General features: G+C 38.7%; 115 protein-coding genes and 2 pseudogenes (1 of these 117 running past the window's edge). 38 read left to right on the forward strand and 79 right to left on the reverse strand.

All coding sequences use genetic code 11. The features are described 5' to 3' along the window. Nucleotides 1-47: 47 nt before the first annotated feature. The 10 genes from opp4C to CEQ21_RS09085 all read right to left on the reverse strand — a co-directional run bounded on the left by opp4C (nt 48) and on the right by CEQ21_RS09085 (nt 9,854). Entirely contained in the window at nt 48-962 is a 915-nt protein-coding gene (opp4C, locus tag CEQ21_RS09045; RefSeq protein ID WP_185764333.1) for an oligopeptide ABC transporter permease, read from the reverse strand. 12 nt (nt 963-974) lie between these two features. Next, nucleotides 975-1,940, reverse strand: coding sequence for an oligopeptide ABC transporter permease (gene opp4B / locus CEQ21_RS09050; RefSeq protein ID WP_185764334.1), 966 nt, complete (start codon nt 1,938-1,940; stop codon nt 975-977). Between the two features lie 40 nt (nt 1,941-1,980). Beyond that, nucleotides 1,981-3,675 (reverse strand): oligopeptide ABC transporter substrate-binding protein, encoded by a 1,695-nt coding sequence (gene opp4A / locus CEQ21_RS09055; protein WP_185764335.1) that lies wholly within the window; start codon nt 3,673-3,675, stop codon nt 1,981-1,983. Nucleotides 3,676-3,705: 30 nt separating this feature from the next. Beyond that, nucleotides 3,706-4,719: an ABC transporter ATP-binding protein gene (locus tag CEQ21_RS09060; RefSeq protein WP_185764336.1), complete on the reverse strand. Its 1,014-nt coding sequence runs from the start codon at nt 4,717-4,719 to the stop codon at nt 3,706-3,708. Beyond that, nucleotides 4,719-5,747, reverse strand: a complete 1,029-nt coding sequence (locus CEQ21_RS09065) for an ABC transporter ATP-binding protein (protein ID WP_185764337.1) — start codon at nt 5,745-5,747, stop codon at nt 4,719-4,721. The genes CEQ21_RS09060 and CEQ21_RS09065 overlap by 1 nt, the downstream gene beginning before the upstream one ends. A 170-nt stretch (nt 5,748-5,917) precedes the next feature. Next, nucleotides 5,918-6,499: a DUF2268 domain-containing putative Zn-dependent protease gene (locus tag CEQ21_RS09070; protein WP_185764338.1), complete on the reverse strand. Its 582-nt coding sequence runs from the start codon at nt 6,497-6,499 to the stop codon at nt 5,918-5,920. Nucleotides 6,500-6,813: 314 nt separating this feature from the next. Further along, on the reverse strand, nt 6,814-6,945 hold the full coding sequence (locus CEQ21_RS27255) for a hypothetical protein (protein ID WP_268878985.1): 132 nt from the start codon (nt 6,943-6,945) through the stop codon (nt 6,814-6,816). Further along, entirely contained in the window at nt 6,932-7,354 is a 423-nt protein-coding gene (locus CEQ21_RS09075) for a Fur family transcriptional regulator (protein ID WP_185764339.1), read from the reverse strand. The genes CEQ21_RS27255 and CEQ21_RS09075 overlap by 14 nt, the downstream gene beginning before the upstream one ends. A 261-nt stretch (nt 7,355-7,615) precedes the next feature. Beyond that, the gene (gene fabF / locus CEQ21_RS09080) at nt 7,616-8,854 is read right to left on the reverse strand and encodes a beta-ketoacyl-ACP synthase II (RefSeq protein WP_185764340.1); all 1,239 of its coding nucleotides are present in this window, start codon (nt 8,852-8,854) and stop codon (nt 7,616-7,618) included. 61 nt (nt 8,855-8,915) lie between these two features. After that, nucleotides 8,916-9,854 carry a beta-ketoacyl-ACP synthase III gene (locus CEQ21_RS09085; RefSeq protein ID WP_185764341.1) on the reverse strand — a complete coding sequence of 313 codons (939 nt, stop codon included), beginning with the start codon at nt 9,852-9,854 and terminating at the stop codon, nt 8,916-8,918. A gap of 256 nt (nt 9,855-10,110) precedes the next feature. On the opposite strand from CEQ21_RS09085, the gene CEQ21_RS09090 reads away from it, so the two are divergent. After that, the gene (locus tag CEQ21_RS09090; protein WP_185764342.1) at nt 10,111-10,467 is read left to right on the forward strand and encodes a hypothetical protein; all 357 of its coding nucleotides are present in this window, start codon (nt 10,111-10,113) and stop codon (nt 10,465-10,467) included. Between the two features lie 73 nt (nt 10,468-10,540). Here CEQ21_RS09090 and CEQ21_RS09095 read toward each other — a convergent pair whose 3' ends face one another. The 3 genes from CEQ21_RS09095 to CEQ21_RS09105 form a co-directional block, all read right to left on the reverse strand. Continuing rightward, the gene (locus tag CEQ21_RS09095; RefSeq protein ID WP_185764343.1) at nt 10,541-11,500 is read right to left on the reverse strand and encodes a BMP family ABC transporter substrate-binding protein; all 960 of its coding nucleotides are present in this window, start codon (nt 11,498-11,500) and stop codon (nt 10,541-10,543) included. A gap of 45 nt (nt 11,501-11,545) precedes the next feature. Beyond that, nucleotides 11,546-12,310, reverse strand: a complete 765-nt coding sequence (locus tag CEQ21_RS09100; protein WP_185764344.1) for a Rossmann-fold NAD(P)-binding domain-containing protein — start codon at nt 12,308-12,310, stop codon at nt 11,546-11,548. Nucleotides 12,311-12,453: 143 nt separating this feature from the next. Then, on the reverse strand, nt 12,454-13,194 hold the full coding sequence (locus CEQ21_RS09105; RefSeq protein ID WP_185764345.1) for a lipase family protein: 741 nt from the start codon (nt 13,192-13,194) through the stop codon (nt 12,454-12,456). Nucleotides 13,195-13,415: 221 nt separating this feature from the next. On the opposite strand from CEQ21_RS09105, the gene CEQ21_RS09110 reads away from it, so the two are divergent. Next, nucleotides 13,416-13,607 (forward strand): YjzD family protein, encoded by a 192-nt coding sequence (locus CEQ21_RS09110; protein ID WP_185764346.1) that lies wholly within the window; start codon nt 13,416-13,418, stop codon nt 13,605-13,607. 54 nt (nt 13,608-13,661) lie between these two features. Here the strand turns inward: CEQ21_RS09110 and clpB are convergent, their stop codons facing one another. The 13 genes from clpB to yjfP form a co-directional block, all read right to left on the reverse strand. Next, nucleotides 13,662-16,259, reverse strand: a complete 2,598-nt coding sequence (gene clpB, locus CEQ21_RS09115; RefSeq protein WP_185764347.1) for an ATP-dependent chaperone ClpB — start codon at nt 16,257-16,259, stop codon at nt 13,662-13,664. 125 nt (nt 16,260-16,384) lie between these two features. Further along, entirely contained in the window at nt 16,385-16,564 is a 180-nt protein-coding gene (locus tag CEQ21_RS09120) for a YjzC family protein (protein ID WP_185764348.1), read from the reverse strand. Nucleotides 16,565-17,030: 466 nt separating this feature from the next. Then, nucleotides 17,031-17,975, reverse strand: a complete 945-nt coding sequence (gene argF, locus CEQ21_RS09125) for an ornithine carbamoyltransferase (protein WP_185764349.1) — start codon at nt 17,973-17,975, stop codon at nt 17,031-17,033. Next, complete coding sequence (locus tag CEQ21_RS09130; RefSeq protein WP_185764350.1) at nt 17,972-21,082, reverse strand: carbamoyl phosphate synthase large subunit; 3,111 nt, start codon at nt 21,080-21,082, stop codon at nt 17,972-17,974. Before CEQ21_RS09130 ends, argF begins: the two co-directional genes overlap by 4 nt. Continuing rightward, complete coding sequence (locus CEQ21_RS09135; RefSeq protein WP_185764351.1) at nt 21,075-22,154, reverse strand: carbamoyl phosphate synthase small subunit; 1,080 nt, start codon at nt 22,152-22,154, stop codon at nt 21,075-21,077. The genes CEQ21_RS09130 and CEQ21_RS09135 overlap by 8 nt, the downstream gene beginning before the upstream one ends. A 79-nt stretch (nt 22,155-22,233) precedes the next feature. Further along, nucleotides 22,234-23,391 carry an acetylornithine transaminase gene (locus CEQ21_RS09140; protein ID WP_185764352.1) on the reverse strand — a complete coding sequence of 386 codons (1,158 nt, stop codon included), beginning with the start codon at nt 23,389-23,391 and terminating at the stop codon, nt 22,234-22,236. Beyond that, the gene (argB, locus tag CEQ21_RS09145; protein WP_185764353.1) at nt 23,388-24,161 is read right to left on the reverse strand and encodes an acetylglutamate kinase; all 774 of its coding nucleotides are present in this window, start codon (nt 24,159-24,161) and stop codon (nt 23,388-23,390) included. Before argB ends, CEQ21_RS09140 begins: the two co-directional genes overlap by 4 nt. A 15-nt stretch (nt 24,162-24,176) precedes the next feature. After that, the gene (gene argJ, locus CEQ21_RS09150; RefSeq protein WP_185764354.1) at nt 24,177-25,418 is read right to left on the reverse strand and encodes a bifunctional ornithine acetyltransferase/N-acetylglutamate synthase; all 1,242 of its coding nucleotides are present in this window, start codon (nt 25,416-25,418) and stop codon (nt 24,177-24,179) included. Nucleotides 25,419-25,430: 12 nt separating this feature from the next. Next, nucleotides 25,431-26,465 carry an N-acetyl-gamma-glutamyl-phosphate reductase gene (gene argC, locus CEQ21_RS09155; protein ID WP_185767206.1) on the reverse strand — a complete coding sequence of 345 codons (1,035 nt, stop codon included), beginning with the start codon at nt 26,463-26,465 and terminating at the stop codon, nt 25,431-25,433. A 233-nt stretch (nt 26,466-26,698) separates the two neighbouring features. After that, nucleotides 26,699-27,955, reverse strand: a complete 1,257-nt coding sequence (glp, locus tag CEQ21_RS09160) for a molybdopterin molybdotransferase MoeA (RefSeq protein ID WP_185764355.1) — start codon at nt 27,953-27,955, stop codon at nt 26,699-26,701. A gap of 15 nt (nt 27,956-27,970) precedes the next feature. After that, on the reverse strand, nt 27,971-28,984 hold the full coding sequence (gene moaA, locus CEQ21_RS09165; protein WP_328593497.1) for a GTP 3',8-cyclase MoaA: 1,014 nt from the start codon (nt 28,982-28,984) through the stop codon (nt 27,971-27,973). Nucleotides 28,985-29,054: 70 nt separating this feature from the next. Further along, nucleotides 29,055-29,363 carry a metal-sulfur cluster assembly factor gene (locus CEQ21_RS09170; RefSeq protein WP_127735986.1) on the reverse strand — a complete coding sequence of 103 codons (309 nt, stop codon included), beginning with the start codon at nt 29,361-29,363 and terminating at the stop codon, nt 29,055-29,057. A gap of 143 nt (nt 29,364-29,506) precedes the next feature. Next, nucleotides 29,507-30,292: an esterase gene (gene yjfP / locus CEQ21_RS09175; protein ID WP_185764357.1), complete on the reverse strand. Its 786-nt coding sequence runs from the start codon at nt 30,290-30,292 to the stop codon at nt 29,507-29,509. A gap of 304 nt (nt 30,293-30,596) precedes the next feature. On the opposite strand from yjfP, the gene CEQ21_RS09180 reads away from it, so the two are divergent. The 3 genes from CEQ21_RS09180 to CEQ21_RS09190 all read left to right on the forward strand — a co-directional run bounded on the left by CEQ21_RS09180 (nt 30,597) and on the right by CEQ21_RS09190 (nt 31,956). Further along, the gene (locus CEQ21_RS09180; RefSeq protein WP_185764358.1) at nt 30,597-31,415 is read left to right on the forward strand and encodes a Cof-type HAD-IIB family hydrolase; all 819 of its coding nucleotides are present in this window, start codon (nt 30,597-30,599) and stop codon (nt 31,413-31,415) included. 199 nt (nt 31,416-31,614) lie between these two features. Continuing rightward, the gene (locus tag CEQ21_RS09185; RefSeq protein ID WP_164849564.1) at nt 31,615-31,764 is read left to right on the forward strand and encodes a hypothetical protein; all 150 of its coding nucleotides are present in this window, start codon (nt 31,615-31,617) and stop codon (nt 31,762-31,764) included. Beyond that, complete coding sequence (locus CEQ21_RS09190) at nt 31,765-31,956, forward strand: DUF3813 domain-containing protein (protein WP_185764359.1); 192 nt, start codon at nt 31,765-31,767, stop codon at nt 31,954-31,956. It begins immediately after the preceding gene. 39 nt (nt 31,957-31,995) lie between these two features. Here the strand turns inward: CEQ21_RS09190 and CEQ21_RS09195 are convergent, their stop codons facing one another. After that, entirely contained in the window at nt 31,996-32,706 is a 711-nt protein-coding gene (locus tag CEQ21_RS09195) for a BsuPI-related putative proteinase inhibitor (protein ID WP_185764360.1), read from the reverse strand. A gap of 17 nt (nt 32,707-32,723) precedes the next feature. Continuing rightward, nucleotides 32,724-33,548, reverse strand: a complete 825-nt coding sequence (locus tag CEQ21_RS09200) for a YitT family protein (RefSeq protein ID WP_185764361.1) — start codon at nt 33,546-33,548, stop codon at nt 32,724-32,726. Between the two features lie 190 nt (nt 33,549-33,738). Here CEQ21_RS09200 and CEQ21_RS09205 point away from each other — a divergent pair, with 190 nt between their 5' ends. Together CEQ21_RS09205 and CEQ21_RS09210 are read left to right on the forward strand one after the other, a co-directional pair. After that, nucleotides 33,739-34,593, forward strand: coding sequence for a DegV family protein (locus CEQ21_RS09205; protein WP_185764362.1), 855 nt, complete (start codon nt 33,739-33,741; stop codon nt 34,591-34,593). Between the two features lie 108 nt (nt 34,594-34,701). Next, a complete protein-coding gene (locus CEQ21_RS09210) occupies nt 34,702-34,833 on the forward strand; it encodes a DUF3941 domain-containing protein (RefSeq protein WP_185764363.1) in 132 nt (43 codons plus the stop codon). A gap of 33 nt (nt 34,834-34,866) precedes the next feature. Here CEQ21_RS09210 and CEQ21_RS09215 read toward each other — a convergent pair whose 3' ends face one another. Next, nucleotides 34,867-35,742, reverse strand: coding sequence for a CvfB family protein (locus CEQ21_RS09215; RefSeq protein ID WP_185764364.1), 876 nt, complete (start codon nt 35,740-35,742; stop codon nt 34,867-34,869). 139 nt (nt 35,743-35,881) lie between these two features. On the opposite strand from CEQ21_RS09215, the gene CEQ21_RS09220 reads away from it, so the two are divergent. The 5 genes from CEQ21_RS09220 (at nt 35,882) to CEQ21_RS09240 (ending at nt 41,905) form a co-directional block, all read left to right on the forward strand. Further along, nucleotides 35,882-36,373 carry a YajQ family cyclic di-GMP-binding protein gene (locus CEQ21_RS09220; RefSeq protein WP_127736012.1) on the forward strand — a complete coding sequence of 164 codons (492 nt, stop codon included), beginning with the start codon at nt 35,882-35,884 and terminating at the stop codon, nt 36,371-36,373. A gap of 122 nt (nt 36,374-36,495) precedes the next feature. Then, on the forward strand, nt 36,496-37,368 hold the full coding sequence (locus CEQ21_RS09225) for an SDR family oxidoreductase (protein WP_185764365.1): 873 nt from the start codon (nt 36,496-36,498) through the stop codon (nt 37,366-37,368). 225 nt (nt 37,369-37,593) lie between these two features. Then, nucleotides 37,594-38,997: an L-cystine transporter gene (locus CEQ21_RS09230; RefSeq protein ID WP_235907228.1), complete on the forward strand. Its 1,404-nt coding sequence runs from the start codon at nt 37,594-37,596 to the stop codon at nt 38,995-38,997. Between the two features lie 123 nt (nt 38,998-39,120). After that, nucleotides 39,121-40,881: a glycoside hydrolase family 13 protein gene (locus CEQ21_RS09235; protein WP_235907229.1), complete on the forward strand. Its 1,761-nt coding sequence runs from the start codon at nt 39,121-39,123 to the stop codon at nt 40,879-40,881. A 121-nt stretch (nt 40,882-41,002) separates the two neighbouring features. Further along, on the forward strand, nt 41,003-41,905 hold the full coding sequence (locus CEQ21_RS09240) for a DMT family transporter (RefSeq protein WP_235907230.1): 903 nt from the start codon (nt 41,003-41,005) through the stop codon (nt 41,903-41,905). A 35-nt stretch (nt 41,906-41,940) separates the two neighbouring features. Here the strand turns inward: CEQ21_RS09240 and CEQ21_RS09245 are convergent, their stop codons facing one another. Beyond that, on the reverse strand, nt 41,941-43,020 hold the full coding sequence (locus CEQ21_RS09245; protein ID WP_185764367.1) for a DNA alkylation repair protein: 1,080 nt from the start codon (nt 43,018-43,020) through the stop codon (nt 41,941-41,943). Nucleotides 43,021-43,170: 150 nt separating this feature from the next. Further along, a complete protein-coding gene (gene asnB / locus CEQ21_RS09250; RefSeq protein ID WP_185764368.1) occupies nt 43,171-45,018 on the reverse strand; it encodes an asparagine synthase (glutamine-hydrolyzing) in 1,848 nt (615 codons plus the stop codon). Between the two features lie 251 nt (nt 45,019-45,269). Here asnB and CEQ21_RS09255 point away from each other — a divergent pair, with 251 nt between their 5' ends. Beyond that, nucleotides 45,270-45,833, forward strand: a complete 564-nt coding sequence (locus tag CEQ21_RS09255) for a DUF2777 domain-containing protein (RefSeq protein ID WP_185764369.1) — start codon at nt 45,270-45,272, stop codon at nt 45,831-45,833. Nucleotides 45,834-45,904: 71 nt separating this feature from the next. On the opposite strand, the gene CEQ21_RS09260 is transcribed toward CEQ21_RS09255, so the two are convergent. Beyond that, nucleotides 45,905-46,402, reverse strand: a complete 498-nt coding sequence (locus tag CEQ21_RS09260; RefSeq protein ID WP_185764370.1) for a GNAT family N-acetyltransferase — start codon at nt 46,400-46,402, stop codon at nt 45,905-45,907. A gap of 298 nt (nt 46,403-46,700) precedes the next feature. Here CEQ21_RS09260 and CEQ21_RS09265 point away from each other — a divergent pair, with 298 nt between their 5' ends. Continuing rightward, nucleotides 46,701-47,603 carry an ArsR/SmtB family transcription factor gene (locus CEQ21_RS09265; RefSeq protein ID WP_185764371.1) on the forward strand — a complete coding sequence of 301 codons (903 nt, stop codon included), beginning with the start codon at nt 46,701-46,703 and terminating at the stop codon, nt 47,601-47,603. A 38-nt stretch (nt 47,604-47,641) separates the two neighbouring features. Here CEQ21_RS09265 and CEQ21_RS09270 read toward each other — a convergent pair whose 3' ends face one another. The 12 genes from CEQ21_RS09270 to CEQ21_RS09325 form a co-directional block, all read right to left on the reverse strand. After that, complete coding sequence (locus CEQ21_RS09270) at nt 47,642-47,947, reverse strand: DUF3243 domain-containing protein (RefSeq protein ID WP_185764372.1); 306 nt, start codon at nt 47,945-47,947, stop codon at nt 47,642-47,644. A gap of 98 nt (nt 47,948-48,045) precedes the next feature. Further along, complete coding sequence (locus CEQ21_RS09275) at nt 48,046-48,900, reverse strand: pentapeptide repeat-containing protein (RefSeq protein ID WP_185764373.1); 855 nt, start codon at nt 48,898-48,900, stop codon at nt 48,046-48,048. A gap of 42 nt (nt 48,901-48,942) precedes the next feature. Next, nucleotides 48,943-49,287, reverse strand: a complete 345-nt coding sequence (locus tag CEQ21_RS09280; protein ID WP_235907231.1) for a DinB family protein — start codon at nt 49,285-49,287, stop codon at nt 48,943-48,945. Nucleotides 49,288-49,345: 58 nt separating this feature from the next. Next, nucleotides 49,346-49,939: a DJ-1/PfpI family protein gene (locus CEQ21_RS09285; protein WP_185764374.1), complete on the reverse strand. Its 594-nt coding sequence runs from the start codon at nt 49,937-49,939 to the stop codon at nt 49,346-49,348. A gap of 124 nt (nt 49,940-50,063) precedes the next feature. Next, nucleotides 50,064-51,152, reverse strand: coding sequence for an ABC transporter permease (locus tag CEQ21_RS09290; RefSeq protein WP_185764375.1), 1,089 nt, complete (start codon nt 51,150-51,152; stop codon nt 50,064-50,066). Then, on the reverse strand, nt 51,149-52,402 hold the full coding sequence (locus CEQ21_RS09295; RefSeq protein ID WP_185764376.1) for an ABC transporter permease: 1,254 nt from the start codon (nt 52,400-52,402) through the stop codon (nt 51,149-51,151). Before CEQ21_RS09295 ends, CEQ21_RS09290 begins: the two co-directional genes overlap by 4 nt. A gap of 11 nt (nt 52,403-52,413) precedes the next feature. Further along, on the reverse strand, nt 52,414-53,346 hold the full coding sequence (locus CEQ21_RS09300) for an ABC transporter ATP-binding protein (protein ID WP_185764377.1): 933 nt from the start codon (nt 53,344-53,346) through the stop codon (nt 52,414-52,416). A 154-nt stretch (nt 53,347-53,500) separates the two neighbouring features. After that, nucleotides 53,501-53,980 (reverse strand): DinB family protein, encoded by a 480-nt coding sequence (locus CEQ21_RS09305; protein WP_185764378.1) that lies wholly within the window; start codon nt 53,978-53,980, stop codon nt 53,501-53,503. A 77-nt stretch (nt 53,981-54,057) separates the two neighbouring features. After that, a complete protein-coding gene (locus tag CEQ21_RS09310) occupies nt 54,058-54,699 on the reverse strand; it encodes a response regulator transcription factor (RefSeq protein ID WP_185764379.1) in 642 nt (213 codons plus the stop codon). Continuing rightward, nucleotides 54,696-55,745 carry a sensor histidine kinase gene (locus tag CEQ21_RS09315; protein WP_185764380.1) on the reverse strand — a complete coding sequence of 350 codons (1,050 nt, stop codon included), beginning with the start codon at nt 55,743-55,745 and terminating at the stop codon, nt 54,696-54,698. Before CEQ21_RS09315 ends, CEQ21_RS09310 begins: the two co-directional genes overlap by 4 nt. 219 nt (nt 55,746-55,964) lie before the next feature. After that, a complete protein-coding gene (locus CEQ21_RS09320; protein ID WP_185764381.1) occupies nt 55,965-56,258 on the reverse strand; it encodes a DUF1516 family protein in 294 nt (97 codons plus the stop codon). Between the two features lie 59 nt (nt 56,259-56,317). Then, the gene (locus CEQ21_RS09325) at nt 56,318-57,220 is read right to left on the reverse strand and encodes a fumarylacetoacetate hydrolase family protein (RefSeq protein ID WP_185764382.1); all 903 of its coding nucleotides are present in this window, start codon (nt 57,218-57,220) and stop codon (nt 56,318-56,320) included. Between the two features lie 244 nt (nt 57,221-57,464). On the opposite strand from CEQ21_RS09325, the gene CEQ21_RS09330 reads away from it, so the two are divergent. From CEQ21_RS09330 to CEQ21_RS09355, 6 genes are read left to right on the forward strand one after another with little or no spacing between them, the layout of a single operon-like run. Beyond that, entirely contained in the window at nt 57,465-57,686 is a 222-nt protein-coding gene (locus tag CEQ21_RS09330; RefSeq protein ID WP_127736065.1) for a spore germination protein, read from the forward strand. 31 nt (nt 57,687-57,717) lie between these two features. Beyond that, entirely contained in the window at nt 57,718-57,960 is a 243-nt protein-coding gene (locus CEQ21_RS09335) for a spore germination protein GerPB (RefSeq protein WP_185764383.1), read from the forward strand. A gap of 22 nt (nt 57,961-57,982) precedes the next feature. Next, nucleotides 57,983-58,621, forward strand: coding sequence for a spore germination protein GerPC (gerPC, locus tag CEQ21_RS09340; protein WP_185764384.1), 639 nt, complete (start codon nt 57,983-57,985; stop codon nt 58,619-58,621). Continuing rightward, on the forward strand, nt 58,618-58,797 hold the full coding sequence (locus CEQ21_RS09345; protein ID WP_185764385.1) for a spore gernimation protein GerPD: 180 nt from the start codon (nt 58,618-58,620) through the stop codon (nt 58,795-58,797). The genes gerPC and CEQ21_RS09345 overlap by 4 nt, the downstream gene beginning before the upstream one ends. Before the next feature lie 4 nt (nt 58,798-58,801). Further along, complete coding sequence (locus tag CEQ21_RS09350) at nt 58,802-59,251, forward strand: spore germination protein GerPE (protein ID WP_185764386.1); 450 nt, start codon at nt 58,802-58,804, stop codon at nt 59,249-59,251. 45 nt (nt 59,252-59,296) lie between these two features. Beyond that, on the forward strand, nt 59,297-59,515 hold the full coding sequence (locus tag CEQ21_RS09355) for a spore germination protein (RefSeq protein ID WP_144451977.1): 219 nt from the start codon (nt 59,297-59,299) through the stop codon (nt 59,513-59,515). Nucleotides 59,516-59,536: 21 nt separating this feature from the next. Here CEQ21_RS09355 and CEQ21_RS09360 read toward each other — a convergent pair whose 3' ends face one another. The 7 genes from CEQ21_RS09360 to CEQ21_RS09390 form a co-directional block, all read right to left on the reverse strand. After that, on the reverse strand, nt 59,537-59,845 hold the full coding sequence (locus tag CEQ21_RS09360) for an HNH endonuclease (RefSeq protein ID WP_185764387.1): 309 nt from the start codon (nt 59,843-59,845) through the stop codon (nt 59,537-59,539). A 125-nt stretch (nt 59,846-59,970) separates the two neighbouring features. Further along, entirely contained in the window at nt 59,971-63,705 is a 3,735-nt protein-coding gene (gene addA / locus CEQ21_RS09365) for a helicase-exonuclease AddAB subunit AddA (RefSeq protein WP_185764388.1), read from the reverse strand. Further along, nucleotides 63,692-67,189 carry a helicase-exonuclease AddAB subunit AddB gene (gene addB, locus CEQ21_RS09370; protein ID WP_185764389.1) on the reverse strand — a complete coding sequence of 1,166 codons (3,498 nt, stop codon included), beginning with the start codon at nt 67,187-67,189 and terminating at the stop codon, nt 63,692-63,694. Before addB ends, addA begins: the two co-directional genes overlap by 14 nt. A 151-nt stretch (nt 67,190-67,340) precedes the next feature. Continuing rightward, entirely contained in the window at nt 67,341-67,895 is a 555-nt protein-coding gene (gene lepB / locus CEQ21_RS09375; protein ID WP_185764390.1) for a signal peptidase I, read from the reverse strand. A gap of 30 nt (nt 67,896-67,925) precedes the next feature. Continuing rightward, nucleotides 67,926-68,546 (reverse strand): TVP38/TMEM64 family protein, encoded by a 621-nt coding sequence (locus CEQ21_RS09380; RefSeq protein ID WP_185764391.1) that lies wholly within the window; start codon nt 68,544-68,546, stop codon nt 67,926-67,928. Nucleotides 68,547-68,664: 118 nt separating this feature from the next. Next, the gene (locus CEQ21_RS09385; RefSeq protein WP_185764392.1) at nt 68,665-69,609 is read right to left on the reverse strand and encodes an LCP family protein; all 945 of its coding nucleotides are present in this window, start codon (nt 69,607-69,609) and stop codon (nt 68,665-68,667) included. A 502-nt stretch (nt 69,610-70,111) separates the two neighbouring features. Further along, entirely contained in the window at nt 70,112-72,097 is a 1,986-nt protein-coding gene (locus CEQ21_RS09390) for a S9 family peptidase (protein ID WP_185764393.1), read from the reverse strand. Nucleotides 72,098-72,302: 205 nt separating this feature from the next. Here CEQ21_RS09390 and CEQ21_RS09395 point away from each other — a divergent pair, with 205 nt between their 5' ends. Continuing rightward, nucleotides 72,303-72,665, forward strand: a complete 363-nt coding sequence (locus CEQ21_RS09395) for a YhjD family protein (RefSeq protein WP_185764394.1) — start codon at nt 72,303-72,305, stop codon at nt 72,663-72,665. Nucleotides 72,666-72,685: 20 nt separating this feature from the next. Here the strand turns inward: CEQ21_RS09395 and CEQ21_RS09400 are convergent, their stop codons facing one another. Continuing rightward, nucleotides 72,686-73,183, reverse strand: a complete 498-nt coding sequence (locus CEQ21_RS09400) for a competence protein ComK (protein ID WP_185764395.1) — start codon at nt 73,181-73,183, stop codon at nt 72,686-72,688. A 238-nt stretch (nt 73,184-73,421) separates the two neighbouring features. Here CEQ21_RS09400 and CEQ21_RS09405 point away from each other — a divergent pair, with 238 nt between their 5' ends. After that, nucleotides 73,422-73,658 carry an IDEAL domain-containing protein gene (locus CEQ21_RS09405; protein WP_185764396.1) on the forward strand — a complete coding sequence of 79 codons (237 nt, stop codon included), beginning with the start codon at nt 73,422-73,424 and terminating at the stop codon, nt 73,656-73,658. A gap of 95 nt (nt 73,659-73,753) precedes the next feature. Here the strand turns inward: CEQ21_RS09405 and CEQ21_RS09410 are convergent, their stop codons facing one another. From CEQ21_RS09410 to hemE, 6 genes are all read right to left on the reverse strand, one after another. Then, complete coding sequence (locus tag CEQ21_RS09410) at nt 73,754-75,031, reverse strand: M48 family metallopeptidase (RefSeq protein ID WP_185764397.1); 1,278 nt, start codon at nt 75,029-75,031, stop codon at nt 73,754-73,756. A 129-nt stretch (nt 75,032-75,160) separates the two neighbouring features. Continuing rightward, on the reverse strand, nt 75,161-76,150 hold the full coding sequence (locus CEQ21_RS09415) for a lipoate--protein ligase (protein ID WP_185764398.1): 990 nt from the start codon (nt 76,148-76,150) through the stop codon (nt 75,161-75,163). A gap of 199 nt (nt 76,151-76,349) precedes the next feature. Beyond that, nucleotides 76,350-78,557, reverse strand: coding sequence for a YhgE/Pip family protein (locus tag CEQ21_RS09420; RefSeq protein ID WP_185764399.1), 2,208 nt, complete (start codon nt 78,555-78,557; stop codon nt 76,350-76,352). A gap of 64 nt (nt 78,558-78,621) precedes the next feature. Continuing rightward, nucleotides 78,622-79,197: a TetR/AcrR family transcriptional regulator gene (locus tag CEQ21_RS09425; protein WP_185764400.1), complete on the reverse strand. Its 576-nt coding sequence runs from the start codon at nt 79,195-79,197 to the stop codon at nt 78,622-78,624. Between the two features lie 189 nt (nt 79,198-79,386). Beyond that, nucleotides 79,387-80,328 carry a ferrochelatase gene (hemH, locus tag CEQ21_RS09430; protein ID WP_185764401.1) on the reverse strand — a complete coding sequence of 314 codons (942 nt, stop codon included), beginning with the start codon at nt 80,326-80,328 and terminating at the stop codon, nt 79,387-79,389. A gap of 26 nt (nt 80,329-80,354) precedes the next feature. Beyond that, nucleotides 80,355-81,404 carry a uroporphyrinogen decarboxylase gene (gene hemE / locus CEQ21_RS09435; RefSeq protein ID WP_185764402.1) on the reverse strand — a complete coding sequence of 350 codons (1,050 nt, stop codon included), beginning with the start codon at nt 81,402-81,404 and terminating at the stop codon, nt 80,355-80,357. Between the two features lie 435 nt (nt 81,405-81,839). Here hemE and CEQ21_RS09440 point away from each other — a divergent pair, with 435 nt between their 5' ends. Further along, nucleotides 81,840-82,343: an antibiotic biosynthesis monooxygenase family protein gene (locus tag CEQ21_RS09440; RefSeq protein ID WP_185764403.1), complete on the forward strand. Its 504-nt coding sequence runs from the start codon at nt 81,840-81,842 to the stop codon at nt 82,341-82,343. A 426-nt stretch (nt 82,344-82,769) separates the two neighbouring features. Further along, nucleotides 82,770-83,222: pseudogene (locus CEQ21_RS09445) on the forward strand (hypothetical protein); the annotation flags it as partial. Nucleotides 83,223-83,303: 81 nt separating this feature from the next. On the opposite strand, the gene CEQ21_RS09450 reads toward CEQ21_RS09445, so the two are convergent. From CEQ21_RS09450 to CEQ21_RS27260, 4 genes are all read right to left on the reverse strand, one after another. Further along, complete coding sequence (locus CEQ21_RS09450) at nt 83,304-84,167, reverse strand: GAF domain-containing protein (protein ID WP_185764404.1); 864 nt, start codon at nt 84,165-84,167, stop codon at nt 83,304-83,306. 173 nt (nt 84,168-84,340) lie between these two features. Next, the gene (locus CEQ21_RS09455; protein WP_185764405.1) at nt 84,341-84,571 is read right to left on the reverse strand and encodes a hypothetical protein; all 231 of its coding nucleotides are present in this window, start codon (nt 84,569-84,571) and stop codon (nt 84,341-84,343) included. Nucleotides 84,572-84,646: 75 nt separating this feature from the next. After that, entirely contained in the window at nt 84,647-84,796 is a 150-nt protein-coding gene (locus CEQ21_RS09460) for a hypothetical protein (protein WP_185764406.1), read from the reverse strand. A 13-nt stretch (nt 84,797-84,809) separates the two neighbouring features. Continuing rightward, nucleotides 84,810-84,932 (reverse strand): hypothetical protein, encoded by a 123-nt coding sequence (locus tag CEQ21_RS27260; protein WP_268878986.1) that lies wholly within the window; start codon nt 84,930-84,932, stop codon nt 84,810-84,812. A gap of 424 nt (nt 84,933-85,356) precedes the next feature. Here CEQ21_RS27260 and CEQ21_RS09465 point away from each other — a divergent pair, with 424 nt between their 5' ends. The 3 genes and pseudogenes from CEQ21_RS09465 to CEQ21_RS09475 form a co-directional block, all read left to right on the forward strand. Continuing rightward, nucleotides 85,357-85,767: a helix-turn-helix domain-containing protein gene (locus tag CEQ21_RS09465; protein WP_185764407.1), complete on the forward strand. Its 411-nt coding sequence runs from the start codon at nt 85,357-85,359 to the stop codon at nt 85,765-85,767. Between the two features lie 187 nt (nt 85,768-85,954). Beyond that, on the forward strand, nt 85,955-87,394 hold the full coding sequence (locus tag CEQ21_RS09470; protein ID WP_185764408.1) for a recombinase family protein: 1,440 nt from the start codon (nt 85,955-85,957) through the stop codon (nt 87,392-87,394). A gap of 9 nt (nt 87,395-87,403) precedes the next feature. Beyond that, nucleotides 87,404-88,378, forward strand: a pseudogene (locus tag CEQ21_RS09475) (hypothetical protein); the annotation flags it as partial. Nucleotides 88,379-88,429: 51 nt separating this feature from the next. Here CEQ21_RS09475 and CEQ21_RS09480 read toward each other — a convergent pair. The 4 genes from CEQ21_RS09480 to CEQ21_RS09495 all read right to left on the reverse strand — a co-directional run bounded on the left by CEQ21_RS09480 (nt 88,430) and on the right by CEQ21_RS09495 (nt 91,999). Continuing rightward, on the reverse strand, nt 88,430-89,086 hold the full coding sequence (locus tag CEQ21_RS09480; RefSeq protein ID WP_185764409.1) for a phosphatase PAP2 family protein: 657 nt from the start codon (nt 89,084-89,086) through the stop codon (nt 88,430-88,432). Nucleotides 89,087-89,193: 107 nt separating this feature from the next. Then, nucleotides 89,194-89,913, reverse strand: a complete 720-nt coding sequence (locus CEQ21_RS09485; protein WP_185764410.1) for an EcsC family protein — start codon at nt 89,911-89,913, stop codon at nt 89,194-89,196. A gap of 135 nt (nt 89,914-90,048) precedes the next feature. Then, complete coding sequence (locus tag CEQ21_RS09490) at nt 90,049-91,266, reverse strand: ABC transporter permease (protein WP_185764411.1); 1,218 nt, start codon at nt 91,264-91,266, stop codon at nt 90,049-90,051. Beyond that, on the reverse strand, nt 91,259-91,999 hold the full coding sequence (locus tag CEQ21_RS09495) for an ABC transporter ATP-binding protein (protein ID WP_185764412.1): 741 nt from the start codon (nt 91,997-91,999) through the stop codon (nt 91,259-91,261). The genes CEQ21_RS09490 and CEQ21_RS09495 overlap by 8 nt, the downstream gene beginning before the upstream one ends. Nucleotides 92,000-92,643: 644 nt before the next feature. On the opposite strand from CEQ21_RS09495, the gene CEQ21_RS09500 reads away from it, so the two are divergent. The 6 genes from CEQ21_RS09500 to CEQ21_RS09525 all read left to right on the forward strand — a co-directional run bounded on the left by CEQ21_RS09500 (nt 92,644) and on the right by CEQ21_RS09525 (nt 97,033). Beyond that, complete coding sequence (locus CEQ21_RS09500) at nt 92,644-93,063, forward strand: HIT family protein (RefSeq protein ID WP_185764413.1); 420 nt, start codon at nt 92,644-92,646, stop codon at nt 93,061-93,063. Between the two features lie 235 nt (nt 93,064-93,298). Then, complete coding sequence (gene serC, locus CEQ21_RS09505) at nt 93,299-94,378, forward strand: 3-phosphoserine/phosphohydroxythreonine transaminase (RefSeq protein WP_185764414.1); 1,080 nt, start codon at nt 93,299-93,301, stop codon at nt 94,376-94,378. 123 nt (nt 94,379-94,501) lie between these two features. Next, nucleotides 94,502-94,861, forward strand: a complete 360-nt coding sequence (locus CEQ21_RS09510; RefSeq protein ID WP_185764415.1) for a YtxH domain-containing protein — start codon at nt 94,502-94,504, stop codon at nt 94,859-94,861. Nucleotides 94,862-95,386: 525 nt separating this feature from the next. Beyond that, nucleotides 95,387-95,956 carry an HTH-type transcriptional regulator Hpr gene (locus CEQ21_RS09515; protein WP_127736318.1) on the forward strand — a complete coding sequence of 190 codons (570 nt, stop codon included), beginning with the start codon at nt 95,387-95,389 and terminating at the stop codon, nt 95,954-95,956. 191 nt (nt 95,957-96,147) lie between these two features. Further along, a complete protein-coding gene (locus tag CEQ21_RS09520) occupies nt 96,148-96,693 on the forward strand; it encodes a DUF3267 domain-containing protein (protein ID WP_185764416.1) in 546 nt (181 codons plus the stop codon). A gap of 160 nt (nt 96,694-96,853) precedes the next feature. Next, nucleotides 96,854-97,033 carry a hypothetical protein gene (locus CEQ21_RS09525; protein ID WP_185767209.1) on the forward strand — a complete coding sequence of 60 codons (180 nt, stop codon included), beginning with the start codon at nt 96,854-96,856 and terminating at the stop codon, nt 97,031-97,033. Between the two features lie 97 nt (nt 97,034-97,130). Here the strand turns inward: CEQ21_RS09525 and CEQ21_RS09530 are convergent, their stop codons facing one another. Continuing rightward, nucleotides 97,131-97,223 (reverse strand): YjcZ family sporulation protein, encoded by a 93-nt coding sequence (locus tag CEQ21_RS09530; RefSeq protein WP_127736325.1) that lies wholly within the window; start codon nt 97,221-97,223, stop codon nt 97,131-97,133. Nucleotides 97,224-97,271: 48 nt separating this feature from the next. Beyond that, nucleotides 97,272-97,355, reverse strand: coding sequence for a YjcZ family sporulation protein (locus CEQ21_RS09535; RefSeq protein WP_060670486.1), 84 nt, complete (start codon nt 97,353-97,355; stop codon nt 97,272-97,274). 356 nt (nt 97,356-97,711) lie between these two features. On the opposite strand from CEQ21_RS09535, the gene CEQ21_RS09540 reads away from it, so the two are divergent. Then, nucleotides 97,712-98,602, forward strand: a complete 891-nt coding sequence (locus CEQ21_RS09540; protein ID WP_185764417.1) for a peptidylprolyl isomerase — start codon at nt 97,712-97,714, stop codon at nt 98,600-98,602. Nucleotides 98,603-98,641: 39 nt separating this feature from the next. Here the strand turns inward: CEQ21_RS09540 and CEQ21_RS09545 are convergent, their stop codons facing one another. From CEQ21_RS09545 to CEQ21_RS09590, 10 genes are all read right to left on the reverse strand, one after another. Continuing rightward, a complete protein-coding gene (locus tag CEQ21_RS09545) occupies nt 98,642-98,842 on the reverse strand; it encodes a sporulation YhaL family protein (protein ID WP_144451896.1) in 201 nt (66 codons plus the stop codon). Nucleotides 98,843-98,978: 136 nt separating this feature from the next. Next, entirely contained in the window at nt 98,979-99,926 is a 948-nt protein-coding gene (gene yhaM / locus CEQ21_RS09550; protein ID WP_185764418.1) for a 3'-5' exoribonuclease YhaM, read from the reverse strand. Between the two features lie 59 nt (nt 99,927-99,985). Next, nucleotides 99,986-102,982 carry an ATP-binding protein gene (locus CEQ21_RS09555; protein WP_185764419.1) on the reverse strand — a complete coding sequence of 999 codons (2,997 nt, stop codon included), beginning with the start codon at nt 102,980-102,982 and terminating at the stop codon, nt 99,986-99,988. A 13-nt stretch (nt 102,983-102,995) separates the two neighbouring features. Then, nucleotides 102,996-104,204 (reverse strand): metallophosphoesterase family protein, encoded by a 1,209-nt coding sequence (locus CEQ21_RS09560; protein WP_185764420.1) that lies wholly within the window; start codon nt 104,202-104,204, stop codon nt 102,996-102,998. Nucleotides 104,205-104,267: 63 nt separating this feature from the next. After that, nucleotides 104,268-105,137, reverse strand: a complete 870-nt coding sequence (locus tag CEQ21_RS09565; RefSeq protein WP_185764421.1) for a S66 family peptidase — start codon at nt 105,135-105,137, stop codon at nt 104,268-104,270. 115 nt (nt 105,138-105,252) lie between these two features. Then, nucleotides 105,253-106,500, reverse strand: coding sequence for an ABC transporter permease (locus tag CEQ21_RS09570; RefSeq protein ID WP_185764422.1), 1,248 nt, complete (start codon nt 106,498-106,500; stop codon nt 105,253-105,255). After that, nucleotides 106,493-107,392, reverse strand: coding sequence for an ABC transporter ATP-binding protein (locus CEQ21_RS09575; RefSeq protein ID WP_127736351.1), 900 nt, complete (start codon nt 107,390-107,392; stop codon nt 106,493-106,495). Before CEQ21_RS09575 ends, CEQ21_RS09570 begins: the two co-directional genes overlap by 8 nt. A 124-nt stretch (nt 107,393-107,516) precedes the next feature. Continuing rightward, nucleotides 107,517-108,818 carry an NCS2 family permease gene (locus CEQ21_RS09580; protein ID WP_185764423.1) on the reverse strand — a complete coding sequence of 434 codons (1,302 nt, stop codon included), beginning with the start codon at nt 108,816-108,818 and terminating at the stop codon, nt 107,517-107,519. 194 nt (nt 108,819-109,012) lie between these two features. Continuing rightward, a complete protein-coding gene (locus CEQ21_RS09585) occupies nt 109,013-110,512 on the reverse strand; it encodes a coproporphyrinogen III oxidase (RefSeq protein WP_185764424.1) in 1,500 nt (499 codons plus the stop codon). 160 nt (nt 110,513-110,672) lie between these two features. Next, complete coding sequence (locus CEQ21_RS09590) at nt 110,673-111,539, reverse strand: Cof-type HAD-IIB family hydrolase (RefSeq protein ID WP_185764425.1); 867 nt, start codon at nt 111,537-111,539, stop codon at nt 110,673-110,675. Nucleotides 111,540-111,750: 211 nt separating this feature from the next. Here CEQ21_RS09590 and CEQ21_RS09595 point away from each other — a divergent pair, with 211 nt between their 5' ends. Next, on the forward strand, nt 111,751-111,945 hold the full coding sequence (locus CEQ21_RS09595; protein WP_127736364.1) for an alpha/beta-type small acid-soluble spore protein: 195 nt from the start codon (nt 111,751-111,753) through the stop codon (nt 111,943-111,945). 277 nt (nt 111,946-112,222) lie between these two features. On the opposite strand, the gene CEQ21_RS09600 is transcribed toward CEQ21_RS09595, so the two are convergent. Next, nucleotides 112,223-112,576 carry a YlbF/YmcA family competence regulator gene (locus tag CEQ21_RS09600; protein WP_185764426.1) on the reverse strand — a complete coding sequence of 118 codons (354 nt, stop codon included), beginning with the start codon at nt 112,574-112,576 and terminating at the stop codon, nt 112,223-112,225. A gap of 268 nt (nt 112,577-112,844) precedes the next feature. Between CEQ21_RS09600 and CEQ21_RS09605 the strand changes: the two genes are divergently transcribed. The 3 genes in view from CEQ21_RS09605 to CEQ21_RS09615 are tightly spaced (each overlapping or abutting the next) and all read left to right on the forward strand, a layout consistent with a single transcriptional unit that may run on beyond the window. After that, nucleotides 112,845-114,239, forward strand: coding sequence for a YheC/YheD family endospore coat-associated protein (locus CEQ21_RS09605; RefSeq protein ID WP_185764427.1), 1,395 nt, complete (start codon nt 112,845-112,847; stop codon nt 114,237-114,239). Continuing rightward, nucleotides 114,232-115,326, forward strand: a complete 1,095-nt coding sequence (locus CEQ21_RS09610; RefSeq protein ID WP_185764428.1) for a YheC/YheD family endospore coat-associated protein — start codon at nt 114,232-114,234, stop codon at nt 115,324-115,326. The genes CEQ21_RS09605 and CEQ21_RS09610 overlap by 8 nt, the downstream gene beginning before the upstream one ends. Then, a protein-coding gene (locus CEQ21_RS09615) for a YheC/YheD family endospore coat-associated protein (RefSeq protein WP_185764429.1) crosses the window boundary here: on the forward strand, nt 115,304-115,343 show its 5' portion. It continues 1,325 nt past the right edge of the window; only the first 40 of its 1,365 coding nucleotides appear in the window; its start codon is at nt 115,304-115,306; its stop codon lies off the right edge, out of view. The genes CEQ21_RS09610 and CEQ21_RS09615 overlap by 23 nt, the downstream gene beginning before the upstream one ends.

The raw sequence follows: 115,343 nt of genomic DNA on the forward strand, positions 1-115,343 counted from the left end.
TTCTTTTCTTATAGCCTTTTCTGATTGTACTGTAAACCTGTTAATCATCATCGTTTTGATTTTGGGTTGAAGGCGTCTTTTAAACCTTCTCCGATGAAGTTAATGGATAGTATTGTCAGTGTAATCATAATTGCTGGCGGTAACCATATCCACGGTTTATTCTGCAGCACATCCGGTTCGTTTGCAGATGACAGCATATTCCCCCAGCTTGGCACCTCTTGCGGTACACCAAATCCCAAATAACTTAATCCAGACTCAACAACAATCATACTCGCAAAGAGAATAGATGCTTGCACGATAATAGTAGACATAACATTTGGCAGTAAATGTTTAATAATAACTTTACTTGGTTTACCTCCGATGGAAATGGCCGCAAGAATATATTCGTTTTCCTTCTCCGAGAGGATTTTACTGCGCACAATTCTCGCTACCCCTCCCCAGCTCAGCAGACTTATTACGATGATTAAAACCGATAATCCTGAAACAATACCTTGAAGAATGGCATTAAGTACAATTACAAACACTAAAAACGGAAACACCATGATAAAGTCAGTGAATCTCATCAACATGCTATCAATCTTGCCACCATAATATCCTGCCATAGATCCAACTAATGTACCTAAAAAAACAACCGTAACAGTACAGGATATTCCTACAAGTAAAGAAATTCTGCCTCCATATAATAAGCGGGTAAACACATCTCTTCCACTTTTATCTGTACCAAGCCAATGGTCACCAGAAGGCTTTAAAGACATTTGACCTATATTCACCTTCGTTATATCTATTGTAGTGATATAAGGAGCTAAAAAGGAAAGAATGGTCACAAGTATAAGGAATAACAAGCTTACCATCGCAATCTTATTCTTGATGAATTTACTTCTAGCTTGTGCCCATGGAGAAAGGCTTTTTACTTTTATGTCTACATTTAAGTTATTGTTATTTTTCGGAGTAATTACTTCCATTTTCCTTTCCTCCTAACTTACCCTTATCCTTGGATCTACAATGCCGTATAAAATATCAGCTATGAGGTTGCCCAGCAATGTTAAAAACGAAAAGAGCATTAACAATGTTAACAGTACTGGATAGTCTCTCGTACCAACAGATTGAATCATTAGTTGACCAATCCCCGGGTAAGTGAAAATTGTTTCGGTAATAACTGCACCGCCTATTAATGCAGCGATATCAAATCCTAAAAACGTTACTAGCGGTATCATAGAATTTCGTAATATATGAACATTATAAATTTTACTTTCATGCGTCCCTTTTGCTCGTGCTGTTCTGACAAAATCCTTTCTGCTGTTTTCGATAATGTCATTTCTAAGAAATTGTGTGTAGCTAGCTGTTGCTAATGCACCAAGCACAATCGCTGGTAAAAAAACATGATGAAGCCTGCTCATGTAATATTCAAATGATCCTTTTATCAATCCTATTCCTACAGAACCATTTGAAGGAAACCAATTTAATTTAAAAGCAAAAAGGTATATAGTAATGACTCCAGCTACAAACGAAGGAATTGCCAGTCCAATATAGTTTATACCTGCAATCAGGTTGTCCCGAATTGTATAAGGTTTTCTTCCAGAAATCATCCCGAAAGTAAAGGCAAGAATATACGTAATAATTAGAGCGGTGATTCCAAGGAAGATTGTATTTGGCAGCCGTTCCGTAATGAGATCTGATACATCTATTTTATATCGGGTTGATGTACCAAAATCGCCTTTCATAAAATCTGTCACCCAGCGAAAATATTGCACATATTCAGGATCATTGTAGCCAAGCTTTTCTCTCATTTCAGCTATATATTGAGGATCTGTATTATTAGGATCAATCTCTCCACTGAGGGAATCCCCTGGCATTAATTTCGCCAGGGAGAATACCACAACAGAAGTAAGGAGCAACATTGGTATCATGCCTAATATTCTTCGCAATGTATATTTCAACATGTAACTCTCTTCTCCTTATTTTAAAATCTATTAGTCTGTTTTATTGCTGAATCCACCATTCGTTTGGTCTGTTTTTTCCTGAAACATCAAATGTCACACCTTGAACACGTTTATTAAGAGCCATCACTTCATCAAGTTCAGCTACAGGAAGTGCAGGCAATTCCTCCATAAATTGTTTCTGCCATTCTACATACAGCTCTTTACGTTTTTCTTGATCAGTACCGACAATGCTAACATCTAAAGCGTCATCCAATAATTTATCGCTCTTCTCACTTACCCATCTTGAGTAATTCCATAGAGCATCAGATCTCCACAAGCCAGATGGATCTGGATCTGTCCCAGTAGACCAGCCGCCAAAGAAGACTTCAATGGACTTATCAGCTTTTTCAATTTGATCATAATAAAGATTAACATCTGTCATGCTAAGTTCAGTTTTTAAACCGACCTCTTCCCAATATTGAACAATCGCTTGTGCACGAGTTTCGAATGTCGGGTTATTTGTTGCGTAATGCGAGAATTTAACTGTAAAAGGATCTCCATTTGGATCTTCTCTGAAACCATCGCCATCTATATCTTTATATCCAGCTTCATCAAGCAAGGACTTTGCCTTTTCTGGATCATACTTAAATTGTTCTAATTCACTGTTGTCAGCTGAAATCCAGTGATTAGATGGTACTGGTGTATTAACAGTCTTACCTACACCATAAAAGAAGGCTTCATTCCATTCATCTCTATTCATTGCATAATACATAGCTTGACGCAGTTTTAGATCCTGATATTTAGGTTCATTCATAACGTTTTTGCTTCCATCCCAAGTTCCTAATCTAAAGCCAATATAGTAATAAGACAAACCAGGATATTGTTCGATTTTCACGTTATCCAATGCCTCGATATCTGCCTTAATGCTAGGATGGAATGCAGTCATATCTAATGTATTATTTTGCAATTCACCAATTGTTAAAGAAGGATCGATTACTTTAAGAACCACTCCATCTAAGTGAGGCTTGCCATTGAAATAGTCATCAAATCTTTCAAATTCGACCGATTCGCCTGGAACAATATTTTTAACTTTGAATGGCCCTAATCCAACAGGTTTTGTTCTTACTTGCTCTGAACTCGCCATGTCTTTAACAGCAATTCCTTCAAATTCCTTTGCAGGCATTGCATATGTCCATACGTTTTCCAAGTTGTTAACTCTTGCTTTGTCAAATGTAATTTCAATGTTGTAATCATCAATTATTTTAATTCCTGAAATGCTGTCGGCAGAGCCGTCATGATATGCAGGAGCTCCCTCAATTGTTTGGACATTTGTGTATCGTGGTCCATCATAGTCTTTGTCTGCAAGTGTTTCTAACGCAAAAACCCAGTCATTAACAGTAAGCTCTTCCCCGTTATGCCATTTAACGCCTTCTTTAAAGGTAAATGTATACACCTTGTTATCCTCTGTTTTCCAAGATGCAATATTTGGCTGTGGCTTAAGGTTTTCATCATAATCTATTAAGCTTTCATCAAAAAACTCCATTACTTCAGCATCTGTTGCATTAGCGTAAAATGACCAGTTAAACAAACCCTCTGGAGCAGAATCAAGTGAATAAACAAGAGTTCCACCATCCTGTGGTTCGCCTGTTGCATTCCCTTCATTTGTAGAGGTCTTTTCTCCATCACCACTGCAAGCTGCCAGAAAAGCAGACAAAATTAACATGAAAGCAGTTAAGACAATCCAATTCTTTTTCATTTTTGTTCCTCCCCCTTAAAAACTCTTTTTTTAATATAGATGGCAAGCTACTTTATGTAATGGTTTCACCTCCTTTAAAACAGGCTTTATCTCTTTACATTCTGCCTTGGCAAAAGGACATCTTGGATGAAACGTGCAGCCTGATGGTGGGTTAATCGGACTTGGTACATCGCCTTCTAAAATAATTCGCCTTTTCTTTTTTCTAGGATCCGGTTCTGGTATTGCTGAAATTAAGGCTTGAGTATATGGATGCAGTGGCGCTTCGTACATCCCCTCTTTATTTGCTATTTCAACCAAATTCCCCAAGTACATAACGCCAATTTGGTCACTCATATGCTTAACGACACTTAAATCATGGGCGATGAATAAAAAGGTTAAATCAAACTCCGCCTGCAATTGTTTTAAGAGATTTAACACCTGTGACTGTACAGATACATCGAGGGCAGAAACCGGTTCATCTGCTATAATCAGCTTTGGCTTCAGCGCAAGTGCTCTCGCAATACCAATCCTTTGCCTTTGTCCTCCTGAAAATTCATGTGCATACTTATAATAAGCATCCGTTGGTAATCCTACCTTTGTTAGCAGGTCCATTACTTCTGTTTGTAATTCGGTCTTCGATTTATTTTTATAATAGTTTCTTAAAGGCTCGGCAATTATATCACCTACCATCTGCATAGGGTTAAGAGAAGCATATGGATCCTGAAAGACCATTTGCACATCCTTACGAATCTCTCGCAATGATTTTCCCTTTAATTCAGTTATATCCTTATTATCAAAAAGAATATTGCCCTCATAAGGGTTTAAGAAGCGTAATATCGTTCTCCCTGTCGTCGATTTACCGCAACCCGATTCACCAACTAACCCAAATGTTTCCCCTTTTTTGATTGCAAACGAGACTCCGTCAACTGCTTTAACATGTGCTACTGTTTTACCAAAGAAGCCTGCTTTAACAGGAAAGTAGGTTTTTAACCCGTTCACTTGCAAAATTGTTTCCTGATCTTGATCTCTTTTTACTTCGTTCGTAACTGCTGAATTTTTGGTCATCACACATCCACTCCTTCCCTCGGCTTGCCTTGGTCATAAAGCAGGCAGGATACTTCATGTCCATCTTTGAGGCTTGCCAGGATTGGTGTTATGTATTTGCATTCTGGCATTGCCATTGGGCAGCGCTCGGCAAATCGACAGCCAGCTTCTGGCATATTTTTCAGGGATGGGACGATGCCGCTGATAGAGCTAAGCAGCTCGACTTCCTCGTCCATTTTTGGAATAGCTTCCATTAGCAGCTTTGTATAGGGATGCTTTGGGTCATAAAACAATGTATCGACATCTGTCTTTTCGACGATTTTGCCCGCATACATAACAATGACTTCATCGCACATTTCAGCCACAACCCCTAAATCATGGGTAATAAGGATAACTGACATGTTGTTTTCTTCTTGGATTTCTTTCATAAGCTCAAGGATTTGGGCTTGGACTGTTACATCAAGTGCGGTTGTTGGTTCGTCAGCAATCAAGAGTTTGGGCTGGCAGGCGATTGCAATTGCTATCATTACCCTTTGACGCATACCGCCTGAAAGCTGATGTGGATATTCATCGACAAGTTTTTCTGGTCTTGATATCCCGACGCTTTTTAATAGTTCAATGCTTTTTTGTCTTGCCTGTTTTTTTGTTATTTTGTGGTGGTTCAGCAAAACCTCCATCAATTGAAAGCCAATGGTGAAAACAGGGTTTAACGAGGTCATTGGTTCTTGAAATATCATGGAGATGTCATTTCCTCTAATATTATTAATCTCTTTATCTTCCATTGTTTCCAGGTGAACTCCATCAAAGAGAATTTCGCCTGAGCGAATGTTCCCAGCACCTTTTGGGAGGAGCTTCATTATGGAAAGGCTAAGCACGGATTTCCCGCAGCCGGATTCTCCAACAATGCCAACAATTTGACGCGGCTTTACTTGGAAGGAAACATTATCGACTGCATTGTACAGTTTCCCATCAATAGAAAAGGAAGTTTCTAGGTTCTTTACCTCTAGCAAGTTGTTAATGCTTGTCGCAGAAGAAGTATTACCGTTCATTTTGCACCTCTTACATATTGAGACTTTTTTGACATTTTATTCGTTTTGTTAAAAAACTATTACAAATTTATTAGTTTTAATATTTTCTCTTGGAATTTTTTTCTGAACTTATTTACAAATAAAAAAAGAAACCCTTTACTGACAAGGTTTCTTCCATTTTTTTAATGTATTCACACTAAAAACTTTTCACTTTCCAAATTAAAATATGCTTTTTCAGAAAAGCTTTTTTGTTTTTTAAATTTTGTAATCAGGTAAAATCCATAACAATATCCTAGCATGTCTGGATATTTTCCCAAGCCAAATAACAAGGCATCGTGCACATAATTGCTTTTATTAACGTCGAGGTTATCTTTCAAATATTTGCTCCAGTACTCTTCCAGCTCTTCTTCTTTATATTTATGACACCAGTCAGCATTGTATTTCTCTCCACAGTGCATTTTTACGGAATGCTCTGCAAGCCCTTCGATAATAATGGAGTCTAACAGACTATAATCGTCAATAGCCTTCTTTTGATAATGTATTCGGCATACATGATGATATTCATGAATGAACAATGCTTCCAATTCTTTTTCGTCCTCGATATCTCCAATAAAAAGAAACAGCATATCAGTAAATGACAAGCCTGATTTGTTATCATTACCCCTGTTAGACTGATTAAAAGGAAAAATATAAATCGGGATATCAGGACCATTCCATAGCTTTTTGTATTTCTTAAAAAATTTATCACACTTTGCCCATACATCCTCTTTCACAAGAGAAGTATAAACTTCCTTCGTTTTCCGTGATGGCTTATACATACCAAAATTGGCTAAATGCTGATAAACCTTTCTTGGAGGCTCACCCTCAAAGGTTCCCTTCAGCTCTTCACAAATTGAGACTGGTTTATTAAATTTCTCATCTAGCCATTCCCTCGTGTTGACTATCCCAATTAAAATCCCCCTTTTCCCTTCACCAGAAACAGAATATATGGTTAGTTTATGTTATTCTAATTTTTTGTGTGTTAATACAAATGACTTGGAAATGTACTCAAAAAAAAACTCTGCACAGCTTATGCAGAGTTTTTTTGTTACATAATTTTCTTTCGTTTATCAACAATCATCTTAAAGCCGCAGCCGCAAATGATGGAATGCTTCAGCCTTTGCAGCGGCTGTTTACAGACAGGGCAATCCTGCTGCACTTTTTGTTTATTTTTGTTCACAATTGCTGCATGTTCCGTAGAACTGGAGGTTATGGGAACTAATGTTGAATTTTGAGATGGATTGGGCAAATACTTCAACCTCCTTTAGTGCTGGATACCAAACATCTACCATTTCACCGCATTCACTGCAGACGATATGATAGTGATCTTCCTTTTTCCATTCATACTTGCTTAAAGATTCACCAAACTGAATTTCTTTCACTAACCCTAATTCACAAAATAAATTGATATTATTATAAACTGTTGTGATACTTACAGATGGCATGGACTCATTCAGCAGTTGGTATAACTCCTCAACTGTCCAATGCTTGTTTCCTTTTGACAGAATATTTATTAGTTCGTGCCTTTGAGGTGTTAAGCGGATATTTTTCTCTTTTAATGACTGCACTGCATTTTCAATACTTAACATATAATCCTCCTTTGCTAAACGAAGCGATGGTAAAGTGAAAATCCGTCTAACCTAATGAGAAAAGACTGGATTTTTAAGGAAACGCTTTCTTTGTTTAAAAATGAAGCATTTCCTACTATTTATTTGCTCACAAAAACTTCAATACTCTATATTTAATTATATACATTTTTTAATTATAGTCAATTTTAATTTATAATAATTATCAATAAGAAAAAGACCAACCGGTTAAGTGGTTGGTCTTTTTTCATGTTCACTTTTTGCTTACTGGTATTTCTTGAAGATTATTGTTGCATTATGTCCACCGAAGCCTAATGAATTACTCATTGCTACGTTTACTTCTTGTTTTCTATGCTGATTAACCACATAGTCCAAATCACAATCTGGATCTGGTGTTTCGTAATTGATTGTTGGAGGAATGACACTGTCTTTAATTGACAGGACACTGAAAATCGCTTCTACTCCGCCTGCAGCTCCCAGTAGATGTCCTGTCATTGATTTTGTTGAGCTGACAGGTAATTTATATGCATGGTCACCGAAAACTTCTTTAATTGCCATTGTTTCGAATTTGTCATTATAAGCCGTGCTTGTTCCATGAGCATTAAGATAAGAAACATCCTCAGGATTTAAGCCTGCATCATTAATTGCCATTTTCATCGCACGTGCGCCGCCTTCTCCGCCTGGTGCTGGTGAAGTGATATGGTATGCGTCTCCTGTTGAGCCGTATCCGACGATTTCTGCGTAGATTTTTGCTCCTCTTGCAAGTGCATGCTCTAGTTCTTCCAATACGACAATACCTGCACCCTCACCAATAACAAAGCCGTCACGATTTGCATCAAACGGTCTGCTTGCTGTTTTTGGATCTGGATTTGTTGAAAGTGCTGTATTTGCACAGAACCCTGCAACAGACATTTTCGTTATTGGCGCTTCAGCACCTCCAGAAATCATCGCATCAGCATCACCGCGCTGAATAACTTTAAATGCATCTCCGATAGAGTTTGTACCAGTAGCACAAGCTGTTACCGTACAAGAGTTTACCCCTCTTGCACCAAGAGTGATGGAAACTTGTCCTGTTGCCATATCGGGAATAAGCATTGGCACGAAGAACGGACTCACGCGCTTATAGCCTCTCTTTTGAAAGATTTCATATTGGTTTTCGAATGTTTCCATTCCGCCGATTCCAGAACCAATCCAAACACCAATTCGTGCAGAGTTTTCATCCGTTATTTGCAGGTCTGCATCTTTAACAGCCATTAACGAAGCTGCCAGAGCATATTGCGTAAAGCGGTCCATCTTTCTTGCGTCTTTTTTATCCATGAATTCTTCTGGATTGAAATCAGTAATTTCAGCTGCTACTTTGGCAGGATATTCATCTGCATTAATTCTAGTAAGCGGCCCAACACCAGAAACTCCATTCACGATATTTTCCCATGTTTTTTCAGCATCATTACCAACCGGTGTTACTGCACCAATACCTGTAACGACTACTCTTCTATTACTCATGTTTACAATCTCCTTTGTTTGTACGTTCTTTTATAGGATGTAAATTATTCTTTTTAATGGATTATTTACCCCAGCGAAGTGCGATTGCGCCCCATGTCAAACCGCCGCCAAAGCCTACTAGTACGATAACATCATCATCTTTGATTTTACCTGCTTCATACTCTTCCACAAGTGAGATTGGAATGGACGCAGCACTTGTATTTCCGTATTTATGGACTGTTTTCGACATTTTTTCTTCTGGAAGATTCAAACGCTGTCTGGATGCCTCCATTATTCTAATATTCGCTTGATGCGGAATCAGGAAGTCAACATCCTCTTTTGATAGACCAGCTTTAACTAATACGTTCTCACTGCTTTCACCCATTTGACGAACAGCAAATTTGAAAACCTCTCTGCCATTCATTTGGATAAAGTCATCATTATCCTGGAAAAGATGCTTGCCGCCAGAACCATCAGCGCCTAGTTCAAATGAAAGGATACCTCGCCCTTCTGACACTTGTCCTAAAACGACAGCTCCTCCACCATCTCCAAAAAGCACTGCTGTATTGCGGTCTTCCCAGTTAGTTATCTTAGAAAGCTTTTCCACTCCAACAACAAGAGCATATTTATATGCACCATTGTCAATGAACTGTTTAGCTGTAACCATGCCGTACATAAATCCGGCACATGCAGCACTTAGATCCATTGCTGCAGCTTTCACGCAGCCAAGACGTTCTTGCAGCATACATGCTACTGTTGGAAACGGCTGATCTGGTGTTACTGTCGCCACCAAAATCAAGTCTATATCCTCTGGGCTGATGTTTGCATTCTCTATCGCCTTTTTTGCTGCTTCATATGCTATATCAGAAGTATTTGTATTATCATCTGCAATTCTTCTCTCTTCAATGCCTGTACGTGTACGAATCCATTCATCATTCGTATCAACCATTTTCTCTAAATCAAAATTTGTCAATATTTTTTCAGGCAGTGCACGACCAAGGCCAATAATTCCTGTACTCAAAGCTGTCAGCTCCTTTAATATGTTCCGATTATACTTTATTTGCTTGCCAAATGAAAAATGAAAGGCATTTTTATCTGCAATTACATCTTATATATTATTATCAATTATTATGACTTGGTACTAATTTTAACAAATTTCTCCTATAGTATGCAACTTTTTTTCACTTTATAAGCGCCTGTCTAAACAACTTTTCTTTATCAAACATAAGATAATTACAAAGCAGCTATAGATATGCATTAAAGGGGGGAGAACGGAAATGGAAGATGAATTCCAAAGTGAATTAGAAGAAAATGATGCAAATGAAAATACCGAGGAAGATTACTATTTTGATTTTATGCTCGGAAAAAAGGTATACAGGGAAAAACGGCCAGAGAGATTAGAGCAACGACAAGAAAGGAACAGAGGAGATTCCTGGATATTAGGAAACCGCAGCAGACATAATAACGAGGAAGCTCAGGACAAAAAAGAGACAAGTGATGGAGTAATGCAATATCTGGACCAAATAGATATGGACTTGGTTTTCAGCAATATTGATCTCTTTATGAGTTCCGCTAATGAATTGAAACCGCTAATAAATAAAGTAAAGCCCATGCTCAAGAAGTGGCTGGATTAATATTATTCAAAAAGCAAGCATCTGCTGAAAAAAGCTTGCATCTCCTTCAAGAAGATTATGTGCAAGCTTTTTGTCATTGCTTATTAGGGAGCTTTCCTGTCTGTTTATATTGCTCGATTTCTTGATTTATTTTCTCTACAAATGCCGTATCTATGCTAGGGCTGAATTTTCCTAATGTGATAACACTTTCCTTCATTCCGTAAGAGATATTGCCAGATTGCAGTTTCCCTTCAATGAACTCACCGGCAAGAATGTCAAACATTTCTGAAACATCCTGAACTGTGCTTGTCAAAACAGTCATTTTGCCAAGATCGGACTGATCTGAAACATATCCAATTGCATAGAGTCCTTTTGCCTTCACTTGCTCAATAATATCAACATTAAACTCATCGCCCGCAGGATAAATAATATCAGCTTTATTTGCTATTGCCGTATTTAGCAGCTTGAGTGCCTTCTCGCGATTATCCCACCCTTGGACAAAATCCGCAATAACCTTAACATTTTCGTTTTCATACATAGCGCCATCCTTGAATCCTTGTACTTCAGGCTGTGTATCAAAGGCCGCAATAACCGAAATTGTATTAGTCTTAGTCATATGGCCTGCAACCATTCCACCAAAAAAGCCCATTGTATAACCATCGAAGGAGGCACTTGTCGTGTTTTCATTGTTAGCACTGCTATTAAAACTGATGAAATGAATATCAGGATACTTTTTGGACAATGTATCAAAAAACGCCGCATACTCACTGCCATGTCCAAAAATTAGATTTACTCCCTTATGTTTAAATTCTTCAATCGCCCTTTCTGTTTGCGCGAGAGAGTCGACGTATTCTTTATAATATACATCAACATTATACTTGGATTGGATGTTTAATAGACCTTTATACCCTTTTGTGCCCCAAACTTGGTCGGTAACAGTACCACTCACAAGCAAACCGACACTTTTCAATTGCCCCTTTTTGTCTGCTTGTCCGCAGGAGGCAAGAATGCTCAGCACAATGAGAAAGGAGAGCATTAACTTCAATTTATTCATTTGAAAGCCTTTCTTCGTTCATTTTTATACGAAACTATCATACTACTACTTATACATCTTAATATGTCTTCTTTGCATTTCCAAGTTTTCTGCGTTACTGTTTGTACTGGCAACACTGTAAGTGTGTAGCTTTGGAGGAATCGTATAGCTCGGAATGTCGACTGTTAACTCCCTAATCTCTTTTTGGCACTGCTGCCATTGATTCTGTAAGCCGCTTCTTAAAAAAGTGTATTTTCCGCTTTTCTTTACCAGCAGCTCTTTTACAGAAAGTACAGCATCTGCTATAAAAATCGCATCTTCCCTATACTCCTGTTCGCTTATAATTATCTCTTCATTGCCTTCTAGGAGCTGAGCAAATAAAAATTCGTCTGGCTGCCATGGGCCAAATAAAGTCGGAAAGTAAATCGCTCTGTATGGCAAGCCTTGCTGTTCCAATAGCGAGTATAAGTTTTTTTCATGCTCTTCAAATTCTAAGATGTTCCCTAAAAAAATCAGTTCTTGGTTATGCCTTATTAGCTCCTGCACGTTATATTGCAATACATCACTTTTAATACGTTCCACGATTTGTTTGCTTTTTGATAAATCATAGCAATCGTAGATAATTTTCCCACTTTCAAATGCAGTTTTGTTTTCCCAGCTTATCTCTTGGTAATTTGCATTCCTTCCTATCTCCAGCCTTTTATCTTCTATATCCTTGATTTCCACGTTCGGATAAGATACTCCATAAACTGCTTCTCCTTCTTCTAATAGGGAATGGCAAAGATGAAACCCTATAAATTGGTATGTCCCGACAATTACTGCATTTTCCATTTAGAGGCCTCCTCGATGTTCAATATTGTATCTTATGCAGTTATGTACCTGTTCATGATAAACACCAAAGCTTCTGTAAATGGAAAAAGGAGGCTAAAGCATTATTTCGCTTTTAGCCTCCTCTAATGGAATAGCAAAACAATTTAGAGGTTTTTTTCGTATTGTTTGAAAAAGCGGTTGATTTGTCTTGGGATAGCGCTCCTTTTCTCTGGGAGAACATAAGATACGAAGATTGGCAGTTGTTCTTGATCCCATTTTCTAGTTCTTTCCTTTAAAAGCTGGGATTGATAATAAGACTTGCCATTATGGAGAATATGGATGATTTTGGATGGAGTTCCCGCTTCCTCGAGCTGATGCTCTTTCATTTCCTTTAAGAATTCCGGTATGAACTTAGCGTTTTTGTCGTAGGCGGATGCTATTTCATTGCAAAGCTTTTTAAAGAAAAATTTATGTTCCTTTTCTTCCTCAAGATGCTCGTTTAAGGATAGGATTGGATTAAATAACACAACAGAACGAATCTTCTCTTTCATTTCCATCATCAGTTTAATTGCAACCAATGCTCCCATTCCTTCTGCAATCAAGTGAATCTTCGGATTGAGTATTTCTGAGCGAATCATATGCTCATACAGGCGTTTTGCCAGCATAATAGATCTTTCACTTCCCCAGTTCTTGCCGTAAAGATTAGAGGAAAAAACCGTATATCCTTCATTTCGTAACGAGTCAATAATTGATTTTTTGCCTTCATTTTGAACCCAAAAACTATTATTAGCATCAACAAAATGTCTGTCATCACCAATGATTAAGATACCGAAACCGTTAGGCTGCTGTGTTGGATAATGTATCATATTCCATTCGGTATCCAGTTGGAAGTTCCGGTTCTCCATATCTAAAAAACTCCTTTTTAGTTATTTCTCTTACTAATGTATGACCAATCTGACAAAATGTAAGGGAGTTTGCCCAATTTTTAATGTTTTAACTGATGCAGTTATAAGAATTCGCTTTCTTTTTATCCTGGAAGTAAAAAAAGGAGTGGATATATGATTTATTATTTTGGTTCTGTATGATACTATAAGAACAGATTGAATTATTAGTGTGAGGTGATTGTATGCGGTATATTATTACAATTTTTTGGACATTCCTTTTAGCGCAAATGCTTACATACGTTATTAGTTCTATGAACGGAACAACTTACAGCTTCTCAACAGGAGTTGTGTTAGCAGCTGTATTTTCTATCGTTATTTTCCTTTTGGCAGCTGTATTGCCAAACGACGCGAGTCATGAGGAAGGCTCTCACTAATTGTCAGTGAGTATGATGGGGTGAAAGCTTTATGCTTTCACCCTTTTTATTTGCTTATTTCTTCGTGATGAAAATTCCATTTTCATCTGCATCTATCTCCACATGATCATTTGCTGTGATCTTTTCTGCAATAAGCTCTCTTGCCAGCACTGTTTCGACTGTCCTTTGCAGGAACCGTCTGAGCGGTCTTGCTCCAAATACAGGGTCGAAGCCGTTAACCGCAATATATTCTTTAGCACGGTCTGTCATGCTTATATCAATTTGCTGGTCAGAAAGTCTGCTTTGCAATTGGCTGATAAGCTTAAGAACAATTTCTTTTATTTCTGTTAACGAAAGTGGCTTAAACAAGATAATTTCATCAATTCGATTCAGGAACTCAGGACGAAAATGTCCTTTCAGCTGGTCCATAACACCAGCTTTTATTGCTTCTGGAATAGAGTCTGCTTCCTTGCTTTCAAGAAGCAGGTGTGAGCCGATATTAGACGTCATAATAATAACCGTATTTTTGAAGTCAACCATCCTGCCTTGTGAGTCTGTAATTCTCCCATCATCAAGCACTTGCAGAAGAATATTGAACACTTCCGGGTGGGCTTTCTCCACTTCATCCAGCAAGACAACACTGTATGGTTTTCTTCTGATCGCCTCTGTCAATTGTCCGCCTTCTTCGTAACCAACGTACCCTGGAGGCGCTCCAATTAAACGAGATACTGCATGTTTTTCCATATATTCGGACATGTCAATGCGAATAATTTGCTCCTCACTGTCAAATAAACTAGATGCTAATGCTTTTGCAAGCTCTGTTTTGCCGACACCTGTTGGCCCTAAAAATAAAAAGGAACCAATTGGCCTATTTGGGTCTTTTATTCCAGCTCTTGCTCTTAATACCGCATCACTGACAAGCTGAACAGCTTCTGTTTGACCAACTACTCGTTCGTGCAAAATACTTTCAAGACGAAGCAGCTTCTCTCTTTCCTTTTCTAAAAGCTTCGTAACTGGGATTCCTGTCCATCGTGCTACAATCGCAGAAATTTCCTCTTCTGTCACTTCTTCTCTCAGCAATCTTTCACTTTTCTTAGTAGCTGCTTGCTCTTCAAGCTGCAGCAATTCCTTTTCCAAGTGAGGAATACTGCCGTGTCTTAGTTCAGCAGCTTTATTCAAATCATAATTATTTTCAGCATCCTCGAGTTCCCTGCGTTTTCTTTCAAGCTCTTCTTTTTTAGCTTGAACCTTATTAAGTCCCTCTTTCTCTAGCTGCCATTTAGCATGGAGTGCATTTGCTTTTTCCCGTAAATCAGCGAGTTCCTTGCTTATTACAAGCAGTCTTTCTTTACTAAGCGGGTCCTCTTCCCCTTTTAATGCGGCTTCTTCAATCTCAAGCTGCATAATTCTACGGGTCAGTTCATCAATTTCTATTGGCATAGAGTCAATTTCAGTCCTTATCATTGCACAAGCCTCATCAATCAAATCAATAGCTTTGTCAGGCAAAAACCTGTCTGTAATATAGCGATCAGATAAAGTTGCAGCAGCAATGATTGCCCTGTCTTGTATAGAGACACCATGGTGGATTTCAAATCTTTCCTTAAGCCCTCTAATTATGGAAACAGTATCCTCAACAGTCGGCTCCGAAACTAAAACCTGCTGGAATCTTCGCTCTAATGCCGGGTCCTTTTCAATGTATTGTCTGTGCTCATCAAGAGTTGTCGCCCCAATACAATGAAGCTCTCCTCTTGCCAGCATCGGTTTCAGCATATTTCCTGCATCCATTGCACCATCTGTTTTCCCGGCACCGACAATCGTATGAAGCTCGTCAATAAACAGGATGATCCTGCCCTCGCTGTTTTTCACCTCTTGCAGTACTGCCTTAAGCCGTTCTTCAAACTCTCCTCTGAATTTAGCCCCTGCAATAAGGGCACCCATATCTAATGAGAAGATTATCTTATCCTTAAGGCCTTCTGGAACATCCTTCCTGACAATTCGCTGGGCAAGCCCTTCAACAATGGCTGTCTTCCCGACTCCCGGCTCTCCGATTAAAACAGGATTATTTTTTGTTTTCCTTGATAGGATTCTTATTACATGTCTTATTTCATTATCCCTGCCGATAACAGGGTCTAATTTTCCTTCCTTCACATCTGCTACAAGATCCCTGCCATATTTAGAAAGGACATCGTACGTTGCTTCTGGATTTTTGCTAGTCACTCTTTGGCTCCCCCTTATATCTTTTATTGATATTCTGAATCCCTGACTGTTTATGCCGATTTTATTGAACAGCTTACCCACTGTAGAATTAGGAACGGAAAATGCGGCAAGCAGGATATGCTCGACAGAAAGATAATCGTCATTCCACTGCTCTCTTTCCTTTTCTGCCTCTGTCAATAATTGCTGAAGTACGTTTGTTATATATATGGTGCTTTGTTGATTACCACTAATTGAGACTTTGGGCTTTTTGTTTATCTCTTCTACTAACTTTTGCTTAAATTCATCTGTATCCTTATTGATTTTTTCCAATACAGATGAGAGAAGATTGTCTGGGCGCTCAAGGATTGCTAAGAATAGATGAACATCATCTATTTCTTGATGGTTTTCTGTTTGAGCAAGTGCCTGAGCATCCGTAAAAGCCTGCTGGACTCTTTCTGTCATGATTTCTGGATTCATAAAAACCACCTCTTTTTGACCATTTTTGACCTTTATCTTTATTATAATATTTCTTACCCATATGTAAAGCCACCCGAATCATCGGATGGCATCTTTTTTCACATAAGCTTGGCTAAACCCTAAGCTTATGGCTTTCTTTGGTATGACCAAAGGCGGTTATGGTTAGATGTTTCTGGGAAATGATCTCCAGCTTTCAACTTAAGTTTCTGGGGATTATTAACATTACTTCCTGTTTCGCCGATTTCGATATATACACCATTATTCGGAGCTTTTTGCCCTGGTCGAAACTGTCTATTTTGTCCCATATAAACCCTCCTCAGCATTAAAGATAAAGATCCACAGCCTTGTTCTTTCCATGAACTGCACTATTTATTATTTCCTTTTTTTCAAAGCTAATAACGGAAATTATTGACTCATTTTTGGCTGATTAATTTTGTTTTTAAGGTGATACTAAATAAAAAAGAGGCTGGGACAAAACAAAAGATAACCTCTCTAAATACGAATAATAAAATTACACCTAAATTTGAAAAATGAAAGTTGGATCTAAATTAAATAAGCAGTTAAAATTAATTCATTTCATTGCGCTGCACCCACTCGCTTTCCGCGGGGAGGTTATGGAGCCTCCTCGTCTTCGCTCCATTCCACTAAGATTTCTAATTATTGTATTAAAACTAAAAAAACAAAAAAAGAACTATCTAATCGATATTCGAATAAATAGTTCGGTTTTTATGCTGATTCACCTACTTATGTCCCAGGCTCTTCACTAATAATTTAACCCAATAATTCCACAAGCAATGCTTTTTGAGCATGCATTCTGTTTCCTGCTTCTTGGAAAACGTAGGAGTTTGGTCCGTCAATGATGTCGGCTGTTACTTCCTCTTCTCTGTGTGCAGGCAGGCAATGCAGGAACATATAGTCAGCTTTAGCATGTGCTACAAGTTCTTTATTGACTTGGAATCCGGCAAAGTCTTTAAGTCTTTGCTCATTTTCCTCTTCTTGGCCCATGCTGGTCCACACATCTGCATAGATAACATCTGCAGCTGTTACTGCCTCAATTGGATCATTAACAATCGAGACAGTGCTGCCGCTTGCAGCTGCAAAACTTTTAGCTAATGAAACAATTTCTTCATTCGGTGCATAGCTAGGCGGTGTTGCAACAGCTACATCCATTCCAACCTTTGCACATGCTATTAACAGGGAGTGTGCGACATTATTTCCGTCACCGATATAAGCAAGCTTTAAGCCTTTTAATGTACCTTTCACTTCAAGGATTGTCAGCAAATCAGCCAGTGCTTGGCATGGATGATGAAGGTCTGTCAAACCATTAATAACAGGAATTGTCGCATGTTCTGCTAATTCCTCAACTGTCTCGTGAGCAAATGTTCTGATCATAATAGCATCAACATATTGTGATAATACTTTCGCAGTATCAGAAACAGGCTCGCCTCTTCCGATTTGTAAATCGCGAGAGCTTAGGAAAAGAGCCTGACCACCGAGCTGAAACATTCCTGTTTCAAAGGATACTCTTGTTCTAGTTGATGATTTCTCAAAAATCATTCCGAGTGTTTTCCCTTTCAATGGTGCGATTATTTCTCCATTTAAATAAGCGTCCTTCATTTCCTTCGCTTTTTGAACTAACTCTCCAATCGTTTCTGGAGAATATTCAGCAAGAGTTAGCAAATCCTTGCCTTTAAGGTCCACAGATGCTGCTATCATACGGTGCTCACGTCCTTTCTAAACGTTTTATGCCAATCATTAATGGATTGAACAGTAATGGAATCTGCTTTAAAGGATTCAATAAATGCTTCTAAGCTTTCCTGTTGTGTGAATGTAATAATACGATTTCTTGTTGCTGTTTCACGAAGAAGCTTATCAGCTTTTCCGTTTAATGGATTATAAAAGGCAACTGTTTGTTCTTCAGCCAACAATGCTCCAGCTTCCTCTGCTGCTTTTACTATAAGACCAGCAGCCTCTGCTTTTTGCTTTATGGAATTGTCAAAGCTGTCAGATTTTATGACAATTTGTTTCGTTTCGACTTTTTTCAAGGTTGGATGGAACACCTTCTTTAAGCCTTCTTCAAGTGTATTTGCCAAGGCAATTCCTTCACCAGTTGATCTCATTTCCGGACCAACCTTTGAGTCAAGCCCCTTCAAGGCATAATTTGAATAGACTGGGTATTTAATGCAGACAAAATCTATGTCCTCTGTGAAGGTTTTTTCTTCTTCTGACAAATTATATTTCCCAAGCAATATTTTTGTCGCAATTTGAACTAATGGCACCCCAGTAACCTTGCTGACAATCGGAACCGTTCTGCTCGCTCTTGGATTTACTTCTAATACAAAGACCTTTTCGCCATCAATGATATATTGGATGTTCATAAGGCCTTTATAGCCTGTGTTGCCGACAATTTTCTTCGCATATGTCAGCATTTTCGCTTTGACTGAATCAGAAAGGGTCTGAGCTGGAAGAATAGACAAGCTGTCACCAGAATGTACACCTGTTTTTTCAATATGCTCCATGATTGCTGGAACACAAATATTTTCTCCATCTGCTGCTAGGTCAAGTTCTGCTTCAAATGCCTCTAAGAATTGATCAACTAGGACTGGATAAGGAATATCCGTCTGCAGGTATGCCTTTAAATCATTATCATTATTAATTCTTTCCATCCCTTTGCCGCCGATGACATAGGATGGTCTGATCAGTACTGGGTATGACAATTTATTAACAGAAGCAAGCAAACCTGATTCATCAAAAGCGATATCTCCTTCAATATGCGGAATTCTTTCTTCATCAAGCATTTGATAGAATAATTCTCTGTCTTCAAGCACATCAATTGTTTGGCTGTTTGTGCCGAGAATTTTAACACCATGCTCCTCTAATCCCTTTGCCACATTGATTGCAGTTTGGCCGCCAAGCTGCACAATTGCCTCTTTAATTCCCTCTGAATCTACGACATTCATAATATCTTCAATTGTCAGTGGTTCAAAATACAATCTGTCTGCTGTCGCAAAGTCAGTGCTAACTGTTTCCGGATTATTATTTATAATGATTGTTTCAATATTTTCCTGTTTTAATGCAAATACTCCATGTACAGAACAGTAATCAAATTCAATTCCTTGCCCGATGCGAATCGGTCCGCTTCCTACAACCAGCACTTTTCTTTTGTTGCTTTCTGTCTGTTCGTTTTCTCCAAAATAAGTGGAGTAGTAGTAATTCGTTTTTGCTTCGAATTCTGCTGCACATGTATCAACCATTTTGTATACTGGTAAAATGTCCAGAGCTTTACGCTTATTGCGCACATCCAGTTCAGAACAGCTCCAAGCACTTGCCAAAAATTCATCACTAAAGCCTTTTTCCTTCCAAAGCTGAAGCGATTTTTTCTCTGCTGTTTCAAGCGTAGCTGTGAGTATATCCTTTTCCATCTCAACAAGTCTATTGAAGATCTGGAGGAAGAATAAATCGATTTTCGTCAATTGATGAATCGCCTCTGTTGTTTCTCCTCTGCGAAGCAGTTCAATCAGAACAAAAAATCTTTCGTCTGTCTGTTCCTTTGCCTTTGCGTACAATTGATCTGTACTCAAAGCAGCTATTCCTGGAATACGCAAATCATTGCCTTTGATTTCTAATGAGCGGATTGCTTTTAATAGTGCTCTTTCTATATTCCGATCAATTCCCATTACTTCCCCTGTTGCCTTCATCTGTGTCCCAAGCTTTCTTGCAACGGTTGGAAACTTGTCAAACGGCCATTTTGGAAACTTCACGACCGCATAATCCAGTGCTGGCTCGAAGCTTGCAAATGTATCTCCTGTAACGGGATTAATAATTTCATTCAGTGTATAACCAACCGCTAATTTCGCTGCCATTCTGGCAATCGGGTAACCAGTCGCCTTTGAGGCAAGTGCTGATGATCTGCTGACCCTTGGATTAACTTCAATTAAATAATACTTCTTGCTGTTTGGATCTAACGCAAACTGAATATTACAGCCGCCGATAATTCCTAATGCAGAAATAATTTTAATGGAAGCAGAGCGAAGCATTTGATATTCCACATCTGTCAATGTTTGCGAAGGAGCAACAACAATGCTGTCGCCTGTATGAATACCGACTGGGTCGATGTTTTCCATATTACAAATCGTTATACATGTGTTCATGCTGTCACGCATTACTTCATACTCTACCTCTTTAAAGCCGGCAATACTTCTTTCCACAAGACACTGGCCAATCGCACTTTCCTTCAGGCCGCCGCTGACAAGCTTCGTGAATTCCTCCATGTTGTCAGCGATTCCTCCGCCTGTTCCTCCTAATGTATAGGCAGGTCGCACAATGATTGGGAAACCAATTTCGTCAGCAAATTCAATCGCTTCATCGACTATATGAACAACTTTGCTTTCAGGCACAGGTTCATTTAATTCATACATAAGCTGACGAAATGCTTCACGGTCCTCTCCCTTTTTAATGGACTCAATGGAGCTTCCTAACAATTTCAAATTGTACTTTTCAAGAATCCCCTGTTCACTCAATTGGAAAGCAAGATTTAAACCAGTTTGCCCACCTAAAGTGGCAAGCAAGCCATCTGGTTTTTCCTTGGCAATAATCATTTCCAACACATCTGGAGTGAGTGGTTCGAAATAAATAGAGTCTGCAAAGGTCTGGTCTGTCATTATCGTAGCCGGATTGTTATTGACTAGGATAACCTGATACCCTTCCTCCTTTAACGCCATACATGCTTGTGTACCAGCATAGTCAAATTCTGCCGCTTGACCAATTACGATTGGTCCTGAACCGATTACTAATATTTTTTTAATACTGTTGTCTTTAGGCATATGCAAAAACTCTCCCACTGTTAGCTTTAACATTTTCTATAAATTCATCAAATATATACTGTCCTTCTGATGGTCCAGGATTTGCTTCTGGATGGAATTGTACTGTTTGCAAAGGATATACATTATGTGTTAACCCTTCAACTGAATTATCATGAAGGTTGAAAAATCTCGCTTCACAGCCAGTATTTGCAAGGCTTTCTTCTTCTACAACATAGCTGTGATTTTGTGATGACATGATTACTTTGTTGTTATACTTATCAATTACTGGATGATTTGCTCCTCGATGTCCAAACGAAAGCTTTGTCGTGTCACCGCCGAGTGCAAGTGCTGCAAGCTGATGGCCAAGACAAATTCCTAATGTCGGATAATGCTGGATGATCAGCTTAACTGTTGGCAGTACATCTGTCAGCTCCTTAGGATCCCCTGGTCCATTTGACAGCAAGATTCCATGTGGCTTTAGACCTTTTACTTCTTCAAATGTTGTGTTGTACGGGACAACGGTAACTTTGCAGCCTCTTTCGACAAGTGCATCAAGCATGCTTTCCTTTTTTCCGAAATCCATTAACACGATATGATATTTACCGTCACCATAGGATTGATGTATCTTCTCTGACACCTTTGGCACCTTCGCATCCTTAACTAATTTGAAGCCTTCTGCAGTTACTTCTTCATCAGTAGATAAGATAGCTGGCATAGAGCCTTCCTGGCGAATATTTTTAACGATTGATCTTGTATCAACATGGCTCAACAAAGGGATGTTCCATTTTTCCAGATATTCAGCAAGAGAATATTGGGACTGATAATGGTGTGCCTGCATATTTGCTTCATAGACGATGACGCCTTTAACATGCGGCTTTTTGCTTTCAAAATCTTCTTTGTTGATTCCATAGTTCCCAATAAGGGGATACGTAAAGACAATGATTTGATCTTTATAGGAGGGATCTGTTAAAACCTCCTGATATCCTGTCATTCCTGTAAAAAAGACTATTTCTCCACAAAGGGTTTCACTTGTCTTTGTAGCAAATTCGCCTTGATATTTCTTTCCATTGCTTAAATGTAAATATCCTTCCATCTTTAGCACACCTCGATAATCCATGTATATTTATTATAAATTTCTTATAATTATACATTAGAATGTAAAAAAATACAGCTTATATTGCAATATTACTGTAAATATTCAATTTATTTTCTATTATAGATACAGCCTCTTTTAATTGATCTGTTGTTATATTTAAGCTTGGCAGCAATCGTATTACCTTGTCACCTGCATTCAGGACAATTAACCCAGCTTCTCTTAATTCAGCAAGGATATTTCCAACTGGTAGCTCAAGCTCTATCCCAATAATAAGTCCCAATCCACGGACTTCCTTCACCGCTGTGTTTGCTTTCAGTTTTTCTTGCAACAGGCTGATTAAGAACTCACTTTTTTTGCCAACTTCGTCTAGGAAGCTCTCTTCAAAAATAATCTCCATCGTTTTACAAGCAGCTGCCATCGCAAGTGGATTACCGCCAAATGTAGTTCCATGACTGCCAGGCCCGAAAAACTCAACCAATTCCTTCTTTGCAGCAATCGCTCCAACCGGAATGCCATTTGCTAACCCTTTAGCTGATGTTATAATATCTGGATTTAAGGAGAAATGCTGAAAGGCGAATGGTTTGCCTGTTCTGCCAATACCAGTTTGAATCTCATCAATTATCAATAGCGCTCCTACACTCTTGCATAAAGCCTCTGTCTCTTTCAAAAACTCTTCTTTAGCAATATGGATGCCGCCTTCGCCTTGCACGATTTCAAGCATGACTGCTGCCACATCTTCTGTCAGTTCTTTTTTTAATGCTTCTATATCATTAAACGGCACATTTACAAATGTTTCGAGCATTGGACCGAAGCCTTGCTTAATTTTATCTTGACCTGTTGCAGACATTGCTGCGAAGGTTCTGCCATGAAATGACTGCATGAAAGTGATAATTTTTGTTTTGCCTGTTGCTTTTCTTGCAAGCTTGATAGCTCCTTCATTTGCCTCTGCACCACTGTTAGCAAAAAATACTGCTTCCATGCCGCTTGCAGTTGCTAAAGCTTCTGCTGCTTTTTCCTGTATCGCTGTTGGAAATAGATTAGAAACATGCCAAAACTTATCAAGTTGTGCTTCAACTGCTGCCTTAACCTCGTCGTGACAATGACCAAGATTGCAAACACCAATTCCTGCTGTAAGATCTAAATATTTTTTTCCTTCTGTACTGAACATATAGCTTCCTTTGGCTGATGCTGGCTCAATCTCCCATTTGGAGTATGTCGGAAATAAATGACTCATTTACATAACCTCTCATTCGCTACAATTTTTGTTCCATTCCAAATTTCAGCTGAATAAAATTCCTTTTTGCCTGATACGATCATGGCACTGTTCAATCCACTATCGATAGCTGCAAGTGCTGAGGTTACTTTCGGTACCATACCACCAGTAATCTGCCCTTCCTCTATATACTGCAGCACTTCCTCTTTTCCTATAAGACTCGCAACCTCACCGTCTATCATAATGCCATCAACATCTGTTACAAATAGGCATTGTTCAACCTTTAAACTTTTTGCAACAGCTGATGCTGCATAATCTGCATTTATATTTAGCTTAATGCCATCTTCTGTTATTCCCAGCGGAGTTAACACAGGAATATAACCTTCCTCTAATAAGCGAATGATAAGCTTACTATTAACTTCCTCTACCCTGCCGACATACCCAAGGTTTTCTTCATCAATGATACTTGCCTGCAAGCAGTTATCATCTGTTCCGTTAATTCCAACTGCATAAAGGTCATTTTTCCTTAATAAATCAACTAGCTTCCTGTTTGTTTTGCCTGACAAAACCATCTCGACGACGGCAAGTGCTTCTTCCGTCGTTTTTCGTAACCCGTTGTGAAACTCTGCCTTTACGGATAATAAATTAAGCATTTCATTTATATCAGGTCCGCCCCCGTGAACAAAAATTACCTGGAAGCCGTCGTGCTGCAGTTTTTTTATACTGGAAAAGAACCCTTCGGAAAGCTGGTTAAGCACACTTCCCCCACATTTTATAAGTATTGTCTTCATTCTCTTAAGACACCCCTATGTTCTATAGCTTGCATTGATTTTTACATAATCATAGGACAAATCGCAGCCCCATGCTGTTCCACTCTCGTTGCCGTTATGCAAATCAACATGAACTTGGATATAATCTTTATTTAAATATGCAATTGCGTCATCTTCTGAAAATACTTGTGGTTCACTGTTTTTCAACATCGTGATCGGACCGATTGCAATATCAACAGACCCTGGATTCACATTTGTATTTGTTTGCCCGATTGCGGTAATGATTCTTCCCCAGTTAGCATCTGAGCCGTACATAGCTGTTTTCACAAGATTAGAACCGACAATCTGTTTTGAAATGATTCTTGCTTCTTCCTCTGTTTTACAGCCCTTCACATTCACTTCAATTAGTTTCGTAGCTCCTTCACCATCTTTGGCAATTTGCTTTGCAAGACTCTCACATGCCACAGACAGCAATTCTACAAAAACAGGATAGTCGGGATGCTCTAATGTTAGCTCTTCATTTTCAGCATAACCGTTAGCTAAAACAAGGACTGTATCATTTGTAGAAGTATCTCCGTCAACAGTTATCTGGTTGAAGGATGTTGGAATAACTGTGCTTAAAGCCTTTTGCAAAACATCTGATGAAATATTCGCATCTGTTGTCAGAAAGCCGAGCATTGTTGCCATATTCGGATGGATCATGCCAGATCCCTTTGCAGCACCGCCAATGGTAACTGTCTTTCCTCCGATTTCAGCAGTGAAGCAGCATTTTTTCATCACTAGATCTGTCGTTAAAATAGCCTCTTGAAAACTGTCTGCATCTGTCTTTTCATTACCAAAAACAAGCTGATTGATTCCTGCTTCAATCTTATCCATTTTCAGGAACTCTCCAATTACTCCTGTTGAGGAAACAGCTATATATTCCTGTTTTGTTTCAAGATGTTCAGCCAGTAATTTTCTCATTTGATAAGCGTCCTGTAAGCCTTGTTCTCCCGTACAGGCATTTGCACATGCACTGTTAACAACGACTGCTTGGATGAGATTTTCTGCCTTAATGGAAGCCTGTGTCACCTTAAGCGGTGCAGCTTGGAAATGACTCATTGTGTAAACTGCTGCACAGCTTGCAGGCACCTCACTAACAATTGCACCTAAATCCTTTTTATTGTAGCGCAGTCCTGCGTGTAAGCCTGCTGCCTTAAAACCTGCTGGTGAAACAATGCTGCCATCTGGAACTTCTTTTATTTGAGAGGTTTGCTCCCCTTTTGATACAACCTGCATGAATACTCCTCCTTATGGATACATAGGCACAAAATTCAAGCCTGTACATTCGTCGATGCCAAACATAATATTCGCGTTTTGTACTGCTTGCCCTGCGGCCCCTTTCATTAAATTATCAATAGTTGCTATAATTGTGAGTCTTCCTGTTCTTTCGTCGAGCTGTAAGCCGATATCGCAATAATTGGAGCCGTTAACCTCCTTAATGGAAGGAAAATTGCCGATTGGTCTTACACGGACAAAAGGTTTGTCTTTATATGCATCCATAAACAGCGCGTGAACCTGCTCTATCGTGCTTTCCTTTTGTAAGGAAGCATAGATTGTCGCCATGATGCCTCTGTTAACAGGAAGCAAGTGGGTTGAAAACGTAACAGGTCCTATCGAAGCATTCCAGTCTGTTAACTGTTGTTCAATTTCTGGTGTGTGCTGATGCTCATTTACTTTATAGATTTTAAGATTTTCATTCATTTCAGCAAGCATTGTTCCCCTTGAAGGTGTTCTGCCTGCACCAGAGATGCCTGACTTCGCATCGACGATGATACTATCCGGCTTAACAAGATCTTCTTTAATAACAGGAGCTAAGCCAAGCAATGTTGCTGTCGGATAACAGCCTGGATTTGATAACCAGTCTGCGGTTTTAATATTTTCCTTATTCCATTCCGAAAGACCGTAAACAAACTTGTTAACTACCTCTTGCGAAGCAGGCAGTTTTTTATACCATGTTTGATAATCATCCAAGTTACGGAGGCGCATATCCCCTGATAAATCAACGATCTTTATTCGTTTATCAGCAAACTCACTTATTAGCTTGCTTGATACACCAGATGGAGTAGCAAAAAAGACAATATCACAATTTGCTGCAATAGCCTCAGAATCTACCTTTTCTAATTTATTTTCGACAATACTATATAGATGAGGATATTCATTCCATACAGGAACTTCATCTCTTGTTGTATGGACAGAGTGAATAAAAAATTCAGGGTGATTTGCTAAAATCCTCATTAATTCAGCTCCGCCGTAGCCAGTTGTTCCAATAATTGCAGCTTTCATCATTTCCTCCTTCTACAAGAAATTCTGTATATTTAATCATTTTTATTTATAAATATTAATATTCGATTCTCTTATTATAAAAACTTAGCATTATAAAAGCAACCGTTTTTCAAAAAAGAATTAATTTTCTATTTTCTTTACTAATGATATGTATTAACGTGTTGTCTTGCCCACTTTTTTTGCAGATAAAAAAAACACCTCTTCCTCTGCGGAACAGGTGTTTCACTTCCTATTTAATATGTGTTAGCACTATCGTCAAGCAGGATTACTTGAACGCGCTCACTCTTTTTAAATCCATTAATGCCTCCTGGAAGGATTGTTAAGGCATTGGCGTTAGCAATACTGCTGACGATACTTGATTTATCGGTGCCGCTTGGTCCTGTATAAAGGACACCTTCTTTAAGGACAGCACGGCTTCTAATGAATCTGGTGAACGCATTTGCTGTTGGGAAATCCTCTGTTAGAATGGCTGAAGCTATCGTTAAATGTGGCTTTTCTGAGAACAACATCGTTCTGATGATTGGTCTTGTATAAAGCTCAAACCCGACAAAGCATGCTGACGGGTTTCCCGACAGCCCAAATAACAGCTTTCCAGCTAATACAGCGACTGTTGTTACACTTCCTGGACGCATCGCAATCTTGTTAAATAAAACTTCAGCCCCCAATTTCCGGTAAATATCTGGCAGAAGGTCATAATCTCCAACTGAAACTCCGCCCGTAGTCACCAAAATATCCACGGTTTCCAATGCTTTTTTCATAGCTTGATAGCTTTCATCCAGTACGTCTGCAAGCTTGCCGAAATAAACTGCTTCTGCTCCAGCTTGCTTTATTTGAGCCATTACCATATAGGCATTACTATTTCTAATTTTGCCTTCCTCTAGTTCCTCATGTACCTCCAGTAATTCACTTCCTGTCGCAAACACCCCAATTATCGGCTTTTTTGCAACTGGAACTTGTTCATAGCCAAATGTTGCAAGCAATGCTACAATTCCGGGGTTTATTTTTGTCCCCTTCTTAACAAGAACAGCACCTGCTTGTACATCCTCTCCTTTAAAGGAAAGGTTTTCTCCTTTGAATACCGGCTTGCTAATAGAAATATGTTTGTCTGCACGTTCTGATGTTTCCGTTACATCCTCGAGCATTACAACTGCATCACAGTCTGGCGGCAGCATTGCTCCTGTCATAATTCGAACAGCTTCCAACCTGCCAACGCTTTTCTTGCAAACATAGCCTGCACCTATTTCGTCAATCACTTTTAAACGGAGCGGTTTTTCTTTCGTACAGTCAGCCAATTCCTCTGATTTTACTGCATATCCATCATATGCAGACCTGTCAAACCTTGGAACATCATGGTCTGCTTTCAAATCTTCACTTAAGAAACGATCACAGCTGTCAAAGATTGAGACGAATTCCTGCTGTCCTTCCAGCTTATGCTCCATTACTTTCTGTACTGCATCTGCCACCGCCAGCGGTGTTCTTCTTTCAACCATTACAACCCCTCTTCTCTACCCGCCGATATAGGACATCTCTATTTTACTTTTACTTCTGCTTGTTTCTTCTGTCCGCAAATCAGAATATCTGTCGGTACGATTTTGCCAAATTCCCTTAATATAATGCAACACTTCCTGGTCTGTAACACCATTACGAATAAACTGCTTTAAATCATGGCCCTTCCCATTAAAGAGACATGTATATAATTTACCGTCTGCTGAAATCCTCGATCTCGTACAGCTTGAACAAAAGGATTCTGTCACAGATGTAATAAAGCCAACATAAGTGTTCGTGCCTTTATATAAATATTTTTTTGCCACTTCGCCATAATAATCAGGCTCTGCTTCCAGTAATTCAAATTCTGTTTTCAATAAATCAATAATAGCCTTCTTCGACACAACTTCATCCAGCTTCCAGCCATTTGTGCTGCCAACATCCATATACTCAATGAAACGAAGCTCAATATTTTCTTCGAGGCAAAACTTCGCCATTGGAATAATTTCCGACTCGTTCAGCCCTTTTTTAACTACCATATTTATTTTCACACCAAGGCCAGCATTTTTAGCTGCTTCAATCCCTTTTTTGACAGGATTCGTGCGAACATTCCTTCCATTCATCTGACCGAAAAGTTCATCATTTAAGCTGTCCAAGCTTATGTTGACACGTTTTAAACCGGCATTTTTAAGAGCAAGTGCATACCGTGGCAGATAAATGCCGTTTGTTGTTAACGCAATATCATGCAAACCGTCGATTTGGACAAGTCTTTCAATAAGCAAATGGAGGTCTTTTCGTAGCAAAGGCTCTCCACCTGTCAGGCGGATTTTTTCGACACCGAGTGATACAAAGGCCTTTGCTAACCTCTCCAATTCTTCAAATGAAAGCAGCTCTTCTTTTGGAAGAAAAGCATAATCCTCCCCAAATATTTCGGCAGGCATGCAATAACTGCACCGGAAGTTACAGCGGTCAATTACACTTATACGCAAATCCCTCAGCGGTCTATTAAGTAAGTCCTTCATGTTGTCATTCACCTCCTGAAACATGGCTGAATATTCCAAAAAATAAAAGTAAGTAAGGGAGAAAATTCTCCCTTACTTACTTTTATTGCACACCTAATGCAATTTTTGCATATCTGGACATTCTGTCTTTTGTCCAATGTGGAGTCCAAACAATATTCACTTCTGTTTCCTTTACTTCAGGTATGTCTGTAACGGCAGTTTTCACCTGATCAACGATAACTCCTGCAAGCGGGCAGCCCATCGCAGTCAATGTCATCGTTACAGTCAATACACCAGCATCATTTAATTCAAGGTCATATACAAGACCAAGATTAACAATATCTACACCTAATTCTGGATCGATGACAAGCTCTAACGCACCCATAATATTATCTTTTAATGCTTCTTCCATTTTATCCGCTCCTTTTCAACTCTTCTATATAACGGATCTGCCTGATCCTAAATTCACCTATGTTGTTCCTTCTTATCATAACAGAGATATACTCTAGATTAAAAGGATTCGATTAGTAAATATTATTAAATCAGGGAAATCACCTATAGGCTTTTATCTGCCTCAAGAAACTCTGTAAACCAGTCTATCGTTTTTAGCATCGCTTTCCTGCTTACTTTATGTCCTGTATTTTCTTCTGTTATATAAAATAGGTTCTCTGGTGTTTCTTCGTATAATGGCAGAATCGATTCATAAAACTTACGAGAATACTTATACGGAACCACTTCATCCTTTTTACCATGCCAAAACATCAATGGTCTATTATCGAGCTTTTCAGGCTGTTTACTTAAATCAAGCTCGCCTAATCTTTGCAGCAGATTATTGATTTCCGCCTCAGTAAGTGGCACATCATAGCCCCGTCCCTTCACTTCTTGAATGGTGTAATTGGCAAACTGCTCATAATAAGGCATGCCCATAAGACATACGGCAGTATTAATCCATGGGTAACGGCTTAATGCTCCTAACGTAATAATTCCCCCCATGCTTGTACCGACGAGGCCAATCCGGTCTGTTTGAATAAGCTTCTTACTCTCAAAATAAATTTTGATATGCTCAATTTCTTCAATTGTTTTTAGAACAATATCCCAAAACTGAAGATTCAGCTTCATTCCTGTAAGACCTGTGTCTCTTTCACCATGATGCATCGCATCAGGCAGGACAACCCGAAAACCTTTTTCTGCTAAATTATAAGCAAAATGGAGATTATGCTCCTTTGCACTTGTGAAGCCATGAATAAATTGGATGAAGGGAATGGGCTGATCAACATTTTCTTGTGCGACAATATGCAGAACAGGTACGTCTTTTATATTTATTTTTTCAATAATAATCATTTGTATGCCTCCCTTAGCTATATATTTTTTTGTAAATTCATTTTTGTTGAGTTAACATAATAGATAAGCAAGCAAGTTAGCATGCTTCTATTTTTAATTTTCAGCTATACACGTTCTTCATAGAACCTTAACACTTGCATATTACAATAAATGCATATATTGCATTGATACACGATATGTATATAATAGCAATATTTAGTTTATCATGAAGTCTTTCTATTTACTAAGCATTGTTACTTAAGAAGCTGATGGCTATGATCATCAACTTTTTATAAATAATATTACACAACGATAAGGAGAAACTATGACAGAAAAACATCTGATTGCTTTAGACCTTGATGGAACATTACTAAAAAACGATAAGACAATTTCCCCTTTAACAAAAAAAGTGATTGAAAAGGCAAAAGAAGCCGGTCATATTGTAATGATTGCAACTGGAAGACCTTATCGAGCAAGTGAAGCTATTTATAAAGAACTTAATTTAGATACACCTATCGTTAATTTTAACGGCGCTTTTATTCATCATCCCCGCTCACAGGAATGGGGAGTTTACCATTCGCCATTAGATATTGCAACTGTTAAAGAAATTGTGGAAGCATGCAATGAATTTGACTACCACAATATCATTGCAGAAGTTATCGATGATGTGTATTTTCACTATCATGATGATAAATTGCTCGACATCTTTTCATTAGGAAGTCCGAAAACAACAACAGGCAATCTTATGGAATTTTTGGAAGCATCGCCAACATGCTTGCTCATCCATGCTGAAGAAAAGGATGTAGTACGTATTCGCAAGCATTTATCTGATGTTCACGCTGACTTAATCGACCATCGCCGCTGGGGAGACCCTTATCATATTATTGAGATTGTCAGGACAGGCCTAAGCAAAGCAATAGGATTGCAAAAGGTATCTGATTATTATAATATCCCGCAAAAGAATATTATCGCTTTTGGAGATGAGGATAATGATTTTGAGATGATTGAATTTGCTGGTGTTGGTGTTGCAATGGGTAATGGCTTGCAGGAGCTTAAAACAAGAGCAAACCATATAACATTGACAAATGAAGAGGATGGCATTGCAGTCTTCTTGAATGATTACTTGAAGTTACAGGCACTATGATAAAAAAGAGTCGCGTTTTCGGCTCTTTTTTTTTTGGTTAACATTACCGCCTATTTAATCAGGCCAATGACCAATACTATTGTAAGAAGCAGTTTGCAGCTGTTTCCTTTTGAAAATGATCACACTGCCTTTAACTATATGGCAAATGGTTGTGCTTCGTCCATTCTAAAAATATGACTTTGCGGAGGGATTACCTGCTATGGGAAAACGAAATAAATCAAAACGCTTTGTGCAACAGGGTGTAGACTCAGTATCTAAGCATGATGAACGTATCCCTTATCATATGACATATGCAGAGGCCGAAAGCTATAAGATGGGCAACTCTAAGGACACTCACGGAGGAATATAAATGGGCAACCGATTATTTCAAGAAGCTAGACAAGCAGTAGAATTGGCAAAAATGTCTGATGGTCGTGATTCAGAAAGAATGATTGCCATCGCCAAAAATGCACTAAGCTCTGCCTATGCAAATACGACAAGTGCTGAACAAGAACAGCTGTCAGATATGCAAAAGGAGCTGGAGCAGCTAGAAACCCGTTAATAATAGTAAAAACCAGCCCTCACATTTGAGGGCTGATTCTTATGAAGGAAATTTTTGAAGTACAATTGGGTCACTTATTTTTCCATGTTCATCTTGGAAATAAAGGATAAGCGTACCATTCTTCGGCAAGCTTGCTTCTTTAATTGCCAGGTTTAGCTTAAAGCTCCCATTTTCACCGACAACTACAGGTTGTTTAGAAATAATTTCCTCATGACCATCCTCGACTGTGTAGCTAAGAGTTGAATTTACTTTACCTTCAACTGTATACTTACCTTTTTGCCCACTTACCTTTAGATCTGTAACCATATTTCTTTCTGGAACCGTTAAAGTTGCCTTTGCTGTAACAGTGCTGCTCTTTCTTCCTAATAATGTCGCCTTAATAGAATATTCTCCGCTTGGAACGAATTCACCATTACTTTTACGGTAATTCCATTTTTCCACCCATGTAAACGTGTCACCTGCTTTTAGCTTTAATTCCTGCAACGCCTGCAAGAATGACTTGTTTGCCGAATAGCGGTAAACCTCTTTTCCTCCTTTTGCTCTAATTGCTATTTCATATTTTTGAGAGGAAGAGAAAACAAGCTTCATGTCTTTGGCTGATGTATTAGCAACAGTCATTTTAATTTCAGCATAGTCTTTTTTTGGTACTGCAGATACATTAAACTGCAAGTCATTGCCTTGGGCAAAACTTTCACCACCGAAGGAAAATAAGGCTACTACAAGTACTGCTGCAAATATGGCTCGTAGCACTGTTGAGACGACCTCCTTTATTCTTTTCTGAAGAAGCCGAATATTTCTGTTGTTTGCACGATGTTAGTAAATGCTTGAGGGTCAACCTCTTTAATGGTTTTCTCCAAGTCATACAATTCATAGCGTGTAACAACAATCATCATCATATCCCTGTCTTCATTGGAAAAGGCTCCTTTTGCTGGAACCATTGTTATTCCTCTCACTAGCTTCTCATGGATTGCCAGTTTTAATTCATCGGATTTTTTTGTGACAATCATTGCAGTCAGCTTTTGATGCCTTGTATGTATTGCATCAATTACCCTTGTCGAAGCATACAGCGTCACTAGAGTATACAAGGCTTTTTCCCATCCGTAGAGATAGCCTGCAGTAATGATGATAATGCTATTTAATGTGAAAAAGTAAGTTCCGACAGGCTTATCCTGCATTCGCGAAAGAATCATTGCAACAATATCCATGCCTCCTGTTGAAGCACCAATCTTTAAAGTAATCCCAACACCAACAGCTGCAATAACACCACCAAAAACAGCATTAAGCAAGATATCATCTGAATAGGAATGAACCGGCAGAAGCTCAAGAAATAAAGACATGAACGCAACACTAAGGAAGCTATAGCATGTAAATGATTTCCCAACCTTAATCCAGCCTAAAATGGCGATAGGTACATTCAGTATAAACAGCAATATTCCTGTTGTAATTGGTGTAACACTTGCAATAAGCTGTGCCACACCAGCAAACCCGCTTGCATAAACATCAGCAGGTATTAAGAAAAAGTTCAAGGCAACAGCGTTCAAAAGCGCCCCTACAATTACAACGGCTAACTTCTTTGTTAAAGTCCAATACATACTAATCCCCCAGTACTATATTTGCTCCTAACCTTTTAGGATTCATTGTTTTTTTGCATAAGATTTTATAAACTAATGGTATGCACCATTAAAACAAAACATATGTATACATACCAGCAATCAATATTACCATAATTTCCACTGCGTGAAAGTCTTATATTGAAAAAAGACAGAAAGAAGTTGAAGAGATATGACATACAAAATTTTGGCGGACAGCGCTTGTGATCTGCCTCTCTCTTATTATGACGATAATGATGTGATTCTATTTCCATTGAAGGTAAATTTGGAAAACAAAGAGTATGAAGACTTAAAAACAATCAATCCAAGCTCCGTATATGAAGCGATTCGCAGAGGAGAAGTACCAAAAACCTCACAGGTATCGCCGTCTTTGTTTAAGGATGTTTTCACAGAAATGGCGCATAATGGGGAAACCGGTATTTACGTTGCTTTTTCCTCCCAGCTTTCAGGTACTTACCAAACGGCACAAATGATTTATGAGCAAGTACAGGAGGAGTACCCTGAATTTCAGCTGTCCATTATCGACAGTAAATGTGCATCATTAGGTGCTGGCCTAGCTGTTCAGGAATGTGTTAAGCAACGGCAACTTGGTGCGGATATAAAAGAAGCCGAAAAGCAAGCACGCTTCGTATGCGAGCATATGGAGCATCTGTTCACTGTCGAAGACTTAGAGTACCTGGCTAAGGGCGGCCGTGTTTCCAAGGCGTCTGCTTTTGTTGGAGGCTTACTCCAAATTAAGCCGCTTCTTCATGTTGAGGACGGCAAGCTTGTACCGTTGGAAAAAATCCGCGGCAAAAAGAAGCTTCTGCGCCGTATGCTCGATGTAATGGAGGAGCGCGGGGTTAGTCTTAATACACAGACAATCGCTATCAGCCATGCCGATGATTTAGCGACAGCAACTGAACTGAAAGAAGCCATTATGGAACGTTTCCATCCGATTGATGTGTATATTTCCTCGATAGGAGCAGCAGTTGGTTCCCATACTGGTGCAGGAACAATTGCCTTGTTCTTTCAAAACAGCAAGTAAGACAAATCAATCCAGCATGGATGTATCTGCATACTAGCTGCTCCTTTCAGTCATACTATTTAATGTTCAGAAAGATGAACAGTTTATGAATGGAGGAGTATAAAAACAATGTCAAATACTTCTGATGCTAATAAAAAACCAAAAGATAATAACGCACACTTGGAGCACAAGAATGAGCTTCGAGAAAAAAACCGCAAACAAGGTAAACATCAATACAGTAAAAAGACAGATCACCTATAAGAAAGAAAGGAGCAGCCATCCGGCTACTCCTTTTTATTTGTCTTCCGTCTTCAAATGTGTCCAGCCATTTTCTTGGTAGACTTTATTTTCCTTCATTAACCTGCCAAGGGCTCTCTTGAATGAGCCTTTACTCATACCGAATCTCTCTTGGATTTCATCTGGCATGCTTTTATCAGTATATGGCATTTGGCCTTTTCTTTGTTCTAAATAAGCAAGCACTGTTTTTGAATCCTCATCAAGCGCTTCTTCTTTGCGCGGCAGTAGCGAAACATTGATTGTTCCATCTTCCTTCACATCAATGATACGGCCATTAACCTTTTCACCAAGGCGTGGCTCGATTTTACGCTCTGATTCATGAATGAAGCCTTTAAAGCCTTCAGCAGTGTAAATCCAGCTGCCTACCTTTGCTGTTCGGTAAATATGCCCATGGATGTTCTTGTTATAGTCTTTGCGAGTAGCTTCAGTCGAAATGCTTTCAATGATAGGGTCTGTCGCAGGCTTAACATAAAGCAAATTATTGCGGTCTACCCTTAATGTGATATAAAGCAAATCTCCAACCTCTGGCCACACCTCTTCATGAACAGGTAAATCATCCTCGCCAAGAAGCATGTCCTTTTTCAAACCAATATCAAAAAAGCAGCCAAGCCCTTCTTTTATATCCGCTACCTTCACCCAATCATATTCTCCAACAGAGATAGATGGTATATTCGTGCTTGAGCATGCTCTTCCTTGGGAATCCGTATAAATAAACACACGAATCTCATCCCCAATTTCAAATTTCTGATCTGTCTCACTAAAATGAAGCAGAACGTCTTCTTCTTCTTCTTCAAGAGTCAGAAAATAGCCAAATGATGCTTCCCTTGCGACCGTCAGTATTTCTGTACGACCTATGTAATCTCTTAACGCCATGTTAATGTCCTCCTTGATTTTTTCATCTATCGTAAACTTGATTTACACACTAAAGTTGTTACAACTGATTTATTTTACTATAATACAGACATAAAAGGAAATGGGGAAAAGCCCAATCACTAACAGGAGGTAATTAAATATGTCTAAAGAAAGCTCATTTGACATTGTTTCAAAGGTAGATTTGGCAGAGGTGTCTAATGCTGTACAAATCGCAATGAAGGAAATCCAGACACGTTATGATTTTAAAGGCAGCAAAAGTAATATTACATTAGAAAAGGAAGAGCTTGTTCTTCTGTCAGACGATGAATATAAATTAGAGCAGCTTAAAGACGTTCTAATCAGCAAAATGTTCAAGCGTAATATTCCTATCAAAAACTTAGATTATGGCAAAATTGAAGGCGCATCTGGTGGGACTGTCCGCCAACGTGCAAAACTGGTACAAGGCATTGACAGAGATAATGCAAAAATTATCAATACGCTTATCAAAAACAGCGGCTTGAAAATTAAAAGCCAACAGCAGGATGACCAAATTCGCGTAACTGCAAAAAGCCGCGATGATCTGCAAAAAATTATCGCAGCGGTTAAAGAAGCAAAACTTACAATCGACGTACAGTTTGTGAATTATCGATAATATATGGCTGGCCAATTTATTGGCCAGTTTTTTTTTGTATCTCCTGAATTTTCCATGTTTATCCTTGTCCATAAGGGAAAAATAGACAACATATAATCGAAATGGAAAAGGAGTTGTTTACTATGAGTTCAAACAATCAACAGGAAAACCAAACGTTTCCCCCACAGCATCAAAACCAACAGCCAGGTATTGAAAGTGAAATGAATCCATTACCAACTAGTGTAAGTCCTAATTATAAAGGCTCTGGCAAGCTTAAAGGCAAGACTGCCATCATAACCGGCGGTGACAGTGGCATTGGCCGTTCCGTTGCAATCTATTATGCAAAAGAAGGAGCAAATGTTGCAATCGTGTACTTAAATGAACATGACGATGCGGAAAAAACGAAGGAATTAGTGGAAGCGGAAGGTGTTAAATGCATTACATTAGCAGGCGATGTCGGTGAAGAAGATTTTTGCCAAAAGGTTGTTGCCGAAACAATTAATGCCTTCGGTTCCTTGAATATTCTAGTGAATAATGCGGCAGAACAGCATCCTCAAGACAGCCTGCTTGATATAACTGCTACACAGTTGGAACGAACTTTCCGAACAAATATTTTCTCGATGTTCTTTTTAACAAAAGCAGCCCTGCCCCATCTAACTTCTGGTGACAGCATTATTAATACAACATCCATTACAGCGTATAAGGGGAATGAAACATTGCTCGATTATTCCTCAACAAAGGGTGCCATTACTTCCTTTACTCGCTCCTTATCCCAATCTTTAGCGACACAAGGAATTCGAGTTAACGGTGTTGCACCAGGTCCTATCTGGACACCGCTAATTCCATCGACCTTTGACAGTGAAAAGGTTTCCCAATTTGGTGCAGACACACCATTCGGACGTGCTGGTCAGCCAAGTGAACTAGCACCAGCATATGTGTATTTAGCAAGCGAGGATTCCACTTACGTCAGCGGTCAGGTTATCCATGTTAACGGAGGATATGTCGTTAACGGATAATACCACTTTTTGCAAAAGCCGTCTATCGAATGAACATTTGATAGACGGCTTTTTTTTATTGAAACTCTTCCTGTTTTTTTGTTTTGCTCATTTAGACAAATTAACTAACTTTTTTTTGAAATTTTATTTACTTTTACAAGTAACCGTGTTATTGTACTAATTGTAATTCCCATTTAACCGATAGGGATTAAAGAAATTATACATATATAATAGGGGGAAACTATTTTGGACATATTTTTAACGGTTGTTAATATTGTCGTTTTATTAGTTTTACTTGGTATTTTATACTATATGCAAAGAAAACACGTATCCTTCTCAAAACGTGTTTTTACAGGGCTTGGCCTTGGTGTTTTATTCGGAATCATTCTCCAATTAATTTACGAGCCAACATCAGATGTAGTTGTTCAGTCAAATGACTGGTTCAGCCTGATTGGGAGCGGATATGTGAAGCTTCTGCAAATGATTGTTATGCCGTTAGTGTTTATTTCTATTATTTCTGCTTTCACTCGCTTGAAAAAAGCAAGCAATATTGGAAAAATCAGCGGTCTAGTTATCGGAACATTATTAATAACTACTGCTATCTCAGCAGGAATCGGGATTGCTGCTGCAGTCGGATTTGATTTAAAAGCCATTGACATAACTTCTGGTGATGCAGAAGCGCTTCGCGGTCAGCAGCTTGAAGAAACATTAACAACAGTGGAAAGCACAACAATTCCACAGAAGGTGCTTGAGTTCCTGCCAGCAAATCCATTCTCAGACTTGACTGGAGCTCGCCCAACTTCCACTATCGCTGTCGTAATCTTTGCGGCATTTGTTGGAGTAGCCTTGCTTGGTATTAAACGCAAAAATCCAGAGCAAGCGGCATTCTTCGAAAAAATCGTTGATTCTGTTTACACGGTTATCATGCGTATCGTTACATTAGTATTGCGCTTGACTCCATATGGAATTCTTGCATTAATGGCCAAAACAATGGCAGGCAGCAATCTTGATGCCATTGTTAAATTAGGTAAATTTGTAATCGCTTCTTATGTGGCACTTATTGCTATGTTTATTGTTCATTTAATCATTCTTGCTGTTCTGAAATTAAGTCCAGCTAAATATGTGAAGAAGGTACTTCCTGTCCTATCATTCGCATTTACATCACGTACTAGTGCAGGAACATTGCCATTGAATATTGATGCACAAAAATCCAAATTAGGTGTTTCAGAAGCAATCGCAAACTTCTCTGCTTCATTCGGTGTATCAATCGGCCAAAATGGCTGTGCAGGTATCTATCCTGCTATGGTAGCTGTTATGATCGCACCAACTGTTGGTATTGATCCATTGTCACCAAGCTTTATTATTTCCTTGATTCTTGTTGTAATGCTTAGCTCATTTGGCGTTGCAGGTGTTGGTGGTGGAGCAACATTTGCTACATTGATTGTTCTGTCTACACTTAACATGCCTGTTGCACTCGCTGGATTATTAATTTCTGTTGAACCACTAATCGACATGGGGCGAACTGCCTTGAACGTCAGCGGTTCGATGGTATCTGGTGTTGTTGCAAGTAAAGCATTAGGTGAACTAGATAAAGACACTTACAATAAAGATATTAACTTAGATTCTCCTTCTAGCAGCACTGCTGTATAATGAAACATCAAACCAGGCATTCATTTAATGTCTGGTTTTTTTTGTCTTCTTTTCCTTATAGGTTTTCATCAAATTGGCTACACTGGTGACAAATAACTTGTAAGAAAAAAGGAGAGTAGGATAATGATTGATTTGGCCTCCATCTATCATCGGACAGGAGATAATTATTGCTATCTTTATCAAGATGATATTTTCCACATTCGGATCCGGACAAAAAAAGGAAACGTGCAGGCCATCACCTTAATATACGGCGACCAATATGCTTTTGCTGAACACAGATGGCAAACCTTCTATCTTGACATGCAAAGAATAGGCTCTGACAAGCTGCATGATTATTGGCAAGTATCCATTAAGGATAAACAAAAACGGTTGCGCTACGGCTTTATTATAAAACAGGGAGATGAGCAAATTACCTTTACAGAAAAAGGCTTCTTTCCATTTATTCCTGAGGACCCTGGCTATTATTTTTGTTTCCCTTATATTCATAAAACAGAATTGTTTAAACCGCCAAGCTGGGTGAAAGAAACAATTTGGTATCAAATATTTCCTGAACGCTTCCGTAATGGCGATCCTGACAGAAATCCGCAGGAAACTGCTGTTTGGGGACACGATGAACCAGCAATTTCCAACTATTTTGGCGGGGATTTGCAAGGTATTATTAACTCTTTAGATTATCTGCAAGATTTAGGAATTACAGGCATTTACTTAACACCAATCTTCTACGCTAATTCCAATCATAAATATAATACAATTGACTATTTGCAAATCGACCCCCACTTCGGAGATATCACCCTGTTAAAACAGCTTGTCCATGAATGTCATAACAGGGGTATGCGTGTGATGCTGGATGCTGTTTTCAACCATTGCGGTTATCTGTTTCCTCCGTTTTTGGATGTGTTAGAAAAAGGAGACAAATCTGCCTATAAGGACTGGTTTCATATTCATAAATTTCCTTTGAAAGAAGGATCGGCTTTTCATTATGAGACATTCGGCTTCTATGAGGAGATGCCAAAGTTAAATACCGCGAACGAAGCTGTTAAAGATTATTTATTAAATGTTGCTGAATACTGGATAAGAGAATGTGATATCGACGGCTGGCGGCTCGATGTTGCCAATGAGGTTGACCATGCCTTTTGGCGAGAGTTCCGCTCCCGTGTTAAAGCAATAAAACCAGATTGCTTTATATTAGGAGAGGTATGGCATGATTCGATGCCATGGCTGCGGGGAGAGCAATTCGATTCTGTTATGAACTATCCTTTACTTTCGAAGTCGCTGCAATTTTTTGCTTATGACATGATCGAAGCGAAGGGCTTCGTTGAAGATATGACTTCCATTATTCAAGCATATCCAGACAATGTGAATGAGGTCCTCTTTAATATTATCGGCAGCCACGATACACCAAGAGTCTTCCAGGAAACTGGATTTAGACTAGAAAAAGTTAAAATGCTATTTACCTTTTTATTTACTTTTCCTGGAACCCCCTGCATATATTATGGAGATGAAATCGGACTTGATGGCGGGAGCGATCCTGGCTGCAGAAAATGCATGGAATGGGACAGCGATAAACAAAATCAAGAATTAAAGGATTACATAAAAAAACTAATCGAAATACGGAAAACTACGTCTTTGCTTTCAGGCAGCTCTAGATTTTATTTTCTGAAAGAACTTGAAAATTGTATTGCTTATTGTCACAGAAAAGAAAATGAGATAATGATGACGGTCATAAATAATAACAATCATAGTGTGAGCTACCCCCTTCCTTTTCCATTGAAAGGGAAAAAGTTGACAATGCCTTTGACCTGTCAGGAATATGCTGCTGAATCTCATGATTTAACCGTAAATCTCGGAGCATACGAAAGTATCCTCCTCCATTTTTCTGTATAGCAGGATTGAAGGAATGCCCCTCCTTTCATCCTGCTTCTTTGTTATCTTGGAAAAAACATCTTGTTTAACACTTATAATAGTACTATCATTTACTATTATAATCTCACTAAGGAGGACTTTTGTGGAACAGACTAATGGATCTAAATCGATTGCCATCCCGCTGGCAATTTCAATAATAGCAATCTCCTTCTCTGCTATTTTCGTTAAGTGGTCAGATGCTCCAGCAACGATATTAAGCATGTACCGTATGTGGCTGGCAGGAATACTGATGCTTCCAATGGTGTACATAAACAGAAAGGAATTTAAGAAGCTTTCAAAAAAAGACTGGCTGTTTCTCCTGTTTTCCGGAGCCTTTCTAGCGCTTCATTTTGCTTTATGGTTCGGTTCCTTAAAGCTAACAACGGTTGCAAGCTCGACCATTATTTTGGCTCTTCAGCCGCTAGTGTCATTGTTAGGTGGATTTCTCCTTTATAGAGAGAGAACGACTTCAGCTGCCATTATGACGATGGGAATTGCCATCATTGGAGCAATGATGATTGGTTGGGGCGATATCGGATTAAGCAAAGCAAGCTTGCTGGGCGATCTTCTCTCCTTTCTAAGCGTAATAGCTGTTGTCGGCTATTTGCTGATTGGCCAGTCTATTGTGAAAAAGGTATCCCATTGGGTTTACACTTCCACTGTATTTTTATTCGCTGCCATGCTGCTGACGATTTTTAATGTAGCTTCTAGTGAAGCATTTACAGGCTACCCGCCAAAGGAATGGGGTATCTTCCTGCTGCTGGCAATCGTTCCGTCACTTAGTCATGTTATCAACAATTGGCTATTAAACTATGTAAATGCGACAACTATTTCGATGAGTATTTTAGGAGAACCTGTAGGGGCAACTATTCTTGCTGTGCTTCTCTTGAATGAAAGACTGACAGGTTCACAAATTGCCGGTGGACTCTTAGTACTAGCAGGTGTATTTTACTTCCTGCTTCAGCAACAAAAACCAAAGTCCGTTCAACAACAAAAAACTGTATAAAAAAACTGGAGTTTTTCTCCAGTTTTTTTTTGCGTTTATACAAGTTCAAACTCAAATGCTGCCTTTTCTGTTCCATTCACGATGACAGCAATACGGTGCACACCTGGATAATGTCTTCTTGTCGTCAAGTCTTTAAAGGAATGGCTTTTTGAGAATGATTTCTGCATCCTGCCCTTCCATTCCAGCTCAGAAAGGTGAAAAACCTTCCTGCTGCGGGTGCCGTTTGCCTTCACGTAATCTATGGCATATTCTACTCGCACTTTATGGGGTGTTTCTATACCAGATATTAACGTAAAGGAAAAAGCGATATTCTCACCCTTTGACAGCTTTACAGGCGTTACATTAAAGTCCGCCAAGCTTATGCTGTCACTGTTCTCATATCCAAAGATTTGCAATACACGAGGATCGCCCTTCTTCAGCAGTGTTCTGCAAGCATGCTTAACAATCCAATTCGTTTTTTGGCTGTCACCATACCATCTTTGTGCAATCGCCACTGCCAAATCGGGATTCATTCGCGAAATGTCATTTAGATTATTTGCAACGCTCTTTCGGACATATAGTGATTCATCTTCTTTTAACTTCTCCAATATAACCAAAACAGGAGAAGGATCTTTTTTAAGAGCAGGCACTGCCAACCCCCAGGGCAGCCTCGGACGGCAGCCTTCACTTGCGAGCCTGCGAACATGCTCATTTTCACTTTCAGCCCACACTTCCATTTGTGCAAGCATTCTCTCCTGGTCACTGATAAGAAAAGGCCTGACTGCAAACTCTGACGTAGAAAATTCTGTCAAGAAGGCAAGCGTTTCAACAGAAAGCTCCCAATCCTCCAGTCCGTATTGCTCCACAAAATCAGGAAATATTATTCCTCCAAGCCCTGTAAAGGAGGGAGCACATTTGCGCAAGATTGCAATTGCCTGCTTATAATCCTGAGGCAAAACAAAAGCGAGAGACAAGGTAATCTGGCGCATCCTTTCCTTTAGCGCTAACTCCTCCCACTCAGCCTCGAACAATTTCGTACGAAAAGCGCTCTTATCAAATGCAGGATAATGTATTGTAATAACATCCTCAAGACTAGTGATAAACTGCAAATTATAAATATTTTTTAATGGCTCCATTATAAACCTCTTACACTCTTTTTTCTTATCATATAAGATTAAGGTTCTTATATCAAATACAGCTCCTTTACAAGCACTCATTAATGCGGTGACACTGGCAAGCAGGTATCAACACAAACTAAGCGGGAGCATCTGCCCCCGCTTTACTTATTAATCGACAATATTAATATTATAGTCTTTAAACCAATAATGAATTTGCGCTAAATGGGCAAGAAGCTGTGGCCCTGTCATAAGCTGGCCGAACCAAGGCTCTTTAAAAGCAGCTCCTCCTGTATTGATGATTTCCTTTAGTTGGTTATAATCAAAGAATTCATATAAAGCTGAATCCTTCTCTGCCAGAATTCCTGTCAGCATATCTGTAACTGTTTTTGTATAAACAGGGTTATGTGTCTTTGGATATGGACTTTTCTTACGATACAGCACTTCATCTGGTAGAATTCCCTCAAGCGCTTTGCGGAGCAGTCCCTTTTCCCTGTTTTTATAATTCTTCATTTCCCAAGGTACGTTCCAAACATACTCTACTAACCTGTGGTCTGCAAACGGAACCCGGACTTCAAGGCTCGCCCCCATGCTCATCCGGTCTTTTCTTTCTAAAAGAGTTGTCATGAACCATATTTGATTCAAATAAAACAGCTCTCTCCTTTTTGCATCTTCAGCACTTTCACCTTCCAATTTCGGTGTTTCAGCAATTGTCTGGTTATACTTATCATACATATAATCCTCAAGCTGCAGCTTGCTGCTCCATTCCTTCTTTAAAAGACCTTGCCTTTCCTGAATAGAACGCATCCACGGAAATCCGCCTCTGGCAAGATCAGCTTCTCTCCTGAACCATGGGTATCCGCCGAAAATTTCATCAGCACATTCACCGGACAGACTTACAACAAAGTCTTTTTTGATTTCACGACAAAACCATAGCAAGGAAGAATCAACATCTGCCATTCCCGGAAGATCACGAACTGTCACAGCTTCATGAAGATATTGGGCGAGCGTTTCCTGTGTGATGATACAGTTATGATGTATCGTCCCAAAGGTATCTGTCATTTTCTTAATATAAACGCCATCTGAATTAGGCTGGAATTCATTTGCTTTAAAGAACTGATCATTGCCTTCATAATCAATCGAATACGTGTGCAGTGGGCCTTTGCCAGATTTTCCGTATTCTTTTGCAGCAATTGCCGTGATGGCACTTGAATCCACCCCTCCAGAAAGAAAGGTGCTTAACGGCACGTCTGAAACGAGCTGTCTTGTGACAGCATCCGTAAATAGGTAGCGTACCTTTTCAACCGTTTCATCAAACGTATCTTCATGCTGTTCACTTTTTACATTCCAATAACGCCAAATCTTTAAACCATCATGCGAAAATTTTAATGCATGCCCTGGTCGTAATTCCTTAATGCCCCTAAAGATTCCTGTTCCAGGTGTATGAGATGGCCCAAGTGCAAAAACTTCTGCCAACCCCTCCCTGTCTAATTCTGCCTTTACTTGAGGATGTGCAAGGATAGCCTTAATCTCTGAGGCAAATAAGAAGCTTGAGCCAACCTCTGCATAAAACAGTGGTTTAACACCAAGACGGTCTCTGGCTACAAACAGGGAGTTTCTTTTTTCATCCCAAACAGCAAAAGCATAAATTCCATTTAAGTATTGTAAGCAATCTTCTCCCCATTCCATATAAGAAGCCAATAAAACTTCTGTATCAGAATGGCCGTTAAATGAATATCCTTTTATTAGTAATTCTTTTCGTATGTCCTCTGTATTGTACAACTCACCGTTATAACAAATCGTATACTCTAATTCCTGTGCACGCTTTGTCATTGGCTGAATTCCGCAAAGAGGGTCTACAACAATCAACCGTTTATGACCAAAGCCTGCATGAAGTGCGCTCCATACATTCGTGTCATCTGGACCTCTTTTTTCCAGTGTTTCTGCCATAACAGACAATGTTTTTTCTTCTTTTCTCAGGTCTTTTCTGTAATCAACCCAACCTGTGATTCCACACATGACGATCATCCTTTCTCGTGGAATTGTGATTAGATAGCAATCAGTATGGAGTATTGTATGCATGATAAGAAAAATGGTTATTTGTCCTTATAAAACAAATCTCTAAAACATTCCTGCTGCATAATTCAGGTTTATGCTAATTGTTTTTGATCTAAAAAAGCTAAATCACAAAATAATAATGCATGGTGTTATAAATTAGAACTTAAATGTCTAAAAAGAAATTATGGGAAGTAATTGGGAGGTTCTAGGAAATGAACAATCAGCAGAGATTAAAGCTTATTGAGTACCAAACCCGCGCCTTTACACAAGGAACTGTCGAATACATCAGTGACCAGTGGATTTTTTTCGACGATGAAACAGAAGAAGCAACCATGCTAGATGAATATATTCATCAAGAAGTGGAATTATTCTGCTTTAACAAATGGAGAAAAGGGATCCTTTTGGATGAAGGCAGAATTAACAGCTCCGGCTCCACTTATGGGATGTGTAATGAAGATAAAATCAGGATTAGAAAGCATCTTGTATTTTCATTGGAACGGCTGTTGGACGAAATCAGTGATGATAGCTTTTATCAGTTTATCACCACCCTGAATTCCATGAATTTTTCAATTTATGACTGTATATACTGTTATAACCAATTAACCTTCTTAAGAGATGATAAAAGAAAAAATGGTGTCAATATGATGATTTTTGACAATCAGGAAGGCTTATGCAGTGTTAATCATCACTTTTATTATAATGAAAAAATCACGGACAGATTTGAATTTACGTTAAACACCGGTAAAAGAATGATTATTGAAAAGCTTTCCTCTTAAATAAAAAAGCCTTCAGCAAAAAATGCTGAAGGTTTTTTTACGAGCGGATGCTAAAACCACTAATCAATCAATTATAATTCTTCCCAGCCATAAACAAGCTCATTTACCGCTTTATCGGCAATTGTGTCTTCCAGTATACCTATCTTCTTACCGCCAATTGCTTCATAAAACTGGTATGCTTTATTACCTTCGAGTACTAATATAACCATACTCGTCATTCCAATTTCACGTAAATGATGCTTTACTGCTTCTGTCAGCTTCCGTCCAATACCCTGTCCCTGATATTTCTCAAGTATGTAGATAGCATATAGTTCTCCGTTATATCCCTCAAATTTACCTGTTCTTTCCTTCCCTCCACAAGCAAAGCCAACAATTTTGCCTGTTGCATTCTCTGCAACAAACACATTGCCATTCGGTATATTTACCTTCCACATTTGCTCCCTTTCCTCGTAAGATAATTGGTCCAAAAAGGAATCAGGGATAAGATTTTTATATGTTGTTCTCCACGCGTCTACGTGTACTCTTGATATCCCGCTCGCGTCTTCTATGATTGCCTTTCTTATTTTCATTTCGTCCTCCTTTATGCTGTAAGTCCCAATAGGAGAGTATGTTCAAAACTTACATAAGTAACATGCTACATTCATTCGCCCTTTTCCCTATTATTTCCTCTTTTTTTAAAAAGCCACTCATCCACCTTAATATAAATAAAAAAGTAAATTTAATAAGATTCAAATGTTACTAAGTTAACAAAACTGTTTATTATTTAAATATAAATCTCAATATATTTACAGTAATTAATCTTTATGTTATTTTTATAAAGATAATACATGTTTAATTTAATCATTTGTATTGAAAGAAGGGATTTTCATGCAACTAGGGATCGACAATTCCTCATTAGTTGTTTACGAAGCACTTGCCAGTGAGGTTCGCATCAAAATCATTCAACTCCTCAGCAAAAATAAACTGAATATAAAAGAAATTGCCGAAGAATTGGAAATCAGCAGTGCTATTGTGACAAAGCATATTAAAAAACTTGAAGATGCAGGCTTGATTAAGACAGAAAGAGTACCAGGAAAATCAGGATTACAAAAAATATCTATTTTAAAAGTTGATCATATTGAGATAAATTTTCCGAAAAAGATATTTCACTCATTTGCTGCATATGAAACTGCGGTACCAATTGGACATTATACCGATTATGATTTAAAGCCGACTTGTGGACTAGCAACAGAGAAGGAGTTTATCGGTCGAGTTGACGAGCCCCGCTATTTTATGGATCCAAAAAGAATGGATGCTGAAATTCTTTGGTTTACACAAGGCTTTGTACAATATAATATTGCCAACTTCCTGAAAAAGGATGAGAAATTACAGCAGTTTGAAATAAGCTTGGAAATTTGCTCAGAATTTCCATTTGCCAATGATGTATGGCCATCAGATATTACCTTTTCTTTAAACGGTATTGAGTTGGGAACATGGAGAAGCCCTGGAGATTTCGCTGATACAAGAGGTAAATTCACACCTGATTGGTGGCCGCATAACATCAATCAATACGGCCTGCTCAAAACGATACGAATAACTAATCATGGCACCTATATTGATGGTGATCCAATGTCTCAAATAACAGTAGACGATCTTGATACGAATACAGACAGATGGACACTGCGGATTGAGGTAAAAGAAGACGCTGAACATGTTGGCGGCGCCACTATTTTCGGAAAAAAATTCGGCAATCATGATCAAGATATTAATTTCAAGCTATATTATTTATAATAATGAAAGAAACCGCCTTTTTAGGCGGTTTCTTTTCATTAGCTGACAAGCTTAACTAGCATATGAGCGAGCTTGTGCTGTTCCTCTTCGTTCCCTGCTTTCCAAAGCTCCTGCAGCAGTTTTTCCTCTCTGTTGCGCGGTTCTTCTTTTGCCGCCAAAAAATCTCCGACTTTTTGTGCAGCTTTTGCAATTTGCTCTTGATCTAATCCTAGTTTGTCTGCTTTTTCTACCTTGTCTGACAGATATTGTTTAAATCCGTCAAAGCTTGATAAAATTTCATCCTTCTTTTCACTATCCATGCCTTGAAGCTTATCATTTACTTTTGATTCTAATTTGTTTTCCATTATGATTCACTCCTTTTTTAGTGTTAGTGTATATATTCCCAGGGTTACACTATTGAAACTATTAAATTACCATTGGAATATATTACTATATTCTGAAATCAGTAAAACCAATGAGCTGGTTGATTAAGGCCTGCTGGTATTTTAGTATATTTATCTCCGTTAGCTGCATTCAACTGAACTTGAGTCAGGAACAAGCTATTTCTTAAATCCGCTCCTCTTATATCTGCGTCTCTTAAATCTGCTCCGATAAAATCAACGAATCGCAAATCTGTCTTTCTTAAGTCTGCCGCAATCAGCCATGCTCCCCTAAAGTTCTCTCCCCTTAAGTCCAGATTGCGTAAATTTGCCCCGATCAAGTCACTGCCTTTCTTCTTATTCCTTCCTCTTAAACGTTTGCTTTTTTCAGATAGGATATCCTGGCGCAACAATTCACTTGTCTTCATAAGAAGTTCATTTACTAAAGTCCGATGTTCAGGAATATTCAGGTTCAGTATTTCCTCCGGCTTTAATTCAGTTAAACTGCTAGTCTTTTGAAATACTGCCTCTAATTCTTGGTTAATCTCTTTTGTGACCTGAAGCTGAAGTGCTTCATCCAAATAACAGAGCATTTCATGCAGCTGCTGCATGATAGGAAAAACCTTAAACATGTCCATTGCCACAGCTTTATTCTCCTGCCAGCTCACTCCTTTAAAGGTGAACTGTGAAACCTTTTGGCCTGCACCAAAGCATTCGAACACTGTACAGCCCTTAAAGCCTTTCCTGCGAAGCTTTTGATGTATGCCACACCGATAATCTTCCAGCAGATTCCTACACGGCTTCCCCCCCTCCTTATCTTCAGCAAATTCTGCTGAGTTACCAAACGGCAAGGCAACACAGCATAAGCCGAAACAGTTTTCACAATCCGGCTTCCAAGACCTGTTTTCGTTTTCTGTTGCTTGATTTTCCTCCATCATTTTTTCACTTCCTATACGGGTTCTTACTGTATGCTGTTCGACTTATTCAAACAGTGCTATTTGTGGATCCTTTCTGTATGCATGCACCAACATTGCATGTAATTGACCGCGGTGATGATATATATGTGCTACTATTTCCAACAGCCATTCATACCGAGTGCCCCAATAGGACTCCAACTCTTCAGCTAATTGGTTATCAGAGTACTTGTCATATGCTTCTACTAAAACTTGAAAGGAGTTATCAATGGCAGCCTCTATCTCCGCAAGACTTGACCTGCCTGAAGCAATTAGTAAATCAGCCTCTCCTATTAAAGATAGATGCACCAATAATTCTCCTATAAAGAATTTTGATTCTGTCGGTCGGAACAGCAGGTCTTCCTCTTTCAACTATGCTATCATTTCCTTTACTGACTGTAAGGCAATTCTAAATTGGTTCATACAACTCTCACAATATATATTCATATTTTCGCAGAGCCCCCAAGATTAATTTCATACTCCATGCTTTTAGCCGTGTCAGGATATGAAAGGACATCGAACCCGCAGATATTCCAGCAGAGGTGATAATCCTGCCCTCATCCACGTATTTTACTCCACGTTTTACGGACACAAGCGGAAATTCTGTTTTCAGCCTGTCGACATCCATCCAATGGGTTGTTGCAGCTTGCTTGTCAAGTAAGCCCGCCTTTGCCAGCAGCAACGCACCTGTGCAGACAGATGCAATAAGTTCAGTGTGTTCAGCTTGTGCTTTTATCCATGTAATCACATTTTGATTGGTTAATTCAGTCGTTTTCGCTCCATATCCCCCTGGCACGATAACAATATTCAAGTAAGGATGACTCACAAAGCTATAATCAGGCTTAACTGTTAACCCATTTCTAGCACTTATCTGCTTTCCTGTCTCTGAAATAGTCACGACTTGGAAGAAATGATTATCACGCTCTTCAGGTGATGCAGCTAAGGAAAAAACTTCATAAGGGCCTGCGAAATCAAGGACATCCACTTCATTAAATAACAAAATACAAACTGTTTTTTTCTCCATGGCAATCATTCCTCCTTTCCTAAACCTATACTAATTCACCAAGTCACTGGCATTTCCTTCCTTTAAGAGTCGTTTTTTCTAATACAAAAAAACCCTTCCTTTCAGCAAGGAAGGGAACATAATGCTATACATGTCTTCGTTCAATCAGTCGTATGCCGACACCAAGCATCACCGTCCCCATCAGCATTAAGATACCAACAGGAAACAGCAGCTCCATTGGTGCCGCATCTTCAATAATCCCTTGCTTTAATAGCTCCATTCCATATGTGACAGGCACAAATTTTGCGAGCAGGAGCAAAAAGTCAGATTTAACAATTTCCATCGGCCAGTATGCTCCGCCAAGCATCGCAAAGCTAACAGCAACTAACGGAATAAACGCATTGAATTGGCTTACTGTTTTGACAAGCCCTGTCAATAAAATCGCAAGTGCAACAATTGCATATAAGTATGGAATAACAACGCCAAACACTACTGCAAAGTTGCCATGGAAGTCTATCCCTGTACCGAATTTAAAGATAAGAAAAATAAGCATAATCTGCAGATAACCTAATAAAAAGCTAAAGAAAAGATGACCAAGATAGAGCTTTGTCTTGCTTGTTGAAGACAGGATAAAGCGGTCCCAAATGCCATTTTGTTTATCCCGCAAAATTTCTACAACTGTGTTTGCCACCGTATATATGCTAAAGAATAAGGTGAAGCCAAACAATGCTTGCAGAGATTGGTCATAGCTGCTTTGTTGCTGCGATTTAGCTAATTTTATCGGCAGCAACGGCTCTTTCTCCATAGCCTCTAGCTTTGTCTCTGCTTCCTTTTTATCCTGTGCGTTGCTCAAAATTTGTTGCTTTTTAGAGCGGTTTTGATAATATTTTTCTAAATAGCGGTTTACCGCGAGAGTGGTCTCTGTATCTGCAGCTCGATATACGGTATAAGAATCATCTGCAAGGGACGCACCAAGATCTGTTTTACCATCTTCAATTTGCTGCAGTACTTCTTTTTCTGCTATTAGTTTAAACTGAAAGCTGTCACTTTTATTTAACTCCTGCACAATTGTCTCTGCGTTACCAGTGTTATTAGCAAAGACTGGTATTTCCACCTTTGTAAAGGAACTGGAGCCAAGTAAAAAAGCAAAAGCTGCACAAATTACGGATGTAATCAAAAATGCCCCTGGTTTACGCAAAAACCTCCTGAATTTACCCCAAAGTATACCATTCATACGATAGCACCTCTTTTCCTCATTAATAACGCAACTGCGCTCAGCAGCAATGCACCGCTAAAGAGGAGTATTGCCTCAATCTGTCCTGTGATATCTAAAATACTGTAGCCTTGGTAAACCTTGATATAGGCAGTCATCGTAGCACCAACTGGTGAGTACTCGCCAAGCTTTTCCATAAATCCGCCAATTGCACTAAGATCAAAATAGCTGCCGCCGACAAAGGCTAAGATAGGAATTATTAAATTAGGAATTAGTGTCGGCAAACTTCTGGAATTCGTTCGGAAGGATATGGCTGCTGCAAATACAGCAAAGCTTGATGCCATGATATTTAACAGAATTGTTACTAAGAAATATTGGATAAAGCTTGAGAACACAACACCATATATGACAGCAGACAACCCAAATAATAAATGTAATTGTATAAAGGATAGTATAAATGCTGATACAAATATGCCAAGAAAAAATGTATATGGTGACACATTTGCCAACAGAATACGCTGGTACATATAATCCTCTTTTTGTTGGTAAGCAAAGCCGGCAACAGTTGAGGCTACATAAAACACAAACATTGCGCACATACCAATCGCATAATAAGCAAAAGCATCAACCTCTTTTTTCTTTGTGATACTTTCCATGCTGCCGATAATCGGTTCATTTACCTCTGATAAATCAATAGTAAGGTCTGCAGCCGTTTTTGTATAAGACAGTTCCTGCTGGTAGCTTTCTAAAATGTCTTTTAGGACAGTTGCCGAAAGGGACGTACTGTCCTCCTCCTTAAAGCTCCATGTTGCCGTCATCTCTTTGCCATCAAGCAATTTATGATAAAATTGCTGTGTAAAGCCGGATGGGATCGTTAAAACTCCGCTGTACTCCCCTTTTTCTGCTGCTTTATCTGTAATAGTGACTGTCACAAGCTTTTTTAGGTCTTTATTTTCTTGCAGTTCATCTATAAAAGCAGCAACAGGATCTATGGATGAAACAGTTGCTATCTTTAGCTGTTTCTCTTCAGGACTTAACGAAGAAGCTTCTATTTCTGATATCGCTTCTTGCTGGGCTTTTGTGGAATCATCCTTTAGCTGTACTAACAGTTTTGCCTGCAAGCCGCTTGAATCCTCCCCGCCATCCATAATAGCTCCAAGCGCGCTTCCTAATATCGTTATTAAAATAAATGGCATCAGCAGGAGGACGACCAGCTCTCGAGGTCTTCTCCATATCATGAGAATTTCCTTTTTCACCATATGAAAGAACATTGTCTCTCCCCCTAATCTCGAAGCTTCCGCCCTGTCAGATGCAAAAACACATCCTCTAGGCTTGGTGTTTCAATATTTACTGCAAGCACATTCACCTGATGCTCCTCTGCAAGGCGGAAAATGTCCTTCAGAAGCTGGACTTCCCTTGGAACGATCAACGTGATAGTTGCTTGGTTTATAGAAAGATGCTGGACATTCGGTAAGTCTCTTAACCTTTCAACAAAAGGATGCTTCATCATTTCTATATGAATGTTAATCGCTGTTTCTGCCGAAAGAATATTCTTTATTTCCTCTTTTGAGCCTGAAGCGATAACTTCTCCATGGTCCATGATATAGATTCTTTTACATAAGAACTCAACTTCCTCCATGTAATGGCTTGTATAGAGAACGGTAATATTTTGTTCCTTGTTCAGCCGCTTCACTGTCTCTAATATATGATTTCTTGATTGTGGGTCAATACCGACTGTCGGCTCATCCATAATAATAATTTCAGGTGAGTGAATAAGAGCAACACCTATGTTCAATCGTCTTTTCATCCCTCCAGAAAATGTTTTAACAAGGTCCTTCTGTCTATCGTTTAAACCAATAATGTCCAACACTTCATCTACTCTGGTTTTTAATAATTTAGTAGGAATACGGTGCATCTTACCGAAAAAAACTAAATTCTCTCTTGCAGTAAGCTCCATATAGAGTGCTATTTCTTGCGGAACTACGCCAAGTATTTTGCGCAGCTTCTCTGGTGTCTTCAAAATACTTTCATTATGCAGTCTAACATCACCGCTGCTTGGCTTTAGCAGGGAAGATATCATGGAAATGGTCGTTGATTTACCTGCTCCATTCGGACCAAGCAGACCGACCGTCTCTCCCTTTTCTAAATAAAGATTGACCGAATTAACAACCTTTGTTTGTTTAAACTGTTTGGATAAATCAATCACTTCTAGCATCGTCATCATCCTTTCTAATGACAGCATAATATTTTTACAAGTTTTTTCCTATACCTAAAGGTCATTAATTGTGGTACTTCTGGAGTGACTTAAGTCATTTTTTCAGCACAAAAAAAAACGCCTCCATTAAAATAGAGACGTTTTAATACTTAAATCAGCCTTGTGTCTGCATTTCCTTTGTTGGTCCAAGTACACCAGGCACTGGTAAGCCAGCTTGGCGCAAAAGAACTGTCATTTGTCCTCTGTGATGGACTTGATGCTGAATCAGTGTTCCAAGCACAGATCCTTTTGTCATTGGTCTTCCAAACTTGTCAACTGTTTCAAGCAGCACTTCATCTGTTAAGGATTTTGCCGCTTCAGCAATATCTGCTGCAATTGTTTTGTATGCTTGGACAATTTCAGCTGCAGTGATAGTTTCTGCTGTTTTATCTGTAGCAGGTCTTACCTGCATACCTGCTACTCCAGCAAAAAAGGCAGGACTTGTAGATAAATGCCAGCCTAACCAACCAAGCGTGCTGTGACCTTCAACAATTGCCTGACCAAGTTTCTCGTCTGTAAGTGCTTCTAACACTTGCAATGTTCCATGTGCAGACGCATTCCAGTCTGCAATAAAATCTTCTGATTTTCTGTACATGTAAAACCCTCATTTCAACTTTTATGTAATCACACTAAATCATCATAACATTTTTAAGATGGATAAACCAAAACCAGTTAGATAAGGTCATTCTTTACTGCAAAGATGGCCAATTGTGTTCGATCTCTCAAATCAAGCTTTTGCAGGATTTGGGTAAGCTGATTCTTCACTGTACCGACAGATAAAAACAGCTCGCCTGCTATCTCTTTATTCGTTTTGCCAAGTCCAACATGCTGAACAATTTCAATTTCTCTGTCAGTAAGGATATCGATTAGGTCTGTTTGCTTAACAGGCTTGTTTTCCTTCAGCAGCATTGGCATAACCTTTGCGGCAACATCATCATGTATGCTCATGCCCCCAGCAAGACAGCTTTTAATGCTGTTAATCAGAGCCGCACCGTCAGCACTTTTCAGCAAAAATCCATTTGCACCTTCTCGGAATGCTTTAAGGGCATATTCTTCATCATTAAATGTAGTCAAAATTAATATTTTAATAGCAGGGTACTCTGCCCTTATTCGTTTTGTTGCTTCAAGTCCATCCATAACAGGCATGCGGACATCCATCAAAATAAGGTCTATGTGATGCGTTTTAACAAGCTCTAGCACTTCCTTGCCGTCCGCTGCTTCTGCTACTACCTTTATTTCCGCAGCTTGTTCTATTATCATTTTCAAGCCATTTCTAACAATGGCCTGATCTTCTGCAATCAACACATTGATCATTTACTCAGCTCCTCTGCAGGTAAGCTGCCTGTCAAAATAAACTGCTTGTTATGCCGCAGAATTGACAGCTTTCCCCCTTCTTCCTCAAGTCTTTTTGCCATATTTTCAAGACCGAATCCTTTATGTATCGGATGCTTATGATGATAAGTGTTTTTTATTTCAAAGGTAAGATACCCAATCGGAGATACGCCAATATTTAAGAACACCTCTCGATTGCTTCCATATTTCATTGCATTTGTCAGCCCTTCCTGAATTGTCCGGTAAAGGACTGCATTTTTCCTGTTACTGAGCTGAAGGCGCAAAACACCCTGTCTTGCTGTAAAATGAACATGAATGGTATTTTCACTTTCAAGCTTTTTAATTAAGTGAACAAGTGCAGACATCCCTTGCAGGTCTTCTGCCTGCAGAAGACGAACTGCTCTTCTTGTTTCCTCCAAACAGTCTGCAGCCAGTTCTTTAATAATTGGATAAGAGCCGTTCTGAAGTTCTGGCCGAAGCAGCTCGACCTGCATGATAAGGGCCGTTAGCTTATGTCCAACAGCATCATGCATCTCCCTTGCTATCATGCTTCTTTCTTCTGCTCTCGCCGTCTTTTCGTTATGAAATGCTCTCCGCTTTTGTACTCTATAGTCATTCAGCAAGGAATCATATGTCTCTCTTATATGCTTATATTCTTTATTTACTTCACTAAGTCGATAGATCACTAATCCTGAAAAGACATTTATAACAATAACAAGCAAAAGTGGAAGTCCAAAAAACACAGTGGCTGATAAAATATTTAAGCAGTTCAGCACAATCAATGCTACTGTACTAGCCCTCCCCTTAACCTCCTGTAACATTTCCAGCAAATAGAAAAATGACAGTATGTAAAGATAGAAAGGCGTGGTATCCTCCCATAAGAAAATTAAGACTTGTGTCAAGCCGAGGAGGAGGAGATAAATATAGACCTTTTGCTTAATTAGAGGAAGAAGGAAATATAGAATAAGCAGAAGTGTGCACGTAAACAAGTAAATAAAAAACACACTGCTGTCCTTATATGCACCCATAAGTACCCCTGACCACACCGAGAATAATAAAGCTAGCTTGATATAATATGATTGCACGGGGTCTCTCTCCCATTCCATTAATCTATTGCTAATTTACCAGATATTTCTTTTGGTGGTCAATACTTAAGAAATAGAAAAAGGCTCTGCTTTTTTTCAATGCAGAGCCTTTCAAATCATAATGCAACATACCAATATAAATGACGAGCACAAGAGCGATTGCTAACTGTCCCCAGAGAAGTCTACTCTTCTCCCTTTTTCCAACCTGACTAATATCAATTCAATCATGCTAATAACCCAAATTCCGACAAGTGCCTTCAGTATATACATGGCAGTAAATGTCTCTACACGAAACAGCATTATTACACCAGAAGAAATAATGAACAAATACAATAACCTTGTCATCATATGGATGATTTTCTTTGTTGTTACTTGTCCCGTTTTTCCTAAAAGTAAAACGGCAATAAAAAGAACTAATGTGAGCATCCATGAAATAAAGTGGATTTGGCCAAACATCTGCCCACCTCCTTTATGATAAGGATGCACGTTTCTGTCTATTTATAGTAGCTTTTTCGTTAATCTTTTCCAACAGTGTTACGCAATACTCCGATTCCTTCCACTTCTATTTCGATTATATCGCCATCACGTAGAAACCTTGCCGGCTTAAAGCCTTTACCAACTCCAGCAGGTGTTCCTGTCGCAATTAAATCCCCTGGTTCAAGTGTCATACCAGCAGATAAGACGCTAATTACTTCTTCAATAGGAAAAATAAAGTGCTTTGTATTGGAGCTTTGTCTAACCTCCCCATTTACTTTAGTCGAGATGTCCAGATTGTTTGGATTAGGAATAGCTGATTTCTCGACAATCACTGGTCCAAGCGGTCCACTCCCGTCTAAGCTTTTGCCGATAAAAAACTGCTTATGCTTTTTTTGCAAATCCCTTGCAGTAATATCATTCAGAATGGTATAGCCAAACACATACTCTAATGCCTTATCCTGTGGAATTGCTTTGCCCTTTTTGCCGATAACAACGCAAAGCTCGCCCTCATAATCGAGCTGGTCTGTTACATCACTATGTAAAGGTATTGTTTCCTCTGGTCCGATTACGGTTGTCGGTGCTTTCGTAAACACCATGACATGCTCTGGTATATCATCTTTACTGCCCATCTCTATTGCATGCTCTTCATAATTCTTCCCTACACAAAAAATATTCTTTGTCGGCTTTGGAATTGGAGCAATAAGCTGTACCTCCTCTATATTAACAAAGCAGTCACTGTTTTCCTTTGCCCAAACAACCACCTCTTTAGCACCTTCAACAAAATCACTGCCCATCTCAATACATTGAAGCATGTTATCTGGAAACGGCCGTCTTCCAGATTTCTTTTCTTCTGTATCATTTAGTGGAAGAATGCTGTTATTCTCCTCATTTAATACTGCAATAATTTGTTTACCATCAAGTATAGCTGTCGCAAATCTCATAAGATCCCATCCTTATCCTAGATATATAGTTTAATATTTATTCAATTATAAACTTTCAGACAATAGTATTCAAACCTCACTGACAGGCTTTGTCCTAAAATGTATGCAAGATGAAATTGTCATAGGCCAACCTTGCAGCAGAATAGGTTAAAAAGAGATGGCTCTACATTTACTGGGCGAATGTATCACACTCCGCGGAAACACCACATAGAATGTAAAGAATCTTATGTAAAGGATGTTGATTATGCCAGCTATTGTAGGAGTCGCACAAGTAATATCCATCGGGAGCAGCTCGATCTTTAATATTGGCGATGTCTATAAAATAATGCCGATTTCTAACGCAAAAACTTTCTCTGGTTCTGGTTCCTTCAACACAGGTGATGGGTTAAATATCACCAATTATAGAAGTGCCACGAACACAACAGATAATGATGGCATTGATCAAGGAAATTTCATGAACGCATAAATGTTTTCTCACATTGGAAAAGGTGATAATAATGAATTATTTCATTCAACAATCAATAACGATACACACAATTAAAATTGGCGGTATTACAAACTCATCTGTTTTTCAAATTGGCAGTTCCGGTATTATTAAACCTAATTCTTATCTTTATAATACTGGCGGATTTACTGAATCAGCACCAAGCACCACAGAGGAATCAGAACCGTTTACTGGTGTAAATGTGGCAGACGATAGTGTTGTTATGTCACCGTCTGTTCCATTGACAGGACCTTAAGATAACGAAGGAGGTACGAAGGATGTCCCAACAATTTTACCATTATGGCGATCAGTTACAATCTTATCTGCAGTACTTAGAAAAAAGAATCGTATCCTTGGAGAAAGCTGTAACCGAACTGACAAAAGAAGTTACTGAACTTAAGAACAGGCCTTCCGTTCGAGTAGATCGTATTGAATACAGCTTTGATCAGCTTAAAGTGGAAACATTGGATGGGACACTCAACATTGGCTTGAATCCGGCAGATTTACAAAAGATTGAAGAGTTAGCTATTAATCCAGGAAATTCTGTTCAGCCTGGCGGGCCTTTTTATCCACCGCAAATTGATCCTAAGCAAATGATGACGAGATCGATGGAGCTGGAAGAAACTCTCCTTACTTATATTCAAATGGAGCTTCCCGAAGTGATTATGAGAAAACAAGCAGAACTCGGTATGGAGGAGGATGAAGCTTACATTTCCTTCATCCAAGAAGACGTGACGAAGCAGCTCCCTACAAGAATACAATATTATTTGCAGCAACGGCCAGCTTCTGAACAGGAAGAGGATACAATGCAGCAAAATGAGGCAGTGATAGCTGCATTGAAGCAGGAAATAGAAAATGGTGTACAAATTTTCCTAAGTAATATTCCGGATAATGTTAAGGGGAGGAACAAGGAATGAACTTTCAAGTATACAATCGCGATCTTGCAGTGGGAGATATTAAAATTATCGGGGTATCGAGCTCTTCTGTATGCATTGTCGGCGATGTTCAGACTATCCAACTTGCGTCCACGTTTGACACACCTGCAGAATCTCTGATTATCGGCCCATTTGTGCCGTTAATTCCAAAAGGCTGACATTATGCTGCAAAGAACTTCTGTTGTTGATAATATGCGACTCAATGTTGCTTCCTTTTCATCTACAGTTGAATTCGGAGACATTTCTTATTATCAGGCATTTTCAAGAGCACTTGCCGTACAAAGGGAAAGAAAGACTTTCTTTGGCAATGAAGGCCCTTTTGATTATCCAATTTTCTCCGAACCAATTCCTATTCCGCCAATTACAGAAAATATCAATATTATGTACCATCAAACAAAGCCAATTATTAAAGTGAAGACTCTAGATATTACTGCCGTTTCAGCATCATCCTTGCTTCAGGTTGGCAGCACCCGCCACATTTATGCTGAAACGAGGATTAAGCATATAAGACAGCTCGAAAATCATTCAGAGGAATTAAAGAACCAAACCATCATTCCCCTCGAGGAGATACATTCATCACCGGGAACATCTATCATTAACGGAAGTCAATAAACCGGGTTGTCAGACGGCTTTATTACATTTAAAGGAGGGATTTTTTTGCCTGCCATCGTAGGACCAGTGCAGATTGTTAACGTTGGAGAGGGAATCGTACAATTTGGCGATTCACTGTTCATATCCCCAAAGGGAAATTCAAAGGTTTCTTTAGGCTCAGGTGCATCAAACACAGGTGCGTTTATCATAACTAACAACGGGTTAAGTGCAACTAATTACGTAGATACTAGTCTGATTGACCAGCCGACTTCAGCTAATAACTAGCAGACAGAAGATGAAGAAACATCATTTCCTTCCTCTTCTGTCTTTCGATTTTCTCACCTTCTGCAATTTTGTAGAAGGCTGTTTTTTTATCCAAGCCAAATACTTCGCTATTTGTGGATCGTCTTGCAGCAGTGCGACAGTATTCAGCCTAACAGCCAGCTCTTCATTTGTATATAATGCATGAATTTGCTTATGGCATGGGATACATAAATCTGCAGTCCCTAAATAAGCCCCGCCCATTTCCCTTGGCGTCAAATGATGTGCTGTCGTCTCCACATCCTCTCTTAAGCATAATTCACATGTACCAATCTTTTTCTTTATCTTTGCCATATTTGCTTCCTTTCGTAAGAGAAGTAACTACATATTTATCTTTTTCCCATTTGCGCTGCAATTCATGACACTACCACTGAAAATAAAAGAAGCTGTCCAAAAGCGGACAGCTTCAAATTAGCAGTTTACATCTGCAAGATATTTGCACCATCAAAGAAATATAAATACTTCTCATCAATCGGTTTTTTAAGAATTTTTTCAAGTGAATCTGCATACAGGTCAATTTGCACACGATAGCGGGACTCCAATACTGGTTTAGCCTCCTGATACCCACCTTTAAATCGGTCATGAATGGAATCTGTTTTGTAATCAAGCAGCACGGTTCCTTTTTCATCTTCAAAGTATACGTCGATAATCCCTTGTACAAGAATTGGCTCGTCCTCACCTTGCCAATCCGTATAAACAGAACTTGCTGGGTAGGCAATATTAAATGGTATCTCACGGACAAGCTTTTTGGCATTGCGCATACGCTGCCCCAGCTCTGTCTGAAAGAAGGACACAATTTGACCAGCCTCAATCGCATCTGCCTGTTCTGCTGTCAAAAGCTCTTGTGCTACCATTTCGTCCACTAGCAGCATAACATTCTCCTCGGTTATTTCCTCAGCCAAACGAACATGCTGCATAACCATATGCATTGCGGTTCCTTTTTCAGCAGGACTCAGCTTTTTCTCCTGCATAAACTTCGGTCTGTTCCAAATTGTTTTTCTCCGCGTTTGAACTAGCTCTGTTCCGCTTTGCTCATCAATTCTTTCACTTTGTCTTTTCAGCTCTGACACTGACTGCTTAGAACGATAGATTGTCCCTTCAGGGAAGGCATACTTCCAATTAAGCGTGCGCTGGATTTGTTCCTGATATTCAGAGGAAATATCGATTTTTCTTCCGGTCGTTACCTTTTCCAGCCAGCCTTCTTGTTCCTCTAAGTCTTCAGCAGTAAAAGCAAGCAGCTCTTCCTTAGGCAAAATTCGTATTTCCCATGATGATGGATGGACAGAAACCTCTCCTTTATCCAACCAGCTTTCCAAATGAATACCTACTGTATCTTTATGTCTCACAAGGGCTGGTCCTATCCAATCCAAATAAGAGCGTGCAGAAGCCCTGTCGAATTCATTAAGCAGCCAATTTGAATGTCCTGCAGCCTGTGCCCATTTCAGCTTAGACTTCTCAATATCTTTGACAGAACCGACTAGCACCAATTTCTCTTTAGCCCTTGTCAACGCCACATAAAGGACACGCATCTCCTCTGCAAGAAGCTCCATTCTCTTTTTCTTCACAAACGCTATTTGTGGTAAAGAAGGATAAGAAATACGCTTTTTGGCATGAATATACTTCGTTGCAAAGCCAAGATCCTTATCAAGCAGAAATGGCTTGCGGAGATCCATTGTATTAAATTCTCTTCCAATACCTGCAAGGAAAACAAATGGAAACTCAAGCCCTTTACTGCTGTGGATTGTCATGATTCGCACAACATCTTCCTGCTCTGTCAATGCCCTTGCAGCTCCAAGGTCATTACCTCTGTCTCTCATTCTTTCGATAAAACGTAAGAAACGGAACAGCCCGCGGAAAGAGGTCGATTCGTATTGGCGAGCACGATCGAACAAGGCTCTTAAGTTAGCCTGTCGCTGATTCCCACCAGGCAAACCGCCAACAAAATCATAGAAATGAGTGTCTCTGTACAGTCTCCATACTAAATCTGACAAAGCTCCTCGCCGTGCTTCTGTTCGCCATTCATGGAGCATACTAAAGAATGGCGCAATTCTTTCATACACCTCTTCTGTACTTGCTGCCCTTGCTCCCATAAAAGCTTTGACCGCATCATAAAATGCTCCCTGCTTTTGGGCAATTCGGATTTTACTCAGTTCTTCTTCCGTCAAGCCGACAATTGGTGAACGCAGCACTGCCGCTAACGGAATATCCTGATACGGATTGTCAATTACCTTCAGTAATGACATCATAATATTCACTTCGGTCGACTCAAAATAACCTGTCGTCAAATTAGCATATGTCGGGATATTAAACTGCTTCAATTCCTCCATAATAGCTGGTGCCCATGTCATGGAACGCAAAAGAATGACCATATCCTTGTACATTACAGGTCGGTAGGATTTCGTTTTTGCGTCATACACCTCCTGCTTTTGGTCGAACAGCTCCTTCATTTTTTGCGCAATCACACGCGCTTCCAACTGGGACTGTTCCAATTCCAACGCATCAAACTCGCTGTCTTCTATATCTGCTTCTTCACTTGATGCAGAAGTATTCTGGTTGACGAGTGCCAGTTCAATCGGATAGATTATCTCCTCTGGGTAGGAAGCTCCCTTTGCCAGTTCTGCGTCCTTGTCATATTCAATTTCCCCGACTTTAACACCCATTATCTGTTTGAACAAATAGTTTGTACCGTCCAAAACCTCTCTTCTGCTGCGGAAGTTTCTTGCAAGGTCAATCTTATAACCAGTATCTTCATCTTCCTGGAACCGATTATATTTAGCTAGAAACAAGTTCGGTTCTGCCAGACGGAATCGATAAATGGACTGCTTCACATCGCCAACCATAAACAGATTCCCCTCTGATTCGCTGTCTGCTGTCACAAGCTGGAGAATAGATTCCTGCACCATATTAACGTCCTGATATTCATCGATAAGCACTTCTTTAAACTGCTTGTGGTAATATAAGGCGGCAACAGACGGCTCTAGTTCCGTTGTTTCTGAATTTCGTAATATTTCCAAGCAATAATGCTCAAGATCAGCAAAATCAACTAAGCCTTTTTCAGATTTCATTTTCTGGAACCGGTCAGAGAAGGCAGCAACAAGCCTTGTCAATGTTTCCACATGGACCTTCATCTCTCGCATATCCTTGATAAAGCCTTCAGGCAGTCTGCCAAATAATTCACTTTGCATTTCCTGCAGGATTTTCTTGGCTCTTTCTCTTACCTTTTGAGCTTCTTCGATTAAAGCAGGGTCGTACTCGTCTCCCTTGCAAGCCTTTGCTCTTGTAAATTTCAAACCTTGCATTGCTTCATATAGCGTTTTCCATGAGTCGTTTTTCGCTTGTTGCATAATGTCCAAAAGGCTTAAATCATCAAGAAAATTACTTGCCCTTGGCGCAGGCCCGCCCGGTCGTTTAGTCAATTCCAAACCATATTCCAAAAGTTGTCTGACTCCATCCAATTGAAGCTCTATGCTTACAAGTAACTCTTTAGCAAATGGAAGCTCTTCTATTGCCGCTGACTCTTCTATGTCATACATTTGTGCCAATGACCCTAAATAAGCAGACGGAGACGGATTTGCCCGTGAAAAGTCATACACTTCCTGAATGATTTTTTGCAGTGCATCATCACTTCTGTCATTTGTGAAAGCATCAACCAAATCGAAGAAAGCAAGATTCTCATCTTTGCCGTACTCTTCTTCAAATAGGTCCTCCACACATTCATCACGCATTAATTGCGCTTCTGTTTCATCTGCTATCCGAAAGCCTGGGTCAAGATCAATCATGTAATAATATTTACGAATAACCTCTAGACAAAAGGAATGGATTGTTGATATATGTGCTTTATTTAATAAAGCCAACTGTTTCTTCAGGTGCTGAGATTTCGGGTTAGCATTGATTTCCTTTTCCAGCACATCTCCAATTCGATGCTTCATCTCGGCAGCAGATGCATTTGTAAATGTAACAACAAGCAGTTCATCAACATTAATTGGATTATCTGAGACAATTTTGCGGATCATTCTTTCTACAAGGACTGCTGTTTTTCCTGAACCAGCAGCTGCCGCTACCAAAATATCACTGCCGCTTAGCATGATTGCTTTCCACTGGTCATCTGTCCATGTTGCATCCACTGGTTTCTCTGGAATATCAATAATCTTCATTTGCATTTGCCTCCTTTCTTATTAATTCAAGTGCTTCTTCCTTCGAGAAGGTTTGCAGTTTTCGATATTGGTTTGATTCAAGCCCCTCATCAAACTGGCAAACAGACTTAAATGAACAAAAAGTACATGGCGATTTTTCCTTCAGCTGGTATGGAGCAATCTCCACATTCCCGCCGATAATTTTGTTACCTGTTTCCACATATTTATGACGTACAAATTTTTGCAGAGAAGAAAAGTCCTCCCTGCTGGCAACCTTGGAACGCTTTGTCAATGTGCCGTCTGTTTTAACACCTGCAGGCACAATCGGCGAGTCTCCTTTTTCGAGACTGCCGTCCATCAGCTTAATAACATCCTCTTTACCGAGCATCAAGCCATTCATCTTGAATTTTTTGAAGAGCTCCTCCTCGATTTCATCAAGAGTCAATACTTTTTTAGTGCTCAAGACGGGATTATGAACATGGAAATACAATACTCCTGCAGGATTTGCATCCTTTTCTACAAGAATGCTGCTGTTAGAAATAATAAGGTCCAAGTATGTCAGCATCTGCAAAGACAGACCATAATATACTTCATTCATATTTAGCTCATGTGCGCTCGATTTATAATCAATAACACGCAAGTAGACTTCATTATCGAGCTCCGCCTTGTCCACACGGTCAATTCTTCCCACTAGCTCCATTTTCGTGCCATTTTTTAGTGAAAAGCCCATTGGCGGCAACTTGCCTTTTGGTCCAAACTCAAGCTCAAGGTCAATCGGAGCAAACCCGCTGTATTTCGCATGCTCACTTAAGATAAAGGATGCTCGGCTGATAATCTGTTCAAGCTTTCTTTTAATATAATGGTGCCTGTTCGTGCTAAGCAGTATTTCATTCTGCAATTTCGGAGCCAGCATTTCGACTGCATCCTTTGCAAGCAGCTCACACTGCTCTCTTGTCAGGTCAGACCACATCATATTTTCATGTATAACTGTTTCGGCAATGTATTTTAAGGCAGCATGAAATAAATCTCCAATTGCAGGAGCCTCCAGCCTATATACTTGTCTTTCCTTCAGCTTTAGGCCATGTGTTGCGAAATGAGAGAACGGGCATGACTGAAACAATTCCATTCTTGAAACACTCGCTGTGATGCTTTCGCCATACAGCATGGTGCTCGTTTCATCTGCTAATGTGCTCGTTCTGTTTTGATAAGTCAGGCTTGAGAATACCTTTTTAGCAGCTGTCCTCCATTGGTCGTTGTCTATATAGGCATTGTAAACATCCCACCAAAAATCATAAATTGGATAGTTTCTTTTCTTTAGCTGCAGCTGACCATTTAAATAGGACAAACTTGTTTTTAAGTCGACCGCATAGCCTAGCTGACCTAACTCCGTTAATTCCTTCGGATCTGCCATAAAGTAAAGTGTCTTTGCTTCTGGAACAAGATCACGCATCCTTTTAACATATACGGATGGAAGTAATGACTTACCTTCGTCATTTGCCAACGGATATGTTAAATATAATCGCTCTGAGGCAGCAGTGAACGCCTTGTATGCAAGAAACTCTTCATCAAGCAATCTCGTTTTGCTTGTCGGTGCAAGCTTCATGCCAGCTTCAACAAGACTCTCTCTGTCACTGTCTGCAAATATTCCGTCATCTGTAAACTTAGCAGGAAATACACCTTCATTCAGACCGATTACAAACGCTGCCTTTATACTGCCAAGACGAGAGGTTTCTAAATCAGCAATTAGTACCTGGTCAATTGCCGGCGGAACTAAGGAAAACTTTAATGTATCAAGTCCTGCATCCAAAATGGTCGCAAATTGCTTTCTTGCAATCTCCTCTTCTCCAAGAATCTCCACAAATTGATCAAGCAAATCTACAATACTATTCCATGCCTGGTCATGCTCGCCTGCTTTAACAAGCTCCCCCTTTTCTTCCAGCTCGACCTTCCATAAATCCATTTTCTCCGGAACCTCAAGCTCTTCTAAATAAAGATATAATGCTTCACACTTCGCTCTTCCTGTCTTGGCCTTCTTTAGCCTGTTCGCCAGGCGCATAATTGGCTCAGCCAACGAAAGACGAAGTTCATTGAGCTCCTGCTCCATTTGTTTTTCACTGTCTGTCTGAACGCCTTGATCCCATTCAAGCCCTTGAAATCTTCTGTATTTCCAGCGCTCTTTTCTTGTCCACTTATCACCTTTTATGCCGTATGCCAAGCAATAGTTTTCGAGCTTATCTACCTTTTCTCTTATATTGCTTTTACGCATATGCAATGGAAACAGCAGCTCTGTCTTAATCGCCCTAAACACTGGCTCATATCGCCAGTTTGTTTCAATAATTTCCAATGTGGAGCGAATTAACTCGACAAGCGGATGAAAATGCATCGTTCTTTTCTGGTCAATGAAAAAAGGAATTTCATAATCTGCAAAAATAGTTTCGATAATATTTTGGTATTCACCCGTATTACGGGATAAAAGACTGATGTCGCGATAGCGGTAGCCCTGTTGTCGAATAAGCTTCTTTATTTCCCGAGCAACACCCTCAATTTCTGCTCGTGGATTGACACTTTCAGCAAAACGCACAGCAGAATCTCCTGAAAAAGGAATTGCCGGTCTACTGTCAAAATGCGCTTCAATGTGTTTAAGAGATTCGTGCATATCCCTGTGTATCTCTCCGAAAAACTCCTCTTCAACTTCCACGCCAAGTTGTCTTGCAAATGAGTATATTGTTGCGTACGTTTCCTTTGACATTCTGAAAAGATCCAACTCATTTGCAAAACTGTTTCTGTCAGGCTTGTCCACTGTAAAGGTAATGGTGACATTCTTACATGTCTGAATAAGCTGCTGAAGGATTAGATACTCCTGTGGCGTAAAGCTATAAAAGCCATCAATAAAGACCTCTGCCTTTTTCAAATATTCCGATTTGCTGACTTTCTCTGCAAGTAAACGGAAATAATCCTCTCCATCAATATATTTTCCAAGCATATTTTCCTCAAAGCTTTGGTAAATAAGCTCTAAATCATGCAGTTTATCCAAAAGAGCTCTATCCGCATTTCCTGCTTCAGCAATGCCCTGTTGTCTGCCAACGAGTTCCTCTGGTGTCACACAATATCTCCTGAATTCTGTAACCAGCTGTTCCACTTGGCCAATAAAACCATTCTTATCTGCCACCTTTTTGAATAATGACAGTTCCTCTTTCTTTTCTTCAATAATGCTGCGGATGAGCATACTGATGCCGACACTGTTTATATGCTGTCTGGAGATGCCTCCTGTTTCCTGCAATACTCTCCAAGCAAGCCTTGTAAAACTGTACACTTGGGCACGAAACATACCGCCAAGTCCTTCACTTCCTGCTAGGTTTTGATCTGACATAAATGTCATCTGATCTGGTACTAAAAAGATAATAGGGTTACCTTCCGGATCTGCAAACAGCTTTTCCCGAATGGAATCTATACAAAAGGCAGTCTTGCCGCTGCCTGATCGTCCAGCTAATAATCTAACAGACATAATTGCCTCCTCGAACACTTAATTTCTCTCTTTATAATATCATAGAAACAAATGTTTGCCCTACTAAAGAATACTCCTGTTACTTGCCAATATTTTCACTGAACCCTCTCTTTAATTCAAAAAAAATAGGGGCTCAAATGAGCTCCTATTCTTAAAAATTAAATTGAATATCACGGAGCGGCCAGTACCGTAGGCTGACTTTTCCAACTACCTGATCAATGTTAATAAATCCAAAATGTCTGCTGTCCCAGCTGCCTAAACGATTATCTCCAAGAACAAACAGCTTTCCTTGTGGCACTGTTTCTTCTCCTGTGATTTCTTCAAGAGTAAAGTCGCCTGTCAGTTTTCCAGCACTCACTTGACTTCGGTAAGCATCCAAAAAATTCTCTTCGTACTTTTTCCCATTAATATAAAGGTGATCATCCTTATATTCCACCTTATCGCCTGGAATACCTATCACCCTTTTAACATAATCCTCTTTATCATTCGCATGGAAAACAATCACATCAAAATGATGGAAATCACTGACTTTATAACCGATTTTATTGACGACTAATTTATCCCCATCCTGCAAGGTAGGCATCATCGATTCGCCTTCCACCACGTAATTTGAGAAGAAGAATGCCCGAATAATGACAAAGATGACAATTCCGATAGCAAATGCTTTCAACCACTCTATGCCTTCTCTTTTTATTGCTTCTTTCAAATGCCATCTCCTCCATGCCTTGTATAAACATTAATTCCCTTGTTCTCTTTCTTTTTCTGCAGTGACATTCATTCTGGCCTCGACCCTTTTTCCTACAAACCATAACACAAAAATCGCAATGGCAACAGGAATCGTACGAATCGGCTGTGTAATCATTGCCTGCAGATCATAACCAATAAAGCTGATGGTTATGATCATCACAAGTTTACCGGCAACAATGGCGAGAAAGTACTGCTTCACCTTTATCCGCGAAAGTCCTGCTACAATATTCACTAAAGCTGAAGGGGTAAAGGGAAAGCACAGTAGGATAAACAGCGGTCCAAATCCATGTCTCTCTATCCATATCATTAGCTTTTGTACTTTCTTATGGTTGCGAATAAAGCTCAAAAGCCTCTTTTGGCCATACTTTCTGACAAGTAAGAAGACAAGCAATGCCCCTCCGCAAGTGCCTATCCAAGAAAACAGGAAGCCAAGCCAGAAACCAAAGGCATTCACATTTGCCAAAATGAACAGAAAAAGCGGCAAGAAGGGAACAAAAGATTCCAGCAATGGCAGCAAAATGCCTGGCAATGGGCCAAATGCCCGATAGCTTTCTAATAATTGCATAATATTGTCTAGTGTGAACCATTCTTTTAATGTAGCTATATCCATAACGAAAACTCCTTGGCATATCATTTCAAGCAGGTTAATTTCTTGTGGACTTACTTAATGCTTTCTTACAAAAGAGCTTTTTTACCAGTTATTAGAGTTTATGCCTAAAGTCTCGCATTTATTTTGATAAAAAATCCTGGATCTCTGCCCTATTAGTTTCTATATCTACACCGAGAACGGCAGCCCCATTGACCCTTAGATCCTGATATGTACCGTCAACCGGTATTCTCAATGTTTCTACCTCTTGGTTTTTATGACGAATTAAATCAGACCCTACATAAAGTATATCTTTTGTATTCATGCTCGTATTAATATAAGGCATCATGACGCCCGCCAATTTAGGCAGTTTTGCGACAGTCTGTACACCCGAAATTTGGGAGGCGAGTGCCTCAAGTGCTTTTTGCTGTCTTTGGACTCTTCCAAAATCAGAAATAGCATCATGTCTAAAGCGTACATATCCGAGAAGCTGCTTCCCGTTCAGCTTTTGCAGCCCTGGTTCGAGTGTAACCCCAATATTTTTAGACATTTTCTTCTCTACGTCTATCTCGACACCATCTGGAAATGCCTCATCAATAAGCGCCTCAAACCCTTGGAAATTAACAATGGCATAGTATTGAAGATCAACATCAAAGTTTTCCTTAATAGTTTGTCTCAACAGCTCTGGTCCACCTCTTGTAAAAGCGGTGTTTATTCTGTCTTTTCCGTATCCCGGTATATCAACATACATATCCCTCATTAAAGAGATTAGCTTATAGGTGCCCTTTTCTGGATGAAACTGGGCTACCATGATGGTATCTGTACGTGATTGCTTGTCTCCTTCTCTCGCATCACTTCCTAAGAGCAGGACATTTGTACCGCCATACTGATCCTTTTCCCCGTTAAACTCATATTCAACCTTTTCGATGGCACCATTCTCCAGCGCCTTTTTTTTCCCTGCGTTATACTGAACAAATATGTATACTGCCGCAAATATTATTAACAAGACAAGAAACAAAAAAAAGACTCGGCCCTTTCTTAACTTCCTTTTTTTCTTCTTCGTTTGTCTATATTCTGATCTCTCCATCCCTGATTGTTTCCTTTCTATCTTCATTCTTATATCTATTTAACGTTTAAGTATCAACAAAAGTTTCTTCTTCAAAATTGTTGCCTTTAAAAGTAAAAAATAATCCTTTTCCTTAACAGTCAGAATTTCTTCTGCGTTTTTTTAGGTATTATCTATTATCTTATCAGATAAATGGATATGCAAACATTTAATTTCCATATTTTTATTTACATTTCAGTAATATTAAAATAATTTACCACTAATTGCTCAACATACATAAATCCATTCATAAACGGAAGGGAACGATAAAAAAAACGCCTGCCGAAAATGGCAAGCGTTACACATTAGTAACCTTAAAAGATACTTGTTATAGGGGAAATTGATTTTCACTTCAGGCTTACCTCAGCCGGGGCGCGCTACTTAGCCTCTTCTGCGCTTAACAGCCTGCTGGGACTTTAGCTTTCTCGCTATTTCTTTAACATCGTACCATTTCTTTTTTTATTAAAGGCTATGCTTTAGTTGCTTATAAATACTCAATAAACCAGTTATTAATATAATCCAAGCGGGATATGCGCAATGTTGGTTTGCCGCTTCTGGAAAGCTCGTGGTTGGATTCTGGGAAACGGACAAATTCCGTTGTCTTTTTCTGCTTCTTCAATGCTATAAACAGCTGTTCTGCCTGCTCGATTGGGCAGCGGAAATCCTTTTCTCCATGCAATATTAACAATGGTGTTTCAATATTATTCGCATATGCTAGCGGAGAATGCTTCCATAGTGTTTCTATATCATTTAAATCAGCTTTGATTTGCCATTCGGAGAAATAATAGCCTATATCACTTACTCCGTAGAAGCTGATCCAGTTCGAAATAGAACGCTGTGTGACAGCGGCTTTAAAGCGGTTTGTATGGCCGACAATCCAGTTTGTCATGAATCCGCCATAGCTGCCTCCTGTTACACCAAGACGAGTTTCATCAATAAAATCAAAGTTTTCTAAGGCGAAATCAACCGCATCCATAATATCTTCATAATCCTTCCCGCCATAATCACCTCTGACCGCATCAACAAAATGCTGACCATATCCGTGACTACCTCGCGGATTAATGAACAACACAGCATAACCATTTGCTGTAAGTGTCTGGAACTCATGGAAATACGAGTTAGCATACATCGCATGCGGGCCGCCATGGATTTCAAGAACAAGCGGATATTTTTCTCCTGCTTTAAAATCTGCAGGCTTCATAAGCCAGCCATGCAGGTCCCAGCCGTCTCTGGATGTCAGTTCAATTGGCTCTGCCGCAGCAAAGGTATGCGTTTTTGCAAACTCTTTATTAACATCTGTCAGCTTTTCTATCCCGCCTGTTTCCAGATTCAGACTGTAGAGATCACCTGGTTCTGTTGGCGTGCTGATTGCTACGATTGCCTGCTTCAAGCTTCCTCCTGTGGAAAGTCCGTACACATGCTGATTATCAATCAAGCTTGGATAAATCTCGCCATCTTCATTGCCAAAGTAAACGATCGTATTGCCGTGATCTGATGCAAGGAAAACAAAGCTTCTGTTGTCTTCACCCCAGAGGATTCCTGGTGTGACAGTCCCCTGCTGAAAGTCGCCAATGGCAAAATCGCCTACATTTACGTCCCAGCCTTCCGTTAAACAGCGAAGCGCCTCACTTTGCAAATCATAAGTCCATATTTTAAATAATGTGGCATTTTCATATTCACGGCCGCTCCCGATGATTCCAATTTTTTGGCTATCAGGTGACCATGTTACTCTGCCGTACTGGCCATTTCCTGCCGTTATCTTTTTCCATTCTTTTGTTTCTAATGTGTACAGATATACGTCTGCAGAAAAGCTGAAATCTTTGTCCTCACTTTCGTCTGCAGTGATAGCAAGATATTTTCCGTCAGGAGACCAGCTTTGCAAATGGTAATCATTTTCTCCTGAAGTGATTTCCTTAAGCTCTCCTGTTTCTTTATTGATGACAGCAACATGGCTATAGCTTCCATCCCAAAAGCCAGCACTGTCTGACTTATACTTCATTTTATCGAAAGCTAAAGCAACTGGTTTTTTTTCTGTCTTTTCTTTCTCTTCTTTATCTTGCAGGCTTTCGTCTTTTCCAATGCTTGTTTGAAAGGCTAATTCAGTTCCATCGGCTGACCAAACAGGGTTTGATGCACCATTGCGCACAAAAGTAAGCTGTTTTGCTTCCCCCCCATTTTTGTTTAACACAAAAATTTGGTTTTTTCCGCTGCGATTAGATACAAAAGCAATTTCCTCACCATTCGGCGACCATCTTGGTGAAGTATTACGATGCTCTCCAAATGTCCACTGCAGCGTTTGACCGCTTTCCTCTAAGCTTTGATAAAAAATATTGGAATAATAAGCATCCTTTTCTTCTGAAATTCCTGTCTCCACATACAAGAACCCATTTTTATCTGGACTTACTTGTGGATCTACAATTGATTTTAATCTGTATAAGTCCTCTGATGTTATCTTTTCCCATTCTCCCATTTACACTCTTCCTCCCTTTATTAGCTACTTATTATTTCGCCATTAGAAATAAATTCCCTTCAAGACAATATGCATTTAATTTAATTTTTGAAGAAAAATAAGCATAGCCATAAAAATTTTAAACCAGCTTGAAAGGACCTTGCAAATATTGTACTATTTGAGTAGAACGTTTGTTCTTATTATGATTACAAGGAGAAGATTGATTATGACACGCATTCCGGAAAAGGATAGATATATCATGGAGCAAGCCATTTATCTGCCCATGCTGTTAACCGTTCTAAACCGCGATCTCCTTACAATCAAAAAGAGCAATTTCAAGCTAAAGCAGCCTTATATTGATCTAGTGGAGCTAACAATGAAAACAATACATACGGAGCTGCGAAAAACTAAGGAATATATGCAAAAGCATAAGATGAAGGTAGAAGAGATAAAAAGAGATGAAGCCTTTACCATGTATTTATTCTTATATAATGGCTATGAAGAGTATCATAATTATTTCAACCCAAGACTTCGCAATAGGGTACAAGAGCTTTTGGAATACTATTTATATAGACGTCATACCGGCTAAAAAAGCTTGTCCTATTGAGTTTACAGCGGCTTTTCGCTGTCTTCCTGATTATGGCGTATTTTTGTCTGCAGCAAATTTGTTCTTAATATTTGGTTGTTAAAAGTATGAAAGGAAACGTTAATGGATATTTTCCGATTATTTCGGAATATGACAGTCGTTTTTCCCCCTGCCTCTATTATTCTGTCAGAAATATGATGAAGAAAAAACCACATGCAGGCATGGCTTGAAGGTGAGTGGGTGGGAAATGCGTATATGGTGCTCTTGGAATCAATTGAAATTGGCAGCTTATGCTTATAATTCATGAGCACTCTCGTTCCTTTTCGTTTCCCATCATATGTGCACCCGAAATACTCACAGCTTCGCTTAATAATTTTGCTTGGAGATAATTTGCACATATAAACGTTCGCTCCTTCATATATTTTGGAGTAAACTTCACCATTCTTTTGTAACTCAGGCAGGATTGCTAGCGTATGATAATTCACTTCATATAAATCAAGATTGTTCTTTTTTTCAGACATTTTTATAACTCCTTTCTTTAAGTTAGATTGCTAAATGAATAACAGTATTGTCATACATAGCCTGCTGATAAAAATTGCTGTTCTCATAATAGCATGCTGTTTTTCAGATTTGTAAACAGATCGCAAATCGTCTTAAATATTTCAAAATTCCGCTCCGTTTTCTTAATTTTTAAATAATTTTATTGATATTTTCATTTTTCTGCCATATAATATTAAAAAGGCATCAGGGGTGAGTCTAATGAATGAAAAGTCGTACACTGAGTTAACTAAGTTAAGTGCTATGAAGAAACAAAAAGCGCAAGAGACTTATGTGAAAGAACTTTACATTGACATGCTGCTTGTTGAAATTCAATGGAATCTAGAAAAAGCAAGTTTAATGACTCAAATTGATCACGCCATTGACGAAAGAAATGAAGCTGAATTCATTCGGCTGAGCAAACAATATACACAATTATGTAAGCGCTTCGATAATTAATTCTGAAGAAGGCGTCCATGGGAACATCCCATAGACTCCTTTTTTTTGGGAGAAAAGGGCTAAGCTCTAACTTGAGCTTAGCCCTCTTCCGTCTTTTAATTTTGTCCGTTTTTCATTAAAATGCTTTTTTCTTCAAGGTCAGATATTCTTTCGAGCATAGTGGGATGACTATAGCGAAATACTTTCACAAGTAATGGTGGATTTACCTCACTGAGCCCTGTTTTAGCAAGCTTTTGGAAGGTAGTAATCCCTGCTTCTGGATCACTCGTCAATTGGACCGCATAATTATCGGCCCGTTTCTCCTCATACCTCGAAACAATATTAGTTAGCGGATTTACTGCAAACAGCAACATGGAGATTAACAGCAGAATTAATGGAAATGATTGATAATCCTCCACTCTTGAAATTTTAAGAGCATCCCCCCATTTACTGACTACCACATGCATCAGCTTATAGATAAAATACAAACCGAAAAACGACAGCACAAGCGAAAGAGCAATTCCAAAGTAAATATGCTTTTCAACATAATGCGCCATTTCATGAGCCATAACAAATAATATCTCATTATCCTTAAGCTCTTTTGTGGTCGTGTCCCAAAGGACGATTCTTGAATTGGAGCCTATCCCTGTTACATAGGCATTTAAAGCATTTGTCTTATCTGACATATTCACCTCAAACACATGTGCAGCTGGTATGTTTGATTCTTTTGCCAATGCAAGAATTTTCTCCTCTAACTGCTTATCACTTAAGGCAGTAAAGTTGTTATACAGCGGGTCAATGATAACAGGCTGAATAAATGTCAAAAACAAAGTGAACGGAACAGAAAGCAGCCAAGCGTAAAGCCACCAGCGCTTTTTACTCTTGTTCATCAGCCAATACAAAACGATAAAAATCACAAACATCATTACATAGTTCACCCAGAAATCGATCAATTCATCCTTCATCCAGGAAGGAAAGCTCTGTGTAGAAATATGATAATCCGTTGATACCTTGTGACCGATATAGCTTAAGGGAAAAGTTGCTATATATGCTATAATGTTTAGCCAAAAAAGATAAATCGCCTTTTGGATGGCTTTATATTTACCTGTTTCCTCCCCCCATTTTCGAAATGCTTTTGATAAACCGAACAGCAGGATAAACAAATAGATTAACCATTCCAAAGGGGTCGATATAAAAAACATAAAGTTTTTTAGTTTAGAATATTCATCACTTAAAGCAAGCTCTCTGCTGTTCAAAAAAGTAGCTGGATCTGCACTTGATCCTTGAAATTCAAAGGGGAGCTTCGAGTCCGCAAAATAAAACAAGTACCAATAAAAAAATAAGCCGTACACGATGAATAATAATACTGAGTAAAAACCTAATTTCCTTGCCATTATGCCCCTCCTTGCCTTGTACAACCTTATACTATTAATAAGACTAAGTAGCGACATTTAGAACAAGAAGTTTTTGCAGCATCATTAAAAAAAAGTACCGGGAAGTGCCCCCAGTACTTTCTTTGCCATTTAATATATTAAGTGGATAAAATCTTCCTTGGTGATATTACCAAAATAATGCTTAATTGCTGTTTCCTCAAGCGCTTTTTCAAGTTCATTTCTGTCATATCGCAAGCCAGTCAATTTATTCTCGATGTCGGATACATCACCAACCCCAAAGAAGTCACCGTATATTTTACAATTTTTGATAATACCTTTTACCACATCAAAACGAACGTCAATTTGTCCAACAGGGAAACGATGGGAATGCTGAAGATTAAATTTTGGTGATTTACCATAGTTCCAATCCCAGTTTTGATATCGTTCTTTAGAAATGGCATGGATGTTTTCCCAATCCTGCTCTGTCAAAACATACTCTTGAATGTTTTCTTCTCCCTCAAACAAGTAGTTCAAAATTAGACTCTTGAATTCTTCGATACTAATTTGTCCCTTTAAGAATTCAGAAATATTGGCAACCCTGCTTCTAACAGACTTGATTCCTTTAGATTCAATTTTATCTTTTCTAACCTTTAACGCAGACACAATATGGTCCATTTCAGAATCAAACAAAAGGGTGCCATGGCTGAACATTCTTCCTTTTGTGGAGAATTGAGCATTACCCGAAATCTTTTTGCCTTCTGCTAATAAGTCGTTACGGCCGCTCAATTCTGCATTCACACCCATGCTCTGCAATGCCTTCACAACAGGCTCTGTAAATTTACGGAAGTTATGAAAACTGTCACCGTCATCCTTTGTTATGAAGCTGAAGTTCAAATTGCCTTTATCATGATAAACTGCACCGCCGCCAGAAAGCCTTCTAACTACATGTATCCCGTTTGATTCGACATAATCTGTGTTAATTTCCTCGATTGTGTTCTGGTTTTTACCGATGATGATAGATGGTTCATTTATATAAAACAATAGGTATGTCTCATTGATATCAAGATTTTTAAGCGCATATTCTTCAATAGCCAAGTTGATGCGCGGATCTGTGATGCCTTTATTATCAATAAAAAGCATATGTACACCCCTCTTTTCATTCTTCTGATTAAATATATCATAACTTCTAATAAAAGAATATTTAGTCCTTATATACTATAACTAAAATTCGTCGAATTAGCACTTTTTTTGTCCCTTTTTTTGTTATTAAAATCAGTAAATTTGTAGATTTAAGTATATTTAAAAGAAAAAGGTCGGGCTTTTCACCCGACCATATCCTTTATTCTGCTGCCGCTTCTGTAAACTGACGTCTATAAGCAAATGTGAAATAGATAATTGTTCCTGAAATAAAGAAGAGTGGATACAATGCTAGAATCCCGGCATTATGCCACATAAACGTAAAGTCTCCCGTTGAAATGACAGATCTCAATCCTGCAACAGAATATGACATTGGCAGGAGCGCATGAACATGCTGCATGAAATCAGGAATTAACTCCAATGGGAATGTTCCGCCACTTGTTGTCAGCTGGAATATCAACAGAATAACAACGATAAAACGGCCTGGATTTCCTAAAATTGTAACAAAGAACTGAATGATCGAAAAGAATACGAGACTCGCAATGATTGTAAATAGAATAAATAACGGAATGCTTTGCACTTCCATTCCCAACACTACAATCAATACAAATGATGCTACTAATGCCTGTAGAATTCCGACACCTGCGAGAATAACTGATTTACTCACAAACCAGCGCAGACCGTTTTTAGGCACTCCTTCTGGTTCATTGAAAGAGAATACAATAGAGAGCATTAATGCACCGACAAACAGTCCTAAAGAGATGAAATAAGGTGCTAAGCCAGTTCCATAGTTCGGCACTTCTGATACTTTCTCATCTGAAACAGTAATTGGTGCTGCCATCATATCATACGTTTTGTCGTCAGAATGGATTGAGCTGGCATCATTTGCACCATCTGCAAGCTTTTCTGACAGTTCTTTGCTGCCATCAGATAATGTTGATGTTCCATCAGCAAGATCCTTCGATCCAGCTTCCAGCTTAACAGTACCGTCTGATAACGCTGCTGAACCTGTAGACAATTGGTTCATGCCTGATAACAGTGAATTCATTCCTGTTACAAGCTCGTTTGAACCACTTGCAGCTTTAGCAAACTCTGTTTCATATTTACTCATTCCAGCAATAAATTGCTCTTGCCCTGCAACCTGCTGCTTAGAGCCTGCCTCCAGTTTTGCACTGCCATCTGCAAGCTGTTGAGCTCCTGTTTGAAGCTGCTTAGAGCCTGCACTTAAATCTGACAAACCAGCAGATAAACTTTGGCCTCCTTGTGCCAATTGATCTGCCCCTTGTTGCAGTGCTTGTGTGTTTGTCGCAATATTGCCACTGCCATCTACCAGACTTTGAAGTGCTGCCTCTAGTTCCTGCTTCTTATCATCAGGCAGTCCCTCAAGCATTGGGAGGATTGAATTAACTGTTGCTTGAACTTGCTTAGCACCAGCATTCAGCTGTGATGCTCCATCAGCCAACGCTTTTGAATTGCTGCTCCATTCTTGAAGTCCTGCTGTCAGTGTATCGGAACCAGCCTGTAATTTGTCTGTTCCGTTTACCAATGCAGGGATGCCGCCCTCAAGCTTTTCCGCTCCTTCTTTCGCAGAGGTAATGCCAGCTAATATGGATGAATCGCCCTCTTTCAGCTGTGATGCAGCACTTGCAAGATCCTTCTGACCATCTTGAAGCTGTCCTAGTCCGCTTGAAAGACTTTCTGCACCTGTTAATACCTCTTTCGCACCAGAATTAGCAGCATTCACTCCATCTGTAAATTCAACTGATTTCCCAGCAAGTGTTTTCAAGTTTTTGTAAACCTCTTGTGAGCCTTCGTTCACTTTGTCTGTTCCATCGCTAAGATCCTTTGCCCCAGTACTTGCATCTTCCAGTCCTGATGCCATTTCACTTATATTTTCAAACACAGACTTCGCATATGTTTCTGTTACTTCCTTACCAACACCCTCTTTAATTTTTTCAACGGCAGAATTGCCAATTTGAGAAGAAATAAAGTTAAACCCAGGATTAGATACATATTTTAAATCCAATTTTTTCGGATTATCATCAAGTAGGGTTGTCGCGTTTTCAGAAAAATCCTTTGGAATCTCAATCAACATATAATACTTTTGATTTTCTAAATCCCTATAGCCTGCTTCCTTATCAACAAATTGGAAGTCAAAATCCTTGCTCTCTTTCAAATTTTCGACTAAGTCTTTGCCGACCTCCAGCTTGTCACCATTCATTTCTGCACCACTGTCCTCATTCACGACAGCAACAGGCAGCTTTTCCAAATGTCCATAGGGATCCCAAAACGCCCAAAGGTAAATTCCTGCATATAATATCGGAATAAATATAATTGCCAGGATGGAAATGAGCTTCATCCTATTTTTAAATATGGACGCAAGCTCTGCTTTCAATAAATTTTGTTTCATAATATCCACTCCGTTTTACTGACCAATTTATTCATTTGGTCATTTTTATTCCTAAAAAAGAGGACTATCTTATAGACAATCCCTCTAATAAGGATCTTTCAACCGTTAAGGCTATTTCCTCTGCCTGAAGAGGAGGATGATTTTTCTCCCAATCAAAAATCAATGAAATATACAGCTTAAAGATAATAAATGAAGTCAATTCAGGATCACATTGCTTTATTTCACCTTTATTAATTGCTTCCTGCACATGCCCCTTCATATAGTTAAGTATCGCATTCTCAAGTCGATTTATAACTTCCTTCACTTCCAATGTTCCCATTTCCTTCTGCTCTTCAAACAACTTTATTGTGAGCTGATGCTCTTTTCTGTATTCAAGCATCCTCATAATGGTGCGGTGCACATTGTCCATAAAGGTTGAATTAGGATCAAAGGAGGCATCTGCCTCTATCTTCATTTCCATAATAAGCCCTGTTATAATCTCATCAAAAAGCTGCTCCTTGTTTTTAAAGAACGTATAGATTGTTCCCTTCCCAACATTTGCTATCTTAGCTACCTGATCCATTGTCGTCGCTTTATACCCAAACATGGAAAAGGATTTTGACGCAGCCTCCAAGATAAGCTTCTTACGATCAACAGCCAACACTCTTCACCTCGTATCATAGGCTTTTAAAATAAGCAGATTATTAGTATTTAATCATCCAGCTACTTAAAAATGACCAAATGAGGAATTTGGTCATAAAGTTCAAATATGAATATAACATATGGACAAAACTAGTGCAATAGAAAGCAGCTCACGTTTTTAACAAACGCAGCTGCTCCAAAAACTAACTTATTTAGAGTGAACAGACAAGCCTTCCAATACCACTGTTGCCAGTGCATCAATAAATTCAGGCTGCGCGTTCGGCATTTCTGGTCTGTAGTAAGCAGCACCGACCTCTTTTGTAACAACAAGACATTCATAGTCATTGTCAAAAAGCACTTCTAGATGGTCTGCCACGAAACCAACAGGTGTGTAAACGAATGCTTTATATCCATGCTTTTCATGTAGCTCTCTTGTCAGGTCCTGAACATCTGGTCCAAGCCATGGATCTGGTGTGTTACCAGCACTTTGCCAGCCAATGTAGTAATTAGTCACACCAGCAGCTTTTGCAATCATGTCAGCTGTTTCCTTCAATTGATCCGGATAAGGATCGCCATATTGAAGAATTTTTTCTGGCAAGCTGTGTGCTGAAACGATTAAAGCTGAATTGTTTCTTTCCTCTTCTGGCATATTACGGAAAGTTTCTTGCACCTTTTTAGTCCAATACGCAATGAATTTCGGCTCATTATACCAGCTTTCAATGCTGTGAATGGTTAAACCGCCAAGCTCTTCTGCAGCTTGTTTTGCTCTGCCGTTGTATGATTTAATGCTGAATGTGGAGAAATGCGGTGCCAACACGATGCTGACCGCCTCTGTAATTCCGTCAGCATGCATGCTTTTAACTGCATCCTCAACAAATGGCTCAATATGCTTTAAACCAATATACATTTTAAATTCAATATCCTCTTGGATAGAATTCAAGTGTGCTTCAAGACTTTCTGCTTGCTGTTGCGTAATTTTGGCAAGAGGAGAAATCCCTCCGATAGCTTCATAACGGCTTCGCAAGTCCTCAAGCATTTCATCTGTTGGTCTTCTTCCATGTCTAATATGTGTGTAATATCTTTCAATATCCTCTTCTTTATATGGAGTTCCGTAGGCCATAACCAATAGCCCCATCTTTTTTCTAGTCATTCCTCTTCACTCTTTTCTGTATAGTATTATCGTCTATTTATTGCTTCAGCAGAGTATTCATGGATAAAGCTTGTTAATCTTTTCAGAACAGCAGGATCTACCTCTGGAAATACGCCATGGCCAAGATTGAAAATAAATCCGTCTTGTTTGATGCCTTGGTCCAGTATTTCCTTCACTCTTGCCTCAATTACATTCCATGGTGCCAAAAGTATCGCAGGATCAAGATTGCCTTGTATTGCTTTCGTAATCCCTTTTTCTCTTGCTTCGTTAATGGATAGTCTCCAATCAAGACCAACTACATCCAACGGCAGGTCATTCCACTCAAGAGCAAGGTGGCTTGCTCCGACCCCATGCATAATAAGCGGCGTGTTTTCTTTATTCAATTCTGTAAAAATTTTGTTCATAACAGGCTTAATGAAATGACGGTAATCGTCCACATTCAATGCACCGACCCATGAATCAAAAATCTGAATGGCACTTGCACCTGCATTTATCTGAGATTTCGCATATGTAATAACCATGCTTCCCAGCTTTTCCATCAATAAAGACCAAGCCTCAGGCTGTGAGTACATAAATGCTTTTGTTTTATGATAGTTTTTTGAAGGGCCTCCTTCAATCATATAGCTGGCAAGCGTAAATGGTGCTCCTGAAAATCCAATCAACGGCACATCCAGCTGCTCTTCCGTTAATAATTTAATCGTATCAAGTACATAGGCAATATCTTGTTCAGGATTTAACACACCAAGCTTCGACACATCTTCCAATGTTTTAATTGGATTATCAATAACAGGACCAATGCCTGACTTAATTTCAACATCAACCCCAATTGCAGGAAGTGGTGTCATAATATCCTTGTACAGTACTGCTGCGTCAACATTATATTGATCTACAGGCAGCTTTGTCACATATGCACATAGCTCTGGTTGATGGGTAATTTCAAAAAGAGAGTACTTTTCTTTTATCGCTCTGTATTCTGGTTGAGAACGTCCAGCTTGACGCATATACCAGACAGGAACAAAATCAGTTTGTTCTCCTTTTGCCGCCTTAATAAATGTATCTTTCATATCCTTACTCATTCTTAATATGTCCACCTTTCTATTGCTTATGTTTCCATTGTAATATATAAATCATAAATTCGAAAACAAATTAACTATAATCATTATTAAATTATAATATTTATAAATAAAAATGCAATAAAAAAGAATGCCCTTTTAACAGACACTCGTATTTCCTTTTTAAATAACAAATCTTTGGGTGTATAAATTAAATATATAACTTTTTCACTATCGTTGTATACAAAACCTACTGATTTGTCACAAAATAGACTAATTTACCTCTTATTTTTTATTCCCATTTTCTAACTATAACAAACAAGCAAATTCGCTGCGTATATAAAGTAAGCTTTATCTATAATTTAAAAGGGGCTGCTTTTTATTTCCTTATACATCGTATCTATAGTATTCTTAAAATATGAAAGCGCATAAATACCGGACGTTTTTTAGGAGGTTGCTATGAATATCTATTTAGCAAGCGGAACTTATGATTTTTTAGTTAAGAGATATGCTCAACAAATTGATCAGCAATCCATGATTGCCATGCAAGTTTACGGAGATGAAAACGCCGTATTGTTACATGAAACATCAGGTCCTTCCATTTTTGCTGCTCCCAGAAAATATGAAACGGTTTTTGAAAAAGGTGATTTTATCGACAAAAAATATGCCGTTATGAATCATATTCCCGTCACAGATGAACATAAGTCTTTGTTTGAGCAAAATATAAAGCGTTCTTTAGAGCAAATAGACTCACAAATAAGCACATATCGATTTATCCGTCCTCTAAAAGGAGATACTTATATTATCCTGTCAGTATGGGCTGAAAGAAAAGACTTTATTATTTGGAAACAAAAAAACAGTACACCAGATTCTCCTATAACAGGAGATCCAACTAATGGTGGAATATTTCAGCATGCTATGTTTAATGGTAAGGCATATTTGCTTGAGCTAACTATTTCTTAAAAAGGAGCAGCTTGCTCCTTTTTTTTATTCTGTCAATCTGTATGCCCTGCAATCACTGCGCAAAAGACAATCGCAGAAATGGGGATAAACCGACAAAAAGCTGTTTTATTTCCAAGGAAATGACACCGAAATTAACAAGAATCCGGAAAATGTTGACAAGGAGTACAAGAATACCACTTAAAATTCCCCAAATGACCTTATATTTCATATTCCATCCAGAAGACTACTCTAATGAAACTTTCCCATTTAACATACTTTATCTCCAAATATAGCTTGTTTTCATTTTCGACTAATACCATTTCCTTCCTATAAAAAAAGATTATGTCATACTTATCACCCAATCCTATCCTTCTTCATAATCTGTAATAAATCCGGTCTTAGACATTTGCCTAAGCTTTATGTCGGATTAGAAGGGAGTCTTCCGCAATGGGTATAGAGCTAACAGCACTTCATTGGATATATGTTTTGTTCATCCTCTTTATTATAGGCTTCATGATTATGAGAAGAGACACTACCATCGTATGTATTGTCGGGATTTTTTTGTTGGCACTAACAGCCACAGGATCATTGAGCAGTTCTATCAGCACCATATTCAATAGTTTTATCTACGCAATAACAGAATTGCTGCCAACAATTGTAGTCATCTCTATCATTGTCGCTATGAGTAGAATTCTCACAAAAACTGGTATTAATGATGTCATGATATCCCCTTTTGCAAAATGGATTAGGTCTCCAAGCTTAGCATATTGGGTCATTGGTTTATTAATGATGATTATTTCCTTTTTCTTCTGGCCATCTCCAGCAGTTGCCTTGATTGGCGCGGTCCTGTTGCCAGTGGCAGTTAGGGTAGGCCTTCCTGCTATTGCAGTGGCAATAGCCTACAAAGGAATCCCTATGCAATTTGTTGCAATCAAAAAAAAGCCTTTCTAAATTAGAAAGCCTTGTACTTAAACAATAAATTTACTTTTCGACTATTTTTTTTAATGAAAACCCTATATTTTTTAAAGCTCGCTCGAGATTTGCTTCAATAGCAATATTTTGAAAATCAATGTTTGATTTCATGGCCTTTAATGCAATTTCAGGGCTCATTCCAGTTAAAATTGGCTTTACACCAATTAACCCAAGCAGATCGACTATCTTTAATAAATAGCTGCTTACTAGATTATTAATCTGACTTATTCCTGATAAATCAATAATTAAATATTCCAATGAAAGCTGCTGACTTTTCGATAGTGCTAGTAAAATAATGTTTTCTGCTGTTTCTTCCCTGATTAATCCAATAATAGGAAGAATGGCAACACCTTTTGTCAGAGGCACAAATGGTGCAGATAATTGTTGAATTTGCTTGTTAGCATTATCTAAATCAAGCACATACGATAGCAAAGACGCCATCGTCTCAAATAAATCAATATGGCTGTGACTAAACTGAATATTTTTTGTATCTAATCCACAAAGTGTTCCGTAATTTTCACCATCACCAGAATAAATAGGAATACCAATGAAACAACCGCTTCCCAAATTTTTTGTTACATCTAATGAACTTGTTAAATCACTTTGCGTTATATCTGAAATGACGAGTGTTTTTTTCCCTTTATCAACACTTAACTTGCAAAAGGTGTCATTAAATGGTGTCGTTTCCCCTTCCTCCAACAATACATTCTCTTTATTTAATACTTTCACAATTTCATTTGTATTTTTATCATTTTTAGCAATAAAAAGTGTATTAACATCTATAAATTTAGCCATTATCCTTAGGATATTAGAAGCTGCTTCATCAAAGTTTTTATAAACTTTCAAATTACTATTAAATTCAAAGTTTTCCATTTACTACTCCCCATAAATTAATATATATTATATTTTAGCTACTTAAACTATTAAATACCACAAGTTTATTAATCATAATCCTTTATTTTTTTTTAAAGCTCCACACCATAAAAAGCACCCTTTTTATGGATGCTTTTCTTGTACTCTTATGTATTGGTAATATTCTCTTTCCTTTAAAAACTCATCTTCTTCCAATTAGGGTTAATTTCTTTGTACATTTTCCAAAGCTTGTTCTGAATAGCCCTAAATTCTCTTAATTCTTGTTTTAACTCAGCTAATGATTCCTTTAATAGAAGGTCATTCGGGCTATTTTCGAGCTGTATATGAATAGATAAAAACGCCTTCCTTTTTGTCTCCATTATCTTATTCACTCTCTCCATTTCAATTAAAACTACCTGTTTCAAAGTTGCCTACCTCCATACATGCAGCAGTGACAATATTCACAGTATTTATTGTTGTCGCTTTAATTAAAGGAATGGTTATTTCTCCACACTGTCATCTGACTTACTACTATTTAATTTGTTCAATAGGTCTGTATATTCTAATTCACACTCAATGCTGCAAAAATACCCGTAATGATCGGGTTTATTCGTACACGCTTTGTTTAAGCATAATTTTTCGTCACGCATAAATGGCCTCCGCTTACGTACTTTTTCGGCCATCATCCTTCTTCTTTGCTTGTTCTTTTGAAAGACTTCGAATGACGCCTGGTAACAGATGTTTAGTAACTGCTGCTGCTAATTTGTCTGCAGGAATTTTTATCATAAGATCGCCTCCTCAAACATTTTATGAGCTACAGTCTGTCTGTTATGTTTGGAAGTAATCTTAATAAATAAGTTCATTACTTTTTGGAAAAAGTAATAGAAGCTGTTATACATTCATTCTATTTCTCGTTTCGCGAACTCTAAATAAAAAAAACAAATTATGTACACCAATAAAAAGGAATGGAAATCTAAAATTGTTTTTTCCGGCTGCCATTGCCCTATTAATAAATTTATTAATTGTTTTTCTGTCTGGTTTTTTAACCAGCTTTCCTGTTCAATCACTATCTTTTATTCGCATATTGCAAACTCAATAACCATTCTACATGTTCTCGTTATGCGAACACAAATATTATATTTCTCTTTTTGTGAATTTTCACTACGTTTTTACAAATATAGTCTAATATTAATAAAAAGGCGGGATGCTCATGGGTGAGATAATGGGGAAACGACTACGTTTGCTAAGAGAAAAAAGTGGTTTATCCCAAAAGTTTGTTGCTGAACAAATTGGAGTGAAAAATAATACTCTTTCTGGTTATGAATCAGGTAATAGAGAGCCTGACTCTGAAACACTAACTAAATTAGCTGACTTCTATGAGGTATCTACCGATTATCTTCATGGCAGATCCGATAATATAAAAGGTTTAACATCAGATAACAATAATTATCATTCTTTAAATGAAATAAATAAATTAATAAAACAATATAGCATGGAGCAAATGGGATTCTTTGATATCGAACAATGGAAATTCCTTTCGCCGCAAGATGTAAAAATCGTCGAAGAACACTTTAAAATGATTGTAAAGCTTGCAAAGGAACGAAATGCTGAACAAAAATAAAGCACCTTGGAACATTTAGCTTCCAGGTGCTATTTATATTATTAAAAGCAAATTCCAATCACGAGGAATTTTTTTGATAATTAAACAGAACATACAATCTAAAATCAATCCACCTAAATACATAGCCATAACATATTAAGTTCTTTCATATATTAGTTCTAACTGTATGAAACTATGCAAGGGAGGAATGATATTATTGAAGGCAGCAGTGTATACTCGTGTATCGAAAGATGAACAATTTCGAGAGGGCTATAGTATTGAATCCCAAAAAGAGCATTGTATTAATTTCACTAAGTCACAAGGATGGGAACTATACGATATATATGTAGAAGAAGGCGTTAGCGCAAAATCACTGAACCGGCCTGCCATTCAGCGCCTTATTGCTGCTACAAAAGAGCATAAATTTGAAGTTGTTGTCTTTTATAAGCTTGATCGTCTTGTAAGATCTGTAAGAGATTTAGATGATCTTCTTAAGCTTTTTGATGACAATAATATTGCCATTAGATCTGTAACAGAGCCATTTGACACCACTACAGCCATCGGCCGCTTTTTAATTACATTAGTTGCTGCAATTGCACAATGGGAACGTGAGACAATTTCAGAACGAGTCGTCGTGAACATGACAAAAAAGGCTTTGTTAGGTGAACGTAACGGTGGAAAACCACCTTTTGGATATAACTATAAAAATGGACAGCTTACTATTAACAAGGAAGAAGCACGCTTTGTAACGGATATATTCAGACTTTATAATAATGGCAAAGGCTTGCGTGCAATTGCCTTGTACCTCCAGCAATTTGGACTTAAAAAGGATGTCCGAACACTTACTAGAATGCTTGATAATCCGGTTTATATTGGTAAGGTAAGATGGGGACATAATTCTAAACTAGAGGACATTATTTCAGAAGACATTAAGCATCCGGCTATCGTTGATGAGGAAACCTTCAAACTCGTACAAAAGAACAGACAACAAAGAACCGTTGCAGGAAAAAAAGCCACTTCCCCCTTTCATTTCTCAGGTGTTTTGCGTTGTGCGAGATGTGGCAGCCCCCTTTCTGGCTACACAAAAAAAGCACGTGGAAGCAAGCATTATATCTGTATTTCAAAAAAAAACCATGGAACCTGTGACCTCCCGATGTTTACCGAAAACACACTAACCACTGAGTTTCTTAACAGCCTGTCAGCGGATAATCCAGAACTCTTTATTCAAATTTCCCAAGAAAAGCTAAAGACTTATCCAATAAAACAACCTGATACATCTCATACAGACTTTTTGAAAAGAGAATTGGCAGCCATAAAAACGCGTAAAAAAACATGGATCAGATCATTAGGTAATCAAGTTATTTCCCAAGAAGAGTACTTAGAAATGACACAAGAAGATACTAAGAATGAAGCATTACTTTTAGAAGAGCTTAACAGCATGGTAGAGGAATATATACCATTAGCTGATGAATTAGTTCTATCTCTATTAAATAATCTTGCTGGCATATGGTTTACTGCAAGTGATTTTGAAAAGAAAAGCTTTATAACTGACTTATTTGAAACAATAACAATTGATGTACCTGCCGATTATAAAAGAGCTCCAGGAAAAACTCCCTCTATACTAATCAAACACTTCAAACTTAACTAAAAGTTCCTTTTGCTGGCGATACCAGTGGCAATGGCGATGAATCTTTTCGGTCACGGCATTGCCCTTTCCGGTGACTATGTTATTCAAGCAGCACCAAAACTGACAGCAGATGCAGCAGGAATTCCCGTTGAATCTGTGATGCAGGCCAGCATACCTCTTGTAATTGTTATGGGGGTTGTCACCACACTAACTGCCTTTTATTTAATAAAAAGGGATATAAAAAGTGGTAAGCTCACACATAATACAGGTCTCACGAGCACTGACACCTCCATCCTCCCGAAAAAAGAAAATCATTTACTGAGCAACAAACAAAAGCGTCTTTTCTCTATTCTAATTCCGATTCTCTTTGTGCTTGATGTTGCCGCAATGTATATATTAAATCTTCAAGGTGGAGATGCAACAGCACTAGTAGGCGGAACCTCCATTTTCATCCTTGTCCTTATCACACTTGTCAGCTATAAAAACAAAGGCCTCGAAAAAACCACAAGCTATTTAATTGATGGATTTCAGTTTGGCTTTAAAGTGTTTGGTCCAGTTATCCCGATTGCAGCATTTTTCTACCTTGGTGATTCTGGATTCACCACCATCGTTGGCGATTATCTTCCAAAGGCTTCACTCGGACTCGTCAATGACCTCGGTGTCGCACTAGCCTCAACTGTTCCTCTTACAAAAGAAGTTGGCGCCATCACCTTAACAGCAGTCGGTGTTATCACAGGCTTGGATGGCTCTGGCTTTTCAGGAATCTCACTTGCTGGCTCCATCGCCGGCTTGTTCGCCCATGCGATCGGCACAGGAATAAGTACTTTGACTGCTCTTGGACAGATTGCAGCGATTTGGGTTGGGGGCGGTACTCTAATACCTTGGGCACTTATCCCAGCAGCAGCCATCTGTAATGTTGACCCCTTTGAGCTTGCCAGACGAAACCTTATTCCTGTTGTCGTCGGCTTAGCTGTTACTACATTTGTAGCGATATTAATAATCTAAAAAAAGCTCCATCTATATCTGTGTATAGATGGAGCTTCGTCTTTTCTTCCCTTATTGCCCTGCTTTGCCCCTTTTGTTTAAGCTTACCTTAACTATTTCGTAAATTGTAATCCACAAGAACAGCCATATAAGCCCTAATGTATAGCCGCCAATTATATCTGATGGGTAATGGGCGCCGAGGACAATTCTGCTTACGCCAATTAGTAATACAAATAAGAATGCTACTGCAGCAGCAATCCATCTCTGTGCTTTATTTTTCAGGCCGCTTGCGATTAAATAGGCAATAAACATATAGAGAATAAATCCTACCATTGCATGCCCGCTTGGGAAACTCATGCTGTTGGCATCGGTAATTTCATGAAAGGATGGTCTTGGGCGGGCGACAGCTTCTTTAATAATTTTATTAAATTCATTGCCAAGTCCGACACTAAGCACAAATGCAGCCATTCCTGCATAGTCCCTTCTTCTTATCCAAAGCCAGGCGATCACAATAATTGCGATTGCCCCAATGCCTATTTTATCGCCAAATTCTGAAATAAATTTAAAAAAACCATGGGAATTGTCAGGAAATAAATTAATGATAGCGTTTTGCACACCCTCATCAAAAAATAGGTTTTTTCCATTTTTCACAATTGAAATAGTATAAATTAATATTACAAATGATAATACCACTAAAGCCAATGCTGTTTTTGAGTTCCTGATTCTCATTTCTTCCTCCACCTGCTAAATGCTTTTTAATGCCTATTTTATCAAATGCTGCATTTAATGGAAATATACATTACAGGAATTTTGGGCTTTCTCCCTCTATAAGCAGATTATAAGCTGGTGTTGTTGAAATGTCTGATACGATAGCAATTTTTCGCTGTTTCCCCAAGCTGTTCTAAAAGATTATAATTAGCCACCGCACCAACTGCTGCACCAATGATTGGAACAAGCTGCAACAGCTTCACAAAATCGATATAATCCCTGTATTCTTGCTGCAGCTCCTGCCAATCAAGCTTGAGCACCTCTGCTTTCTTTGCTTCCCAGTTTTCGATAATGTCAAGTAAGTATGGCTTTCTACCTTCACTGGAGAATGCCAGCTGAAAAACATACAGAAGAAATACCCTCTCTTCATATTCTTCTGGATCATGACCATACAATACTGCGGACTCCATTAAAAACTTCATTTTAATTGCGAGAAGCAATGGGAAATCTGCCAATCCGACAAGAATTCCGCCTGCTCCGGTTCCAGCCCCCTCAACAGCTGCAGCTTTTTGGAACTGAGCAATTTTCTTTTCCATTTCTTTATCCATTTCGGTAATGGTTCTGTTTGTGCTACCAGGCTTTTTGGTTATTTTATTTGTGCCAGCAAGTGTTGCTGTTATCATTTGTTTAATCGCTTCTGTTATAACTTTGTGGACTTTAGCAGGAATATAGCCATTCATTTTATTCTGTGCCTTTTTGGATACACGGTTTAGCATAGATGGCCGCTTCAAAATTCGTCGCTTCCATTCCTTAACCTCCATCATGGCAATGCTCTCATTTTCCTTCATGTATTTCGCCCCTTTAAATATGCCTTACATTTGTCTCTTATCTTATACATACGTATTATTCCTCTATTTGTTCCCTTTCTTAGTCACTTTCACCATAAAAAAAACTCCCAAAAGGGAGTTTTTCGGAAGCCGACATTAAGCCTGCAGTTTTTTGCTCATATAAAGGGCCACAAATAAATAAGTGAAAATGATGCTAGCAGCTAGCGTCATAAGCCCCATTGTCCAATCTCCTTTTATTGCTATTACAGCAGACAAAATAATTCCTTGGACAGAAAGTACGGCAGTGATTGTCTTTTTAAAGGACGCTTTACGAAAATCAATCGACAGCGGGTACAGATTAATCCATATCTTGTCCTGGTAAGCATTCCATAATGGCATAAGCTGAAGACCTGTCAAATATAAAAATAGAACTGCAAGCAATACTTGCCCAATTCCAAAGGAAAGGAAAAATAATGCTATTCCTCCTATTACGGTAAGCCTCACTGAAAGACCTAAATAATCTCCCGAACGGAAGTAGGTTCTCCAATAAAGATTAGTAAACACAAGTTGCTGGCTATAGCCAATTCGATTAACGAATACATCCAACAGCTTTCTTCTTTTTATGCGGTTACGTAAATGAGGCACGTCTGTGAACATATTTGCTAATTGGTAAAAGCCTGCCATGCGCTTTTCATCCTGTGCAATCAAAAACTCCCATTTGATCCCTAACTGGCTTGTCGCCTTCTGGTAATAGAAGAATAGAAGCGCCAATATAACTAAGACAGCCACTACAAACAACGGTGACGCATTTGAAAACATTAACAACAGAATGACAAAGTTTATGCAAAATCGAATAAGTGAATCTGCTATATGGTGATTAGTATTAACATAGTGCTGCACATGCCAGCGTATCAGCAGGTTTATCCCCTTAACGATACTTAAAACAAGGAAGAAATACCAAAATGATTCGAATTGTCCATCATTCACTCGTGCATAAAGCGGCATTAATAAACCAAGCCCCATAAGCAGCAGGTAGACTTGAAATATAAAGCTTAAAAGCAAACAATTAAGAAAGTACTTTTTCATCCTGGACTCTACAGGTATCAAAAATATTCTGTCGGCATCCTTTAAGAAGGTATATATCGGGCTTTTCGTTACAAGTAATGAAAGTAATATCGCCATAATCCAAGCAACAGGGAACCCTGAAGGAATGTTTTTCAGCCATTCCTGATAATAATAAGCGCCAGCTCCCAGCAGAAATACGAGCACAAGCACAAGATGTCCATTAAGAATATATCGTAAATATTGGGTATATTCCTTCACCGTGGAGTTTATCCTGTCCCTCCACAGCTGCTTTTCACTGAATTCAATCATGGCTCTCTTCCTTTGTAAGCCTAATGTAAATATCATCAAGTGTTGCATCAGGCATTTGGAATTCCCTCTTCAGCTCATCCATTGTCCCAGCACATTTGATTTTTCCCTCATGAAGGATAATAATTCTGTCGCAATATCTCTCTGCTGTAGCGAGAATATGTGTCGACATTAAAATACCTGCTCCCTCTTCCTTCATTTTCTTCATCATATCTAAAAGTGATTGAATCCCAAGTGGATCTAGTCCAACGAAAGGCTCATCGACTATGTAAAGAGATGGCTGAACTAAAAAAGCACACATAATCATGACCTTTTGCTTCATCCCCTTGGAAAAATGGGCAGGAAACCATTTAAGTCTTTTTTCCATTCTAAATTCCTGCAAAAGCTTGGGCATTCTTGTTTTGTATTGCTCTTCTGAAATGCCGTATGCCATCGCAGTCATTTTTAAATGTTCTTCTAATGTAAGTTCATCATATAAAATGGGGGTTTCCGGAACAAAAGTAAATTGCTTACGGTATCCATCTTTGTCTTTTTCAAAGGTGCTACCATTTATTTGTATTTCCCCTTTATGTGGTTCCATCAGCCCGATAATGTGGCGGATTGTCGTACTCTTCCCAGCTCCATTTAATCCAATCAATCCGACAATTTCATTTGAATCAATGGAAAAGGAGATATCCTTTAGAACCGGGTTCCGAGTATACCCTCCCGTTAAATTTTTCACTTCTAAAAGCGCCATTGAATACGTACCTCCAAGTTTGTGTTATCTATATTTTAACAACAATTAACGTTAAATTGAAATTTTTCATCAGGTTTTATTTTTTTGTGTATATATATCCTTCAAAGCGGACATTCTATTTATTGAAGGGGAGCACCACTTAAATATTGTTGAAAACATTCAATAATAAAAATGAGGTGTTTGCAAAAGATTATTTTCTGAAATAATCCAACTGAAACTTCCATTCGTTCACAACAAGGGGATGGTTAGCTTGCATTATTTGTTAAGTATGCCAGAAGATCAATACACCAGTAGTTGCTTATCCAAGTAGTTATTATTTCCATTACGGAATGAGGTGTGGTGTCGCAGACTGTCATCTATTCTTTATACGTTAACCAACATATAAAGACCTAAATTAAGGGGATGGTTCGTTTGAACAATGATCGATTTTTCTCATAGAAAACAAATCATTATTAAATGAGGTGTTTATCAAAGAGAATGACCTTTAACAGAACGCAATAAGAAGTTCCTCTTCAACGAGGCAGGATCTCTTGATCCTGTCTCTGTTTTTTTTGTTTAATAAAAGCTGTTAGAACAATCTCCTCTGTTTTTTCTATCGGCTATGATAAAATATATAGAAAACAATTGGAAAAGGAGAATTTTTAATGAGCGATTGTATTTTCTGTAAGATTGTCGCAGGCGAAATCCCTGCAAAAAAAGTATTTGAAAATGAACATGTTGTTGCTTTTTTAGATATTAGCCAAGTGACTAAAGGCCATACATTAGTCATTCCGAAAACACATGTTAAGGATATTTATGAATTGACGCCAGAAATTGCGAAAAATCTGTTCGAGGTTGTTCCATCCATCGCCAACGGAATCAAGGCAGCTTTTGAACCAGTCGGCCTTAATATCCTAAACAATAATGGCGAAAAAGCAGGCCAATCTGTTTTCCATTATCATTTGCATCTTATCCCTCGCTACGGAAAAGGTGATGGCTTTGGAGCAGTCTGGAAAACAAACTTTGATGCCTATTCAGACGAGCAGCTTGTCCAAATTGCTGCCGACATTAAGGAAAAGCTGTAAAGAATAATACAAAAAAATTTTTCTACATAAAAAAGCTATTGGATAATAGCTTCACAAAATCGCTATCTATGATTTTTACAAGAGGTTTCACGATGCAACCTCTCTTAAATATTTTTTTAGTGTAACAAAGGCAGCCCTTACCCCAAGTATGGCTGTCTTTTTTTATCTGTACAAATCATCACAATTTGTTAGTATAAGGGTAAACTTCGTCTACAGAGCACAAGGGGGAAAAAATATGAAACGCGCATATAATTTTAACGCTGGTCCTGCAGCACTTCCAGAATGGGTATTGCAGGAGGCACAAAAAAGCTGGATGGATTTCAACGATACAGGCATGTCTGTAATGGAGCTTAGCCATCGCAGCAAGGATTATGAAGCAGTCCATAATGAGGCTAAAGCCCTGCTTGCATCCCTGCTTTCTATCCCGGAAAATTACGAAATTCTTTTCCTCCAAGGCGGTGCAAGCCTGCAATTTACAATGGTACCAATGAACCTTTTGGATAACGGCCAAACTGGCTATTACGCACTAACTGGCGTGTGGGCAGAAAAAGCACTTAAGGAAGCTGCTAAAATCGGCAAGGCAGAAATTGCTGCTTCAAGTAAGGAAGATAACTATACGTATATTCCTGAAGCAAGCGATATTCAAGTTCCAGAAAATGCAGCATATCTTCATATTACTAGCAATAACACTATCTATGGAACACAATGGCAAACCTTCCCGACTGGACTTAAGGTTCCAGTGATTGCAGATATGTCCAGTGATATCTTGAGCACACCTATAGATGTCAAAAATTTTGACATCATCTATGCAGGCGCACAAAAGAATCTTGGACCATCTGGAGTTACCGTCGTTATCATAAAGAAGGATCTTATTAAAAAGAATCCAGCATTGCCAACGATGTTAAGCTATGAAACACATGCTAGCAGTAACTCCTTATTTAATACACCGCCAACCTTAGCCATTTATTTATTGTCCCTTGTGCTTAAGTGGGTAGAAAATCAAGGCGGTCTTGAAGCGATTGCTGCGATTAACAATAAAAAAGCAGAAACTTTATATAATGTCATCGACAATAGTAACGGTTTTTATAATGGACATGCAGCTAAAAACAGCCGCTCTAAAATGAACGTAACATTCACATTGCAATCAGACGAGCTAACAAAAAGATTCTTGGCAGAAGCAAAGCAAGCTGGTTTTGTTGGACTGAACGGACATAGATCTATCGGTGGATGCAGAGCGTCCATCTATAATGCAGTGCCATTAGAACATGTAGAAGCCCTCGCTGAATTTATGAAGTCTTTTCAGCAAAACGCTTAAAAAAAAGCATTTTTAGCAGATAGAAGCCTCTATCTGCTTTTGTTGTTTTAACTTACAAATCCATATATATGCAAAACATTAGTAAAATAAGCTATAATGAGAAAAAAAGACGAGGTGAACAAGATGAGTGGAAAAACATTTTTATCAGGATTTATTATAGGCGGTCTTGCAGCAGCAGCAGCAACTATATTCACAACACCTGTATCTGGCAAGGAAGCAAGAAAAGCATGTGTGGACAACAGTAAGGCCTTCTTAAAGGAATTTAAGGATTTAAAAGAAGACCTTATTGAAATTAAAGACAGCATTGCCACTGCCAGCAAAGAAGGCAAAAATGTCATCGGCACCTTCGTTGACGATATTAAAGTTGCCTTGGAGCAATGGAAAATAGAAATTAAACCACACCAAGAACAACTTAAAATCGAGTTGAACGAAATTGAAAAAACAGTATCTGAATTAGAAAACAACTTAAAAGAACAGCAATAACATAAAAAGAGAGGAAACCTAACACAGCTTCCTCTCTTTTCATTATCTTCCTAATACTTCATTCACACATGTTAAATATCCTAACATAAAAACCGCTATTTTTCAGAAAAATAAATATACGCATATAGTAAATACGAAAACTCATGTTAGAAAAAAAATTTCAAGTTTTGATTCTGATTTTTCTTACAACTTATTTATTATTCATTTCTAACATCAGTATTTTTAGAGTATGAAAATATTCAATCACATAACTATTCTATTTCAGAATTAATCTTATGCTAAAAACCTTCAATTCAAGCTGTTCGCTCCACTTAATATGCCGCCCGCTTTAGAACGTTAATGTGTAGAATCCATAAATAAAATGGGTGAATTTTTATTTGAAAGGAGAAATAATTATACAATAAAACGTTTTCTTTCAAAAAATATGCTTATTTCTAAAAATTTTGCTTATTTTTTCTTTATTAATTTTTGTTTTATTGGCATAATGATTATAGATAATAGAAAAGTAGGTGAATAGATTTGGGGATGAATGAAAAAGAATGCTCAATGAAGGAAGCTTTAATGTTTACTCAAAGAGTAGGACAACTCAGTAAAGCACTATGGAAGTCGATTGAAAAGGACTGGCAGAATTGGATTAAGCCGTATGACCTTAATATTAACGAACATCATATTTTATGGATAGCCTATCAATTAAATGGTGCCTCCATATCAGATGTGGCGAATTTCGGGGTAATGCATGTCTCAACAGCCTTTAACTTCTCCAAAAAGCTGGAGGAAAGGGGTTTGCTCCAGTTCTCAAAAAAAGAAAATGATAAACGTAACACATATGTGTGTCTGACAGAAAAAGGCGAGCAAATGTTTTTAAGCATTATGGAAGAATATAATCCAGAAAATAGTTCTGCTTACTCTGCTGCTTTGCCGATTAAAAACTTATATGGAAAATTTCCTGAATTGCTGGAAATGATGACAATTGTTAAGAATATTTATGGAGAAAACTTCATGGAAATATTCGAAAAATCCTTCAGTAATATTGAAGACACTTTTGTTGAACAAAACGGGCAGCTTAAACATAAAGAACCGGCGCCTATGAAGTAATAAACCAATACTCGTAAATGGGATAAAAGAAAGAAACAAAAAAAAGATGAGACGCTGTCTTATCTTTTTTTGGTTTAACAGACCAGAAAATATTCATAAACAACTATTGATTTTTTAGCCTTTTCGTCGTAAAGTAGCATGGTGAGTTTTATTAAATTAGAAAATTTCTCCTAACGGAGGGTGATTAGAATATGAATTGCTGGAAGACAATCAATTTTCATAAACAGTACGGCTTTCAACGCATACTATTTATGTCTTCCTTGACAATGGTTTTTACTTTTTTGTTCCTTTATACTCCGACAATTGCGCTTTTTGGGCATAACGGCTTAAACGATAACTACTTTTTTACATTTGTAGCAGCATTCCTGCTCGTTTATCCTGTTCATAAACTGCTTCACTTTTTACCGGTTGTACACTTAGGCAGCAAAATTAAAAAGTCCATTGATGTTCACGGCCGTATTTTCCCGTTAATTTGTATACGGGCAATCGACCCAATTGGAAAAGTAAATTTTATCTTTGCTTTAATTATGCCAATGCTTGTTATTAACAGTGTATTGATCATTTGCTGCTTCCTTTTTTCCCATTATGTTCATTATTTCTTAATTATTTTCGCTTATCATTTTGGCATGTGTGTACCGGACTTTATCCGTATTAAAAGTCTATGGAAGTCACCTAAGTCTTGTTATGTGGAAGAAAACGAGGACGGCATTGAAATTTTGGTAAGTAATGTCAGCTAATGCTTGATGCAAATAAACTAATTGGACATACGATAATAAAGGAATGAAAAGGATGCATGTATTTAACTGACAAATCATAGGATATAATACTATCTTTTTATTCCTTAATTTGATATTGTAAGTATCATACAACAATTCTGTCTCAAGGAGGGAATCAATGATGATCTCCATTTTTATTATCTTAGCCATATTAATATTATATAATATTAATAGAATGACAAATGCATTATGTAACCAAAAGGAAATACCGGAAGATAAACAACCTAAGGTTTTCCGCACAATTAATGTCCTTATCACGATTCTTTTGATTTCTTCCTATGTTGATTTATTATTTAGTTAACATAAACGGAAATATAAGTTTCATAGTAAAGGCAAATGATACTTTTAATGAAAGGAAGCAGCGATTTTCATCGCTGCTTTTTTTCATTTAGAGGCTATTAGTAAACCCAGCTTGCTCCGATGATGATAAGCAAAATGAACAGCACCACTAATAACGCAAATCCTCCGCCGTATGCACCTGTACCTGACATGAAGACTCCTCCTTTCTATGTTCAATTCTTGCTGTCAAAACTTAGCTCTTATAGCCAAGCAGCGCCAACAATAATTAAAAGAATGAAAAGTACTACGATTAACGCAAATCCTCCGCCATATGCATGACCCATAGTAACACCTCCTTCTAAAGCTGCTACTAATTTTTTTGTTAACTATTAAGACTGCACGACTTGCTTGCTAACAAAAGTCAGTTTCTTGCAGTGAAACATTCGCTGCCCCCTTACCCTGACTCCTGCACAACCTAGCACGAATAAGCCTCAGGCAAATTCTTAAGCTGTTTTTCAAGCTCAATGTATCATATGTCTAGGACCAGAAAACGGAACAGAATATTTACCCAATTTTTTTATTAACTGCAAATTCTAATGAGCGTTAAGCTTTGTAAAAAAGCTGATTTTTGTTCTTTTCAAAATTTATGATATAGTAATCATTGGATGTTACATACTAAACTAACTTAGGAGTGTTTAACTTGAAAAAATGGCTACTATCCATCTCTCTAGCTGCTGGTGTCATTGGACTCAGTGCATGTAGCAATGACAGCTCTGATGCAGTTGTAAAATCAGATGCAGGTAATATCACTAAGGATGAACTTTATGATGCAATGAAGGAAAAGTATGGTGCTACCGTACTGCAATCCCTTCTATATGAAAAGGTACTCGAAGATAAATATAAAGTTTCAGATGATGAGTTAAATGAGCGGGTAGATAGTATTAAAGCACAACTGGGAGACAATTTTGATTTGGCACTCCAACAATACGGCTATAAGGATGAAGATGAGCTGCGTTCTATGATAAAAACAGGAATGCTTCAAGAAAAAGCCGCTGTTAAACAAGTGAAGGTAACTGATGATGAAATTAAAGCATATTACGATGATTATAAACCAGAGATAGAAGCACGCCATATTCTTGTTGCAGATAAAAAAACAGCTGAAGAAGTGAAGAAGAAGCTGGATGATGGCGAGAAATTCGAAGATTTAGCGAAAGAATATTCAACAGATACAGCAACGAAAGATAAAGGCGGAGATTTAGGCTGGTTTGGAGCAGGTACGATGGTTGCTGAATTCGAAGATGCTGCTTATAAGCTGAAGGTGGACCAAATAAGTGATCCAGTTAAGACAGAAAATGGCTATCACATTATTCAAGTCACTGACAAAAAGGAAAAAGGGAAATACGAAGATGTTAAGGACGAAATGGAATATGATTTGAAAGTGTCCAAGCTAACTTCTGATATCATTAACAGTGCGATGACTAAAGAATTGGAAGATGCCGATGTTAAAGTTGAGGATAAAGATTTGAAATCCGTACTTGATTCAACATCCACTGATTCCACAAGTGGTTCAACAAACGAAACAAGCAAGTAACATAGAAAGGGAAACTAGAGATAATCTCTAGCTTCCCTTTTAATTTTCATACACTCTTTCTTTATCACTGCCTATTTTCTTATGCTTTTCCTCCTCCATTCGTTTAATATAAACATCGCCTTCTCTTTCGATAATTTCCTGCTCTTGCTGCCTATCCTCTTTTCCGGACTTAACAGCCATAAACGCACTTACAACAATACCTCCCAATACAAACAGCACCCACATTGGTATCTCAAACATACTATTAGCTCCCTTCTTGCGAATTGTTTTCTCTTAATTACTACATCATATGCTAGAAAAGAAAGGATATTCATCTTTTATAGCAAGACATATAAACAGGCTTCCTTCATAGGAAGGAAGCCTGTTGTGTAATCTATTATTTGTGGAAGGAAGGCTTGTAAAAAGATCTGTTTTCCAATGGGAAAATTCTTTCGGAGAATTCGCCTGGTTTTACACGTTCTAGTGCTCTGTCCAGCATATTCATCTTCGCATCCAAATTATCAATATAATGAAGAATTTCTGCTTCTTTAATAAGAGGTGCTTTTGGGCTGCCCCATTCTGCTTTTCCATGATGAGATAGCACTAAATGCTGAAGGATCATTACTTCCTCCCCTTTGATGCCAAGCTCATCTGCTGCCTTTCCTATTTCATTTACCATAATTGTAATATGTCCCAATAGATTTCCCTCTACAGTATAGGAGGTTGAAATTGGTCCAGACAGCTCTTCTACCTTCCCTAAGTCATGAAGGATAATGCCGCCGTACAGCAGGTCTGTATCAAGACTTGGATAAAGCCCTGCAATCGCTTTGGCTAAATCAAGCATGCTGACAACATGATAAGCTAAGCCTGAGACGAACTCATGATGGTTCTTCGTTGCCGCTGGGTACTCAAAAAACGCTTTCTGATGCTTTTTAACAAGATGTCTTGTTATCCGCTGTATGTTAGGATTTTTCATGTCAAAAATATATTGGTTTACTTTTGCTTGCATTTCTTCGCTTTCAAGTGGCGCTGTTTCAATAAAGTCTGACAGTCGTACACTTTCCTCTTGGGAAACAAGCTTTATTTGACGGATTCTAAGCTGCATTCTGCCTCTGTAATTTTGTATATCCCCATTTATTTTTACAATTGTTTCAGGCTGATATATTTGCTCATCTGCATCTGTAGCATCCCATAGCTTTGCTTCTATTTCTCCACTTTTATCTTGGAAAATCAATGTTAAGAAAGGCTTGCCATTACTGGCCATTGCCCTTGCTGAACTTTTTATCAGTAAGTGAGAATCAAACTGATCTCCAACGTCATAGTGTAGGACTCCTTTTTTATCCAAGGTACTTTCGCTCCTTTTTCATCTATCTTTATTCGTTCCTAGTATAACATTATTTGCTTCTAACGGTCTCTCTCTAAAGAGGCCTGCATAAGAGAATGAATTTGCCCCTCTGGAAAATGTTCGAGTAAATGGCTGTGGCATGTAAAGAAAAGCAGTTGATTGTCCCTGCATGTTTTCAAGAGATCAAGCACCATCTTTGTCCTTTTACTGTCGAAATTAACAAAGCTATCATCAATAATAATTGGAAGAGGATATTTCTGGTAAAACGTTTGCGTAAGCGCGAGCCTTATTGCTACATAAAGCTGCTCAGCTGTCCCTCTGCTTAGCTCCTTCGCTTCAAAAAAGGTATTATCCGCCCTTTCCAGTAAAAATCCAATTCCTTCTCCCTTCGGCAATATCCTAACATATTGACCTTCTGTTAAAATGGCGAAATACTCCTCCGCCTTTTGCAGCATAACAGGCAGCTGTTTATCTTTATAGGCATTGACCGTTTTTGTCAGGAAATGCTTGGCAACAGCATATTTCCCCCATTCCTTGACTTCCTCCTGAAAATCATCCTTCAATTGTTTAAACAAATGCAATTTCTCTGTATAAGTTCCACCGCTTTCCAATTCGGAAATTGTAATTCCAGTTGTGGCGCTGTCTTTCATAATCTGCTTGATTCTGTCATTTATTTGTGCAAGCTTTTCAGTTAAGCGCGACTTTTCGGCTTCTGGATTTTCCAAACTGTAAAGCAAGTCTATCTCTTCTTGCGAAAAACGAAAGTGAGCTAATTTTTCCTGTAATGCAAACAGCTTCGCATCCAAGTTGAGCTTTTCTGTATACAGCTTACCCTTTTCACGGTATTCCTCTTCTGTTTTCACATCAGCAAGTGCAAGCAATTCAGCAGCTTCTGACGAAAAGATAGAGAGCTCTCCAGCTAAACCATTTAACTCATGAGCATATTCCTCTATTGCCCTTTGATTCTCTTGCCAGTAGATTTTCTTTTCCTTTTCGTCTCTGATACTATTTACTAGCTGAATCGACATATGGGTGAGCGATTCTGCTCCAGCTGAAAAAAACTGCTCATAAAAGCTCGATATTCTTCCAGCTATTTGTTCTGATTCTTTCTCTATTTCCGAAATATCATCTAAAATAGCCGATTTATCCTTTAGTTTCATTTTCCAGTCATCCAAAAGTAAATAAGCATCATAAATAAAATCACGTGCAAGCTGCTCTGGTATTTTTAAAGCAAGGCTAAGCTCCTTAAGAACTTGCTGGTGCTCCCTGTATTGCTGCTCCCAGGACTCAAAGCCCTGGAGAATTCTATCATATTCCCGTGTCTGCTGCTCCAGCTTCACTAGATTCAGGCGATAATTTTCTCTTGCTTGATTGTCCCTTTCAAGTGCTTCCTTAAGCTCATATACGTCAGACACTTTGCTCGTGCCTTTCTCCTCATTCGTGGCTGCATTTTCTTGCTTCAGCCTTTTTGCCTTAACTTGCAAATCCGATCGTTCCTTTTGGGCGGATTTTAGCATTGCCAGGTAATATATGATAGCTGCAAGTCCACCAATCACAGCTGCAAGCACTAAATACGTCAGACTTTCTGCCGCCCCTGCTATTCCAGTGACAATTAGTAAAATCAGAATAAATAGAAACTGCATATTTGCAGCAAAATGGTTTTTTCGATTTACTTGCAGCTGATTTTGGACATTATCCAAGTCACGTGCAAGCATAGCGACCTTTTCTTTATGCCAGTTGATATTTTCCGCTGCTCTAAGCTGTCCTTCTAACGCCTTCCTGTTTTCATCAGAAAGCAGCCTTGCTTCCATTTCAGCTGTAGAATGTTCAAGCGCTTCAAGCTGTAGCTGCTCTTCCTTAAGCCTTGAATCAAGCTCCAATCGTGAAGATTTAAGGCTTTTTTGCTTTGCATCTGCATTTGCACATTGCTCTTTCATGAAAATGCTTGTATTAATTTCTGAAATATCATCCGTTGTTAACGGAATATGCAATTTTTCTTGAAGGACCTTGATGTCCTTTTCAAGCATAGAGAGCTGACTTATCAGCTGATTTTTTCGCTTTTGCAGCTCTTCATAAACAGGCATTTTTCCGCTTGCTTCTGTGATTTCGCCTGCAGCTTTCAACAGCTTTTCATTTGGCTGAAGCTGTGTCTGCTTCTCCTTTAATACCTTCATTTTGTTTTGCACATGTTGAATTTGACTTTGCACTGTCAGCATTCTGTCCTTACTACGTTCCCATCTTTCTAACCCGCCATTCGGAAAGGCAAGATTCTTATAATTCTTCCGATTGCCTTCCGTTACTTCTATTTCTAAAGCAATTGGAGCTGCCTCCACCCATTTTTCGAGCTTGCCGATGTTCAAGGCAAGACTAGCTATATCAGCTTCTGCTGCTTCCAATTCTTCAGCAAGCTGTTCTCTTTTCTCCAATAGCACTCGATATTGACCATTTGTTTTTTCAGCACTTTTCAGCTGCTGATGGGCATCCTTTAATTCTATTAACAGCTCATTCAGAACTGGCTTCTTACCATTTGGTCTAAAGCGTGCATCCAGCTCCTTTTGCAGTTCATTGTCTGCTTTCGAAATGCTGTCTGATCCAATCACACCTGTCGAAAATAAGAATCTGCCAATTTCCTCACTTTTTAAGCCGTGGATGTTTTGCAAGCCGTCAAGATTAAAGGAAAAGATAGATTGATAAAGCCCTTTATCAACACCTTGCAGCAATTCTCCAAGCAATTGCTCTTGTCCTTTGTGGCCATTCTCCAATACAACCGTAACATCACCAGCTGCTTTCCCTTTAACACGCTCAATTGTTGCCAACCCATGCTCTGGGAACCATACTGTTAGCTTTCCGCCATATTTATGCTGCAGTTTCGGTTCATATCTTAGCTCTGTTTGTACCTTTGTAGGAAATCCGAACAGAATGCTGTGGATAAAGCTCATAATCGTAGACTTGCCTGCTTCATTTTCTCCAAAAAAAACTTGGTTATCTGCATCTAAATCAAAGGAGATATTCTCTAGTTTCCCATATCCATATATTGTAATTTTTTTAATTCGCACTATTTTCCACTCCCTATGAGGCACCATTCAGCATGGTGAGCAGCAGCCGTTCTGCCTCTTCTGCCAGCTCTTCTTTCTCTCGTTCTGTCAGTTCCGAAAGATAGCGGTAAACACCTGGGTGACGATAGATTGATGCCACGGCCTCATCTATGGATTCAGTTTGTTGCACAGCTTGAAAAAGCTCTGAAAAAAACGCAGATTCTGACTCAAGCTTTGCCTTATTCCAACTGATATTTTCTGTTATCGACAGACTCGAAATCCATGCAAAATTTGTTTCATCGAGCTCGTTCTCCTGAAGTATCTCCAATAATTCGCCTGCTTGAAGACTGCCGATTCCCTCTGCGTTTATAATCGAAATGGCCAAAATAGACGGCAAGCCTCGATCTCTTTCCTTTTCTTGAGCAATATGGCAAAGCGCCAAAAGCTCGTCGGCATTTTTTGTACCTGCGGCATCTATTTGCACAGACTTCCATAGACATACTGCTGTCGGAATAAACTCCAGCTCAGCATCCCGGTTGTTCAATTTAACATAATAACAGCCCTTCTCTCCTGTTTCCTTTTTATTTCTCCCTTGAATATTTCCTGGATACACAACAGGGGGATCTTCCTGCAGTACTGCTCGTTTATGAATATGACCCAATGCCCAGTAATGCATTTCCTTTGAAGCTAACTCCTGTAAGTTAAAGGGAGCATATGGACTGTGATCGCTGTTTCCTTCCAAGCTGCCATGTAAAAGACCTATATGGTAATCGGCAGCGCCTGTTTTTTCATATGTATTTATTCTTCTATCAAATAAATGCCTTGTTTCATAGCTGAAGCCGTATAAATGGATGTTCGTGTTTCGTTTTTTGTGCTCGAGGACAGTCAGATTTGAAGGGAAGATATGGACATTATCAGGAAAGCTTACTTCCAGCCAGCTTCCACTTAAATGGTCATGATTCCCATGGATAATATATACGTCAATCTCGCTAGCTTTGAGTCTTTCCATCTCTTTTTTGAAAAGGATTTGTGCTCGCAGGCTCCTATCTTCCCCATCATAAATATCTCCTGCGATAAGAACGAAATCGACTTGTTTTGCAATCGCCGTATCAACTATTTTCCTGAAAGACGCGAAAGTACTTTCGCGCAGCTGCGCTCGAATAGGAGCAGGCAGATTTTTCAGTCCAAGCATGGGACTGTCCAAATGAAGGTCTGCGCAGTGTATAAATGTAATTTCTTCCATACTACTTCCTCCTTTCTTCTAATATATTACCATCATTAAAATACGAATGCACGTTCCTATTCACTATAATTCAAGATGCATTCCAATTGGTATACAGTGAGAGTCAGGTCCATGTCCTAACTGTTCTGTTTTTGCAATCGGAGTTCGATATTTTTCCGTGTACTGAAGTAAAAGCTCCTCTGCTGAAGGACTGCAAGCATTCTTTTCCATATAAGTGAACGTTCCTAACAGAATGCCAGAACACTTTTCAAAAATCCCAAGCTGGTCAAGCTGAGCAAAATACGAGCCAATAGCCGCAGGGCCTCCTCCAAGACTTTCAAGAAACAGAAGCTTCCCTTCTGAATCAGGCATATATCGTGTGCCTGCCAGCTTCAAAAAGCATCTTGCATTGCCCCCAATTACACATCCACTCATGTCGCTGCCGCGGAGCCATCTATATGAAAAGGTTACACTGTCATAAGGAGATTCCCAGCTTTCAAGAAACAATTTTGCAAATAAGTCTTTTTGAAAATTAGCGTCTGGTCCTATCAGATTCATTGCCTGGTAATGAAGATTAGCTATCCCAGTTAAAGCAAACAATGCATTATTTAGGACGGACAAATCGCTAATGCCAATAAAAGGCTTCGGATTGTCCTTAATAACAGTACTATCTATAAAGGAAAGCACCTCATTGGCAGAGTTTCCGCCTGACAGGTCGAAAATAGCTTTAATTTCCTTTTCTGCATATAACTTCATTAGCTCTGCTGCTCTCTGTTTAGGGGTACCGCTGAAAGGAGTATTTTCCTTAACATAAAAGGTTTTTGCATAAACGGAATAGATCCCAAACTCTTCAAGCTGCTTTTCTAAAAACGAATAGGCACTTGCTTTGGACTGCTCTCTTCCATCAGAGCAGGCAATAAAGGCGACTTTGTCCCCCTTTTGTAAAAAACTCATAAAACACCTTCTTTCTTCCTCATAGATTCATTGTACAAGTATGGACGAGACTAGCAATAATTTTTCCTCAATAATAAAAAAAGATTCACGAATCGAATCGTGAATCCTTTAAGCATTATTCCTTTTTCGTTAACTGTAGTGCCTTCTTAATATCCTTGAACGAATTAGATTTACCGTACATCAGCACACCGCCTTTATAAACTCTTCCGCCAAAGACTGCCAGGATGATGATGGAAGCAACTAAAACGCCCATACCTAAAATCGGCTCCCACACGGGAAGGCTTAGCATGCCTGCCCGCATGAACATCAGCATTGGTGTAAAGAACGGGATATAAGAGGTGATAGTTATAAATGTAGTATCCGGGTTATTTAAACCAAACATCGCAATCATAAAGCCTGCCACTACCATTAAAGTCATTGGAGTGATCATTTGCTGCACATCCTCAATACGGCTGACAAGCGATCCGAGGAATGCTGCAAGCGTTGCATATAAGAAATAACCGAGAACAAAAAATACCACAGCATAGACGATAGTTGCAGCAGGAATGCCGCTAAAACCAAGAAAGCCATCAAGTGTACTCATGTTATCAGTATTTGTGACAGAAAAATACCCTACTACAAGAAGAACCGCCAGCTGGGTTATACTTACAAGCCCGATACCAAGAATCTTAGCAAACATATGCTTAATCGGCGATACACTGGAAATCAGAATTTCCATAACCCGTGATGATTTTTCTGTCGCTACTTCCATTGCTATCATGTTAGCATATAGGATAACTGCAAAATAAATGAGAAATAACAGTACATAAACAAGTCCTCTTGCCTGATTTAATTCTTCCTCTGTTTTCGCATTCTTTTCAAGGGCGAAATGCTCAAACGGCACTGGTTCGTTTAATTTCTCTAGCTGTTCACCAGAAAGATTCAATTGTGCTGCTGCCAGCTGACTCTTAACTGCTTGAACGATAGTTTCTACGCTAGTTGCTGTAGCTGAATCCGTTATATCCATACTATAATAGGATGCTTCAGGTAAATTTTCACTATCATAGTCAAGAATCAGCAACCCTTGATAGGAATCATCCTCTACCTTTTTCTTTGCTTCTGACTCACTGTCTACATAGTGCTCCAGTTCCATTCCTTCTTGAATCGATTCTGACATGGCTGCAACAGATGGATACAGTTCGTTCGTTTTGTCGATGACCGCAATTTTATCGGCTCCATCCTCATCATTGAACATGTCGATGATAGATTGGAGATTTGTTAAGCCAAGGATAAGCAGTAATGTAATAATCGTTGTAATAATGAATGATTTCGTTTTTACCTTTGTCCAGTAAGTATGGAATAAGATAATCCAAAAGCTATTCAAGTGAAGCACCTACCTTTTCGATAAAGATATCATTTAAAGTCGGCTCCTCAAGCGCAAATTTTCGGATGAAGCCCCTTCCAACAATATCCTTCAGAATATTCTCTGCAATTTCCTCTCCTTCAATTTGCAGTGCCGCGCCTTCTGTCGTCTGTTTCAGCTTAACAACACCAGGAAACTTAATTAAATAAGTCAAATCAAAATCAGCATGGATCGTGACATTTTTCTTCCCGAAGCTTCGTTTGATTTCCTTCAAGCCGCCATGTACTACCGGCTTTCCTTTATGCATGATACAAAGGTTCTCACACATCTCTTCAACATGCTCCATCCGGTGACTAGAAAAAACAATGGTCGTGCCTGAATTCTTCAAGTCGATAACAGCACTTTTCAACTGCTCCACATTAACTGGATCTAACCCGCTGAATGGCTCATCTAAAATAAGCAGCTTCGGCTTATGTAGAACCGCACTGATAAATTGAATTTTTTGCTGATTTCCCTTTGATAGCTCCTCCACTTTTTTCTCAAGATATTCAGGTACTTTAAAACGCTCCAGCCAATACTTCAGCTCCGTTAGTGCTTCCTTTTTGTCCATGCCGCGCAGTCTTGCTAAGTAAACAAGCTGGTCCTTTACCTTTAGTTTCGGGTAAAGTCCCCTTTCTTCAGGTAAATAGCCAATTTCTGGACTTGTCGAATAGTTAATTCCCTGACCGTTCCAAGTTATGGCCCCTTCACTTATATCCAATATTCCGAGCAACATACGAAAGGTTGTTGTTTTTCCTGCCCCGTTTCCGCCCAGAAATCCAAACATTTCATTTTCGGGAATTGATAAAGATACATTATCTACCGCAACAAATGAACCAAATCTTTTTGTTACATTTTTTATTTCTAATGCCATTTCCGATCTCCTCCTTCACCTTTCATACGAAAAGATATGCAGAAAGTTTCACAAATAACTGTAAAGATTGGACAAAACTAAAAAAAATCCCATGAAACAAAAACTTCACGGGATTTTTCAAGCTCTAATGAGATAAAAAGACGAGCTGATACAAAAATAATACGGCAAATATATAAACGAGCGGATGAACGGATTTGCCTTTACCTGTAACTAATTTCAACAACGGATGAGAAATAAATCCTAGCGCGATCCCTGTTGCAATACTGGAAGTAAGCGGCATGCTCAAGATAACAAGGAAAGCTGGGAAGGCTTCATCAAATTCAGACCAGCGCACTTTTGCGATAGCTCCCATCATCAAGCTGCCGACAATGATAAGTGCAGGCGATGTGATTGCAGATAATCCTGAAACAGCACTCACAAGTGGTGCAAAGAATGCAGACACAATAAACAAAGCCGAAACAGTAACACCTGTCAAACCTGTTCTTCCTCCAGCAGCAACTCCTGACGTTGATTCAATAAATGCTGTTGTCGGGCTTGTTCCAAACATTGCTCCGATAGAAGTACCAACAGAGTCTGCAAGCAGTGCTTGCCTTGCTTTAGGAAGACGGTTATTCTTCATTAAGCCTGCTTGCTCTGCAACACCAACCATTGTTCCTGTCGTATCAAAAATCGTTACAAGCAAAAAGGAGAACACAACTGCATACAAACTATGCTGGAACACATCTCCGATTGCCGCAAAAGGATTTGTAATAATTAATCCTTCCGGAAGATGCGGAACACCAGCAATACCTGCAGCAAACGAAAGCTGTCCTGTAAAGAACGCAATAATACCTGTTGCAATCATCCCTAAGAACAATGCGCCTTTTACATTCATCGCAAATAAAATGATTGTAATCGCAAGACCAACCAATGCAAGCACAACAGCTGGTGACTGCAAATCGCCAAGACCAACAAGATTTTCTTTATTATCAACAATGATACCTGTTTGTCTTAAGCCGATAAAAGCAATAAACAAACCGATACCTGCCGTAATGCCATGCTTTAAGTTTTCCGGAATCGCCTCAATCAGCTTTTCCCTGAACGTTGTTAAAGACAGAATCAAAAAGATAATTCCTGCAACGAAAACAGCAGATAAAGCAATAGTGTAATCGATACCGCCATGACTGCCAACAACTGAATAAGCAAAGTAAGCATTCAAGCCCATACCTGGTGCAATCGCGATTGGATAATTAGCAAATAAAGCCATCCAAAGTGTACCGACGACTGCTGCAATGATTGTTGCCATAAACACTTGGTCAAAAGGAATTCCTGCACTCGATAAGATAACAGGGTTTACTATAACGATATAGACCATTGTCAAAAAAGTAGTGAAGCCGGCCGTTATCTCCGTTTTCACATTTGTATTGTTCTCTTTAAGTTTAAACATGTTTACCTCCAAAAAACGAACATTTTAACACAACTCTTATATATTATTCGTTTTCTAACAATAATGCAATCTTTTTCTTACGCTTCCATTACAATAAATGGCCTATTTCTTGGTACATAAATAAAAAGGAAGATAGTAATAGCAGTTAACTCTGCTATTACTATCTTCCTTCATCTTAGCTGATTTTATTTGTTTCACAGCGATTTTTCTGCAGAAAAATGCTCTTCTAGCAATGCCAATTTTTTGTCTGTATATTCTTCAAAGCTGTCATTATAGGTTTTAGGATCTTTTGGATTAGAGAACTGCGTAATTTTCCCTGTAACTGGATGTATAAATTTACTTGATGCCCCACACCCAAGGCCAATTACCGTTTGCAGCTCCTCCATCATCATAATATTATAGATGCTCTCCTGACCGATTTTCGAGTAGCCGACATTTTCCAAATTTCCAAGAATGTTTTTTTGTCTATACAGATAATATGGTACATACTCATATTTCTCTGTCCAATCTTCAGCCATTCTCATCATCTCTTGTATTTCATTCCTGTCTGCAACCTTGTATCGCGCCTTGTTTCGCGTCATTTCAGAGGCACGTTTAAAGGAAAGGGTATGAACTGTCAGGGATTCAGGCATCAGTTCCTCTGTTTGGTCAAGGCTGTGCTGGAACTCTTCAACTCCTTCTCCTGGAAGACCAATAATTAAGTCCATATTGATATTATTCATTCCATGCTGTCTAGCCAGATGGTACTTTTCAATTGTTTCCTCTACCGTATGATGTCTTCCAATCGCCTTTAAGGTTTGCTGTGTATATGATTGTGGATTAATACTAATTCTGTCAATATTCCACTTATTCAGTACTTCGAGCTTTTCAGGCGAGATGGTGTCTGGGCGGCCTGCTTCTACCGTTATTTCTCTTATACTTTGCACATCAGGGAAGGATTGGTTCATTTGCTCATAAAGCATGTCCATTTCCTCAGCTGTTATGCTAGTTGGTGTTCCCCCGCCATAATAAACAGTCGTAATTTTAATATTTTTAGATTTAAGCCATTTCCCTGTCTTCTGTATTTCATGATGAAGACCGCCTAAGAAGGAAAATACCGACCCTTGTCTCCCGTTTATTGCATATGCCGGGAATGTGCAATAAGCACATTTTGTTGGACAAAATGGAATTCCTATATAAATGCTTACTTCCTTCTGCAATTCATATAAATCAGGGATCACAGCAAGCTGCCTGTCGATGATGCGCTGCATAAGATCGATTTTCTCGTCTGACATTAAATACTCATCCTTTAATGCCTGATGGGCCTCAACTTTTGGTGTATTATTTTGCATATGCTTGTGAAGCAGCTTTGTCGGGCGAATGCCTGTTAGAATTCCCCACTTTTGAATCATGCCTGTGAAATCTTGCAATACCTTTAAATACACTTGAGAAATCGCATTTTTCTGTTCTTTAAATCTTTCCTTCTCATCAAGGTTTGTTAAATCCTTTTCACAATTGAATGGCTGTCTGCCATCCAATCTACCTTCCACAAAATACCTGGTTTCTTCTTCAGAAACATCAAACTGAATCACCATTTCCGCTTCGTCTTCCGGAGTGAAAGTCACCTTTGTATCTTCAAAAAACAAGTTGCCGATATGCTCTAATGGTCTGATTAACCTGTCATCCTGCAACCCGCTTATCGTAATTGATTTCATCTGTATAGTCACCTTATCTATCATAGTTATTATTTATTCTAAAAGCCATTATACTTCAGTCTACAAAAAGTGACCAGCCAGGTCAAAGTATTGTTAATAAAACCAAAAAAACCCTATGCATTTGCAAGGGATTTTTTTATTATATATAAATTAATAAATGCTATTTAATAATATTCATTTTGCGGAGAAACTCAATCGGCTGTTGTTTGCGGAAATGCTCCTTCACCATATAAGCAACCCCGTCCTGATTATTGGACCTTGTTACCCAATCGGCTGAAAACTTTAGTTCACTTGGTGCATTGCCCATGGCAACACCAAGGCCGACCGCTTCTATCATTTCTTTGTCATCAAGACTATCACCAATAACGACTATTTCTCTTCGATTAATGCCAAGATGCTCAGCTAAATAAAGCAGGCCATTCAACTTGTTAACACCCTCTGGGAGAATCTCAAGGCGAAGATCATTCATTTGAACAATATTGACTTCCTCAAACATTTTGTCTAAAACCTCTTTAGCATCTGAACAATCCTTCTTGTCTTCGAAATATACTTCTATCTTGGGGGCACTGACAGGCTCCTCCAGTAATACTTCACTGAGGACATCAACAAACTGATGGGAATAGAATACAGGATCACCTGAGTTAAACACAGTTTTGGCGAGCATATTATGATTAAGCCTTGACTTGTTAGCAAGGGAAAACTTCTCATGCACAAGTCTGATTTGACAAATAAAGCCTTCAAGGAAACGAACAATTTCATATGTAAGCTCTTCTGTCAGTCTGTTTACGTATAATGTTTGATCTGCATTGTCCGATATTAGTGCGCCTTGATGTGTCACAATATAATTCTCCAGTCTCAAAGCTTTTGCAACCTTGCGTGCTGAAGGCAGGCTTCTTGATGTTACCAATGTTACATAGATGCCTTTTTGCTGGACGTACTCTATTGCCTCTTTAGAGGATTTACTCAAACGCCCATTTGATTGGATAAGAGTTCCATCAATATTTAAAGCCAATAAGCGATAAATCATCTTGTTCCCCCCAATTTCAGTTTCTAATGTCTTATATATCATGTATGAAAAAACTCCCTGCATTAGAACTCACGGTCGTTAATTCCACCCTTTTTGCTGCAATAGAATTATTATTTTTGGAAACATTTACAAATAACCTATGCGAATATATCAGCAAACTTTTAGCAAACTATTTAATGTAACATCCAATTCACTTAAGGAGGAAACAACAATGTCTAACAATTCTAATCAACTATTAGTACCTGGTGTATCTCAAGCTCTGGATCAAATGAAATATGAAATTGCGACTGAGTTTGGAGTAAACCTTGGTGCTGAAACTACTGCACGTGCCAACGGTTCTGTTGGTGGAGAAATCACAAAGCGTTTAGTACAAATGGCTCAACAACAGTTACAAGGCTCTAAATAAGATTCTGCCATTCTTAGCTAAACAACTGTATAAACATGGAATTGTGCCCATAGCTTAAGCTATGGGCACTATTTTCATATATAAAAAACTGTCCCTTAAATCGGCAATTATTAAGGTGGAGTTATTTATAGTATTTACAGAATTGGAAGAAATAGATATATTCTACAGATAATTGCTGCACCAAGGTCATTGGTGCTGATTTAGGCTGTCTCGTTAATCTCCTTGAGTCACACAAATGTCAAATAAAAAAGCTGCCCCTTAGGACAGCTTTGTTTCATTATTGTTGTGGCGCTCCGTATAATTCTTCAAGCGGCTTCATGATAATTTGGTTAAGCTCAGCAATTACCATGCTCATGCGTTGTTCAGCTTCCATCAATTTAGAGATGGACTCGTGCTGTTGTACTAATGCCACTGTCTTTTGGGCTTGTTCTACTTCTTCTTGTGTGATTTCAATCCCTGACATTTGCTTTTGCTGCAGCTGCATTTGGATGTTTCGGAAGTTTTCAAACATTGCCTTCGCAGATGGATCACCGTTCACTAAATCATACATTTTTTTTAAGTTTGTATATTCATCGCTTTGACGAATAGCTTTTTCTAGCTCATAACCTGAATCATGAAGGTTTACTGCCATATTAAACAACTCCTTTTTAACAATTGTCTCCACTATAACAAACTATGCTCTATATTGCCAGAAAGACCCTTTATTTCCTTGGGCAATATAGATCGTACCTCTAAGAATGTGACCAGCTTTAAATGTGCTCAGGACCTACATGACTTTTGATAACCTCCCTTTTACCCCAACCCTTCATGCACCAATTATGTGCTTTAACATACGATAATATCAGCTTTAGCCTATATTTTAAAAAACTATCATATCACCTTATAAATGAGGAATTGCAATGAGAATAAATTTGCTTCCGCTGTTCATAAAAGAAAATTCCTCCTTTCCTGCAAATAAGGAGCCAATACTGCGTATTAGCACTTCCTTGTTCCATTTCTGGGAAATAGAAAATAATAATCCTGTTCTGCTCCAGTTAGGCAGCATGACAGTTCCTGTATTAGTTGAAGCTGTTCATGATGATAAACAAGTAATCTCTTTCAGTGACAGCTTAAATCAAACGTTAATGCTTCCGAATCAGGAATTAACACTGCTCAGCTATTTCGAAAAGCAGACCCGTACACTTACACTTGGTCCAGTGATAGCAATATTGACTGATGCCCCTGCTGAGCTGGAAAATGATGTTTCTTTTCGATCCATTCATCAATTTTGCCAAGAATTCCAGCAAGAAATTACGCGCATTGGCGGAATTCTGTATGTAGCAAGCCTCCATGATTGGAAGGAAGACTATGTTGACGGCTATTCCTATCAACAGGACAAATGGATAAAAACATCTCTCCCATATCCTAATGTTGTTTATAATCGCCTTCATCTCCGAAAAGCAGAAGCAAGCAATATGTTCAATGAGCTGAAAAAAGATTTGGCTCAGCAAAATATTCCGATTTTCAACACACAATTTTTTTCTAAATTTGATATATCTGAAATGCTTCAAAGTGACAATATATTAAAAAATCATGTTCCAGAGACAAATTTGCTCTCAAAAGAGACACTCGAACAGATGGTAAAAAAGCACAATACGATTTACATTAAACCGATTCACGGCAGTCAAGGTCGGCAAATTATCCAACTGCATAAAGAAGAAAATGCTTGGAAAACGAGCATTTCCTCTGGTAAAGAAAAAGGAAAAGTTCATTTCTTTTCTACAATTGAAAAGCTCTGGAAATGGTTACAGCGGTTCATACAAAAACGTGCATATATTTGTCAGCAAGGAATTAATTTTCAGCAGTACCATAACCGCTCCCTTGATTTTAGAGTTCTTTGCCATAAGGATATTCGGCAACGCTGGAAAGTCACCTCCATTGTTGCCAGATGCGCTCAACCTGACTCGTTTGTCGCCAACTTATTTCAAGGAGCAGAAATGATTCCGGCAAAATCAGTTCTTCAAACATTATTTGGCGAACATTTAGGAAAAAGTGTTGAGGTTCAATTCAAAGACATTTCCCTGCAAACAGCCAAGGCTCTCACCTCTCAAATAGATGGAGACATAGGCGAGCTCGGCATTGATATGGGCATTGACGTATATGGTCATCTATGGATTATTGAAGTTAATTCAAAGCCTTCAAAAAACCTTGATTCTGTTATAAACAAAGTCAGACCCTCTACAAAGGCATTACTGGAATATTGTCTAAGCCTTTCTTTTCCACATATAAATAAAGGAGAAAAACAAGATGTCTAGTTTCGGTATTATGACACTTTCATTAGAAAATGAAAAAAGCTATATCACTGAGATTGCTAAATTTGGTGAAGCTACAGGCTTTAATGTTTATCAATTTGTTCCTTCCAGCTATAATCCCCTTACAGAAAAGGTATCTGGCAAGGTTTTTGACAAGGATAAAAACGCTTGGCATAAACAAGACTTTCCTATTCCAGCCTTTTTATATGACCGCTGTTATTATCAGGAAGACGCTCATTCTAGACAGTGCAAAAACATTGTCGAGTGGCTGAAGCAAAAGAAAGATACAATTTTTATCGGCAATGGGCTGCCAAACAAGCTTAAGCTTTACGATGTCTTAAAGGCTTCCAAACTGAATGCCTATATTCCTAAATCGAAGCCGGTACTTTCTGCAGAAGAGCTATTAGAGGATCTTAGCTTTATTAATCCTATCATGATAAAACCGATAAACGGATCACAAGGTAACGGTATTTATTTCATAAAAGAACAAAATAGCTGTATACATGTAAGAACAGATAAGAAGGCAAAGCATGTTGAGCATATTTTTTCCGATAAAGAAAAATTCTCACGCTGGCTGGCACAGCTGCTGCAAAAGAATGACTACTTCAGCCAAGTTTATCTTCCTTTATGCACTGCTCAAAAACAGCCCTTTGACATTCGGGCCTTACTCCAAAAAAATGAACAAAATACATGGGAGATTGTTGAAAAAGGAATCCGACTAGGTACAGAAGGCAAAATTATTTCTAATCTTAGCACTGGAGCAGCTGTAATCCCATTTAAAGAATGGCTGGAGAGTGCTCCCTACAAAATGAAGAGTTTTATTGAAACTGAAATAGATGATATTTTAACAACCCTTCCTCCTATTTTGGAGCAAACATTTCCTGCTCTTTTTGAGTTAGGTGTCGATATTGGCATAACAGAGAATGGCTCACTGTGGATACTTGATGTTAACAGTAAGCCTGGCAGAAAGGTCATCCTTCAGGCATATCCAGATTTAAGTGGAAAGCTGTACAGAGCACCATTAGCTTATGCAGCCATGCTGAGAGATGGACAGAGGAGGAACAGCAATGAAAAAACTTTATTCTATTGAAGTGATAGAGGATTGTG

The organism is Niallia circulans (assembly GCF_007273535.1).
In the GTDB taxonomy this organism is placed as follows: domain Bacteria; phylum Bacillota; class Bacilli; order Bacillales; family Cytobacillaceae; genus Niallia; species Niallia circulans_B.

Bases quoted from the DNA above. Each gene is read 5' to 3' on its own strand.
- CEQ21_RS09205 (WP_185764362.1), top strand. From the start codon at position 33,739: ATGACATACAAAATTTTGGCGGACAGCGCTTGTGATCTGCCTCTCTCT.
- yjfP (WP_185764357.1), bottom strand. From the start codon at position 30,292: ATGATTATTATTGAAAAAATAAATATAAAAGACGTACCTGTTCTGCAT.
- serC (WP_185764414.1), top strand. From the start codon at position 93,299: ATGAAACGCGCATATAATTTTAACGCTGGTCCTGCAGCACTTCCAGAA.
- CEQ21_RS09170 (WP_127735986.1), bottom strand. From the start codon at position 29,363: ATGGAAGAAGCATTAAAAGATAATATTATGGGTGCGTTAGAGCTTGTC.
- CEQ21_RS09480 (WP_185764409.1), bottom strand. From the start codon at position 89,086: ATGAGAATCAGGAACTCAAAAACAGCATTGGCTTTAGTGGTATTATCA.
- clpB (WP_185764347.1), bottom strand. From the start codon at position 16,259: ATGAATCCAGAAATCATGACAGAAAGAGTCCAGCAGGCTTTTACGGAT.
- CEQ21_RS09290 (WP_185764375.1), bottom strand. From the start codon at position 51,152: ATGAATGGTATACTTTGGGGTAAATTCAGGAGGTTTTTGCGTAAACCA.
- CEQ21_RS09415 (WP_185764398.1), bottom strand. From the start codon at position 76,150: ATGCTTTTTATTGATAATAAAGGCATCACAGATCCGCGCATCAACTTG.
- CEQ21_RS09535 (WP_060670486.1), bottom strand. From the start codon at position 97,355: ATGGGTCATGCATATGGCGGAGGATTTGCGTTAATCGTAGTACTTTTC.
- CEQ21_RS09345 (WP_185764385.1), top strand. From the start codon at position 58,618: ATGAACTTTCAAGTATACAATCGCGATCTTGCAGTGGGAGATATTAAA.
- CEQ21_RS09580 (WP_185764423.1), bottom strand. From the start codon at position 108,818: ATGTTTAAACTTAAAGAGAACAATACAAATGTGAAAACGGAGATAACG.
- CEQ21_RS09595 (WP_127736364.1), top strand. From the start codon at position 111,751: ATGTCTAACAATTCTAATCAACTATTAGTACCTGGTGTATCTCAAGCT.
- CEQ21_RS09465 (WP_185764407.1), top strand. From the start codon at position 85,357: ATGGGTGAGATAATGGGGAAACGACTACGTTTGCTAAGAGAAAAAAGT.
- CEQ21_RS09265 (WP_185764371.1), top strand. From the start codon at position 46,701: ATGCAACTAGGGATCGACAATTCCTCATTAGTTGTTTACGAAGCACTT.
- argJ (WP_185764354.1), bottom strand. From the start codon at position 25,418: ATGCAGGTTGTATCAAAAGGGGAGCAAACCTCTCAAATAAAAGAAGTT.
- asnB (WP_185764368.1), bottom strand. From the start codon at position 45,018: ATGTGTGGAATCACAGGTTGGGTTGATTACAGAAAAGACCTGAGAAAA.
- addA (WP_185764388.1), bottom strand. From the start codon at position 63,705: ATGAAGATTATTGATATTCCAGAGAAACCAGTGGATGCAACATGGACA.
- CEQ21_RS09500 (WP_185764413.1), top strand. From the start codon at position 92,644: ATGAGCGATTGTATTTTCTGTAAGATTGTCGCAGGCGAAATCCCTGCA.
- CEQ21_RS09260 (WP_185764370.1), bottom strand. From the start codon at position 46,402: ATGAAAATAAGAAAGGCAATCATAGAAGACGCGAGCGGGATATCAAGA.
- CEQ21_RS09330 (WP_127736065.1), top strand. From the start codon at position 57,465: ATGCCAGCTATTGTAGGAGTCGCACAAGTAATATCCATCGGGAGCAGC.
- CEQ21_RS09215 (WP_185764364.1), bottom strand. From the start codon at position 35,742: ATGGCGTTAAGAGATTACATAGGTCGTACAGAAATACTGACGGTCGCA.
- CEQ21_RS09590 (WP_185764425.1), bottom strand. From the start codon at position 111,539: ATGATTTATCGCTTATTGGCTTTAAATATTGATGGAACTCTTATCCAA.
- CEQ21_RS09490 (WP_185764411.1), bottom strand. From the start codon at position 91,266: ATGATTGAATTCAGTGAAAAGCAGCTGTGGAGGGACAGGATAAACTCC.
- glp (WP_185764355.1), bottom strand. From the start codon at position 27,955: ATGGTTGAAAGAAGAACACCGCTGGCGGTGGCAGATGCAGTACAGAAA.
- CEQ21_RS09190 (WP_185764359.1), top strand. From the start codon at position 31,765: ATGGGCAACCGATTATTTCAAGAAGCTAGACAAGCAGTAGAATTGGCA.
- CEQ21_RS09185 (WP_164849564.1), top strand. From the start codon at position 31,615: ATGGGAAAACGAAATAAATCAAAACGCTTTGTGCAACAGGGTGTAGAC.
- CEQ21_RS09235 (WP_235907229.1), top strand. From the start codon at position 39,121: ATGATTGATTTGGCCTCCATCTATCATCGGACAGGAGATAATTATTGC.
- CEQ21_RS09520 (WP_185764416.1), top strand. From the start codon at position 96,148: ATGAATTGCTGGAAGACAATCAATTTTCATAAACAGTACGGCTTTCAA.
- CEQ21_RS09470 (WP_185764408.1), top strand. From the start codon at position 85,955: ATGATATTATTGAAGGCAGCAGTGTATACTCGTGTATCGAAAGATGAA.
- CEQ21_RS09410 (WP_185764397.1), bottom strand. From the start codon at position 75,031: ATGGCAAGGAAATTAGGTTTTTACTCAGTATTATTATTCATCGTGTAC.
- CEQ21_RS09525 (WP_185767209.1), top strand. From the start codon at position 96,854: ATGATCTCCATTTTTATTATCTTAGCCATATTAATATTATATAATATT.
- argC (WP_185767206.1), bottom strand. From the start codon at position 26,465: ATGAAAGCTGCAATTATTGGAACAACTGGCTACGGCGGAGCTGAATTA.
- CEQ21_RS09405 (WP_185764396.1), top strand. From the start codon at position 73,422: ATGAATGAAAAGTCGTACACTGAGTTAACTAAGTTAAGTGCTATGAAG.
- opp4B (WP_185764334.1), bottom strand. From the start codon at position 1,940: ATGTTGAAATATACATTGCGAAGAATATTAGGCATGATACCAATGTTG.
- CEQ21_RS09075 (WP_185764339.1), bottom strand. From the start codon at position 7,354: ATGTTAAGTATTGAAAATGCAGTGCAGTCATTAAAAGAGAAAAATATC.
- argF (WP_185764349.1), bottom strand. From the start codon at position 17,975: ATGATAGCAGCATCTGTGGACCTTAAAGGCAAGGATTTGCTAACTCTT.
- CEQ21_RS09095 (WP_185764343.1), bottom strand. From the start codon at position 11,500: ATGAATAAATTGAAGTTAATGCTCTCCTTTCTCATTGTGCTGAGCATT.
- CEQ21_RS09275 (WP_185764373.1), bottom strand. From the start codon at position 48,900: ATGATGGAGGAAAATCAAGCAACAGAAAACGAAAACAGGTCTTGGAAG.
- fabF (WP_185764340.1), bottom strand. From the start codon at position 8,854: ATGAGTAATAGAAGAGTAGTCGTTACAGGTATTGGTGCAGTAACACCG.
- CEQ21_RS09515 (WP_127736318.1), top strand. From the start codon at position 95,387: ATGAATGAAAAAGAATGCTCAATGAAGGAAGCTTTAATGTTTACTCAA.
- CEQ21_RS09255 (WP_185764369.1), top strand. From the start codon at position 45,270: ATGAACAATCAGCAGAGATTAAAGCTTATTGAGTACCAAACCCGCGCC.
- CEQ21_RS09360 (WP_185764387.1), bottom strand. From the start codon at position 59,845: ATGGCAAAGATAAAGAAAAAGATTGGTACATGTGAATTATGCTTAAGA.
- CEQ21_RS09545 (WP_144451896.1), bottom strand. From the start codon at position 98,842: ATGTTTGAGATACCAATGTGGGTGCTGTTTGTATTGGGAGGTATTGTT.
- CEQ21_RS09390 (WP_185764393.1), bottom strand. From the start codon at position 72,097: ATGGGAGAATGGGAAAAGATAACATCAGAGGACTTATACAGATTAAAA.
- CEQ21_RS27260 (WP_268878986.1), bottom strand. From the start codon at position 84,932: ATGATAAAAATTCCTGCAGACAAATTAGCAGCAGCAGTTACTAAACAT.
- CEQ21_RS09380 (WP_185764391.1), bottom strand. From the start codon at position 68,546: ATGGATATAGCTACATTAAAAGAATGGTTCACACTAGACAATATTATG.
- CEQ21_RS09530 (WP_127736325.1), bottom strand. From the start codon at position 97,223: ATGTCAGGTACAGGTGCATACGGCGGAGGATTTGCGTTATTAGTGGTG.
- hemE (WP_185764402.1), bottom strand. From the start codon at position 81,404: ATGAGTAAGGATATGAAAGATACATTTATTAAGGCGGCAAAAGGAGAA.
- CEQ21_RS09135 (WP_185764351.1), bottom strand. From the start codon at position 22,154: ATGGAAGGATATTTACATTTAAGCAATGGAAAGAAATATCAAGGCGAA.
- CEQ21_RS09305 (WP_185764378.1), bottom strand. From the start codon at position 53,980: ATGTACAGAAAATCAGAAGATTTTATTGCAGACTGGAATGCGTCTGCA.
- CEQ21_RS09130 (WP_185764350.1), bottom strand. From the start codon at position 21,082: ATGCCTAAAGACAACAGTATTAAAAAAATATTAGTAATCGGTTCAGGA.
- CEQ21_RS09605 (WP_185764427.1), top strand. From the start codon at position 112,845: ATGAGAATAAATTTGCTTCCGCTGTTCATAAAAGAAAATTCCTCCTTT.
- CEQ21_RS09300 (WP_185764377.1), bottom strand. From the start codon at position 53,346: ATGCTAGAAGTGATTGATTTATCCAAACAGTTTAAACAAACAAAGGTT.
- CEQ21_RS09220 (WP_127736012.1), top strand. From the start codon at position 35,882: ATGTCTAAAGAAAGCTCATTTGACATTGTTTCAAAGGTAGATTTGGCA.
- argB (WP_185764353.1), bottom strand. From the start codon at position 24,161: ATGAAGACAATACTTATAAAATGTGGGGGAAGTGTGCTTAACCAGCTT.
- CEQ21_RS09105 (WP_185764345.1), bottom strand. From the start codon at position 13,194: ATGGAGAACCGGAACTTCCAACTGGATACCGAATGGAATATGATACAT.
- CEQ21_RS09315 (WP_185764380.1), bottom strand. From the start codon at position 55,745: ATGGGTGCATATAAGGACAGCAGTGTGTTTTTTATTTACTTGTTTACG.
- opp4C (WP_185764333.1), bottom strand. From the start codon at position 962: ATGGAAGTAATTACTCCGAAAAATAACAATAACTTAAATGTAGACATA.
- CEQ21_RS09385 (WP_185764392.1), bottom strand. From the start codon at position 69,609: ATGGAGAGATCAGAATATAGACAAACGAAGAAGAAAAAAAGGAAGTTA.
- CEQ21_RS09090 (WP_185764342.1), top strand. From the start codon at position 10,111: ATGGAAGATGAATTCCAAAGTGAATTAGAAGAAAATGATGCAAATGAA.
- CEQ21_RS09065 (WP_185764337.1), bottom strand. From the start codon at position 5,747: ATGAACGGTAATACTTCTTCTGCGACAAGCATTAACAACTTGCTAGAG.
- CEQ21_RS09575 (WP_127736351.1), bottom strand. From the start codon at position 107,392: ATGGCATTAGAAATAAAAAATGTAACAAAAAGATTTGGTTCATTTGTT.
- CEQ21_RS09610 (WP_185764428.1), top strand. From the start codon at position 114,232: ATGTCTAGTTTCGGTATTATGACACTTTCATTAGAAAATGAAAAAAGC.
- CEQ21_RS09225 (WP_185764365.1), top strand. From the start codon at position 36,496: ATGAGTTCAAACAATCAACAGGAAAACCAAACGTTTCCCCCACAGCAT.
- CEQ21_RS09495 (WP_185764412.1), bottom strand. From the start codon at position 91,999: ATGGCGCTTTTAGAAGTGAAAAATTTAACGGGAGGGTATACTCGGAAC.
- CEQ21_RS09210 (WP_185764363.1), top strand. From the start codon at position 34,702: ATGTCAAATACTTCTGATGCTAATAAAAAACCAAAAGATAATAACGCA.
- CEQ21_RS09440 (WP_185764403.1), top strand. From the start codon at position 81,840: ATGAATATCTATTTAGCAAGCGGAACTTATGATTTTTTAGTTAAGAGA.
- hemH (WP_185764401.1), bottom strand. From the start codon at position 80,328: ATGACTAGAAAAAAGATGGGGCTATTGGTTATGGCCTACGGAACTCCA.
- CEQ21_RS09320 (WP_185764381.1), bottom strand. From the start codon at position 56,258: ATGTTTGGCCAAATCCACTTTATTTCATGGATGCTCACATTAGTTCTT.
- CEQ21_RS09350 (WP_185764386.1), top strand. From the start codon at position 58,802: ATGCTGCAAAGAACTTCTGTTGTTGATAATATGCGACTCAATGTTGCT.
- CEQ21_RS09510 (WP_185764415.1), top strand. From the start codon at position 94,502: ATGAGTGGAAAAACATTTTTATCAGGATTTATTATAGGCGGTCTTGCA.
- addB (WP_185764389.1), bottom strand. From the start codon at position 67,189: ATGTCTGTTAGATTATTAGCTGGACGATCAGGCAGCGGCAAGACTGCC.
- CEQ21_RS09400 (WP_185764395.1), bottom strand. From the start codon at position 73,183: ATGTCTGAAAAAAAGAACAATCTTGATTTATATGAAGTGAATTATCAT.
- CEQ21_RS09325 (WP_185764382.1), bottom strand. From the start codon at position 57,220: ATGAGATTTGCGACAGCTATACTTGATGGTAAACAAATTATTGCAGTA.
- CEQ21_RS09485 (WP_185764410.1), bottom strand. From the start codon at position 89,913: ATGAAGGAAAATGAGAGCATTGCCATGATGGAGGTTAAGGAATGGAAG.
- CEQ21_RS09560 (WP_185764420.1), bottom strand. From the start codon at position 104,204: ATGGAAGAAATTACATTTATACACTGCGCAGACCTTCATTTGGACAGT.
- gerPC (WP_185764384.1), top strand. From the start codon at position 57,983: ATGTCCCAACAATTTTACCATTATGGCGATCAGTTACAATCTTATCTG.
- CEQ21_RS09140 (WP_185764352.1), bottom strand. From the start codon at position 23,391: ATGAGTCATTTATTTCCGACATACTCCAAATGGGAGATTGAGCCAGCA.
- CEQ21_RS09420 (WP_185764399.1), bottom strand. From the start codon at position 78,557: ATGAAACAAAATTTATTGAAAGCAGAGCTTGCGTCCATATTTAAAAAT.
- CEQ21_RS09110 (WP_185764346.1), top strand. From the start codon at position 13,416: ATGCGGTATATTATTACAATTTTTTGGACATTCCTTTTAGCGCAAATG.
- CEQ21_RS09100 (WP_185764344.1), bottom strand. From the start codon at position 12,310: ATGGAAAATGCAGTAATTGTCGGGACATACCAATTTATAGGGTTTCAT.
- CEQ21_RS09245 (WP_185764367.1), bottom strand. From the start codon at position 43,020: ATGGAGCCATTAAAAAATATTTATAATTTGCAGTTTATCACTAGTCTT.
- CEQ21_RS09060 (WP_185764336.1), bottom strand. From the start codon at position 4,719: ATGACCAAAAATTCAGCAGTTACGAACGAAGTAAAAAGAGATCAAGAT.
- CEQ21_RS09600 (WP_185764426.1), bottom strand. From the start codon at position 112,576: ATGGCAGTAAACCTTCATGATTCAGGTTATGAGCTAGAAAAAGCTATT.
- CEQ21_RS09395 (WP_185764394.1), top strand. From the start codon at position 72,303: ATGACACGCATTCCGGAAAAGGATAGATATATCATGGAGCAAGCCATT.
- CEQ21_RS09335 (WP_185764383.1), top strand. From the start codon at position 57,718: ATGAATTATTTCATTCAACAATCAATAACGATACACACAATTAAAATT.
- CEQ21_RS09200 (WP_185764361.1), bottom strand. From the start codon at position 33,548: ATGTATTGGACTTTAACAAAGAAGTTAGCCGTTGTAATTGTAGGGGCG.
- CEQ21_RS09120 (WP_185764348.1), bottom strand. From the start codon at position 16,564: ATGGGACAAAATAGACAGTTTCGACCAGGGCAAAAAGCTCCGAATAAT.
- CEQ21_RS09460 (WP_185764406.1), bottom strand. From the start codon at position 84,796: ATGCGTGACGAAAAATTATGCTTAAACAAAGCGTGTACGAATAAACCC.
- CEQ21_RS09450 (WP_185764404.1), bottom strand. From the start codon at position 84,167: ATGGAAAACTTTGAATTTAATAGTAATTTGAAAGTTTATAAAAACTTT.
- CEQ21_RS09295 (WP_185764376.1), bottom strand. From the start codon at position 52,402: ATGTTCTTTCATATGGTGAAAAAGGAAATTCTCATGATATGGAGAAGA.
- opp4A (WP_185764335.1), bottom strand. From the start codon at position 3,675: ATGAAAAAGAATTGGATTGTCTTAACTGCTTTCATGTTAATTTTGTCT.
- CEQ21_RS09565 (WP_185764421.1), bottom strand. From the start codon at position 105,137: ATGAGTTTTTTACAAAAGGGGGACAAAGTCGCCTTTATTGCCTGCTCT.
- CEQ21_RS09310 (WP_185764379.1), bottom strand. From the start codon at position 54,699: ATGATCAATGTGTTGATTGCAGAAGATCAGGCCATTGTTAGAAATGGC.
- CEQ21_RS09270 (WP_185764372.1), bottom strand. From the start codon at position 47,947: ATGGAAAACAAATTAGAATCAAAAGTAAATGATAAGCTTCAAGGCATG.
- CEQ21_RS09585 (WP_185764424.1), bottom strand. From the start codon at position 110,512: ATGAAATCAATTACGATAAGCGGGTTGCAGGATGACAGGTTAATCAGA.
- CEQ21_RS09180 (WP_185764358.1), top strand. From the start codon at position 30,597: ATGACAGAAAAACATCTGATTGCTTTAGACCTTGATGGAACATTACTA.
- CEQ21_RS09285 (WP_185764374.1), bottom strand. From the start codon at position 49,939: ATGGAGAAAAAAACAGTTTGTATTTTGTTATTTAATGAAGTGGATGTC.